This window comes from Gardnerella sp. KA00288 (genome assembly GCF_049244085.1).
Lineage (GTDB): Bacteria > Actinomycetota > Actinomycetes > Actinomycetales > Bifidobacteriaceae > Bifidobacterium > Bifidobacterium greenwoodii.
In genome coordinates, this window is sequence record NZ_CP058373.1 from 57,672 (window position 1) to 173,014 (window position 115,343).

Annotated in this window: 83 protein-coding genes, 1 tRNA gene, 3 rRNA genes, 1 other RNA gene and 1 pseudogene (2 of these 89 cut by a window edge); 55 read left to right on the forward strand and 34 right to left on the reverse strand. The window is 44.8% G+C overall.

Features of this window, described 5'->3' with window-relative positions; translation table 11 throughout:
* Positions 1-1,071, forward strand: the 3' portion of a protein-coding gene (gene ahpF, locus HXT52_RS00235; RefSeq protein ID WP_421775916.1) for an alkyl hydroperoxide reductase subunit F. Its footprint begins 585 nt before the window's first position; only the last 1,071 of its 1,656 coding nucleotides appear in the window; the start codon falls outside the window, past its left edge; it ends in the stop codon at positions 1,069-1,071.
* Positions 1,072-1,319: 248 nt separating this feature from the next.
* Here the strand turns inward: ahpF and dcd are convergent, their stop codons facing one another.
* On the reverse strand, positions 1,320-1,898 hold the full coding sequence (gene dcd / locus HXT52_RS00240; protein WP_004136673.1) for a dCTP deaminase: 579 nt from the start codon (positions 1,896-1,898) through the stop codon (positions 1,320-1,322).
* Between the two features lie 134 nt (positions 1,899-2,032).
* Entirely contained in the window at positions 2,033-5,020 is a 2,988-nt protein-coding gene (locus HXT52_RS00245) for a cation-translocating P-type ATPase (protein WP_421775917.1), read from the reverse strand.
* A gap of 305 nt (positions 5,021-5,325) precedes the next feature.
* Between HXT52_RS00245 and rlmB the strand changes: the two genes are divergently transcribed.
* Both rlmB and HXT52_RS00255 read left to right on the forward strand, forming a co-directional pair.
* Positions 5,326-6,321 (forward strand): 23S rRNA (guanosine(2251)-2'-O)-methyltransferase RlmB, encoded by a 996-nt coding sequence (rlmB, locus tag HXT52_RS00250; RefSeq protein WP_004126684.1) that lies wholly within the window; start codon positions 5,326-5,328, stop codon positions 6,319-6,321.
* Positions 6,322-6,452: 131 nt separating this feature from the next.
* Complete coding sequence (locus HXT52_RS00255; RefSeq protein WP_421775918.1) at positions 6,453-8,171, forward strand: ABC transporter ATP-binding protein; 1,719 nt, start codon at positions 6,453-6,455, stop codon at positions 8,169-8,171.
* A 94-nt stretch (positions 8,172-8,265) separates the two neighbouring features.
* On the opposite strand, the gene HXT52_RS00260 is transcribed toward HXT52_RS00255, so the two are convergent.
* A complete protein-coding gene (locus tag HXT52_RS00260; protein ID WP_421775919.1) occupies positions 8,266-10,071 on the reverse strand; it encodes a S1C family serine protease in 1,806 nt (601 codons plus the stop codon).
* Between the two features lie 88 nt (positions 10,072-10,159).
* Between HXT52_RS00260 and tgt the strand changes: the two genes are divergently transcribed.
* The 4 genes from tgt to HXT52_RS00280 all read left to right on the forward strand — a co-directional run bounded on the left by tgt (position 10,160) and on the right by HXT52_RS00280 (position 15,235).
* A complete protein-coding gene (gene tgt / locus HXT52_RS00265) occupies positions 10,160-11,485 on the forward strand; it encodes a tRNA guanosine(34) transglycosylase Tgt (RefSeq protein ID WP_421775920.1) in 1,326 nt (441 codons plus the stop codon).
* A gap of 75 nt (positions 11,486-11,560) precedes the next feature.
* Positions 11,561-11,643 (forward strand) — tRNA-Leu (locus HXT52_RS00270).
* Positions 11,644-11,823: 180 nt separating this feature from the next.
* Entirely contained in the window at positions 11,824-14,460 is a 2,637-nt protein-coding gene (locus HXT52_RS00275; RefSeq protein ID WP_421775921.1) for an exo-alpha-sialidase, read from the forward strand.
* A complete protein-coding gene (locus tag HXT52_RS00280) occupies positions 14,444-15,235 on the forward strand; it encodes a FadR/GntR family transcriptional regulator (RefSeq protein ID WP_004136681.1) in 792 nt (263 codons plus the stop codon). The genes HXT52_RS00275 and HXT52_RS00280 overlap by 17 nt, the downstream gene beginning before the upstream one ends.
* A gap of 118 nt (positions 15,236-15,353) precedes the next feature.
* Here HXT52_RS00280 and nagA read toward each other — a convergent pair whose 3' ends face one another.
* From nagA to HXT52_RS00330, 10 genes are all read right to left on the reverse strand, one after another.
* The gene (nagA, locus tag HXT52_RS00285) at positions 15,354-16,613 is read right to left on the reverse strand and encodes an N-acetylglucosamine-6-phosphate deacetylase (protein ID WP_421775922.1); all 1,260 of its coding nucleotides are present in this window, start codon (positions 16,611-16,613) and stop codon (positions 15,354-15,356) included.
* A 73-nt stretch (positions 16,614-16,686) separates the two neighbouring features.
* The gene (gene nagB / locus HXT52_RS00290; protein ID WP_047923673.1) at positions 16,687-17,499 is read right to left on the reverse strand and encodes a glucosamine-6-phosphate deaminase; all 813 of its coding nucleotides are present in this window, start codon (positions 17,497-17,499) and stop codon (positions 16,687-16,689) included.
* Positions 17,500-17,659: 160 nt separating this feature from the next.
* Positions 17,660-18,619, reverse strand: a complete 960-nt coding sequence (locus HXT52_RS00295) for a dihydrodipicolinate synthase family protein (protein ID WP_119520974.1) — start codon at positions 18,617-18,619, stop codon at positions 17,660-17,662.
* A gap of 169 nt (positions 18,620-18,788) precedes the next feature.
* Positions 18,789-19,649, reverse strand: a complete 861-nt coding sequence (locus tag HXT52_RS00300; RefSeq protein ID WP_119520972.1) for an ABC transporter ATP-binding protein — start codon at positions 19,647-19,649, stop codon at positions 18,789-18,791.
* Positions 19,646-21,670 carry a dipeptide/oligopeptide/nickel ABC transporter permease/ATP-binding protein gene (locus tag HXT52_RS00305; protein WP_421775923.1) on the reverse strand — a complete coding sequence of 675 codons (2,025 nt, stop codon included), beginning with the start codon at positions 21,668-21,670 and terminating at the stop codon, positions 19,646-19,648. The genes HXT52_RS00300 and HXT52_RS00305 overlap by 4 nt, the downstream gene beginning before the upstream one ends.
* Before the next feature lies 1 nt (position 21,671).
* Positions 21,672-22,577, reverse strand: coding sequence for an ABC transporter permease (locus tag HXT52_RS00310; RefSeq protein ID WP_004133824.1), 906 nt, complete (start codon positions 22,575-22,577; stop codon positions 21,672-21,674).
* A gap of 199 nt (positions 22,578-22,776) precedes the next feature.
* The gene (locus tag HXT52_RS00315; protein ID WP_004136687.1) at positions 22,777-24,339 is read right to left on the reverse strand and encodes an ABC transporter substrate-binding protein; all 1,563 of its coding nucleotides are present in this window, start codon (positions 24,337-24,339) and stop codon (positions 22,777-22,779) included.
* A gap of 165 nt (positions 24,340-24,504) precedes the next feature.
* Positions 24,505-25,173, reverse strand: a complete 669-nt coding sequence (locus tag HXT52_RS00320) for an N-acetylmannosamine-6-phosphate 2-epimerase (protein WP_004126717.1) — start codon at positions 25,171-25,173, stop codon at positions 24,505-24,507.
* Between the two features lie 25 nt (positions 25,174-25,198).
* A complete protein-coding gene (locus HXT52_RS00325) occupies positions 25,199-26,239 on the reverse strand; it encodes an ROK family protein (protein ID WP_421775924.1) in 1,041 nt (346 codons plus the stop codon).
* Positions 26,240-26,291: 52 nt separating this feature from the next.
* A complete protein-coding gene (locus HXT52_RS00330; RefSeq protein WP_421775925.1) occupies positions 26,292-27,224 on the reverse strand; it encodes a DUF4862 family protein in 933 nt (310 codons plus the stop codon).
* A gap of 308 nt (positions 27,225-27,532) precedes the next feature.
* Here HXT52_RS00330 and HXT52_RS00335 point away from each other — a divergent pair, with 308 nt between their 5' ends.
* The 4 genes from HXT52_RS00335 to HXT52_RS00350 all read left to right on the forward strand — a co-directional run bounded on the left by HXT52_RS00335 (position 27,533) and on the right by HXT52_RS00350 (position 32,076).
* Positions 27,533-28,303 (forward strand): alpha/beta hydrolase, encoded by a 771-nt coding sequence (locus HXT52_RS00335; RefSeq protein ID WP_240611187.1) that lies wholly within the window; start codon positions 27,533-27,535, stop codon positions 28,301-28,303.
* Between the two features lie 26 nt (positions 28,304-28,329).
* The gene (locus HXT52_RS00340) at positions 28,330-28,794 is read left to right on the forward strand and encodes a nucleoside deaminase (RefSeq protein ID WP_116794475.1); all 465 of its coding nucleotides are present in this window, start codon (positions 28,330-28,332) and stop codon (positions 28,792-28,794) included.
* Positions 28,795-29,002: 208 nt separating this feature from the next.
* On the forward strand, positions 29,003-29,971 hold the full coding sequence (locus tag HXT52_RS00345; protein WP_004136693.1) for a ketopantoate reductase family protein: 969 nt from the start codon (positions 29,003-29,005) through the stop codon (positions 29,969-29,971).
* 206 nt (positions 29,972-30,177) lie between these two features.
* Positions 30,178-32,076 carry an alpha-glucosidase gene (locus HXT52_RS00350; RefSeq protein ID WP_421775926.1) on the forward strand — a complete coding sequence of 633 codons (1,899 nt, stop codon included), beginning with the start codon at positions 30,178-30,180 and terminating at the stop codon, positions 32,074-32,076.
* Between the two features lie 28 nt (positions 32,077-32,104).
* Here HXT52_RS00350 and HXT52_RS00355 read toward each other — a convergent pair whose 3' ends face one another.
* A complete protein-coding gene (locus HXT52_RS00355) occupies positions 32,105-32,887 on the reverse strand; it encodes an SIR2 family NAD-dependent protein deacylase (protein WP_419388924.1) in 783 nt (260 codons plus the stop codon).
* A 551-nt stretch (positions 32,888-33,438) separates the two neighbouring features.
* Here HXT52_RS00355 and HXT52_RS00360 point away from each other — a divergent pair.
* The 6 genes and pseudogenes from HXT52_RS00360 to HXT52_RS00385 form a co-directional block, all read left to right on the forward strand.
* Positions 33,439-34,965, forward strand: a 16S ribosomal RNA gene (locus HXT52_RS00360).
* An 86-nt stretch (positions 34,966-35,051) separates the two neighbouring features.
* Positions 35,052-35,297 carry a hypothetical protein gene (locus HXT52_RS00365; protein ID WP_421776161.1) on the forward strand — a complete coding sequence of 82 codons (246 nt, stop codon included), beginning with the start codon at positions 35,052-35,054 and terminating at the stop codon, positions 35,295-35,297.
* 50 nt (positions 35,298-35,347) lie between these two features.
* Positions 35,348-38,408: ribosomal RNA gene (locus tag HXT52_RS00370) — 23S ribosomal RNA — on the forward strand.
* A 178-nt stretch (positions 38,409-38,586) separates the two neighbouring features.
* Positions 38,587-38,703: ribosomal RNA gene (rrf, locus tag HXT52_RS00375) — 5S ribosomal RNA — on the forward strand.
* The 16S, 23S and 5S rRNA genes sit together here, the layout of an rRNA operon.
* Positions 38,704-39,021: 318 nt before the next feature.
* A complete protein-coding gene (locus HXT52_RS00380) occupies positions 39,022-39,741 on the forward strand; it encodes a nitroreductase family protein (RefSeq protein ID WP_375169222.1) in 720 nt (239 codons plus the stop codon).
* 127 nt (positions 39,742-39,868) lie between these two features.
* A pseudogene (locus HXT52_RS00385) lies at positions 39,869-40,024 on the forward strand (XRE family transcriptional regulator); the annotation flags it as partial.
* Positions 40,025-40,207: 183 nt separating this feature from the next.
* On the opposite strand, the gene HXT52_RS00390 reads toward HXT52_RS00385, so the two are convergent.
* The 3 genes from HXT52_RS00390 to HXT52_RS00400 all read right to left on the reverse strand — a co-directional run bounded on the left by HXT52_RS00390 (position 40,208) and on the right by HXT52_RS00400 (position 42,570).
* Positions 40,208-40,579: a hypothetical protein gene (locus tag HXT52_RS00390; RefSeq protein WP_004112863.1), complete on the reverse strand. Its 372-nt coding sequence runs from the start codon at positions 40,577-40,579 to the stop codon at positions 40,208-40,210.
* 161 nt (positions 40,580-40,740) lie between these two features.
* Entirely contained in the window at positions 40,741-41,901 is a 1,161-nt protein-coding gene (locus HXT52_RS00395; protein ID WP_421775927.1) for a histidine kinase, read from the reverse strand.
* A 6-nt stretch (positions 41,902-41,907) separates the two neighbouring features.
* Positions 41,908-42,570, reverse strand: coding sequence for a response regulator (locus HXT52_RS00400; protein ID WP_421775928.1), 663 nt, complete (start codon positions 42,568-42,570; stop codon positions 41,908-41,910).
* A gap of 476 nt (positions 42,571-43,046) precedes the next feature.
* Between HXT52_RS00400 and HXT52_RS00405 the strand changes: the two genes are divergently transcribed.
* From HXT52_RS00405 to HXT52_RS00420, 4 genes are read left to right on the forward strand one after another with little or no spacing between them, the layout of a single operon-like run.
* The gene (locus HXT52_RS00405; RefSeq protein ID WP_016637505.1) at positions 43,047-43,949 is read left to right on the forward strand and encodes an efflux RND transporter periplasmic adaptor subunit; all 903 of its coding nucleotides are present in this window, start codon (positions 43,047-43,049) and stop codon (positions 43,947-43,949) included.
* On the forward strand, positions 43,946-44,656 hold the full coding sequence (locus HXT52_RS00410) for an ABC transporter ATP-binding protein (protein WP_375169226.1): 711 nt from the start codon (positions 43,946-43,948) through the stop codon (positions 44,654-44,656). Before HXT52_RS00405 ends, HXT52_RS00410 begins: the two co-directional genes overlap by 4 nt.
* On the forward strand, positions 44,640-45,851 hold the full coding sequence (locus HXT52_RS00415) for an ABC transporter permease (RefSeq protein WP_421775929.1): 1,212 nt from the start codon (positions 44,640-44,642) through the stop codon (positions 45,849-45,851). The genes HXT52_RS00410 and HXT52_RS00415 overlap by 17 nt, the downstream gene beginning before the upstream one ends.
* Before the next feature lie 27 nt (positions 45,852-45,878).
* Positions 45,879-46,403 (forward strand): hypothetical protein, encoded by a 525-nt coding sequence (locus HXT52_RS00420; RefSeq protein ID WP_375169228.1) that lies wholly within the window; start codon positions 45,879-45,881, stop codon positions 46,401-46,403.
* 44 nt (positions 46,404-46,447) lie between these two features.
* On the opposite strand, the gene HXT52_RS00425 is transcribed toward HXT52_RS00420, so the two are convergent.
* Together HXT52_RS00425 and HXT52_RS00430 are read right to left on the reverse strand one after the other, a co-directional pair.
* Entirely contained in the window at positions 46,448-47,710 is a 1,263-nt protein-coding gene (locus HXT52_RS00425; RefSeq protein WP_375169229.1) for an MFS transporter, read from the reverse strand.
* Between the two features lie 123 nt (positions 47,711-47,833).
* Positions 47,834-49,360, reverse strand: coding sequence for an aminotransferase class I/II-fold pyridoxal phosphate-dependent enzyme (locus HXT52_RS00430; RefSeq protein ID WP_421775930.1), 1,527 nt, complete (start codon positions 49,358-49,360; stop codon positions 47,834-47,836).
* Positions 49,361-49,659: 299 nt separating this feature from the next.
* Between HXT52_RS00430 and HXT52_RS00435 the strand changes: the two genes are divergently transcribed.
* On the forward strand, positions 49,660-49,917 hold the full coding sequence (locus HXT52_RS00435; protein ID WP_421775931.1) for a hypothetical protein: 258 nt from the start codon (positions 49,660-49,662) through the stop codon (positions 49,915-49,917).
* A gap of 32 nt (positions 49,918-49,949) precedes the next feature.
* Here HXT52_RS00435 and HXT52_RS00440 read toward each other — a convergent pair whose 3' ends face one another.
* Both HXT52_RS00440 and HXT52_RS00445 read right to left on the reverse strand, forming a co-directional pair.
* Positions 49,950-50,732 carry a nitroreductase family protein gene (locus HXT52_RS00440; RefSeq protein ID WP_421775932.1) on the reverse strand — a complete coding sequence of 261 codons (783 nt, stop codon included), beginning with the start codon at positions 50,730-50,732 and terminating at the stop codon, positions 49,950-49,952.
* Between the two features lie 92 nt (positions 50,733-50,824).
* A complete protein-coding gene (locus HXT52_RS00445) occupies positions 50,825-51,280 on the reverse strand; it encodes a DUF4235 domain-containing protein (protein ID WP_421775933.1) in 456 nt (151 codons plus the stop codon).
* A gap of 172 nt (positions 51,281-51,452) precedes the next feature.
* On the opposite strand from HXT52_RS00445, the gene HXT52_RS00450 reads away from it, so the two are divergent.
* From HXT52_RS00450 to HXT52_RS00460, 3 genes are all read left to right on the forward strand, one after another.
* A complete protein-coding gene (locus HXT52_RS00450; protein ID WP_410314717.1) occupies positions 51,453-52,163 on the forward strand; it encodes a histidine phosphatase family protein in 711 nt (236 codons plus the stop codon).
* Between the two features lie 189 nt (positions 52,164-52,352).
* On the forward strand, positions 52,353-53,768 hold the full coding sequence (locus HXT52_RS00455; protein ID WP_421775934.1) for an ABC transporter substrate-binding protein: 1,416 nt from the start codon (positions 52,353-52,355) through the stop codon (positions 53,766-53,768).
* A 273-nt stretch (positions 53,769-54,041) separates the two neighbouring features.
* Positions 54,042-55,388: an ABC transporter substrate-binding protein gene (locus HXT52_RS00460; protein WP_032841747.1), complete on the forward strand. Its 1,347-nt coding sequence runs from the start codon at positions 54,042-54,044 to the stop codon at positions 55,386-55,388.
* A 169-nt stretch (positions 55,389-55,557) separates the two neighbouring features.
* Here HXT52_RS00460 and HXT52_RS00465 read toward each other — a convergent pair whose 3' ends face one another.
* Positions 55,558-56,571, reverse strand: coding sequence for a LacI family DNA-binding transcriptional regulator (locus HXT52_RS00465; protein WP_119521540.1), 1,014 nt, complete (start codon positions 56,569-56,571; stop codon positions 55,558-55,560).
* 300 nt (positions 56,572-56,871) lie between these two features.
* On the opposite strand from HXT52_RS00465, the gene HXT52_RS00470 reads away from it, so the two are divergent.
* The 3 genes from HXT52_RS00470 to HXT52_RS00480 all read left to right on the forward strand — a co-directional run bounded on the left by HXT52_RS00470 (position 56,872) and on the right by HXT52_RS00480 (position 59,331).
* The gene (locus HXT52_RS00470) at positions 56,872-57,726 is read left to right on the forward strand and encodes a carbohydrate ABC transporter permease (protein ID WP_375169235.1); all 855 of its coding nucleotides are present in this window, start codon (positions 56,872-56,874) and stop codon (positions 57,724-57,726) included.
* Positions 57,723-58,556 carry a carbohydrate ABC transporter permease gene (locus HXT52_RS00475; RefSeq protein WP_308582622.1) on the forward strand — a complete coding sequence of 278 codons (834 nt, stop codon included), beginning with the start codon at positions 57,723-57,725 and terminating at the stop codon, positions 58,554-58,556. The genes HXT52_RS00470 and HXT52_RS00475 overlap by 4 nt, the downstream gene beginning before the upstream one ends.
* Before the next feature lie 169 nt (positions 58,557-58,725).
* Positions 58,726-59,331: a DUF624 domain-containing protein gene (locus HXT52_RS00480; protein WP_421775935.1), complete on the forward strand. Its 606-nt coding sequence runs from the start codon at positions 58,726-58,728 to the stop codon at positions 59,329-59,331.
* 152 nt (positions 59,332-59,483) lie between these two features.
* Here HXT52_RS00480 and malQ read toward each other — a convergent pair whose 3' ends face one another.
* The 5 genes from malQ to HXT52_RS00505 form a co-directional block, all read right to left on the reverse strand.
* Positions 59,484-61,727 (reverse strand): 4-alpha-glucanotransferase, encoded by a 2,244-nt coding sequence (gene malQ / locus HXT52_RS00485; RefSeq protein WP_004137100.1) that lies wholly within the window; start codon positions 61,725-61,727, stop codon positions 59,484-59,486.
* Between the two features lie 193 nt (positions 61,728-61,920).
* Positions 61,921-63,930, reverse strand: coding sequence for a type I pullulanase (gene pulA, locus HXT52_RS00490; RefSeq protein WP_421775936.1), 2,010 nt, complete (start codon positions 63,928-63,930; stop codon positions 61,921-61,923).
* A gap of 354 nt (positions 63,931-64,284) precedes the next feature.
* Complete coding sequence (locus tag HXT52_RS00495; protein WP_004129320.1) at positions 64,285-65,205, reverse strand: sugar ABC transporter permease; 921 nt, start codon at positions 65,203-65,205, stop codon at positions 64,285-64,287.
* On the reverse strand, positions 65,202-66,602 hold the full coding sequence (locus HXT52_RS00500; protein WP_246906248.1) for a carbohydrate ABC transporter permease: 1,401 nt from the start codon (positions 66,600-66,602) through the stop codon (positions 65,202-65,204). Before HXT52_RS00500 ends, HXT52_RS00495 begins: the two co-directional genes overlap by 4 nt.
* A 173-nt stretch (positions 66,603-66,775) precedes the next feature.
* A complete protein-coding gene (locus HXT52_RS00505) occupies positions 66,776-68,005 on the reverse strand; it encodes an extracellular solute-binding protein (RefSeq protein WP_246906251.1) in 1,230 nt (409 codons plus the stop codon).
* Positions 68,006-68,263: 258 nt separating this feature from the next.
* Here HXT52_RS00505 and HXT52_RS00510 point away from each other — a divergent pair, with 258 nt between their 5' ends.
* From HXT52_RS00510 to HXT52_RS00565, 12 genes are all read left to right on the forward strand, one after another.
* Complete coding sequence (locus HXT52_RS00510; protein ID WP_410314722.1) at positions 68,264-69,970, forward strand: alpha-amylase family glycosyl hydrolase; 1,707 nt, start codon at positions 68,264-68,266, stop codon at positions 69,968-69,970.
* A gap of 161 nt (positions 69,971-70,131) precedes the next feature.
* On the forward strand, positions 70,132-70,908 hold the full coding sequence (locus HXT52_RS00515; RefSeq protein ID WP_004137117.1) for a TraX family protein: 777 nt from the start codon (positions 70,132-70,134) through the stop codon (positions 70,906-70,908).
* 37 nt (positions 70,909-70,945) lie between these two features.
* Positions 70,946-73,633, forward strand: coding sequence for a TIM-barrel domain-containing protein (locus tag HXT52_RS00520; protein WP_421775937.1), 2,688 nt, complete (start codon positions 70,946-70,948; stop codon positions 73,631-73,633).
* A gap of 498 nt (positions 73,634-74,131) precedes the next feature.
* Entirely contained in the window at positions 74,132-81,424 is a 7,293-nt protein-coding gene (locus HXT52_RS00525) for a peptidase (RefSeq protein WP_421775938.1), read from the forward strand.
* A 571-nt stretch (positions 81,425-81,995) separates the two neighbouring features.
* Positions 81,996-83,066, forward strand: coding sequence for a glycine oxidase ThiO (gene thiO, locus HXT52_RS00530; protein ID WP_004104781.1), 1,071 nt, complete (start codon positions 81,996-81,998; stop codon positions 83,064-83,066).
* A 68-nt stretch (positions 83,067-83,134) separates the two neighbouring features.
* Positions 83,135-83,341, forward strand: coding sequence for a sulfur carrier protein ThiS (thiS, locus tag HXT52_RS00535; protein WP_116794455.1), 207 nt, complete (start codon positions 83,135-83,137; stop codon positions 83,339-83,341).
* Between the two features lie 38 nt (positions 83,342-83,379).
* Positions 83,380-84,204: a thiazole synthase gene (locus HXT52_RS00540; RefSeq protein ID WP_165844151.1), complete on the forward strand. Its 825-nt coding sequence runs from the start codon at positions 83,380-83,382 to the stop codon at positions 84,202-84,204.
* Between the two features lie 36 nt (positions 84,205-84,240).
* Positions 84,241-84,972 (forward strand): HesA/MoeB/ThiF family protein, encoded by a 732-nt coding sequence (locus tag HXT52_RS00545; RefSeq protein WP_116794453.1) that lies wholly within the window; start codon positions 84,241-84,243, stop codon positions 84,970-84,972.
* 248 nt (positions 84,973-85,220) lie between these two features.
* A complete protein-coding gene (gene dnaK, locus HXT52_RS00550) occupies positions 85,221-87,116 on the forward strand; it encodes a molecular chaperone DnaK (protein WP_004137127.1) in 1,896 nt (631 codons plus the stop codon).
* Positions 87,116-87,820, forward strand: a complete 705-nt coding sequence (gene grpE / locus HXT52_RS00555) for a nucleotide exchange factor GrpE (RefSeq protein WP_421775939.1) — start codon at positions 87,116-87,118, stop codon at positions 87,818-87,820. The genes dnaK and grpE overlap by 1 nt, the downstream gene beginning before the upstream one ends.
* A 127-nt stretch (positions 87,821-87,947) precedes the next feature.
* The gene (locus HXT52_RS00560) at positions 87,948-89,009 is read left to right on the forward strand and encodes a DnaJ C-terminal domain-containing protein (RefSeq protein WP_019260522.1); all 1,062 of its coding nucleotides are present in this window, start codon (positions 87,948-87,950) and stop codon (positions 89,007-89,009) included.
* A 49-nt stretch (positions 89,010-89,058) separates the two neighbouring features.
* Positions 89,059-89,655: a heat shock protein transcriptional repressor HspR gene (locus HXT52_RS00565; RefSeq protein WP_421775940.1), complete on the forward strand. Its 597-nt coding sequence runs from the start codon at positions 89,059-89,061 to the stop codon at positions 89,653-89,655.
* Here the strand turns inward: HXT52_RS00565 and HXT52_RS00570 are convergent.
* Entirely contained in the window at positions 89,609-90,382 is a 774-nt protein-coding gene (locus HXT52_RS00570; RefSeq protein ID WP_375169246.1) for an HAD family hydrolase, read from the reverse strand. The two genes, HXT52_RS00565 and HXT52_RS00570, sit on opposite strands and share 47 nt — an antisense overlap.
* A 28-nt stretch (positions 90,383-90,410) precedes the next feature.
* Entirely contained in the window at positions 90,411-92,762 is a 2,352-nt protein-coding gene (locus tag HXT52_RS00575) for a transglycosylase domain-containing protein (RefSeq protein ID WP_421775941.1), read from the reverse strand.
* Between the two features lie 173 nt (positions 92,763-92,935).
* On the opposite strand from HXT52_RS00575, the gene HXT52_RS00580 reads away from it, so the two are divergent.
* From HXT52_RS00580 to HXT52_RS00605, 6 genes are all read left to right on the forward strand, one after another.
* Complete coding sequence (locus tag HXT52_RS00580; RefSeq protein WP_004129278.1) at positions 92,936-94,078, forward strand: inositol-3-phosphate synthase; 1,143 nt, start codon at positions 92,936-92,938, stop codon at positions 94,076-94,078.
* A gap of 88 nt (positions 94,079-94,166) precedes the next feature.
* An RNA gene (ffs, locus tag HXT52_RS00585) (signal recognition particle sRNA small type) lies at positions 94,167-94,263 on the forward strand.
* Between the two features lie 61 nt (positions 94,264-94,324).
* Complete coding sequence (locus tag HXT52_RS00590; RefSeq protein ID WP_415699341.1) at positions 94,325-95,491, forward strand: phosphatase PAP2 family protein; 1,167 nt, start codon at positions 94,325-94,327, stop codon at positions 95,489-95,491.
* A gap of 131 nt (positions 95,492-95,622) precedes the next feature.
* Positions 95,623-98,439 carry a type I DNA topoisomerase gene (gene topA / locus HXT52_RS00595; RefSeq protein ID WP_421775942.1) on the forward strand — a complete coding sequence of 939 codons (2,817 nt, stop codon included), beginning with the start codon at positions 95,623-95,625 and terminating at the stop codon, positions 98,437-98,439.
* 63 nt (positions 98,440-98,502) lie between these two features.
* A complete protein-coding gene (gene tmk / locus HXT52_RS00600) occupies positions 98,503-99,207 on the forward strand; it encodes a dTMP kinase (RefSeq protein ID WP_421775943.1) in 705 nt (234 codons plus the stop codon).
* Between the two features lie 34 nt (positions 99,208-99,241).
* A complete protein-coding gene (locus tag HXT52_RS00605) occupies positions 99,242-100,411 on the forward strand; it encodes a DNA polymerase III subunit delta' (RefSeq protein WP_421775944.1) in 1,170 nt (389 codons plus the stop codon).
* Positions 100,412-100,431: 20 nt separating this feature from the next.
* Here HXT52_RS00605 and HXT52_RS00610 read toward each other — a convergent pair whose 3' ends face one another.
* Positions 100,432-101,511, reverse strand: a complete 1,080-nt coding sequence (locus tag HXT52_RS00610; RefSeq protein WP_375169251.1) for a LacI family DNA-binding transcriptional regulator — start codon at positions 101,509-101,511, stop codon at positions 100,432-100,434.
* Between the two features lie 98 nt (positions 101,512-101,609).
* Positions 101,610-101,876 (reverse strand): HPr family phosphocarrier protein, encoded by a 267-nt coding sequence (locus tag HXT52_RS00615; protein ID WP_019260531.1) that lies wholly within the window; start codon positions 101,874-101,876, stop codon positions 101,610-101,612.
* 266 nt (positions 101,877-102,142) lie between these two features.
* Here HXT52_RS00615 and ptsP point away from each other — a divergent pair, with 266 nt between their 5' ends.
* The 8 genes from ptsP (at position 102,143) to rsmI (ending at position 111,267) form a co-directional block, all read left to right on the forward strand.
* Positions 102,143-103,801: a phosphoenolpyruvate--protein phosphotransferase gene (ptsP, locus tag HXT52_RS00620; protein WP_421775945.1), complete on the forward strand. Its 1,659-nt coding sequence runs from the start codon at positions 102,143-102,145 to the stop codon at positions 103,799-103,801.
* 66 nt (positions 103,802-103,867) lie between these two features.
* Complete coding sequence (locus HXT52_RS00625; protein ID WP_421775946.1) at positions 103,868-104,317, forward strand: PTS sugar transporter subunit IIA; 450 nt, start codon at positions 103,868-103,870, stop codon at positions 104,315-104,317.
* 61 nt (positions 104,318-104,378) lie between these two features.
* Complete coding sequence (locus tag HXT52_RS00630) at positions 104,379-104,648, forward strand: PTS sugar transporter subunit IIB (protein WP_019260534.1); 270 nt, start codon at positions 104,379-104,381, stop codon at positions 104,646-104,648.
* 54 nt (positions 104,649-104,702) lie between these two features.
* On the forward strand, positions 104,703-106,220 hold the full coding sequence (locus HXT52_RS00635; protein WP_375169253.1) for a PTS ascorbate transporter subunit IIC: 1,518 nt from the start codon (positions 104,703-104,705) through the stop codon (positions 106,218-106,220).
* A gap of 248 nt (positions 106,221-106,468) precedes the next feature.
* Positions 106,469-107,020, forward strand: coding sequence for a YbhB/YbcL family Raf kinase inhibitor-like protein (locus tag HXT52_RS00640; protein WP_421775947.1), 552 nt, complete (start codon positions 106,469-106,471; stop codon positions 107,018-107,020).
* 75 nt (positions 107,021-107,095) lie between these two features.
* Positions 107,096-108,703 (forward strand): C69 family dipeptidase, encoded by a 1,608-nt coding sequence (locus HXT52_RS00645; RefSeq protein WP_421775948.1) that lies wholly within the window; start codon positions 107,096-107,098, stop codon positions 108,701-108,703.
* 48 nt (positions 108,704-108,751) lie between these two features.
* Positions 108,752-110,269 carry a formate--tetrahydrofolate ligase gene (locus tag HXT52_RS00650; protein ID WP_421775949.1) on the forward strand — a complete coding sequence of 506 codons (1,518 nt, stop codon included), beginning with the start codon at positions 108,752-108,754 and terminating at the stop codon, positions 110,267-110,269.
* A gap of 155 nt (positions 110,270-110,424) precedes the next feature.
* The gene (gene rsmI, locus HXT52_RS00655; RefSeq protein WP_421776162.1) at positions 110,425-111,267 is read left to right on the forward strand and encodes a 16S rRNA (cytidine(1402)-2'-O)-methyltransferase; all 843 of its coding nucleotides are present in this window, start codon (positions 110,425-110,427) and stop codon (positions 111,265-111,267) included.
* 86 nt (positions 111,268-111,353) lie between these two features.
* Here the strand turns inward: rsmI and HXT52_RS00660 are convergent, their stop codons facing one another.
* Positions 111,354-111,623: a hypothetical protein gene (locus HXT52_RS00660; RefSeq protein WP_421775950.1), complete on the reverse strand. Its 270-nt coding sequence runs from the start codon at positions 111,621-111,623 to the stop codon at positions 111,354-111,356.
* Positions 111,614-112,240, reverse strand: coding sequence for a hypothetical protein (locus HXT52_RS00665; protein ID WP_004129241.1), 627 nt, complete (start codon positions 112,238-112,240; stop codon positions 111,614-111,616). The genes HXT52_RS00660 and HXT52_RS00665 overlap by 10 nt, the downstream gene beginning before the upstream one ends.
* A 310-nt stretch (positions 112,241-112,550) precedes the next feature.
* On the opposite strand from HXT52_RS00665, the gene metG reads away from it, so the two are divergent.
* Positions 112,551-114,422, forward strand: a complete 1,872-nt coding sequence (metG, locus tag HXT52_RS00670) for a methionine--tRNA ligase (RefSeq protein ID WP_421775951.1) — start codon at positions 112,551-112,553, stop codon at positions 114,420-114,422.
* A 685-nt stretch (positions 114,423-115,107) separates the two neighbouring features.
* Here metG and HXT52_RS00675 read toward each other — a convergent pair.
* Positions 115,108-115,343 carry the final stretch of an aminopeptidase C gene (locus tag HXT52_RS00675; RefSeq protein WP_421775952.1) on the reverse strand. 1,198 nt of this gene lie beyond the right edge of the window, so only the last 236 of its 1,434 coding nucleotides appear in the window; its start codon lies off the right edge, out of view; the stop codon is at positions 115,108-115,110.

Below are 115,343 nucleotides of genomic sequence, written 5' to 3' on the forward strand. Positions count from 1 at the left end.
GGACGAGCAGGAATAGACGAACTGGTGGCAATACTTGCGTCTAACGAAAAATCTGATGGGAATAATAGTGTTTCTGCGGCAAATGTTGCGCTCGCAGAAAAAATGAACGCGCAAGACCCATACGATATTGTTCTTGTGGGCGGTGGCCCTGCTGCTTCTGCTGCCGCAATTTACACTGCTCGTAAAGGCTTGCGCACGGCTATGATTATGGATCATCGTGGCGGGCAGGTTGTAGAAACCGAAAGTATTGAAAATCATATTTCGCAAACGCATACTACTGGCGCTCAACTAGCAGCAGATTTAACTAAACATATTTCGCAATACGATATTGACGTATTTACTCCTGATTGGGCAGACTCGCTCGATTTATCTAATGAACCATATGGGTTACATACAATTCATGCTCGTTCTGGCGGATCTTTGAAAGCGCGTGCAGTGATTATTGCAACTGGCGCAACTTGGCGTACATTAGGCGTTCCTGGAGAAGATGAGTATAGGAATAGAGGCGTATCGTTCTGCCCTCATTGCGACGGTCCACTTTTTAAAGATAAGAATGTTGTCGTTGTTGGTGGCGGAAATTCTGGAGTAGAAGCAGCGATTGATTTAGCTGGTATTGCAAAGCATGTTACTGTAGTCGAATTTATGGATACTCTTAAAGCGGATCAAGTATTACTAAATACTTTGCATAATTTGCCAAATACTGAAATTATTACGAGTGCTGCTGTAAGCAAAGTTGAAGGCAATGGCAATAAAGTTACGGCAGTTAAATATATAGATAGGAATAGTGCTAATAATTCCGAATCTAAAGAGCATGTTATTGAAGCGGACGGCGTATTTGTGCAGATTGGTTTGGCTCCAAATACTCGCTGGCTCGCAAATCAGATTCCTCTAAATAATAGAGGAGAAATTATTACAAATCGCGCTGGTTGCACTGATATTCCAGGTATTTTTGCAGCTGGAGATTGTTCGGACGAACCGTATAAGCAGATTGTTACAGCGTATGGAACGGGCGCAAATGCTGCGTTATCTGCATTTGACTATCTTATCCGCAGCTCGCAAAACAGATCTTAACTCCTGCTGGGAGAGAAGTAATTTATGTTGCGAAAAAATTTAACCCCGGCGCCTGTGCGCCGGGGAAATAAAGGAGAGAAGAAAAGAATAAATTCTAGGTGCCATGCACCTGTCGTTTTGTTCGACACTATTATAAAACCATACTATTCTGAGCAGTACAGTAATACAACCTGAAAATTCTCTGTGAATATTATACTTTTCTTCTGAATTTTTACGATTTTTGCAAAAATCATGCCATAAAAGCATTGCTAGCTTAAATCAGCACGGTAGAAATGCTCATACGAACGCGACGGAGTTGGACCGCGCTGACCCTGATAGTGCGAGCCGTTAACAGCTGCACCATACGGATTCTCGCATGGTGAGCTTAACTGGAAGAAGCACATTTGGCCAATCTTCATTCCTGGCCAGAGCTTAACCGGCAGAGTGCTAACGTTTGAAAGTTCCAAAGTAATATGACCTTCGAAACCTGGGTCGATAAAGCCAGCGGTGGAATGTGTCAAAATACCAAGACGTCCAAGCGAGCTTTTACCTTCCAAGCGCGCAGCAATAGTTGCGTCAAGCTTTACATATTCCCATGTAGCTCCTAGAGCAAACTCACCAGGATGCAAAATCCAAGGCTCATTAGGAGCAACCTCAAACTGCTCAGTAAGCTCACCCTGATTTTCTGCAGGATCAACATACGTGTAAGCATGGTTGTTAAATAAGCGGAAAAATCGGTCGAGGCGCACGTCAATTGACGCAGGCTGTACCATTTCCGGGGTCCATGGGGTCAAATCAATATGACCCTCATCATGAGCTTTGAGAATGTCGTGATCAGACAACAGCATGACGTCAAATCTCCTTGCAATAAAGCTTATACATCAGTAACTTCATTGTTCGCACGAAATATTTACTGCTATTTTGCGCGAAAATTACAATACTGATAATTGTAGCGCGTGCCGCGGTCTGTGCTTGCTTGCTTTTAAGCAACCACAGTTAAAGCTTTTTGAGCCTTGCGCTTTGCGATGAAACGTAACACGCACTTTCTTAACTCCGAAGCAATAAGTACAACCATTGAAAGGCCAAGGCACTCAAACCATTCATTTAAGCTCAAAGGAACAGTTCCAAATGGTTCGTTCAAGAACGGTATGTAAATTACTGCCAGCTGTAGAAGCACAGAAACTGCAATAGCGCCCCAAAGCCAACGGTTTGCAAACAAACCCACAAATACGCTTTGTGAATCGGAACGAGAAGCTAGTGCGTTAAGCATTTGCGCAAACACAAGAATTGTGAATCCCATTGTGCGAGCGTGAGTCATTTGTGCAGCATGGCTCATAATGCCAACAGAACGGTCAGTAAATAAGCCTCCTGCCAAATGCATATCCATTCCAATTAACGTAATAGCAGCCATAATTATGCCGATAAATACAATATCTCCCCACATTCGTCGGTCGATAACGCTATCTGTAAGTTTTCGAGGCTTTCTATCCATTACATCGTCAGTTTGCGGATCAACTCCCATAGCAAGGGCAGGAGCTGCGTCCGTAAGCAGATTAATCCACAAAAGCTGAGTTGCAAGAAGTGGAAGCGTAACACCTACGGAATTAGGCTGCGTGATGCCTAGCGCTCCAGCAAAAACAACACCGCCGAAAACGGTGCAAACTTCACCAACGTTAGAACTGAGCAAGTATCGCAAGAATTTACGAATATTGTCGAAAATTCCACGGCCTTCGCGCACTGCTGCAACAATTGTAGAGAAATTATCGTCAGCCAAAATCATCTTGGCGGACTCTTTAGTTACTTCTGTGCCAGTAATGCCCATTGCAACGCCAATATCGGCAGACTTTACGGCTGGAGCGTCGTTTACGCCGTCGCCTGTCATAGCAACAATATTTCCTTGACGTTGCAATGAAGAAACAATAGCAAGTTTGTGCTCAGGAGCTACTCGCGCGTACACGCTAGTTTTACTGATAGCTTCATCAAAAGCAATATTGTCGTCGTCGCGTGAGAGCAACTCGTCAAGTTCGTCGCCTGTAAGCGCATGCTCATCTTTTCCAATAATTCCAAGATCTCGAGCAATGCGCGTAGCCGTAAGAGGATGGTCGCCGGTAATCATAACAGTGCGGATTCCAGCTCGGTGAGCTTGAGCAACGCTGTCTCGAACTTCAATGCGAGGCGGGTCAATAATTCCAACCATACCGTTCCAAATTAAATCAGATTCCAAAACGTCACTTTGCTCAGCAACGTCAGCAATCTGACCGGCAGCATTAGAAACCATGCCGTCAACTTTCGCCAGACTATCAACACCAAGCGGACGGTACGCCATTCCAAGAGTTCGGTAAGCTTCTCCGGAAAGACGTTCAACAGTTGCCAAAATATCTTCACGGTCACCGTCAGTAAGCGGACGTACAGCACCAGCTACTGCAATTCGAGTGCAGTAAGAAAGAAGAACATCTGGAGCGCCTTTAGCGCAAACAATAAGATTTCCAGAATCTGAACCATCTTTTACAACTACAGACATGCGTTTGCGTTCAGAAGTAAACGGAACTTCAGCAACGCGAGTTAAGTGAGCGTAACGCTTATCTGCCTTTGTTTTACGCGCTGCAGCAACAATAGACACTTCTGTAGGATCTCCAACTGGCTGCCAATTTTTAGTAGATTCATCGTAATGAAGATCGCCATCGTTAGCCAAATAGCCGGAACCTAAAGCTCCTAATACTTCTGTAGCAAGATTTTGCGGGACAGCAAGATCCGCATTTGCAGAATCAAGCAGCACCATTCGACCTTCAGGCTTGTAGCCGCTACCGGTAAGCTGCACTTCTCCACTAGGAGTAATTACGCGCTCAACGGTCATTTCGTTGCGAGTTAATGTGCCTGTTTTATCGGAGCAAATAACAGAAGCAGAACCAAGTGTTTCCACAGATGAAAGCTTTTTTACAACCGCATGATGCTTAACCATGCGCTGCACGCCAAGAGCAAGTACAACAGTCAAAATAGCAGCTAAGCCTTCTGGGACTGCAGCAACAGCAAGAGAAACAGAAAGAAGAAGCGAATCAATAATATCCTGAATACTATGGAAGCCTTCTAGCAGCCACATTGAGGCAAGAACAACAGCCGCAATAATGCATACAGCAATACCAAGAACCTTAGAAACTCTTACCATTTCGCGTTCAAGAGGAGTGGCTTCTTCGTCCGACTTGGAAAGCATATCCGCAATTTTTCCAACCTGCGTGCTCATGCCGGTTGAGGTTACAATAGCGCGACCAGTTCCTTGCGTAACAGCAGTTCCGTTGAAAACCATATTTGTGCGGTCGCCCAAAGCTTTTGCGGATTGCAAAGTATCGGGACGCTTGCTTACAGCAACCGATTCGCCCGTAAGACTTGCTTCAGCAACACGCAAAGATGCTGCAGCAATTAAACGGCCGTCCGCAGAAACAGCATCGCCCTCGCCAAGAACAAGAATATCGCCAGGAACTACCTCGGTAGTATCGATGCGTATAACGTGTCCATCTCGCAAAACCGAAGTTTGAGGCGCGCTCATCCTGGATAAAGCCTCAACCGCTTCTTCCGCGCGTGCCTCTTGAATAAATCCAAGAACAGCATTTGCAATCAAAATTATGATAATAACAATGGAATCAAACGGTAGAACTTCTCCACCGCTGTTACCTTTATGCTGTGCTCTCTCCACGAACCAAGCAATTGCAGAAATAATAGTAGCTGCAATCAGTAAGTAAACAAGTGGATCTTTGAACTGTTCAAGGAATCGCTTCCATGCTGGCGTTTTTTCGGATGCAGCAAGCGCGTTCGGGCCGAATTGTGCAAGTCGTTTAGATGCCTCTTCGGAACTTAATCCGCAAGTTACGTCTACGTGTAAGGCAAGTGACACTTGCTGAATGTTTTGCAATGAAGGATCCTGATTATTGGCATCAGAGGCCTTGCGTTTGGATTGATCAAGAGCGTGATCAACCATGTTTTCCCCCTTGGGAGCGCCGCGGAGTAGTCAATAATCGCAACGCGAACGCTATTTTGTACGTTCAGCACTGTAACTATTGCGCGGTTGTGGAATATTGCGTCACTTTTACAAAGCAGTTATTCGCACTTTTCTAAAAGCTTACGGCAATAAATAAGTACCGTTCTATTATGTCATATAACGCGCCAATAAGTGTACGAAGTTAAAAAGAAGTATGTAAAATTAATAAAATTTATTGATATTTATTAAAAGTTAATGCTGCTTATTGCAAACTCAATGCCTCGGGGGCATGTGAGAATAGAGGTATGACTACGAAAAAAGGACCGACCAAGGGGTCGGGTGGAAAACATCGCAATGCATTGCGAGGCAAAGGACCTACGCCAAAGGCTGAAGATCGCGTATATCATAAGGCTTATTTCGCTAAGAAAGCTGCTATAAAGCGCACTTTCGCTGACCCGCGTTTAGCTGCAAGGCGAAGGGTGGATAAGTTTGCCTCTGATTCGGATGAGTTGGTTATTGGCCGTAATGCTGTTCTTGAGGCTCTTAGAGTTGGAGTTCCAAGTTTACAGTTGTACGTTGCAAGCCGAATCGAACATGATGATCGCACTCGCGAAATTGTAAAACTTGCTGGAGTTAAGGGCTTGCGTCTGCTGGAAGCTGACCGTTTGGAAATGGATAGAATTGCGCGTTCTAGCAACCATCAGGGCATTATTTTGAAAGTGCAGCCTTACCAGTATTACTCTTTGCAGGAATTGGTTGAACGTGCAGAAAAGAAGTCTCGCGCAATGGAAGCTGCTGATTCTGCCGCTGCTCGAATTAATGCTCGTCCGTTGTTTATTGCTTTAGATGGCGTGACGGATCCGCAAAATTTGGGTGCTGTTATTCGTTCTGCTGCAGCATTCGGAGCTAACGGCGTGATTTTGCCTGAGCGTAGAAGCGCTTCCGTAACTGCTGCCGCTTGGAAAGTTTCTGCCGGTGCTGCAGCTCATTTGCCAGTTGCTCGAGTTGTTAATTTGAATAAGGCTATTCAAGGTTTGCGCGAGCGCGGCTGGTATGCGATTGGTCTTGATGGCGGCGGCGATAAGCTCGTTGGTGAAACGGGTTTTGAAACTGATCCGCTGGTTGTGGTTCTTGGCTCTGAAGGTAAGGGCATGAGCAGACTAACTCGTGAAGTTTGTGATGCTATTGCTGGAATTCCAATTTCTAACGCAGTTGAGTCACTTAACGCCTCGGTTGCGGCTGGAATCAGCTTGTATGCTGTGGCTAACGCTCGTCGTTTGGCTGCATTGAATCAAAACTAAAAAAATTTCAAACTTTAAAATCACGCTTGCACTGTATTGTTACGGTGTTAGCGTGATTTTATTTGGTTGGGGCTTTTATTTGCTGAAGTTTAGTACTGACGCAATTTTGAAAGAAATAATTAAATAGAAATATGCATATTAGTGAAAATACTATAGAAGAAAATAAAACATTTATGAACGAAAATACTATTACGAATACGAGTACTGCAAATACAAATACTCCGAAAACAACAAATAAACTATGGATTGTAAAGCATGCGCGCGCGCTTAGTTTTATTGCATACATGGCTGTTGTTGCAGTAGTTATGTACTTCCATGAACCGTGGTTTGATGAAGCGCAGAGTTGGCTTATTGCGCGAGATTCTTCGTTTGTTGATTTGTTAACTCTTCGTCCGCATTACGAAGGGCATCCGCCACTTTGGACACTTCTTCTTTCAATCCCTGCAAAAACAGGTGTTCCGTACGAAATTGGTCTTAAAGGTGTGCAGTTTTTGTGCGCTGCTCTTCTAGGAGGATGGCTGATTTTCCGTGCTCCTTTTAATCGCTTTACTATTGCGCTTCTGCCATTTACTTATTTTATTTGCTTCCAATACGGCGTTACTGCACGCCCTTACGCATTGCTATGCGTTTCTTTGCTAATGGTTGCACATTACTGGAAATATGCGGATTCTAAGCCATCTAATACTTGGAAACTTGTGCTAAGTCTTGTGTTAATGTGTGCGATTAGTGCTTATGGAATTGCTATTGCTGCAGGTTTTGCCTTGGCTTGGGTTGTGCGAAGCGTACAGATAGCTGGAATTAAGAATGCTGTTTGCAAAATATTTTCTAACATAAATCGTTTGCTTGGCTGGATTTTGCTTGCTTTTGTTGGTTTTGCAAGCATTGCCTGCATTTGGCCTGCTGCTAACGCATTTGGTTCCCGCGCAACTTTTAGCGGAAATTCTCATCTTATTCAATTTCTGTATTTTATTTTCGTAGTTCCGTCAGAAAGCATGTTTACAGCATTCGCTGGAGACGTCTCTTTGAGAAGAATGTCTTTAGGAATATTGCCAACTATTATTTGCGTTCTTATTTCAATACTGATTTGGGCTTTCGCTATTTGTATTGCAAAGCGTAGGAAAATGTTGGTATCTCTTATTCTTCCTTTTTTGACTTTTGCTATTATTGCAACGCAATATTTTACTTTGCATCATGCAGGAATCGTATTCGTATTCTTTATTGCGCAACTGTGGATGTTTGTTGATAATAAGCCGCTTAATTTTGATATTACGCTTGCAAATAAGTTAAGTAATAAGTGTGCATTTACTCAATCTATTATTGTTATTTTGCTAGCGCCAAGTTTGATTTGGAATATATTTGCTTGCGTTAATGATATTCGATTCGACTACTCAGGTTCTCGCGCTCTTGCTCAATTTATTCAGCGAAATCACGCAGAAAATAAGCGTTTCGTAACATCTTGGCTTCATAACGAAGAAAAAACTGACAAATCTGGTAAAGTTATTTCTCCAGAATTCGAGGATGTTCACCAGTATTCTTGGCAGCTTATTACAGCAAACCCTTATTTTGCGAAGAATCTTATTGATTGCAGTTATAAAAACAGTTCGTTTATTACTAATGAACGTCCTTCTGAGTCTCAAACGTTGGATGAAATATCAGCTTGCAAGGCTAAAAAAGAACCTCAATTCTTTGTAACCGAATCAAGCGAACCGTGGTACTACTTTGTTGCATTGGACTACAATATTGAGCATTACACGGCGCATGTTATTGCTAAAACTAAATCCTCTTTCAAATCGAATGTTTCCGAAGGAACAGTAACTGTATACGAGCGCAAAAGTAGTGTGAAGGAATAAATAAATACGCCCCAATTGCAAGATAATCGCAAGATGCATCTTACTGTTGGGGCGTACTTATTATGGCCTTAAATATTTGCAGGCGTTATTTAATTTACCAGAATCCGAACGGATCAAAGATGCCGCCGTCATCTCCGTCACTATCGTCACGCTGCTGTAAATCATCGTCGTCATCGTCATCGGATTTACTACCACGATTTCGAGAGTTCTTTTTATTATTCTTCAGCGTCTTTTCTTTACGATTCATTCCGCTAACAGCAGCTTCCTCTTGGTTGAACGTAACAGTCAATTTAAGAGTATTTCCGCCGCGAACTACAGTAAGTGTAGCCTTATTATTAAACGCTGTTGCTCGAACGTACCCAAGTAGAGCGTAATTATTAGCAACAGGTTTATCGTCAAACGCCACAATGGTGTCTCCAGCCTTAAGGCCTGCCTTAGCTGCCGGAGTTCCTTGATTTACAGAAACAATTTGAGCACCGCCGCGAGTAATGCCATTTGATTTCACGGCAACACTTTTAATCATAATTCCCAAAGCAACGTGCTTAACAGAACCATTTTTAATAATTTCTAAAACTACTCGCTTCACCAAGTTTGCTGGTATTGCAAAACCAATACCAATCGAGCCTGCTGTTCCGCCTTGAGTAGAAGTGGCTGCAATAGAAGAGTTTATGCCAATAATTTGGCCTGCTGCATTAAAGGTCGGTCCGCCAGAATTTCCTGGATTAATAGCGGCATCAATTTGCACAGCATTAGTTACGATTTCTGAACGGCTTTGATCGTCCATAACAGATACTGGACGATTTAATGCTGAAACAATACCTGTTGTAGCAGTGTCGTCATAGCCTAGCGGGTTGCCAATAGCCATAACTGCTTCACCAACCGCAAGCAAATCCGAATTTGCAAATTGTGCAGTTTTCAAATTTTTTGGCGGATTATCAAGCTTAAGAACAGCCAAATCTGTCGTTTTATCTGCTCCAACTAAAGTTGCAGAATATATTTGGCCGTTAGAAAGCGTAACTTGAATTTGTTTTGCGTCTGCAATTACGTGATTGTTCGTAACTGCGTATCCTTTAGAATCAATTATTACGCCTGAACCCTTGCCCATTCCCTTGGCTAGGCGCGTTTGAATAGAAATTACGGAGCCAGAAACTTGACGAGCTACGCCACGCCAATCAGGAGATTGTGCGCCTTTAACTATTGCGGTTCCAGGGCCAGATGCTTTTGAACCGACGCTTTCTAAGGAGCTTCCTTGCGGTATTGCAATAAGGCCTTGTGAAACTACGAAAGTCATTACAACAACACAAACTATTGCTGAAATTACTGCAGATAAAATAGCAATCATAACAGGCGGAGTATTGTTATTTGCCTGAAGATTGACAAACTTTTCTCCCTTATTTACTGCGCTTGTTTCGCTGTGGTCTCCTTCATCTGTGCTATTAAACACTGTAGGAAGATTTTGCTGCGCGTTTTGATTAACATAATCGCCATTTGTGTGGTTAATATTTTCGTTAGATTCGTATGGATCTCCGAAAGCATTAGAAGTATTTTCTGAAGGGGCATAAGGGTTTTGCGGCCCAACATATGAGGCAGGCGCCGCATTAGCGCTAGGCTGGTTTGCGTTAGGCTGACTTGCTGTTCCAATATTATTCACAGGTCCGTATGCGCCGAACTCTGGAGCAGGACTATAAGCTTGAACATTTTGAGCAGTCCGCGGCTGCGAATTTTGTTGCGGCTGTGTGTTCTGCGAATCCTGCTGAGCTTGCGTGCCTTGCTGGTTCTGCTGATCCTGTTGATCCTGTTGATTTTGCGGGTTCTGTGGGCCTTGCTGCTTAGCAATAGCCTCAGTATTTACATTGTTATTGGATTCCTGCTGATTGGTACCATACAAATCGTCAGCCATTCATCCTCCTTAAAAAAGACTCTTGATACACCATCATAAACCATCTTCTTATTTATATGCACTATTAAATTTATTTAATGCTATCGTCATGCCTTCTAATAAAGTAAATGCTATGACAAGTATTCTTGAACATCCACGCGGAGCTGAGCCTGGGAAGCCTGGTGACCGCAAAGAATTTTCGTTTACAAATAAAACGCGACTTTCCAATACTGCTGAAGGCAAAGGTCGTGACGGCGCTCGCTACGGGCGCACTGGTGTAATACACACTCCTCACGGAGATATTCACACCCCAGCCTTTGTTCCTGTTGCAACTCAAGCTGCGATGAAGGCAGTGTTGCCAGAAAGCATTAAGGATTTGGGCGCTCAGTGCATGCTTTCAAACGCTTTTCACTTGTATGAGCGTCCGGGCGCGGATGTTCTTGACGAGGCTGGTGGCTTAGGAAAGTTTATGAACTGGGATAAGCCAACTTTTACGGACTCTGGTGGTTTTCAGGTTCTTTCTTTGGGTGCTGGTTTTAAGAAGACCCTTGCAATGGACGTTACCGGCATGAAGTCGGACGATGTTATTGCAGCCGGTAAGGAGCGTATGGCTTTTGTTGACGAGGATGGCGTAACTTTTAAGTCTCCTCTTAACGGATCCAAGCATCGTTTTAGTGCAGAAATTTCTATGGGAATACAGCACAAGCTTGGCGCGGATATTATGTTTGCTTTCGATGAGCTTACAACTTTGATGAATACGCGTCGCTACCAGGAGGAGTCAGTAGAACGCACTTTCCGCTGGGCTAAGCGTTGTGTTGCAGAGCATAAGCGTTTAACCGAGGAGCGTGTGGGTAAGCCGTATCAAGCGTTATATGGCGTTGTTCAGGGCGCGAATTATGAGGATTTGCGTAGGCATGCGGCCGAGCAGATTGCTTCTTTAGATTTTGATGGCGTTGGCATTGGTGGCGCTATTGAGAAGCGAATTATTGGAGATACTTGCGCTTGGATTTGCGATGCTATGCCGGAAAATCGCCCACGCCACGTGCTTGGTATTGCAGCCGTGGATGATATTTTTGCTTGCGTTGAAAACGGCGGAGATACTTTCGACTGTGTTGCTCCGGCCCGCTGCGGAAGAAACGGAGCAATTTTTACTCGCCATGGGCGTTATAACGTTAAGCGCGCAGAGTTTAAGCATGATCAGCGTCCGCTTGAAGAAGGCTGCGATTGCTACACTTGCATGCATTATTCCAGAATGTATGTGGATCATTTGCTGCGCGCTAGTGAAATGAACGGATTTACGCTTGCAACAATTCATAACGAGCGTTTCTTCGTGAAGCTGCTCGACGATATTCGAGCTTCTATTGACGGTGGCTATTTTGAAGAGTTCCGTGATGAGACTCTTGCTCATTATTACGAAAATGGTTCAAAAGGGTGAGAGTAGTTTTTACCACAAAATGCTAGGCTAAACATTGCGAATTTATATCAAATATGATAGCCTTGCACTTTGTATGCGAACGTGGCGGAATGGTAGACGCGCTGTCTTCAGGTGGCAGTGAGCGTATGCTCGTGCGGGTTCAAGTCCCGCCGTTCGCACTCTTTAAGAACGTTGATTTTTCAACGTTCTTTTTTTATTTTGTGGCAACGGCTGCAACATCATGTGTAACAATTGTGCATTTGCTTAAAAATGTGTGATAGACTGAATAGTGAACGTCGTAAGACGTCAGATGTGCTAAAACATTGGTGTTTTAATTTTTACGGTCATGGAGGACTAAAATGGAACGTCGTTCAACGAAGACGACGAACCTGGGTGAAGAAATTGCCAATATCGGGGGTTCGGCACACACGCGATTCAATCATGCCACAATAAAAATTACGGCAGCTAGCGAAAATAGCGGGAATCGCGGGAATCAAAACGAAGGAATAATAGGGTTCAAATTTGTAGCAAATGCGGATTGCGATTTATTAAATATTAAGCCCGCGCAAAAATCGCAAGCTTCCACGCATCAAGAGCACGCAACTCCAATAATAAAAATAAGTATTAAAGAAGATGCTCCCCTGCTTAGTGCGCAAAATCTTTTAGAAGATAACGCCGACGCAAACGGTGCAAAAGAAATTGCACTGCACATGGAAGATGCGCTAGGCGCATGTGATGGGCGCGAACACGATTTTGCAATAACGTACGGAAGTTTTGGGAGCCGATTTTATTTAGACGGATACCAGTGCTTTGCGAGCGCAACGAATCTTGGACCGCAAAGAGTGAGCGAAAAAGCGGCCGAAGTGTGTGCAGTACAGGCAGAATCTTCGCAAATCTACGACTTTTACTACTCAAACCACTTGCAAAATCCAGAAGAAATCGCAAATTCGGCCACTCAAGCACAGCCAGACATATGGTTTGCAGGACCTACGATTTGCGCAAGAGACATAAAACGCGTATCTTGCAAGTCCAGCGGAACGCTGCACATTCAATTTAGGCTGCGCGGGCCAGGCCAACACGGAGTGCTTTTTGCAGCCGGAACTGTTGGAACGAAAACTAATCTAGAATCTAGCGAAAAAATAAGCGTGTATGCAGGGCCAGAAGGCATAAAAATCACGCTAATCGACAGCGAAACGTGCGTAAAAAGCGTAATCGAAGCAGCCGCAAGCGTTGACGACGGCGAATGGCACGACTTGATTATTCGCGCAAATCGCGGAGCAATCGACATTTACGTAGACGGATACAGCCAGTCGCACAACATAGGACAATTCTGGTTTGCAAACATAACGGGATTAAACGCCGTAAGCATTGGCGAAAACCTGCGCGGAGTGCGATTAATGGGCGAAGCTAGAACGGGCGGAATCTACTTTAGTGCGCTAAGCGAAGGCCAAATCCAAAGAATATCAAGAGTAAAACCGCTTGTAACAACTGCATTATTCGACACAGGCTACGCAGGCTCTCGCAGCTACAGAATACCGTCGCTTGTAAAAACGCGCATGGGAACGCTAATCGCGGGAGCAGACCAGCGAACAAGCGTTTCGAACGACGCTCCAAATCACATAAACTTTGTGATTCGCAGGTCTGCGGACGGCGGCAAAACGTGGGGGCCTTTGCAAACCGTAATCAACATGCCTGGCAAAAACCTTGGAAAACTGGGCGCCAGCGCAATCGACTCCTGCCCTGTTTTAGACCCAGAAGGCAAAAGCGAAAGAATCAACGTATTAATTGACATTAATCCTGGCGGAATTGGGCTAACAAATTGCAAAACAGCTGTAGGCGTAGACGCATGCGGAAGAATCAAGCTTATAGACCGCTTAGGTGGCCACTACGCGGCGGCAATGGACGCAAGCGCAGCCGTAAAATTGCCATGCAATTCTAGCGAAAAAGAATGCGCAACAAACTGGCTAATTTACCCAGATGGAAGCATAAAAAATGGCGATTTGAGCGGAGACCTGAGCAGCGGATTGCACAATAATCAAACTTGCGACAGTTCCACGTGGGACATATGGAAATCGCCAGAAATTGCAAGCGAAAGTCAGCCATTATTCGCCGAAAAAACTTGCTACATAGCGCAAATCTACTCGGACGACGACGGCGAAACGTGGAGCGCACCACGCTTAATTGACCACATGGTTAAAGAACCGTGGATGAGCTTCGCTGGAGTATGCCCAGGGAACGGAATTATTATTAGGCATAGCGAAAAACATTACGGCAGAATACTCGTGCCATTTTATTGCAGCGGCCAAAGCAAATCGCACTATTCTTCGGGAGCGCTTATTTCGGACGACGACGGCGAAACGTGGCGCCGAGGCAAAATGATTAACGAAGGGCGATTAATGGGCGGCAAAATCGTAGATCCCGCAACAATGCAAGACGACGATGCAACAAGCTCCGAAACCGTGTTTGTAGAGCGCAAAAATGGCGATATTCTGGCGTTCTTCCGCAATCAAAATCGCTCGGGCTGCGTAGGCAAGGCCATTAGTCACGATTGCGGCGAAACGTGGAGCGAGCTGATTTTTGACCAAAGCTTGCCCGAGATATTCAGCCAGCCGAGCGCAACCTGCTTCAGCGACGAAAACGCGCAAAACGCAGACTGCATAGCATTTGCAAACGCAAGCCAAATGATGCCGTACCGCGGCCGCGGAGTTGTGCGATTTAGCTTCGACGGCGGCAAAACGTGGCAAAAAAATGTGTGCGTAAACCCATTCCACCACGTTTATCAATGCCTTACCTCTAGCAATAAACACAATTTGCAACTACTGTGGGAAAAAGAGACTACTGGAATTTATATAACAGCAATAGATTCCTCGCTTTGTCGGCAAGATAGTTTGCAAACAGGTTTCAAAAACAAAGTACACAAAAACGAAAAAATGGAAGAAATAAAAGAGAGAAGACTCACGCAAACTGAAAGGAGCCAAAATGGAAGAGACATTTAGCAGCCGCGAAGACGATGAGATGACAACACTAGACCGCTTATCGTTATTGCAAGCAAGCTCTAACTCCGCTCCGATTGTTGCAAGAAAACGTTGCGACGAAACGATGGATGCAATCAGATCGCTTATTTTAAGAGAACGCTTGCAACCAAAAGACATGCTGCCAACTGAGCCAATGCTATGCAATTTGATTGGCGCATCAAGGTCATCAGTGCGCGAGGCGATTCGCAAGCTGGAAGCACTTAACATTGTGGAAGTTAAGCAAGGGAAAGGCATGTTTGTTGGCTCGCTATCTTTGGACCCAATGGTGGAAACACTCGCTTTTCGCTCCTTAATCTCCATTAATAAGAATTTTGAAGACTTGAGTAACGTTGTAGAAATGCGCAAATTCCTAGACCTTGGATGCGCGGATAAAGTTGTTGAGTCGCTTAAGGGAACGCAGCATCCAGAGCTGGAAGCGCTTTCGGAAACAATGACAAAAGAGGCGCATGCTGGAAAAACGTTCTTGGAACAAGACATTGCTTTCCACACGGGCATTTTGCGCGCGGTAAACAATACGATTGCAGAGCAATTTGTGCGATGCTTGTGGCTTGTGCATATGGCTGTTTTGCCACAATTAGGGCTGGAAGTTTCGGACGAGCTTGAAAAAACCGCTAGAGCGCATGAACTTATGCTTAAAACTGCTATTGCGGGAGACGCAGACGGATATAGGCAGGCTGTAAATAGCCATTACGAGCCAATTCAGTCGATTTTGCTTAATAGACTGCAAAAGCGCTGAAGCACATACATTCTATAAAATGGAAGAACCGCTCTAGTTTAGAGAGCGGTTCTTCCATCTTCAATGGTGATGCCTGAGTACTACAGCATCACGATTAATCGCAACGACACGATTTACGTTACGAAATTTTATGGCCTTCTAGCCAAACGTGCTCGACGGCCAAAGTCCCAGAATTAAGCAAAAGTAAGTCGGCTGCGTAACCCTTTTCAACCAAGCCCAAAGGCGCGTTAGTTATACCATTCTGCTTATCTACCCCAAGAGCGCGGGCTGGAACGAGAGTTGCAGCCGCAATTGCCGCCGGCAAGCCAATGCCAAGCTCTTTAACAGCGCGCTTAATCGCAACGTCTAACGTTAAAGTAGACCCCGCTATAGCTCCATTAGAAACAAGCCTTGCATGACCGTCTGTAACCTGAACGTCAAGTGCTCCAAGCTTATAAGAGCCATCCGCGCAACCGGTGGCGGCCATAGCGTCTGTTACAAACGCAATACGATTAGGAGCGGCATTAAACGCCATTTGCAAAACGGGATTTTCAACGTGGAAGCCGTCGTTAATAAGCTCAATCGTGACGCGCGAATCCTCCAAGGCTGCAGGAATTGGACCTGGCTTACGGTGATGAATGCCGTTCATAGCGTTAAACATGTGTGTCATAAGCGTGGAACCTGCGTTAAAAGCTGTGCGAGCAGTTTGATAATCCGCATCGCAATGGCCAACGGCTGGGATTACGCCAGCGTCAACAAAACGTTTAATAGCCTCCATGCCATGTTCACGCTCAGGAGCAATAGTAATCTGGCGCAAAGTGCAATCCGCCGCCTCAAGCAGCGCCTCAACACGCTCGGGAGTAGGGTCCACTAGGCAATTAGGGTCGTGCGCGCCTTTTCTAGAAAGCGCCAAGAACGGCCCCTCTAAGTGAGATCCAAGCACATCTGGTCGCGTTTGCATAACGCGCTTAACAGTGCGCAAATTCTCTTGCATTACGTCAAGAGGATTTGTAATCAAGCTAAGAACTTGCCTAGTTGTTCCGTGAAGCATGTGATACGCGCGCGCAATGGCAATCCCTTCGGCACCGTCGTCAAACGAATGCTCCCAGGCTCCATGAGCGTGCAAATCAATATAGCCTGGCGCAGCAAAATAGCCACCGCCGTCTACAACATTTAAGTCAGATGCGCGCAAGCCGCAAGCATTAATCGCCAGCGCAAGGTCTTCGTCTAAAATGCCCGTTTCTAAAATCACGCCATCTTTAACCAAAATCCAAGCGTTAGGAACAATTCCGCGCGCGTCTACAACGCTAACGTTTCGCACTACAAAACTGCGCCCCTCGTTTGATTTTAGTGAATCATCAATCTTATTTACGGCATCTAAGTATGCATTTTTTGACATTTAACCCACCTGCGTTTGTGCTTTTGAATACGTTACTTAATTTTAGACTTATCTATCAGAGGTATCGGATCTATCAGATTCCCTGCCAAGATGGCTTATTTGTGTACACCCAACGATAGTAGTCTGCCAACTTAAGCTTGCTTGCTGCCGCTTCGTCTATAATCACGGTTGCGTGTGGATGCATTTGAAGCGCGGAAGCTGGGCATAGCGAGCTTACTCCGCCTTCTAGCGTTGCAGCTACAGCATCTGCCTTATTTGAGCCGAACGCAAGAAGAACAAGATGCTTAGCGCGCAAAATCGTTCCAATTCCTTGGGTTATGCAGTGAGTTGGAACCTGGTTAATATCTCCGTCGAAGAATCGGCGGTTATCTACACGAGTCTGCTCAGTTAAGGTTTTTACGCGCGTTCCAGACGCAAGCGAAGATCCCGGCTCGTTGAATCCAACGTGGCCGTCGGAGCCAATTCCCAAGATTTGCACGTCGATTCCACCAGCAGCAGCAATAGCAGCGTCGTAGTCAGCTCCAGCGTGCGCAATCTTGCTGCCTTCGCTTAATGGCGCTCCGTTAAGAACATCTCCTGGAACGTGCACTAAATCTGGGTTTAGGTCGATTAAGTCGGTTACGGTTCTGCGGATTGTGCTGTGGTAGGACTGCTCGTGCTCTAATGGCAATCCAATGTACTCGTCAAGCGCAAATCCGCGCACGCGACTAACGTCAACATTATTTTCTTTAACAAGCTTTGCAAGATGCTCGTAGGCTTTTAATGGGCTAGACCCTGTAGCCAGGCCAAGTACTGCGTCTGGCTTGCGACTAATCAAATCTACAACTGCTTTTGCGTAGAGCTCGCCAGCTTCATCCTGATCTTTTACAATAATAACTTCTGCCATCTTTGCTTCTCCTTTAAAGCTTTAAGCAATTATTAGCATTGCGGCATGCGAATTAACGCACACCGCAACACTATTTACTTACTATGCACAATAAATAAAAGGCTTTATTAGATTATTTATGATTATTTATGATTTTTACTTAAGATACGCACTTAAGCCGCTACTTAGTGGAATCGCTCACTTCTTGCGGATTCTTTGCCAAAGTCAAGCCAACTTCCTTAAGAACGCCAGCCACGGCTTCAACATTTTCTCCCTTAAGTGGGCAAACTGGATCTGGCATCTGATTTGTGTCAAACACGCCAAGCAATGCCATTGCGGTCTTAAATGCTCCAACGCCAGCGCCGAAGCCTGCCACGCCGCTAGGTACGGTAACAATTCGCATCAAAGCAGCAAGCCAATCCTGCTCCTTCTTAACCGTTGCCCAATCGCCAGCCTGAGCAGCCTTCCACATTCGTACGTAACCAGTTGCTTCAACGTTTGCAAGGCCTGGAACAGATCCGTCTGCGCCAGCCATGTATGCTCCATCAACAACAACCTCTTGGCCCGTAAGCAAAGTCAATGGGTGGCCAGCCTTGTTGTTGTCGTCTACAAGGAACCTAAACGACACGTCGTCGTTGGAAGAATCCTTAACGCCAGCAAGCACGCCATCTTTTCCAAGCTTTACAAGCAAATTGCCAGGAAGTTTCGTGTGCACGCAAACTGGAATGTCGTAAGCAAATAATGGCAAATCTGGAACAGCTTCGTGAATAAGACGGAAGTGGCGCTCAACTTCTGCCATGCCGCCGAGTGCGTAGAATGGCGCTGTTGCAACGATTGCAGAAGCCCCAAGCTCCTTGGCTTCCTTTGCGTGCTCAATTACGCGGTTTGTTTCCGTGTCAATGCAGCCAACCAAAACTGGCACACGGCCGTCTACAATGCGCATTACGTTTTCAATGATTTCACGGCGGCGCTTATCTGTGCTAAATGCCACTTCGCCAGAAGAGCCAAGTGTAAACAGGCCGTCTACTCCAGCATCAATCATGCGATTAAGTGAGCGCTCAAAGCTAACAACGTCTACTTCGCCGTTTGCAGTTAATGGCGTAACAACTGGAGGAATAACGCCGTGGAATTTTTCAGTCATAATTACACTTCTTTCGTGCTTAAAGTTTCGATATTAAATTTCGAATTTAAAATTTCTGTTTAATATTTTGTTTTCGTAATTTAGTTGAGTGAGATGGGCGGCTCGCTTGAATTTTGTTGTGAGGGATAGTGAACCGCCCAAGATTTTGTGTGGATTTATTTAACGCACCTTACTTGCACTCTTCTTCCGTTGGGTGCAACAGCGACGGTGCCGCTCCCATCAGAATCTTCGTGTAATCATTTTGAGGATTGTTAATAACCTGATGCGTTTCGCCTCGCTCAACAATCGTTCCGTGATTCATAACAACGACTTCGTCGGATATGTAGCGGATTGTTTGAATATCGTGGCTAATAAATACCATCGAAAGATTCAGCTTCTTCTTTAAATCGGAAAGAAGATTCAAAATCTGCGCACGAACCGAAACATCCAAAGCAGAAGTTGGCTCATCTGCGATTATTGCATCTGGATTAAGCGAAAGCGCACGAGCGATTGCCACACGCTGACGCTGGCCGCCAGAAAGCTGACCTGGCAAAGCGCCAAGAACAGAGTGAGGCAAACCAACCATTCGGATTAGCTCCTTGGCTCTAGCATCGCGCTCAGCTTTGCTTCCAATCTTGTGCACAACAAGCGGGTCAATCAGCTGATCAATCACACTCATACGAGCATTCAAAGCCATTGCTGGATCCTGGAACACAACGGAAACCACGCGTCCAATATCCATGCGCTCTTTTGCGGTTCGGTGCGTAACGTCTTGCCCTTTAAACAAAACCTTGCCGCTCGTAACCTGCTGGAGTCCGCACATAATGTTTGCAGTAGTAGACTTTCCGCAACCAGATTCACCAACAATACCAATCGTCTTGCCTGGCATAAGCTTAAGATTTACCTTGTTTACGGCTGTAATCTTGTTCTTATGGAATAAGCCAGATCCTGCTCGAGTAGTGAACACCACTTCGGCGTCGCGCAGCTCGATGATTGGAACATCGCCATTTTCGTTCTGTACTTTGTTTGTTTCGTTAACATTCATGTTCATCGCACATCTCCTTGATCGGAGGCGGTCAAAATTGCGGAAGGTGCATCCGATTCAGGCTCTGGAGGCGCGGCGTAGAAGTGCCACGTTCCTGGAATGCGCTTCATTACTGGGCGCACGTCTAGTCCTTGATCTGGATGAGAAGAGCGAGGAGCGAATCGATCTCCCTTAGGGAAGTCGGATGGGCTTGGAACCGTTCCTGGAACCTGGTGCAATCTTGGAGCACCAGCCTCAATGGAGGTTACGGAGCCAAGCAAACCACGCGTATACTCGTGATGCGGGTCGGTTAGGATTTCCTTAGTGGAGCCTTGCTCAACAACCTGGCCTGCGTACATTACGGTAATCGAGTGCGCAACCTTGGCAACAAGAGCCAAATCGTGGCTTACAAACACCATTGCAAATCCAAGCTTTTCGCGCAATTCGTTAAGAAGGTCAATCACCTGCTTTTGAACAGTAACGTCCAAAGCGGTTGTTGGCTCATCTGCGATTATCAACTTTGGATCTCGCGTAAGTGCCATTGCAATCAACACGCGCTGACGCTGGCCGCCAGAAAGCTCGTGCGGGTAGGATTCAAGCGTGCGCTTTGGATCCAAGCCTACAAGCTCCAACAACTCTTCGGCGCTACGAGTGCCACCTCTAGAAGTTAGCTGCTTCATCTGCGTTTTAATCAGCATTGATGGGTTTAAGGAAGACAAAGCATCTTGGTAAACCATTGCAATCTCGTGGCCGCGCAAAGCATTGTGCTCCTTTGGGCTAAGCTTTACAAGATCCTTGCCATTAAACAGGATTTGTCCGCTAATCTTAGCTTTTGGATCAAGCAAGCCCATAATCGCCAGCGAAGTGATTGACTTACCGCAACCAGATTCACCAACCAAGCCCATTGTCTCGCCTGGGCGAACAGAGAAGCTCAAGTGGTCTACAACATTTACGTTGCCGTAGCGTGGGAACTGAATGCACAAGTCTTTAACCTCAATAACTGGAGGCTCTGTAGACGTTGGCTGCAAACGATCCGTGCGCTTTAGTTCAGCTTCGCGAAGTTTCGCAAGAGATTCAACCAAAGCTGCGTGCTGCTCTTTGTATGCTGCAACTGGGTCAGTAAGAATCCTGTCTTCCTTACGAGCTGCATCAGCGTCGGCTGCAGTCTTAGAAACTGGAGCGGTTGGTGCCGCAACCATTGCGTCAGTAATTCCTTCAGAAAGAATGTTCAAGCACAGAACGGTAATCATAATCGCAAGGCCTGGGAACAATGCCTGCCACCAGTATCCAAAGATAACGCCCGCTTTTGCGGAAGACAAAATGTTGCCCCAAGTTGGAGTTGGCTCTGGAATACCTGCGTTAATGAAGCTAAGCGAGGCTTCGAAAACGATTGCGTCTGCAACACAAAGCGTCGTGAACACCATAACTGGAGCTGCAATATTTCGGGTTACATGCTTGAGTAAAATCCATGGTGCTCGAGCGCCAGAAACGATTACTGCTCGTACGTAGTCTTTTCCATATTCGCTTATAATATTTGCTCGCACAATTCTTGCGATTTGTGGAACGTAAAGCACGCCGATAGAAATGATGATGCCAATCATGGATTGTCCAAGAATTGCAAGGCATACGGCCGCTAATGCGATTCCTGGAATGGACATTACAATATCAATCAATCGCATTATAAGCTCAGCAATCCAGGTGCGGCTTACTGCTGCGATTGAGCCGATAATAGCTCCCATAACCAGTGCGAAAAGCACAGATGACAAGCCAATCACAAGCGAATAGCGCGCGCCGTACATAACCCTAGAGAACACGTCTCGGCCAAGGTTATCGGTACCAAACCAATGCGCACCTGTCGGAGCTTGATAGTTTTGCGTAATCTTTACTGGATCGCACGGAGCTATAAATCGCGCGAAAATAGCGCAAAATGCTAGAAGCGCAATCACAATGAACGCAATTCTGGAGCCTAAGCTCATTTTGTTAAATCTATTAAACTTGATGCCTGGCTTTGATGCGGCATCTACTACCTGATTCTTTCCAAATAGCATGTCACACCGTCCTAATCCTTGGGTTGATTAATACGTAGAGCAAATCAACAATGATGTTTATGAAGATGAATGCGATTGCAACAACCAGTACAACGCCTTGCACAAGCATTGGCTGGTTGCCGTTAATGCCATCGAACATTGCCGTGCCCATTCCTGGCAGAGCAAAAATAACCTCAATAACGATTGCGCCACCCATAAGGTAACCAATCTTCATGCCCAAAGTTGTAATTGGGGTGATTAGGGCGTTGCGGAATACGTTTCTAGCAACTACTACGCTTTTTGGAATTCCTGCGCCGATTGCGGTTCGTACGTAATCTTTATCCAATTCTTCTACCATTGAGGTTCGTATGATTCGCGTAAGCTGGCCGGCTACTGGAAGTCCTAGTGCGAAGCAAGGCATTGCCATTCTTGCCATGTATGCTTCTGGATCTTCAAAGAACGGCACAAAATCGCCGGAACCTGGGAGCCAAGCTAGCTTAATTTGAAGAACGTAAATCAAAAGAACACCAAGCCAGAAGGATGGGGTTGCAATTGCAATAATCGAAAGAATTCGAACTGTTTGGTCAACCCAAGTATCGCGGTAAAGTGCTGCAAAAACGCCAAACACTACTGCAAAAATTATTGCAATTAATAAGCCGATGAAAGTTAGCTGCAGAGTGATTGGGAATGCTTCTGCAACGCGTTCTGCTACGGAGTCTTTATTTACGCCGTAAACACCCATGTTTCCTTGGAAAAGACCAAGAATGTAGGATCCGAACTGTTCCCACCACGGGCGGTCGTAGCCCATTTCGTGGCGGAAAGCTGCAAGCGCTGCCGGAGACGAGTTTTCGCCTAAAGCTGCAACTGCTGGATCATATTTTGAAAATGACATAAGGAAGAATACGAGGAACGTAACGCCGAATGCCATGAACGGCAGGGCAATTAGTCGCCTACCTAAAAGTCTAAGAAAATTACTCATAAGACATCCACACATCCATTGAAGAAATTGTTATTTTTTATAACAAAACCGGCCCGTCTGCACAGAAGCGAGAAAGGTAAACAGTTGGGCCGGTTTTGCGGTTAGAGGTTAGGGGATTGACGTTTATTTAATACGTCTGGTTCTGCACCTACTTTGTAAGCTTTGCTTTTACAAGGTTGATGCCGGTGGAGCCGATTGCATTCCACTCTGCCAAAGAGCCCTTCTTTACGGCAGTCGTAGTCTTGCGGTGGAAGAGTGGGTACAGAGGAACTTCGTCGCTAATCAAGTCGAAGCACTGGTTCCAATACTTTTGGCGCTCGGCTGGTGTGCTAGCTGCCAAAGCCTTGTCCATAAGATTGTGAAGTTTTGCGTATCCTTCGGAAGTCTTCCAGAATGTGCGCTGACGGGTCCAAGCGTTGTCTCCGTACCACCAGCTCATCAACAAATCTGGGTCGTTTCCGAATACGGATGGGTCTCCTGGTGCCAAAACCATCGAGTAGTTTGCGTCGTCGCGATCGGTGATTGATGGGTAAAGTGCGGAAGACTTCATAGACTGAATGTCTACGTCCATACCTATTTCAGCAAGATCGTTCTTGATTTGCGGAGCGAGCTGGGTGATCCAAGTGTGGTCGGTTGTGTAAAGGGTGAACTTGATAGGTCCTTTTACGCCGGCTTCCTTGAGTAAGCTCTTTGCTTTGTCGATGTTCTTGGTGTATACGTTCTTTGCCTTATGGTAGTTTGCGTAATTCTTCGGCAAGAAGCTTGTTGCAGGATCGCCTTGACCGCTCATTTGGTTTGCTATGAGCTTGTTTACGTCGATTGCGTAGAGTACAGCTTGGCGCACGCGCTTGTCGTCGAATGGCTTCTGCTTCGTGTTGAACATAACGAATGGGAGAGTGAAGCCCTGAGCGGTTTTAAGTTCAGAACCGGAGGACTTCAAAGTATTGAAGGCTTGTGCTGGAACCATTTCCATTACGTCTGTTTTGCCGCCTTGCATAGCAGTTACGCGAGCGGTATCGTCAACGGTTATGTTCCAAACCATGTTCTTGGTTTGTGCCTTGTACTTGCCGTTGTACAAATCGTTGCGCTCAAACTTTACTTGGTTATCGGTGATTGATACGTACTTCCATGGGCCGGATCCGATTGGCTGATTCTTTAAGTCTGCATCCGACTTTGCGGTTGGAACAATTTGAATCAAAGCGAGACGCTGCTTGAACAGTGGGAAGGCTTTCTTTAGCTTAAAGATTACGTGACGATTGTCTTTTGCTTCTACGGAATCAATGAAGTCGAGCATTGATATGTAGAGGCTTCCTTGCGCGGTTGTGCGCTTGAATGAGGATACTACGTCGTTTGCGGTTACTTCTGTTCCGTCCGAGAACTTAGCGGCATCGCGAATGGTTACTTCGTACTCGGTGTCGGAAATCTTCTTTGGTTCTCCTTTTGCAAGTGCGTTGAAAACTTTAAAGTTGCTGTAGTCAAGAGCGTAAAGTGGCTCCGTAACATGCCAGTTTGCTGCCATTGGCAACGCGCCAGAGGTTGTAGATGGTGCGAAATCGCGGCTTGCGTACGCAACTTGAGCTGTAATCGTATCTTTTACAGCAGTATGTGCTTTTGCTGACTTATTTTTTGCTCCACCGCAGCCAGATAGCATAACTAATGCGGCTAGGCCTGCAGCTATTGCAGTGGTTAGCTTTGAGCTAATCCGTTTCATGTTTTCTCCTCACCGTTGAGTTTGTTGATTCACATTTCATCTTTGAATGTGAATAGTTTTCAATTATGCGCTCGTGTGATTTTCACGTTACTTTAAACATAAGAGGTCTGATGTCTGATGTCAAGTTGTGCGTGTGTCGAGATTGTGAAAATTCATTTATTCTTTTTAAAGCTTTGCTGCAAACCAACGCGTAATTGACGTTGGATGCGTAATTGCCGTCCCAACAACTGCAGCCCACGCGCCCATTTGCATAACCTCATGCAATTGCTCAGGGGTGTGAATACGCCCCTCACAAATAATAGGGTAATTTGGGAAAGCTTGCAAAATCTGGCCTAAAAGTTCAAAATCAGGCCCGTCTGTTTTCGGTCTTCCTGGAGAAGTACCAGCCAAAGTAGTAGATATAATATCCGTTCCACAATCCGCAGCGCGTTTAGCGTCATCGAAGTTTCCGCAATCAGCCATAACTACTATGCCCTCATTGTGCAAAGCGCTAACAGTCTGCTCGTAAGTAAGCCCGTCTGGACGCGGCCTATCAGTTGCGTCAATCGCAATAATATCTGCTCCAGCCGCCGCACAGCAGCGCGCATGACGCAAAGTAGGTGTTATATAAACTCCATCGTGGCCATCTTTCCAAATGCCGATTACAGGAACGTCAACTTGACCTTTAATCGCGGAAATATCCGACAATCCTTGGCATCTAATTCCAATAGCGCCGCCTTCTACGGCAGCCATTGCCATTTGTGCCATTGTTTCCGGGTGCCTAAGCGGCTCCCCAGGGTAAGCTTGGCAGCTAACAATTAAGCCGCCCTTAATTTTTTCAACTACAGGATTCATAGTTTTTCTCCTTTTTAAAAATATTTCAAATTTGAGAAGCTGTAAAAGCGGCGAAAGCAGCACCAATAAGCGGAGCTGTGCCACCAAGCTTTCCCTTAAAAATCGGCGTGCTTTTAACCAAATCTAAAGCAGAATCTTCAAATCCAGCTCGCATTGAATCCCACCAAATATTTCCTGCTTCTACAACAGACCCCGAAAGCACAATAACATCCGGGTCTATAAGATTCGCCATTCCAGCTATGCATTTTCCCAATGCTTTTGCGCTTTTAGCAAGCGTTTCTTTAGCGTGCGGTTGACCTTCGTTTGCGTAAACACATACTTCGTACCCATTTTTCGCTTTTTGAACACCTGCAGGCAAATTATGGTTGTATAAAGTTGCAAGACCAGTTCCGGACGCAACTGGCTCAATATGCCCAGCGTGCGTTCCGCAAGAGCATTCGAATCCAACTCCCAAATCGCTAACAACGTGACCGGCGTGACCAGCAACTGAGTGTGCTCCAGTAAAAAGTTTGCCGTTTATAATAATTGCGCCGCCGACGCCGGTTCCTATTCCAATGGAAAGTACGATTGATTTTCCGCGCCCAGCTCCGTAAATAGCTTCCCCTAGTCCGTGTCCGCCAACGTCTCCAATCATATAAACTGGCAAATCAGTTATGCTTTTAAACGCGTCGTAAATTCGCTGTCCGCGCCAACCGGGAAGAATGTCTGTTGCTGCAACTATTTCGCCAGTTTTACTATTTGGCACTCCGGCGGCTGCGATTCCGATTCCGCTAATGGTTTTGCCATTTTTTTGCGCTTTTTCCAGGATTTGTTTCGCTAGTTCTACTAAACGATTTTTTATGCTTTCGCCGCCTTTTGACGCTTCGGTTGGTATTGAACCGTATTCTTGCACGGACGGAATAGCGCAACCTGCAGCATCTGCAATATTTGCCGTTGCTGTATCAGCCGCATCTGCAATATTTTTGCTGCATGCCGACTCCGGTAATGTAACCAATCCGTAAGCTATTTTTGTTCCGCCTATGTCAAAAGCAAGATATGTAGAGCGAGAATCTTTTATTTCGTTCATAAGTCACATCCGTAGAAATATATTTTATTTGCTGATTGATTGAGTTTTTAATTCACGCAATTTGTGTTGCGTTTACAGCTTCGTAAATATGCTTTAAATAGTTCAAGCGTTCTGGAACGCTGGAATCTTGCGGTACGCATACTTTTGCACCCAAATAGTCGATTAAATAATCGTCTTTTAAAGCTTCGCGCGCAGTTTCCTGAATTTCCGCAAGAGTCATTAAGGACGTTGGCTCGTCTGGAGCCATAGGCAAGTGTCCATCAATCCATTCGTACCCGTATTGCGTAGCTTCTGGGCCTGCTCCCGAGAACATTACTCCCTTAAGCACTCCAGCTTTTCTTGCTTCGCGTACGTGATTTATAGCGGCTTTAGCATTGCGTTCTTCAACAACGCTACGACCCCAATTAATTGTGATTCCAATTCCTGCATCTTTTGCAATTTGAATTTCGTCTTCGAGCGGAAGGAAGCCTTTTTCTGGATTTTGCCCTTCAATATACCTGTCGCAATGTTCTATTACGAGCTTTGTTCCAAGCCAATCTAATTGCGCGAGCTCGTCTAGTGACTTTTTCATTGCGTCCGCGCGCGCTATTCGAGTTGGTGCCGTGTGTATTTCAATATGCGAAATATCGCAGCTGTTTCGAAGGTTTGCAAAATCAGCTATTGCGTTACGAATATTTTTGAAGAAGTCGATTGCGCGAAGTCGCCCTTCTTTGCTCGGGCTTGCTAAGCCAAATTCTGGATCGGGATCAAAATTTATATGCCGCATTGTTCCGGGAATTGCGGTTATTGTGTTTTTGTGCCAGTTTGATGGTATTGCGTTTGCTAGCCATTCTCGGGTTTGCGAATCTGCTAAATCGCCCGGGTATGGGATTTCTGTTCCGGCAACCCAGTTTTGACTTCCGAGTAAATCGTAGTATTGTTGTTGTTCTTCGCGTGATTTTGGCAGTGACGCGTACGCGCCTACAACGAATTCAGTTTTCAGCATGATATCCTCCTTGAAATCGCGGCTGAATTGGCTTTCTTTGTATGTTACAGTAAGCACGTTACAATTCGTCAGACGTCTGATAAATTATCAAATCGTACTAAATTTGCGATACTCTGCTTTTTAATTCGAAAGTTACTAAAATCAAAATATTCATTCTTTAAATTTCTATTAATTAATTTTTATTAATTAATTTTTTATATGTGTATGCTGTAAATGAGAAAATCATAATGATTTGATACAAAATATTTATTAAAATAAAGATTTGTAACGTAACAATTTATACAAGCGGCGGTGAGGCAATGACTACTATGTCTACTAACGATGAACCAAATCGCAATAATGCGCAAATCAATTCTTACGAACCGCATATTGGCCGCGAATCTCACGTAGTGCCGGGTCGTTTTGGAGAGCCGCTGAAAGTAACGCAAGTACAGTATTCGCAAGGAAACGCTGCTGCGCACCCAACGCACCCACTGCTGCTGTTATTGCACGGCTGGGGATCTAACGAAGAAGATTTGCTAGATTTGCTGAGAATTGTTGCGCCTTATAACGATGCAATTGCACTACGCGCTCCACTTAAGCTTGAAGAGGGAGCTTACAGCTGGTTCCATGACGCTGTGCCGCAGCGAGAAGATTTAGATTACGACATGTATGCTGCTGCAGCCGCAATAGACGAGTGGGTGTGCGCGAATATTCCCGAAAATCGAGATGTTGTTCCATTCGGATTTTCTCAGGGAGCAGCGCTCGCAATTCATTTATTGCGCTTGAATCCTGCACGTTATCGCGCATCCGTTGCGCTTTCCGGATTTATAGCTCCTAACGTTCCTGCCTCTGCAGACGAAATTGCTTTAAAAGATAACGATTTAGCTGAGCACAATACGCCTGTATTTTTCGGATACGGTTTAGAAGATGATGTGATTCCGCCTTATGAATTTTCAGCAGCGGCCGCTTGGCTTGAGGAGCACACGTGGCTTGAGGAAAAGCGGTACAAAGGTCTTGATCATGCTGTGCATATGGAAGAACTTGGTGATATTCGCAAGTGGTTCTTGCTGCACGATATTACTTCTGGTCTTTTGTGATTTTTTGCGTTTTGTGAGCCGATTTTATGAATAAAAACGATGATTCCGTTACTTACGCAATGAATGAAGCGTTGCGGTTGGCGGTCGAAGCGGCTAAGGCTGGAGAAGTTCCAGTTGGTGCAGTTGTGCTTGATGGTGACGGAAATATTATTGGGCGTGGAGCAAATTTACGTGAGGGAATGCATGATCCTTTAGCCCATGCGGAAGTTCTTGCTATGAAATCTGCTGCTTCTTCGCGCAAATCTTGGAATTTATCTGACTGCACTTTGGTAGTAACTCTTGAACCTTGCCCTATGTGCGCTGGAGCAATCTTACAAACTAGACTTCGCCGCGTAATTTTTGGTGCTTGGGATGCAAAGTTGGGTGCCTGCGGGTCTGTATGGGATATTTTGCGAGACCCACACGTGGGATCTTATCCGGAAGTTATTGGTTCGGTTTGTGAATCTGAATGTGCACAAGTTTTGCGAAACTTTTTTGAAAATCACCGTTAAAACGAAATAATTTTTTAATTAGAAACGCCATTAGAAACGTAATTAGAAAATTTTTTGACAATCTCCGCGAATTGAGTAATATGCTATAAAAACAAAAAGCAATCGTTTTTACTTTTGCTTTTGCAATATTTGTAGTCGCTTCGACGTAATTCCTGTAAAACGCATGAATCTCGCCTAAGCACATTTTTATCTAAAAGGAGGTGTCACTATGAGTGGCATGAAATATGCAATGATCGGTTCGGGAGCTATGGGATATCGCTATGGCGTTTTGTTGCAGGAAACGGCTGGCATTCATGTTGATTTCATTGATGCCTGGGATAAAAATGTGAATAAAGTTCGCGAGCAGGGCGGCGTGATGGTGAGCCGAGACCATGAAAACCGTCATTTGGTGCCTATTAATATGTATACGCCTGAAGATTACGACGGCGATCCAGACGTGTGGATTGTATTTATGAAGCAAATGCAGCTTGCGGAAATGTTGGAGCGTTGCAAGCATTTGTTCAAAGAGCATCAGGTTGTGTTTGCTGCAATGAATGGCTGGGGACATTTTGAAAAGTTGCAGCAGTACTTCCCGGATGATCATATTTATGGCGGAACTGCCATGATTGCAACCGTTTTGAACGGCCCGGGAGACGTTGATTTTATTGGTAAAGTCGGCGTTGGAACCATGAATATGTGCGCGCTTAATGAGCAGGTGAGTGATGTTGAGCTTGCTATGCGAGACGACTTTAAGGCTGCCGGATTGAACCCTACTATTACGGAAGATTTCAAGGGTACTTGCATGGCAAAGGTGATTTTTAATTCCGTAATTAATACTTTGTGCACTATGTATCAGATTCAAATGGGTCAGTTTATTTCTTACCCAGGCGCTATGGATATGGCTCGACAGCTTATTAACGAAGCGTATGACGTGTGTGATCGCGCCGGAATTCGAATGGTTAATACGCGTCAGCAGGAGATGGAAGCTATCGATTACGTAAGTCGCGTGGCAAATCCTTTGCACTATCCTTCTATGTACCAAGATATGAGCCGCGGCCGCGAAACGGAAGTCGATTACATCAACGGTTATATTGCGAAACTTGGTCGCGAAAACGACTATGTTTGCCGCACTCACGAATTCCTAACTCACGGCGTGCATTTGGCGGAACTTGCATTCAAGCTGCATCATCAGCAGTGATTTGGAGAGCATTCTAATTCGTTCCATGAATGAGAAGGAGGAACGGCTCGTGGTTTTTACTGCGGGCCGCTTTTTTATTAGCTGTGCAATATCTGATATTCTGCTAGAATTTAGAGTCTAAAATTATAAATACTATTAAATATAAAATTATTCGTAATAGAAAATACGCAATAAAATACTTACTTACGTAAATAAATGGGGAATGTATGACGACTTTTAACAGAGCAAACTTGCCAGAATCCGTGCGCACAAACGGCGCTACGCCAAACCCTTGGTGGGCGAATGCAGTTGTGTATCAGATTTATCCGCGAAGCTTCCAAGATACTAACGGCGACGGCATTGGTGATTTGAAGGGAATTACTTCGCGCCTTGATTATTTGGCTGATTTAGGCGTTGACGTGCTATGGCTCAGCCCTGTTTACAAGTCCCCACAAGACGATAACGGCTACGATATTTCCGATTATCAAGATATTGATCCGCTTTTCGGCACTTTGGAAGATATGGACGAGCTTCTGGCGGGTGCTCACGAGCGCGGGCTTAAAGTTGTGATGGATTTAGTAGTAAATCACACTTCCGATGAGCATGCTTGGTTCCAAGCTTCAAGAGATGCTTCAAGTGATTATGCGGATTGGTATTGGTGGAGGCCTGCGCGTGAAGGCCATGTTCCAGGAGAGCCGGGTGCGGAGCCAAATAAGTGGGGCTCGTATTTCGGCGGTTCAGCGTGGACTTACGATCCGAAGCGCGGAGAATACTATCTTCACCAGTATTCGCCAAAGCAGCCAGATTTGAATTGGGAAAATCCTGCGGTTCGTTCTGCAGTGTACAAGATGATGAATTGGTGGATGGACCGCGGAATTGACGGCTTCCGCATGGACGTTATTACGCAGATCTCAAAGCATGTTGATTCTGAAGGTCGCTTGCCTGGTGAAGATGGCTGCCAAATTGAAGATTTTCCGGCTGGAGCCGACGGCTATTCATCGCCATTCCCATTCTGCTCGGACGGACCTCGTTTAGACGAGTTCTTGCGCGAGATGCGTGCAGAAGTTTTCGAAGGGCGCGAAGGCTATCTTACTGTTGGTGAGGCTCCGGGAATTTCTCCGCACCGCAACACATATATTACGGATCCTGCTCACAGCGAACTCGACATGTTGTTCCTGTTCAATCACGTAGATATTGATTGCGAAAACGGCACGAAGTGGAATCCTGTGCCGCTAAAGTTGACTGATTTAAAGCGCGTAATGGCTGAGCAGCAGCAAGCTGTAGCGGATGCTGGTTGGGCGAGCCTGTTCTTTAATAATCACGATCAGCCGCGTGCGCTTTCTCGCTGGGGAAGTGAATCTAGCGATGAGATGCGCGTGCGATCCGCTAAGGCAATTGCAATGCTTCTTCACATGCATCGCGGCACTCCGTACGTGTATCAAGGTGAAGAAATTGGTATGACTAACGCGCACTTTACTCGTCTTGAGCAGTATCGTGATTTGGAAGCGTTGAACATGTTTAAGCAGCGCGTAGAAGAAGCGCATATTCAGTCGGCGGAGTCTATGATGGATGCGCTCGCAAAGCGCGGTCGCGATAATTCTCGAACTCCAATGCAGTGGAATGCTTCTAAATACGCGGGATTCATGCCTTTTAATGTTCCGTCGCTAAACAATGCGGAGCCGTGGATTAGTGTGAATCCTAACTACGTAGACATTAATGCAGCTGAGCAGATGGAAGATTCGGATTCTGTTTATGCTTTTTACAAGTATTTGATTGCTTTGCGCCATTCTGAGCCGATTGTTTCCACAGGCTCTTGGAATTTGGTTGATGCAGACGACGAGTGCGTGTACGCTTTTGTGCGTGAGCTTAAAGCTGATTGCGGAACTAAGGAAGATTCTGCGGAATCTAATGCAGAATCTACAGAACGCATGCTCGTAATGGTTAATATGACAGAATCAACTGTTCCTATTCCTGCAGAAAGTGCGAAAATGCTGCAAAATCGCCTTTCTAACAGCTTTACGGAGCATAACGTAATGGTTACAACCTACGACGTAAATCATGCGCTTACATCGCTTAAAAATGGCACGCTTTCGCCTTGGGAAGGTATAGCTGTTACTTTGCAATAATTAATTTGTGATAATTGTTTCGCAATAATTACTTTGCAATAGTTTCGTCTACTAATTTTGGCAGAGCTTTCGCAATATCTTCGCGAATAATACGCTCTGCCAAATAATCGTATTGCGTAGCTCCCAGGTTCATTATCGTAATTGGCACTCCTGCACGCGCGGCTAACGGTAGGAGAGAAGCAGCTGGAAATACTTCTAGCGTGGAGCCAATAACCCACAGCTCGTCCGCTTTCACAATTGCCTGCGCACTGCGTTCCATAGCGCCTTCGGGAAGTGCTTCTCCAAAATATACAACGTCTGTTTTAATCAGACCATTGCAAGGCATATTTCCGCGGTACGGTAGTGCGCGCCTGCAATGCGGATCTGGATGCTCGTCTAAATCTGCCATAATATCGGCAGTTTTATAGCTCGCGTGGCAGCTCATGCAGTGCGATGTTCCAATGCTTCCGTGCAAATTCACTATGATGTCTGGGTTATTGCCAGCTTTTTCGTGAAGTGCGTCAAAGTTTTGTGTGGCTATAAGGTCGAGCATGCCTGCCTGCTCGAGTTTTACAAGTGCCTTGTGAGCTGTTCCCGGTTGTGCGTTCCAAACTGGCGACTCTTTTTGCCATCGCCAAGAATATATGCGTTCCTCTTTACTGCTTAAAAATGCGTCTATATCATAAACGCTCATTTGTTCTGGGTGCTTGGTCCATACGCCGTCTGGTCCGCGAAAATCTGGAATGCCCGCGCTAGTAGATATTCCCGCGCCTGTTAGCACAACAATATGATGGTGTGCGTTATTCTTGCTATTTTTCTCGCTATTTCTCATATACATATATATAGCACGCATATATATTGTGCGCATATATATTGTGCATATTGTTTTTGCTGAGTTTTTATCTATTTTGTTTTTTATATTTTGCGCAACACTCCGTGTTTTGGATATTTTGATTATTTCTTTGATTATTTTTTCGGCGTATTTGCTGTTATTTGCGTGATTGCGATTTGTTTGTGCGTTGCTGGCGTTGTTTCAACACGCCGATGTTTTGGCTTTGTTTCAATGGTTTTGGGGTGTTTGTGTTGGTGTGATTTGCTTTTGAGCGCGGTTTGGTGTAAGTTTATCTCTTGCTGCTCAGCGCGGCTGGTTCTCCTCTTCGGGGTTGATTGAGCCGTCTGGTGTGGTGGTGGTTTGAGAACTCAAGAGCGTGTCTGTACTACTTATTAGTTAATTATTGCCAGTTCATTGCCTGCCTTGCATGTTGCAGGGTGCCTGAGAGATGGTTAAATGGTGGTGAGGTTTTGTGGGATGTTCTTTCCTTAAAGAATGTCTCGTCTTTTTCTTATTTTTTGGAGCCTTTTGTTGGCTCTTCATTGAATTTTTTCGTGGAGGGTTCGATTCTGGCTCAGGATGAACGCTGGCGGCGTGCTTAACACATGCAAGTCGAACGGGATCTAGTCAGCTTGCTGACTGGTGAGAGTGGCGAACGGGTGAGTAATGCGTGACCAACCTGCCCCATGCTCCAGAATAGCTCTTGGAAACGGGTGGTAATGCTGGATGCTCCAACTTGACGCATGTCTTGTTGGGAAAGTGTTTAGTGGCATGGGATGGGGTCGCGTCCTATCAGCTTGTAGGCGGGGTAATGGCCCACCTAGGCTTCGACGGGTAGCCGGCCTGAGAGGGCGGACGGCCACATTGGGACTGAGATACGGCCCAGACTCCTACGGGAGGCAGCAGTGGGGAATATTGCGCAATGGGGGAAACCCTGACGCAGCGACGCCGCGTGCGGGATGAAGGCCTTCGGGTTGTAAACCGCTTTTGATTGGGAGCAAGCCTTCGGGTGAGTGTACCTTTCGAATAAGCGCCGGCTAACTACGTGCCAGCAGCCGCGGTAATACGTAGGGCGCAAGCGTTATCCGGAATTATTGGGCGTAAAGAGCTTGTAGGCGGTTCGTCGCGTCTGGTGTGAAAGCCCATCGCTTAACGGTGGGTCTGCGCCGGGTACGGGCGGGCTAGAGTGCAGTAGGGGAGACTGGAATTCCCGGTGTAACGGTGGAATGTGTAGATATCGGGAAGAACACCAATGGCGAAGGCAGGTCTCTGGGCTGTTACTGACGCTGAGAAGCGAAAGCGTGGGGAGCGAACAGGATTAGATACCCTGGTAGTCCACGCCGTAAACGGTGGACGCTGGATGTGGGGCCCATTCCACGGGTTCCGTGTCGGAGCTAACGCGTTAAGCGTCCCGCCTGGGGAGTACGGCCGCAAGGCTAAAACTCAAAGAAATTGACGGGGGCCCGCACAAGCGGCGGAGCATGCGGATTAATTCGATGCAACGCGAAGAACCTTACCTGGGCTTGACATGTGCCTGACAGCTGCAGAGATGTGGTTTCCCTTCGGGGCAGGTTCACAGGTGGTGCATGGTCGTCGTCAGCTCGTGTCGTGAGATGTTGGGTTAAGTCCCGCAACGAGCGCAACCCTCGCCCTGTGTTGCCAGCGGGTTATGCCGGGAACTCACGGGGGACCGCCGGGGTTAACTCGGAGGAAGGTGGGGATGACGTCAGATCATCATGCCCCTTACGTCCAGGGCTTCACGCATGCTACAATGGCCGGTACAACGGGATGCGACATGGTGACATGGAGCGGATCCCTTAAAACCGGTCTCAGTTCGGATCGTAGTCTGCAACTCGACTACGTGAAGGCGGAGTCGCTAGTAATCGCGAATCAGCAACGTCGCGGTGAATGCGTTCCCGGGCCTTGTACACACCGCCCGTCAAGTCATGAAAGTGGGCAGCACCCGAAGCCGGTGGCCTAACCCTTTTGGGATGGAGCCGTCTAAGGTGAGGCTCGTGATTGGGACTAAGTCGTAACAAGGTAGCCGTACCGGAAGGTGCGGCTGGATCACCTCCTTTCTACGGAGTTTTTGTGCACGCTCGGATGAGTGTGGTTACTGGTGTGGAAAACAATAGTTAACGTTTTTAAATGAGTATGTTTGGGCATGCTTTTGGGTTCCCGGATTGCCACCCCCCTTTGTTTTGGGGTTGCGGTCCTTGACTCACAGGATTTCAGGTTGATGCTTTTTGGTGTTGGCTTGGGTTTTGTGGTGTTGTGGTGGTTTGAGAACTGGATAGTGGACGCGAGTGATTATGTGAGATTCTTTTTAGGGTTTCATGTTTTTGCTTTTACTGATTTTCGACCGGCTCCATTTTGGTGGAGTCGTCTTGATCGTTTTGTGATCGTTTAGTGTGATGATTTGTTGTCTAGAGAATTTTGCTGTTAGGTTTCTTACTGGTGTGTGTCACTGGTAAGGGCGTATGGTGGATGCCTTGGTAGACAGGACCGATGAAGGACGTGACGGGCTGCGATATGCCTCGGGGAGCTGCCGAGTGGGCTTTGATCCGAGGATTTCCGAATGGGGAGACCCGGCCACTGTTATGGGTGGTCACCACAGTTTTTGTGGGGGGTACGCAGGGAAGTGAAACATCTCAGTACCTGCAGGAAAGGATACTCCGTGAGTAGTGGCGAGCGAAAGCGGATCAGGCTAAACCGGGTGCGTGTGATAACCGTCAGGTGTTGCGCATTCGGGGTCGTGGGATTGGTTGTTCAGCCTCTGACGGGGTTGAGAAGAGTGATAAAATGTCGTGCTAGGTGAATGGGATTGAATTCCCAGCCGTAGAGGGTGATGGCCCCGTAGCTTGTCGTGCGATGTCTCTTTATGCTTATTCCCAAGTAGCGCGGGCCTCGTGGAATCCCGCGTGAATCTGCCCAGACCGTTGGGTAAGCCTAAGTATTCCTGTCTGACCGATAGTGTACTAGTACCGTGAGGGAAAGGTGAAAAGCACCCCGGGAGGGGAGTGAAATAGTTCCTGAAACCGTGCGCTTACAATCCGTCGGAGCCTTCTTGTGGGGTGACGGCGTGCCTATCGAAAAATGAGTCTGCGAGTCAGTGGTATGTGGCGAGGCTAACCCGGGTGGGGGAGCCGTAGCGAAAGCGAGTTTTAAAAGGCGTTTTAGTCGCATGTCCTGGACCCGAAGCGGGATGATCTAGCCCTGAGCAGGTTGAAGCGCGGGTAAGACCGTGTGGAGGACCGAACCCACCTAGGTTGAAAACTGGGGGGATGACTTGGGGTTAGGGGTGAAAGGCCAATCAAATTCCGTGATAGCTGGTTCTCTCCGAAATGCATTTAGGTGCAGCGTCGTGTTATTGCTTACAGGGGGTAGAGCTACTGGATGCTTGCGGGCCCATACCGGGTACCAATAGCAGCCAAACTCCGAATACCTGTTAGGTTTATCACGGCAGTGAGTCGGCGGGGGATAAGCTCCGTCGTCAAAAGGGAAACAGCCCTGATCGTCGTCTAAGGTCCCGAAGCGCGTGCTAAGTGGGAAAGGATGTGGAGTCGCATAGACAGCCAGGAGGTTGGCTCAGAAGCAGCCATCCTTGAAAGAGTGCGTAACAGCTCACTGGTCTAGTGGTTCCGCGCCGACAATGTAGCGGGGCTTAAGCACGCCACCGAAGACGCGGCTGCATGATTTGTTTCATGCGGGGTAGGAGAGCGTCCTGTAAGGGGTGAAGCGGCAGTGTGAACTTGTCGTGGACTTTACAGGAGTGAGAATGCAGACATGAGTAGCGAGAGACGGGTGTGAATCCCGTCCGCTGGATGACTAAGGGTTCCGGGGCCACGTTCGTCGTCCCCGGGTGAGTCGAGTCCTAAGGCGAGGCCGACAGGCGTAGTCGAATGGATGAACGGGTTGATATTCCCGTACCGGTGTTACACCGTTCGAACTGAATCTGAGAGTACTAACCTTCATTTACAGGCTGGCTTCCTTTCGGGGTTGTTGGCTTGTTTGTGTTGGGAGCGTATCGGTAGTAGGTTAGCGTGGGAGTGACGCGGGTAGGTAGCCGGCTGCGGAGGTGGTTTTCCGTGGCTAAGCGTGTGGGCTGTCCTCTAGGTAAATCCGGGGGATGTTAAAGCTGAGGCGTGATGGGTAGGCTGTAAGGCTGATTCCGGTGATCCTGCTTGCCAAGAAAAGCTTCAACGTGAGGTGTGATTCCGCTCGTACCCTAAACCGACACTGGTGGTCTGGTAGAGTATACCGAAGCGATCGGGCGAATCCTGGCCAAGGAACTCGGCAAATTACTCCCGTGCCTTCGGCATAAGGGAGACCCCTGATGGTGATATGGTTTCACACTGTTGAGCTGTTGGGGGTGGCACAAGCTAGGGGGTAGCGACTGTTTACCAAAAACACAGGAGCGTGCGAAGGCGTAAGCCGCTGTATACGCTCTGACGCCTGCCCGGTGCCGGAAGGTTAAGAGGATCCGTTAGCTTCGGTGAAGCGGTGAATTTAAGCCCCGGTAAACGGCGGTGGTAACTATAACCATCCTAAGGTAGCGAAATTCCTTGTCGGGTAAGTTCCGACCTGCACGAATGGCGTAACGACTTCCCCACTGTCTCGGCCAGGAGCCCGGCGAAATTGCAGTACGAGTAAAGATGCTCGTTAAGCGCAGAAGGACGAAAAGACCCCGGGACCTTTACTATACCTTGGTATTGTCGTTAGGTGTGGATCGTGTAGCATAGGCGGGAGGCTGTGAAGCGCGGGCGCTAGCTTGCGTGGAGTCGACAGGTGAAATACCGCTCTTTCCATATCTGGCGTCTAACCTCGACACGTTATCCGTGTTAGGGACAGTGCCTGGCGGGTAGTTTAACTGGGGCGGTTGCCTCCTAAAGAGTAACGGAGGCGCTCAATGGTCCGCTCAGCCCGGTTGGCAATCGGGTGTTGAGTGTAATCGCACAAGCGGGCTTGACTGTGAGACTGACGGGTCGAGCAGGGACGAAAGTCGGAGATAGTGATCCGGTGCCGGCGTACGGACGTGGCATCGCTCAACGGATAAAAGGTACCCCGGGGATAACAGGCTGATCATTCCCAAGAGTCCATATCGACGGGATGGTTTGGCACCTCGATGTCGGCTCGTCGCATCCTGGGGCTGGAGCAGGTCCCAAGGGTTCGGCTGTTCGCCGATTAAAGCGGCACGCGAGCTGGGTTCAGAACGTCGTGAGACAGTTTGGTCTCTATCCTCTGCGCTCGTTGGAATGTTGAGGAGACCTGCCCATAGTACGAGAGGACCTGGGTGGACGAACCTCTGGTATGCCGGTCGTCACGCCAGTGGCGCCGCCGGTTAGCTACGTTCGGAAGGGATAACCGCTGAAAGCATCTAAGCGGGAAGCCTGCTCCAAGATAAGCATTCCTTGCACTTTAGTGTGTGAGCCCCCATGTAGAACACGTGGTTGATAGGCTGGACGTGGAAGCCCTGTAAGGGGTGGAGCTGACCAGTACTAACGGGCGATGGTGACATTCTTCCCTTCTGCTTTTTAAGAAGGGGCTGGTTTGAAACTTGAGTATTATTTTCTAGCATCATGGAGTATTAAACGATTCGCTTAACGATTGGTTAGTAAAAGCTTTTATTGCTCGCGTTCATGTCCGGTTCCCAAACCGCCACGTTGCCACTCACGGTTTGTGAGTGTATAATATAGTTTTGCGGTGGTCATGGCTCAGGTGAGACGCCCGGTCCCATTCCGAACCCGGAAGCTAAGGCCTGACACGGCGAGGGTACTGCACTCGATAGGGTGTGGGAGACTAGCACGCTGCCGCATTATTCTTTCTAGCGGGGAACTTGATTGTTCCCCGCTTTTTTATTCTCACACTACTGTTATCTGTAATCCTCGAGACGCTTGCATAAACTTACGGCAAATGTTTCCATATAACGCCAAAACAACAACAAACGCCGGAGAAAAACTAAGGAGAATGTTCCAAAATAACGTCAAAACAGACAACAGAGACACGCGCGCAGAAAACGTACTGCACCAGTGTCCGAAGAATGGCCAGCGCGCGCTAAATCGCAGCGCTTCGGCAGGTCGTCGCGCAAACTCGAGAAAATACTGCGTGCGTATTTGGTGCGATATACTAAAAGCATGACTACACAAACTTTTGAAGCACTCGCAAAGTCGCGATTTTCTGCACGTGATTTTCTAAATAAACCAGTCGATTCTAAAATTCTTGAAACTATTTTGCAAACAGCTGCACAATCTCCGAGCTGGTCTAACACTCGTGGATACATGCTAGCTATTGCTCAAGGGGAACTAAAGCAGCAGCTTATTGATGCATATACGCAAAAATGCAAAGCAATGTTTCGTACTAAAGACGCTACCCTTAGAGAAGAAGAGCGCCTTATAGCCCAGAAAATGAGCCAGCCGGATGGAGATTTTCCTGTAATGGCTCCGTATCCGCAGTCACTTAAAGAGCGCAGTGCGCGTTTAGGGTTGGCGTTGTATAAACATTTAAATATTGATCGCAAAGATTTTCCTGCTCGGAATGCTCACACTTTGCGCAACTTCCAGGCGTTCGGTGCACCAGTTATGGGATTTGTGCTTGTGCGCCGTGATTTTCTGCCGTTTTCTGCGATGGATGCTGGAATTATGCTGCAAACGTTAATGTTGGCTGCTAAAGAGCAAGGCGTAGATTCATGCCCGCTTGGCGTTCTTGCCACGTGGCGTTCACCGCTTGACGAAGTATTCGACATTCCGCCGGAGTATGCGCTGATTACTGGTTTTGCGCTGGGGTATGCGTCTGAAGCGCACGTAAATACTTTCCGCGCGGAGCATCCGCCAATCGAACTTGCGCAAGAAAAGTAGTTCCACAAAAACCAATCTATCTTGCAAAACCCAAAGTACTTTGGAAAATATCAGATAGAAGTGCGCACATTGCGGTTATAGATTTATACGATTTTTATATGCAATGCCTATTTACTTAATTGATAAATTAGATGCAAAATCGGCAGCTATAAAAACGCAGCAAGAGGCATCTATGCTTATGCGTGAAACGGTTCGCATACTAAGGAATCAGGGCTTGACGGTTCGTGATGTTGCAGAGCTTACGGGGGTTACTCCGCAGCGAATAAGTTCGCTTAAAGCTTAGTGATTTAATCACAATGTGGTTGAGGCTATGCGCAAGTAAGTCGCTCGGTAGTGTATAAACTCTATGCAAAAAAATCAATAACGGATAAATAAGTAAAGGTCAAGCCGTAGGATGTGTGGCTACAACTTGACCTTTGAAAATTGTGATATGTTTTTTATGTTATAAAATCGCAGTCTAATGCTTTTATTTATTCTTGGCAATTCCAAGAGCTTTTGAACTTTCATCCTTGTCAAGGCCTATAAATAGAAGCACAATTATGCCAATAATCAGCGGAACATAACCGTATCCAGATCCGTGGATTATGCCGAATATTTCCATAAGCCCATTTGCTATTACGGCTAGTGAAGATACTATAAAATATAGTTGCGCGCACCACGGTTTTTTAATGAGAAACATGGTTGCAAGACCAAATAATCCAGCGATAATTTGAGGCACTCCCCATAGATAATCATTACGCATTACAATCAGCGCAATTCCGCTAGCAAGAAATACGCCATTGGCTATTGTCCAAAATACGGATGGAATTTGTGCTTTTGTATCTTCTAAATTACTCATATTCTTCTCCTTCTAATACAAGAAAATAATTGTGTATATCAAACCTTGACAATTTATAAATTAATGGCGTGCTAAAAGGTAAACAATATCTTGTATATGAAAACCTTTACAAATAATTACTATCTAAAACTGTTTAAGATTCATTAATCTTTTAAACTGAATCAGTAAGGCATACTATCTATATAGTTATGTTTATTTTTTAAAGGTATAATTGCATTACATTCCCAATACTTACCAAAGGCTCGAAAATAGAGTGAACCGCCTAAATGCTTTATTGTATCGCGATGAAGCAGAAGTCCTTTTTGAGATACTGAACGAATTGCATCTTTACTTTTCCTGTCCAAAAATCGAACATTGAACTGTTTTATAACAATTTGTTTTTTACGTATCGAAATTCTGATGTAATAAACTAAAGAAGCATATTTTCGCATGTTCAAATATAGTTCTTCGATTAATTCAATAACTTCACAGATGATTTCATCGTTAATATTTTCAGGAATATCGTTACTAGATATATTGCATATGGATCTTCCTTTTAATCCACAAGATGTATTGATTGAGTCGTTCATTTGTAGTGTATCTTCAATGTGCTGAATAAACTCGCTTCGAGCATCTTGCTTAGCAGTATTTCCACGTAGAATGTCGATAATATTATGACCTTCTTCAAAAGCCTGATCTGCCAAATCATTTATTGCCTCAATAGCACTTCGCTGTTTTTTAGAAATAGACTTGTCAAGTAATGCTATTTTACTTTGTAGTGCAATATCTGCAATCTTATTAGTTAATCTATCGTGCATTCGCACAGCCAGATGAAGATTATTAATTGTTTGCTTATCTTTTTCATAAAGAACCATTTTTTGGTGAGAAATGCGCAAAATAATACCAGTGCAAACGCAAAATATATTTATTAAAAGGTAAGCAATAAGATACTTGAAAGACAAAGTTGATAAGTATCGGTATGCAACGTAGTGTAATGCATCTATTACTAAGAATAAAGGTAGTGTAAATTGAATCGGATATAAATACGAAATAAAAACAAATGATATGATGAGCCCGAAAGTTACTGGTGGAAGATTCAGACTAGGAATAACAAGAATGCTGAGGTGTACAAAAATATAGCACATGCTCATAAAATGCGGGAGCAAGCAAAGAAACAAATTTATAGCAGCAAGAATCATGTAAACTATGACAAGTTGTATTGTGCTATTGTCGCTATTTGAGTAAATATATGCATCCATTGCGCTCGACAAACATCCCAATAGTAAAAATGTTTTATTGTCAATAATCTTTTCTCGCAAACGACGCATTAAGAAAATAATCATTGTGTATCATATTCCTAAATATTCATCATGCAGCCATGTGGTAATAAGTTGTGAACGATTTGTCACATTCAATTTTTTGAACACGCGACGAAGGATAGTTTCCACAGTACAAGTTTCAACAAATAAACGTTTAGCGATTTGCGCATTAGTCATTCCTTTACTGCACAACTTTACAATTTCAGTCTCATGATCCGTTAAAGCAAGGCGTCCATTTTTTGGCTTATTTTGCAAACGTTGAAATGCTGTCGTCGTGTCGTCAAAATGAAAATCGCCTATTATTTGTGGCTTGAACGTGCCATGGGCAATACTGCTAAGCATGGCGCAAATAGTTTCTGGGTGGTTCTTTCCAACAATGCCTTGCGCGCCTGCTGTTGATGCTTTTAAAGCATAATCGTTGATAGGGAATGAAGTTATAGCAATTATTATTGGGAGTGAGTATCTTCTTCGCAATTCGTATAATATTTTAATTCCCGAAACCCCAGACATATACATGTCAATTAGCAGCACGTCTGGGCATTGATTTTGACAAAATTGAATTGCTTGATCGGCGTGCGCGGATAACCAGCAAATATTGCAGGACGGAACAACCTGTTCAATATATGTTTTTAGGCCGTGTAGACAAAAACAATCATCATCAACAATGCCAACAGTAATACGCTTTGCTATCATACTGCTCCTTTAGAAAAGCATTATTTAAGTAATAATAATACTTGAATTTGTATGATGAATATCTTGTCTAGGAAAACCTTTACAAAGCAGATTGTATAAAGGTAGTTGATTGGAGCTTACGGGGGTTGCTCCGCGGCGAATAAGTTCGCTTAAAGCTTAGTGATTTAATCACAATGTGGTTGAGGCTATGCGCAAGTAAGTCGCTCGGTAGTGTATAAACTCTATGCAAAATAAATCATTCTCTGGTATTATGCAAGCTCCAAAAATCATAAATAAAATCATCATTTAGTGTGATGCAAACTCTTTACGGCGATTATAAGCTATTAACCAAAAGCTGAAATTCTAAATGAAGTGGTAATCATAAAAGCGTTAATTGCAGCATTGCCGAGCCCTTTATTTATTTTGGATCAGTTTGAGAGGCTTGTTTCGACGCATCCTATGCGTTTACGAGTTTGGAGAGTAAGGAGCTTTGTGTTATGCGTAAGTTTACGAAAGTATTCTTGTTAGCTGCTCTGCCAGTGTGTTTGCTTACTGCATGCTCTGGTAGAGCAGTTGATAATAGTCAGCAGCAGGCATCACATGATTCAGTTCCACTTGTTTCAGTCAAAAAACAGCCTTTAACACAAGTTGTGTCGGGTAAAGCAGCAATAGAACAATCGTCTACCTTTGTTATCACTGCTGTAAGTAGAGGGAATTTTTCTCCATCGGTAAAAGCAGGAAGTGTTGTAAAAGCTGGAAGTGTTCTAGGCTACAATGCTGGTAACAAAATTATTGCTCCCGTAGACGCTAAAGTTGTGTCAGTAGCTGAATCATCTGCGGACGTGCCTAAATCTTTCCCGCTATTCACTCTTAAATATGAAGGTTTTTCAATAAGCCTTAATGCAAAAGCTTTACTTCGTTCTTCGGATATTACAGATGTTAAAGGTCGCTTCCAAGTTGAAGACGGTGTTGGACCAACCAATTGTTTGCAAATAGTACAAAGCGGTGGAACTTCTACCGATATTGCAGCTTCGGGTAGTGGCAAGAATGATAATGCTGATTCGACTCAAACAGATGAGTCGAGCGCGCAAAGTGCACCTAGTGTATCGTCAAAAGTTTTAACGTGTTTAATAGATAAAAGCGCAGAAGTAGAATCAGGTCAAAATGCGACGCTTGTTTTTAATGGCAAGCATAAACAATCAGTTCTAACTCTGCCTGTTAGTGCGGTTGCTGGAAGAGTTCAAAAAGGCTTAGTCTCATACAAAAAAGGCGATAATTGGGAGAGTAAAGAAGTTGGTCTTGGAATCAGTGACGGCGCTAATATTGAAATTACGTCTGGCTTGCATGAGGGTGATGTCGTAGCAGGTGTTTCTCCTGATCTCATTCCAGGAGTGCAATGATTATGGAGAACAATCCTGTTCCACTAGTTGAACTACAAGACGTGTCAGCGCGTGTAAAACTAGGCAATGGCGAATGGCTTACCACTGTTAACTCTGCCTCTATGTTACTTAATCAAGGTGAAACATACGCGGTAGTTGGCAGGTCTGGTTCCGGCAAAACGAGTCTTATTTCTATTATTGGATTTTTGAATAAAAATTTTACTGGAAAATACTATTATTCTGGCAAGTCAATCCAAAAGTGTAGTGATAATACAGTATCGCATATGCGCGCTCGAAATATTGGTTTTGTTTTCCAAAACTATTCTCTCATTAAGCATTTAAGCATTAGAGAAAATGTTGAGTTGCCGCTTTTATACGCAGGACTACAACAAAGCAAGCAGACAAGAAGAAAAACGATAGAAGAAGCATTATGTGCTGTTGGATTGCAAGATAAACTAAACGAATACCCTGGAAGGCTATCAGGCGGTGAACAGCAGAGAGTCGCGATTGCGCGTGCTCTCGTTACTAATCCCGAATTACTTATTTGCGATGAGCCAACTGGTGCGCTCGATAGTAGTACGGGAGAAAAAGTGCTTCAAGTGTTGCATGATCGTGTTCAAGAATCTGGAACAACATTACTATTAGTCACTCATGATATGAAAGTAGCTCGTTCTTGCTCTCACATTTTTACTATGGAAGGCGGTGTTCTTTATGATTATGCTGCTTAAAGATTTGCGCCTGTCTCCTATGAGATCCTTCCTCACAGGTTTTTCAATGTTTATCGGCATCATTGCTGTTATTGCGTCAGTGCTTATTGGCACGGTTGGTAAGGACTATCTTATTGCAACTAACGAACAGCTAAACGGTCGTAGACCAACATACGAGATTACTTTTTCAGCACAAAATTTTGACGAATATTCAGTATTTGACAAATTCTTAAATCGCATTGAATCCGCAAACCGTAATGCTAACGTTATGCTACAACCAAACACTGGACTACTGTTTAGCACTTCTATGCCAGCCTCGAAGAGTGTAAAAATAAGCAAAGAATATAAAACCAGCAATCTTCAATATGTTGACGCTGTTTACACTACGGCAGGATACAACAAAGTTTATAACTTACCTATTGTAAGTGGAAGATGGTTTAGTAATAGCGATAAAAGCAACGCATTAGAAATGGTAGTAAACCAATCTGCTAGCAAAAGATACAAGATTGGTGAAGTAGCATTTATTACTTCTCGCAAAACAACACAAATGAGTCCTATAAAGATTGTTGGAGTTGTGAACGATGGCGTAGACTCAGCAAAAGTATACGTGAATATTCTAGGATTATTACGTTACGCTCCAACTCTTTGGGAATATTCTGGAAAAGAAGCTCAAGGCTCAATTTACTGGTTGAATAAAGAAAATCGTCCTCAAAAATCAATTAAATCTTATGTTTCAGATGCTCTTTACGACTGTTGTGGTGGACAAGTAAACGAAATTAGAAGACATGATAATAGTGATGATTACGAGAATGTGATAATAGTATTGCAATTAAGTTTTGCTATCGTAGCAGCATTATTGCTTTTTGTTTCCGCGCTAGGTTTAATCAATATTGGTTTAGCATCGTTGGAGCAGCGCACGCATGAACTGCTTATACGCAGAGCTTTGGGTGCTACTAAATGGTCGATTGCTTCACTCGTGTTAGGCAGTGCGATTATTTTAGCACTAATAGTTTCGATTGCTGCTGTTGCTGTTTCTTTTGGTCTTGTGTCTATAGCATCAAGTTTTTGGGATGCAGCAAGCCCAGTTAGTCCGCCAGTTTACCCATATGAAGCTGCTATTGGAGCTGTTATTGCGGCTTTTATTACAGCGCTTGCTGGAAGTGTGGTGCCGGCAATAAAAGCATCGCGTTTACAGCCAGCATTAGCATTGCGTTAATTTTCAAAAAATAAGAAAGAAGGAATAATGAATAATCATACTATTGGTAAAGCAACTCTTATTGTTGGTGTGCTTAGTGCGCTTCTTATGCTTAATGCGTGTGGAGGAATAGGCAACAATAATGTGAGTGGTGTGGATGGTGCGCGATCGCAAAATAGTTCGTCTATAGAGACTGTTGATTTTGCTCATATAGAGAAGGAGTATCAGGAATCTGTGGCAAAGCTTAGTTGGCCTGAAAAATATAAAGCTCCTGCAAACTTGGTTGGAGAAGAAAAAGACAGCCAGTTCCAGAGTGGATATGGTGATACGCAAGCATCTAATTATTATCAGTGTGCTTGGGAACGGCAATGGTTAGACACGTATGCTAGTGATGAGCAAGCGGCAAGTAAAGCTTTGCATGAGCTCGAAAAAGTGCCTAGCATGCCGTTTATGGGTCCAGACCGTTGTGATGATGCAACGCGAAACTTTTTCAAAGAGCATATGCGTAAAGCAAAACTAGGAGATCCGTCAGGATTCCAACAGGATGTGCAAACTAATTGTCCTGTGATGTAATTGCATTTGCATAGCTTTATTGTGCTTTCGCACTAAATAGCTTGTTATATGCTTCTTTTTACCCATGCTGATGGTGTCCAATAATCTTTGGTAAGCATTGATGGGTATGTTTGTTTACGAGCTTGAATAATCCATAAGGCTATACCTGTTGAAACAAGTATTACGCCAGAAGCAATCATTATGAATAATGATGAATTTAGATTTCCCCATGCTAGTACGCTTGCATACCCTACGATAATGCCGCATTGCTCCATAATAGAAGTAAAAGTAGTAGTTGCGCCGAGAATGTGTGTTGGTATGCCATCGAGAAGAGCTGTTTGCCCATAGACAATAGTGGCGTCAAAAATAATACCTGCAATGAAAGCAGAGCAAAGAAAAAGAGCAATCCAATTATTAAGTGCGAAAATAAGTAAAGGAATAGAAAGGAACCCAGGTAATAAAATAGAGTATAAAATCTCATAATGTAGCACAATATATTTGCATAATAGCGAACCTACAATCATGCCAATGTTAAATATGCTGACTATTGACCCCCACGTGGATGCCGAATGAAAAAGTGTGAGACAATGGTGTGCTCCCATTAGTCTGAATGCAGCAAGCCATGATCCAGATTGTAATGCTGATACTACTCCTAAGACTATTAACCATGGTGTAGATTTCATATAGTGTAGAGAAGCTGCAAAACCAGCAGTTTTATTGCTTCCTGTCTTCGTATTGTTTGAGCTATTTTGTGCTTGCTGGTTTAGATTAACTAACAGTAGAGGTAGCGCCGCTAGTATCATCACAATAGCAATGCTCGTAAAGAAAATGAGCGGATTACATATATCAACAAATATGCCAGTAATCGCAGGTGCAGCAAGCCTGCTGAGATTAATCCACATACGCATGCTTGCCAAAAACTTGGTTTTTTCGCCAGTTGGTGCACTATACGCCATCAATACTTTTTGATTAGGCGAAGAAAATGCGGTAAAGAACCCGAATATTATGCCGAGTAGTGTAACCGTAATAGCAATAAGATTATGCTGTGCTACTAAAGCGAAACCGTATCCAGTACACAACAAGGCAAAACAAAACGTTAGTGCTATAAACAATCTAGTTGGTGGATATTTATCTGCAATAATTCCGCCAAGCGGTGCCGCTACGCAGGTCATAAGTGCTACGGACACTGCGTTAAGCGCTGCGTGAGATAAGTCGACATGTATTAAAAGATATAGGCTTACGCCAAATCTACAGCTCGTTAAAAGAAAAGCATTAAGCGATAAAACGGATATAATCAAACCCGATCGTACTCGTGCTACAGCGTTCATTGCTTACTCTTCTTACTTTTCTTTCTTTCATATTCTGAATAATATATGCCTTTTGATATACACCTTTTTCTGGACTGCGAGTGAAATGAGTGTTTTATTGCAGTTTATAGGTAGGGGTTGCGGCTACTGGCGATAGTAGGAGAGGAAGCTGGAGAGTTTGCCCATTGCATCGCGAAGCGTTTGCAAGCGCGGCAAGTAGACTACGCGGAAGTAGCCTGGAGTTTGCCAATTAAAGCCTTTTCCGTGCACAATCAGCAACTTCTGATCGCGAAGCAAATCAAGCGCAAACTGTTCATCGTCGTGAATGTTGTAGCGAGCAGGATCAAGTTTTACAAACATGTAGAAAGCAGCATCCGGTCGCTCAACGTTTACGCCATCCATCTCCTGAAGTGCGTTATAGCAGTACTCGCGCTGCTCGTACACGCGCCCACCCGGCTCCAAATACTTTTCAACGCTCTGGTATCCGCCCAAAGCAGTCTGAATAATCGACTGTGCAGGAACGTTCGAGCACAAACGCATATTAGACAGCATGTTAAGTCCCATAATGTAGTCGCGAGCTTTGGATTTATCTCCCGAAAGGCTCATCCAACCAATGCGGAAGCCAGCAATCATATGCGACTTAGAAAGTCCGCTAAAAGTTACGCAGAACACGTCTGGAGCAAGAGAAGCAATCGAAATATGCTTCTTGCCGTCCATAACAAGACGGTCGTAAATCTCGTCCGCAAAAATAATCAGATTAAACTCGCGCGCAATCTTAACAATCTCTTCCAAAACTTCGCGACTATACAGCACGCCCGTAGGATTATTCGGGTTAATAATCACGATTGCTTTAGTGCGAGGCGTGATTTTAGAGCGAATATCGGCAATATCTGGATACCAATGCGACTTTTCGTCACACATGTAGTGCACAGGAGTGCCGCCAGCCAAGCTCGCGCACGCAGTCCACAACGGATAATCTGGGCTTGGTATAAGAATCTCGTCGCCGCAATCAAGCAGCGCTTGCATAGAAAGGTTAATCAGCTCGGAAACACCGTTGCCAGTGTAAATATCTTCCATTTGCACGCCTGGAATGCCCTTGAGCTGGTCGTATTGCATAATTGCTTTGCGCGCAGAGAAAAGTCCGCGACTATCCGAGTAGCCTTCGCAGTCAATAAGCTGCTGCTGCATGTCGTAAATTACCTCGTCTGGAGCGCGGAAGCCAAAAGGCGCAGGATTTCCAATGTTGAGCTTTAAAATATGCGTTCCATTTGCTTCCATACGGTTTGCTTCTTCAACAACAGGACCGCGAACGTCGTAAAGCACGTGTTCGAGTTTTGTGGATTTGTTGAAGTTTCTATGTTTGAGTGTTTGTGAAAGTTCAGCTTCTGTAAGCTGTGGCTGATTTAATTGTGATTCTTCTGCAGACTGGCAGTTTTGCTCGATTTTTGTACAAGAATGACCGCCTTTGATCCCGTCGCCGCTGATTCCAAGAATTTCAGCAAGCATGTTACGCACGTCTTTGCGAGGCTCAGTTTTGCCGCTTAAATACTGGCTTAACTGGCTTTTGCCAAGTTTATGGCCGTTTTTTGATGCAAGCTCGATTACGTCAATCTGCTTGTATCCCTTGCGTTTCATAGCTTTCTTAAGCTCGTCAGCAAAATTCTGTGCCATAATCTGTCTTTCTCGTAAAACCAGCATTTATAAATTGAACAAGTTCACAATAAAGTTCAAAATATAAGTATTAAATTGAATTATTTGCCCAATAATAGTCGCTGAAATTGTTTTTGTATAGTAGTTTTTCAAAAAATGACGAAAAATAGTAGAAAAATTGAACTAAAGTATAAGAAATTGAATTTATTTTGAACTTTTGTGAATGTGTTTTGTGGCTTAAGTTTAGGAATAATGCGTGATTTACGCTATTGCGTACGTCTTGCATAAGCTCTGTTAAGCGGTTTGATACCATAAAGGCTATGTATTTCTTTACTCCGAGGCGCTGCGAATCTACCCAAAAAATCATGTATAAGAATAAAGGGCAGGCTCTTATGGCGGCGGAGCAAAATTTACGAGAGCGCGGAACACAGTTATGGGTTTACGCTTGCGAATATTGCGGATGCTGGCATTTGACGCATAAGAATCCGGTAGATCGCATGTATTCCGATATGCGCTCGCCGTCTGCAAGCGCGAAGCCGAAATCTAGAAAACGCGGATACAAGCCAAGACGGCGCTAAGTTAAAGTTGTGCTAAGTTAAGGCGGAGCTAATTACGCAACGTTAAAACCTTGCCTTGCAACTTGCTCAACATCCTCTGCCTCATGCTTTTTCGCGCTATTATCAGTTGCTAACGCAACAATTTGCGCACTAAAAGCATCAACCGGTCGGCTAGTGTTTCGCAAATCGTAATATTGATGCACGCGATTGTCGAAATCAGCAAGATTTTCTAATAATTCAGCGTCGTCAGCAGGGTAAGTGTTTTCAAAAATCTGCATGTTAGCGCTCATTCGCGGCTTTAATTCCGGATTTTGCGCAGGCTTACCAATTGCCAAGCCGAGCACAGGGTACGTGTATTCAGGCAAATTCAAAATATCAATAAGCTGAGTTCTACTGTTCAAAATTGAACCAAGAATTACGCAACCAAGTCCCAAAGATTCCGCGGCAGTTTCCATGGCATGAAGGGCTAAAATAACGTCATTTTGTGCTTGAGTAAAGCGGTAACGAGTTTTAAGCATGAACTCGTCGCTGCTGGTGTCGATGCCATTTTTTTGCGCGATTGCAGCGTTTCTGTGTTGGTCGATAATAAAAACGTACAACAGCGGAGCAGTGGCAATATATGTTTGATTGCCGATTTCGGAAAGCTTCTGCTTAATTGAGTTATCCGTAATTTTAATCGCTGACCAGTCGTTCAAAAACTGGCTGCAAGCGGCTCGCTGGGCTACGGTTTCAAGAGTTGCGACTGTATCTTCGTCAATTGCTTCGTTGCAAAAAGCGCGAATAGAGCGGCGGTTTAGTAAAGTATCAATAGTTTCGTTATGGCGTAAGTTTTGCACGTTGCTTTTATCCCTTACTATTTTCTTATTGTCTTCTTATTAGTTTGACTATTTTTCGCTTATTTTTGCATTCTCAGTTCATTTGTTCAAAATCAGAATTTATTTTTTCTAAATTGACGCTTTCTTTGCCTTCGCGCAATATAAGATAAGGTTCCGCTGCTTACTAAGCGACCAACAATCGTAGTAAGAATCGCAGAAAATACTGCAAAACCAATAGACATTAGCAACGGCTCTTCTTGCTTAACACGTTGCTTTTGCTCAATTTTTTCTTTAGAAAGATTGTTAGGATGATTGTTAGAGTCTAAATTGATTTTTCGAGTATCAACATGTTTTTTCCATATTACGTGCGCAATCTGCCCGGCAATAAACGTTGCGAAAGAAGGCAGTGCGACTTTAAGCAACGAATCTCCTAAAGTATTTGGGTTTTTTAATCGGCGCTCGCGAAGCGCATCAATCTTATGATTCGCTGCATTAAGTCGTTGCACGGTAATTTGAGCTGCGCGATGATTGCGAGCGAATTTATTATTTGCCGATGATAATTGCGTCATATTTTCTATGTTAGTGGTAACGAAATACCAATTTTGGCGGTAACATAGAACAGTAATCTTGATTTGCAGCAGTGTGGATGCATTTTGAGAATTGTTTACGTAAAAATCAGTCGTGCTGTGCGGCGCCCGGCGCGATAGAAGGGTACTTGGCGCGCTAAAGGAATGTGAAGCTATGCAAACTAATGGCACTCAAGAATCGAATGATGAAAAGTGTGAAGAACTTGGACGTTTAGTGCTGCTTCGTCACGGCCAAACAGCTTGGAGTGTGTCCGGTCAACACACTGGGCGCACAGATTTGCCGCTTACTGAAGTTGGTGTTGAACAAGCAAAAGAAGCTGGGGAGCGTTTGCGTAAGGAATTTCCGAAAGGTTTTAATACAGATTGTGTGCTTGTTAGCCCGCTTCGTCGCGCGCAGCAAACAGCTCAGGGCGCTGGATATTCTCCATATACTTTGTGTGAAGGGGTTGTTGAGTGGGATTATGGGGCAGCAGAAGGTCGCACGCGCGCTGATATTGCTGAATTAAGTGGAGTTGAGGCTTGGGATGTGTGGAAGCACGGCCCTAAAGCACTTCCTGCGCATATGATTACTGATGCTAAAGAAACTTTGCCAAATGGCGAAAATGTTTCAGTGCACCGTACGTCTGGTGAAACTTTGCAAGAAGTTGCAGAGCGCACGCAAAGCGTTATTGATGCTGCAATGCCTAAACTTAAGCAGGGTAAAAATGTGCTTGTGGTTGCGCATGCTCATGTTTTGCGCATACTAACTACTCGCTGGCTTGGAGTAAATCCTGAATTTGCGCGACTTCTTCGTATGGATACTGCGCATTATTCTGTTTTGGGCGAGTACAAAGGCGACAATGTGATTGTGCATTGGAATTGCTGAAATACAGTTTAGAATTTCAGATATTTTCAGATATTTTATTGCGATTTGCGCAAATTTTTTTTTGCAAAGATATTTATATATTTGAGTCTCGCGTTTGCTGTAATATTAGCTCACTATTGTGATTTATTCAGTATTCAATAGCAGTAATTAGTTAGTTCGTAAGAGATTAGCAGTGTGTGGAAAGGTTCGATGATGAGTCGTTCAGTTAAGTCGATTATTGCGCTAGTGGTTTGCGCTGTTTTGGCGGCTTGCGCGTTTACTGCTTTTGGTTTTTCTAAGTCTTTTGGCGCAAATACCGATAGGTCTGCTAATGGGAAGGTTATTTTCTTCAATTTGAAGCCTGAAGCTACTGCTGCATGGGAAGAAGTTGCTAGAAAGTACAAGGATGAAACTGGTGTTACAGTAAGCATAGTTACACCAACTGGTGGTCAGTATGAAAAGAGACTTAAAACTGAAGTAGAGAAAAATGCAAATAAGCCAGATGACATGCCTACGTTATTCCAGATTAACGGTCCTGTTGGCTACGCTAACTGGAAGGATTACACTGCTGATTTAACTAATTCTCCTCTTTATACGCAACTTAGCAATAAAAATCTTGCTTTTATGGATAACGGTAAGCCGGTTGCTGTGCCATATGTTACTGAAAATTACGGCTTGATTTACAACAAGGCTTTGCTTGCTAGGTATGCGGATCTTAAAGATGCAAAGTTGAAGCCGGAAGAAGACGGAAAATCTTTTGAAGATCAAATAACTTCTTTCGGTAAGTTGAAGGCTGTTGCAGACGATTTGCAAAAGCGCAAGGATGAGCTTGGGATTGACGGTGCTTTTGCGTCTGCAGGTTTTGATTTGAGCTCAGACTGGCGTTTTAAGACGCATCTTGCAAATATGCCTTTGTATTATCAATTCGTTAAGAATAACGTTAATGGTCAGCCTCAGTCAATTAATTACGACTATGTTGATAATTTCAGGAAGATTTTTGACCTTTATATTTCTGATTCCACAACTCCTGTAAGTCAGTTAAGCACTAAAACTGGTGAGGATGCTGTTTATGAGTTTGCTCTTGGTAAAGCTGTGTTCTACCAGAATGGTACTTGGGCTTGGGGTGATCTTTCAAAAGCTGGCATAAAGCCTGCCGATGTTGGCATGCTCCCAATTTACATTGGTGCTAAGGGCGAAGAGAAGCAAGGCATGGCTACCGGTTCTGAAAACTATTGGTGCATTAATAAAAATGCTTCAAAAAAGAATCAGCAGGCTACTAATGCCTTCCTTAGTTGGTTACTTACTTCAAATTATGGTAAGGATGCTTTAGCTAATAAGATGGGTTTTGCTACTCCTTTCATAGGTTTCCCTAAAGCAGAAAATCCTCTTGTTCAGGCCGCTGTTGAGTACACTGCTAAGCCAGGCAAAGTGCCTGTTAAGTGGGTGTTTCTTACTATGCCATCTAACGGTTGGAAAGACGATGTTGGTTCTGATCTGCTTACATACGCTCAAGCGACAAAAGACGGTATGACTTCTATTGGCGCTGAAAAGGCGTGGGATACTCTTAAATCCGCGTTTGTTAACGGCTGGGCTAAGGAATATAAGATTGCTCATGGGCGTAGTTAGCTTAATTAAATAATTTGTTTTGAACTATAATCCTCAAGGGGTTGCGCAATCGTTTGCTAAATTGTTGCGTAATCCCTTTAATTATTTTCAAAAATACCTTCCAATTTCATTAAAGATATTATTATGTGCAGTTTTTATGGCGACACGCGTTAATTTAGGTTATGCCATCGTTTGCAATATTCAAATATTTGAGGCATAATAAGTATTGTCGATAAGGACACCTAGTGGTGTGGCAGTCCAATGAAGGGATTGTCGGCATACGAGAAAGGTTCGATGATGAATCGTACGATTAAGTCAACAATTGCACTGGTAGCTTGCTCAGCGATGGCTTTTGGCGCTCTCGCAGCTTGCGGTTCCTCTTCCAGCGAAAAAGCCGCTGAGAAGGGTAAGGTTTACTTCTTGAACTTCAAGCCAGAAGCTGCAAACCAGTGGAAGGAAGTTGCTAAGGAATATACCAAGAAGACTGGCGTTCAGGTAAAGGTTCAGACCGCTGCTTCTGGTACATACGAGCAGTCTTTGAAGAGCGAAATCAGCAAGGGCGACGAAGCTCCTACACTCTTCCAGATTAACGGTCCAGTCGGTTACGCAAGCTGGAAAGATTACACTGCTGATTTGAAGGATACCGAGCTTTACAACCAGCTTCAGAACAAGGATATTGCTCTTAAGGATGGAGATAAGGTTGTTGGTGTTCCATACGCAATGGAAACCTACGGCTTGATTTACAACAAGGCTTTGCTCAAGAAGTACACCGAGCTTAAGGATGCTAAGGTTAAGTCTGCTGAAGAAATCAACTCCTTCGACAAGTTGAAGGCTGTTGCTGACGACATTCAGAAGCATAAGGCAGATCTCGGTGTTGATGGTGCATTTACTTCTGCAGGTTTCGATTCCAGCTCTGACTGGCGCTTCAAGACCCACCTTGCAAATCTTCCTCTGTACTACGAGTTCAAGGAAGATCACGTTACCAAGCAGCCTGCAAAGGTTAAGGGTACGTTCCTTGATGGTTACAAGAAGATCTTCGATCTCTACATCAATGATTCCACCACTCCTGCAACTCAGCTCAGCTCCAAGACTGGTGAAGATGCAAACGCTGAATTCTCCCAGAACAAGGCTGTGTTCTATCAGAATGGTACTTGGGCTTGGGGTGACCTCTCCAAGGCTGGTATGAAGGCTGAAGATCTTGGCATGCTCCCAATTTACATTGGTGCTAAGGGAGAAGAGAAGCAGGGCTTGGCCACCGGTTCTGAGAATTACTGGTGCATCAACGATAAGGCTTCTGACGCAAACAAGAAGGCTACTAAGGACTTCTTGAAGTGGCTGCTTACTTCCGATGCAGGTAAGGATGCTTTGTCCAAGCAGATGGGCTTCACAACTCCATTCAAGAGCTTCGCAGACATTAAGTCCGACAACCCATTGACTCAGGCAGCTGTTGAGGATGCAAAGTCCGGTAAGACCCCAGTAAGCTGGAACTTCACCGTCATGCCATCTGACAACTGGAAGAACGATCTTGGCTCCGCTTTGCTTGAGTACGCTCAGGGCACTGGCAAGTGGGATAAGGTTAAGACCGCATTCGTTGATGGCTGGGCTAAGGAATATGCTCAGGCTCACGAAGACGATGAGTGATCTAAAATAAATTAATAAACGTTACACCTCTGACGTAAGTAAGCAAAGGTGACGTAAGCGAATCCGCTAGGATACTGACACAGTTTAGTGTTAAGTCCTAGCGGATTTTTGTTATTTAAATAGTGGGTAGGAATTATAAAAAGCTACTTGCTTAAATAAAATAAAATATTTACTCGCTTAATAAAGCAGCTGTGCTTGAGCGCACAATAAGTTGAGCTGGCACAATTCTATAAGGATTGTCAACTTCCTGACCGTTTATAAGCGAAAGTGTTATTTTAGCTGCAGTTGCCGCAATCTCAACCGGATCTTGCCTAATAGTAGTTAAACCAGTTTCGTGAGCGTAAAAACTATCGTCAAAACCAATAATTGATACATCGCTAGGAGTTGCATAACCGCTACGAGCAAGCTGGAACATAAGAGGTATTGCAATCCCGTCTTCCTGGCAAGCAATAGCAGTTGGCATTGTTGTGTTTCCAAGAAGCATAGAAACTATAGCGCTTATTCTGTCTAAATTAGCTGGAGCAACAATCTCAATTGGCGTAATAGCGTTCTTTTTGCACTCGTCAATGAATGAATGATAACGTTGCAAAACGCTGAAATGTAGTGAAACATCGCGAGTAGTGCGAACATATGCAATATTGTGATGCCCTAATCCAATCAAGTGACGTGCCATAAGCCGCGCGCCTTGATCATCGTCAATATTAATAGTTGCATCAAAATCACAATCCTTAGGATGCAAGCAATTTATGCCAACAATAGGCACTCCTGTAGTTTTAAGCTGTTCAATTTCGTTAGTGTTTACGTCAAAAGAGCATACAACAACAGCGTCTGCGTTTCGTCTAGTTGGAAGCATTGTGAAAAATTCGTTACGCTCTTCACTACTAGAAATCTGGAAAATAGATAAATCGTAGCCTGCGCTGTGAAATACTTGGTTAAGACCTTGAATAATAGATGCGCTGAACCATAGGCGGATTTGGTCGCTTACAAGTAAAGCTATGCGCAAAGTTCGGCCGGATTTTAATGCTGCTGCAGATTTGGAAATAGAAAAGTTCAACTTTTCTGCGATTTCCAATACCTTGTTGCGAGTTGAAGCTGAAACTAAATCTGGGCGTGTAAATGAACGAGACACGGTAGAGACAGACACGTGTGCTTTATCTGCAACATCTTGAATATTTGCCGGCATGTGAACTCCTTTATTCCCATACACCAAACGTTTTAACACGGCATCGTGTAGGTTGTTTGATACGAACTTTTGTGGTTCGTAATAAACAAACGTTTGCAACCGTTTCCATTTTAGCAGATTTTGTTAAAAAGCCAATGATAGCAAGCAATTTTTTAATTATAGAATTGCAATTTGTTATAAATTCTTTGCAAGAAAATGACAACGTTTGACATCGCTCATTCATGTAGTAGAATGAAGATATTGGTTCGGACATCGACGTCTATGGTGACGTCGCACTCAAGGAGGAGAAAGTGACGAGTCATGATTAGTATGAGCGGAAAAGCAATACGTAAATGGTGGGCGTTATTCGCTTTGCCAACATTTGCGGCTTTTATTATTGGTTTTGTTGTGCCGTTTATTATGGGCGTGTATTTGAGTTTTACTAGATTCCATGCTGTTACGGATAGTAAATTCATTGGCATTCGTAATTACGTTAAGGCGTTTAAGGATCCTCATTTCCTTCATTCGCTAATGTTCACTATAGCGTTTACTGTTGTAACAACTGTTCTTATTAACGTAATTGCTTTTGCAATTGCATATATGCTTACTAAGAAGTTCAGTGGATCAAACGTTTTCCGCACTGTGTTCTTTATGCCAAATCTTATTGGCGGCATTGTGTTGGGCTATGTTTGGCAGCTGGTACTTAATGGTATTTTGGCATACTTCGGCCGTTCTATTACATATTCTGCCGTGTATGGCTTCTGGGGATTGGTTCTGCTTATTTGCTGGCAGCAAATCGGCTATATGATGATTATTTATATTGCTGGTTTGCAAGCTCTTCCAGGAGATGTTATTGAGGCTGCGGCAGTTGATGGCGCAACACCGATGCAAACGCTGTTTAAGATTACAATACCTCTTATGATGCCTTCGATTACTGTTTGCACATTCTTAACAGTTACCAACGGTTTCAAGCTATTCGATCAGAACTTGGCTTTGACGAACGGTATGCCTTCTCATAAGTCTGAGATGTTGGCTTTGAACATTTTCAACACTTTCTACGGGCGTACAAATGGTGAAGGCGTTGGTCAGGCAAAAGCAGTTGTGTTCTTCGTGATTGTAGCTGTTATTGCTTTGATTCAGAATATGCTTACTAGGTCTAAGGAGGTAGTGGCATGAACGAGAAAATGAAGCATCCGGTACTTTGGACAATCTTCTTTACCGTCGTAAGCTTACTTTGGATTTTCCCAATCGCTATAGTTTTTATAAATTCCTTCAAGTCGAAGATTTATATTGCTAGCGAGCCTTTTAGCTTTGATCCAAAAACGTTTATTGGGCTTGGTAACTACTCCCTAGGTATTGAGCGCACGAATCTTATAATGAGCTTCTGGTGGACTATAGTAATTACCGTTGGAGCTGTGATTTTAATTCTGCTTTGCACATCAATGTGCGCATGGTGGATTGTTAGAGTCAACAATTGGTTCGCTGTAATGCTTTACGTGCTGTTCCTATTTAACATGATTGTGCCATTCCAAATGGTTATGTTCACTCTTTCCGACATCACTAACAAGCTCGGATTGAACACTCCATGGGGCTTGTGGATTATCTACTTAGGCTTCGGCGCTGGTCTTGCAGTGTTTATTTTCACTGGTGTAATTAAGGGAATACCACAAGAACTTGAAGAGTCTGCAATGATTGATGGCGCTTCTGTGCCGCGCATATTCTTCCAGATTATTATTCCAATTATGCGACCAGCAATTGTGTCTGTGTCTATTCTGCAAACTATGTGGATTTGGAACGACTTCCTGCTTCCGTACCTTACCTTGGACTTGAACAAGTACAAGACGGTTTCGATTGCAGTTCAGTATTTGAAGGGTGGCTATGGTTCCGTTGAAATGGGTGCCATGATGGGCTGCTTGGTTCTTGCCATTCTTCCAATTATTATCTTCTACCTCATCTGCCAGAAGTATATTATCAAAGGCGTTATGTCAGGTGCGGTAAAAGGCTGAGATTTCTTCTCCTCCAAAATCTCAAGTGGTGAAAATAATGGTGGTGACTACGGTCGTAAGATTTGTAAGTCACCACCATTGTATTGTTGGTAGGGGTATTGTTAGTAAGAGTATTGCTAGTAAGTCAGCTATAAATAGCGCAAACATAAACGTAAAGGAGATATATTAAATGTTCTCGTTTGGAAGCCCGGATTCAAAGTTTGCGCAAGGCATGGAAACATTTGCTAATACAGTGTGGCTTACCATACTTATGATTGTTACTAGCATACCTTTAATCACTATTGGCGCAGCTGTTAGCGCAGCGCACGACGCTGCAAGACGTGTAGAAAATGCTGAAGGACACATGACTTCTGCATACTTCCGCGCATTTGCCAGTAACTTTTTGAAATCAACTGTAATCTGGATTGTAATGGCTCCATTTTTGGCTCTTATATTATGGGCTTGGATTGCAGTTAGAATACCACCGCTTTTAATCCCGCAATTTGCAATAAGCATAATCTGGATTCTTATAGCAGAATGGGTTTTTGCATTACAAGCGCGTTTTGAAAATTCTATTGGCAAAACTATTCTGAATGCTTTTATTTTCAGCGTTGCATACTGGCAAGCAACGCTTGGAATGATTATTATTGACGCTATTTTTATAGGCCTTGTGGCTGCATCAGTTATTTACTTTCCGCAAGGCTTACCTTTGCTATTATTCATCGGTTGGGGATCGACTATTATGCTTCACACGCCTTTGTTGGAGCGTGTTTTTGCAAAGTATATTAAGAAGTAATTTATGCAAATAATTAATGAGGCGAGCATCATCGTAGACGCTCGCCTCACATAGGACATCATTGCAAGAAATATTTTAATTTGCTACTGTGCAAACCACATTCCTTGCGGGGAATTGAGTCGGTTCTCAGTAAACCAACGTTTTAATTATACTCACTTCCTTGTATTTTCGCCGCGCATAACTGCCGTCATAGAAAGCACCCGTGGCGACTTAAATACTTCATCAGTGTGGACTACGCGACCATCTGCATCAGCAAGCGGAATACGCCAATTTGGATACTCCGTGCTAGTGCCAGGCTGATTCTGAGAGCGGCGCTCGCCAACAGCATCAACCAAAGCAACTTGCAGCAGCAACGATGGGGAAGTAAGCATAATCGCATGCATAGCTTCCACAATCTCTTGTACGTGATTTTCAACATCCTCGGCAGCTTCTTTACTAATCCAGCCGCCTTCAAGAAGCATCTTCATCATTGCATCGCGTTCAGCTTGAGCGTTCTCCAGGAACGTTTCTACAGAATCCGTAAGCAAGTGAAGCTGTTCGCGAAGTTTTACGTGCTCAAACGCAAGATAACCCGCTGTAGGCGGCATATCGTGCGTTGTAACAGAAGCAAGCGCATACTCGCGGTACTTAGAAGGATCAGCAAATATAATCTGCTTCTTTCCAAGCTTCTTAGTAGCAGCTTCAGCTTCGTCGTCGTGAGTAAACCACTCAACAACAGTGCCAAGCACGCCGTGAGAAGCAAGAACTTTAGAAACATACTTCGGTACAGTTCCCAAATCTTCGCCAATAACAACACCGCCTGCGCGAGTTGCTTCAATAGTCAGAACTGCAATCATTGCGTCTACGTTGTAGTACACGTATGCGCCGTTTCTTGCTCCCTGGCCTTGTGGAATCCACCACAGGCGGAAAAGCCCAAGAACGTGGTCAATACGTGCAGCTCCAGCATGCAAGAACACGTTATGAACCATATCGCGGTAAGCAATATAGCCTGTTTCGTCCAGGTAATTTGGATCGAATGGAGGCTGACCCCAATCCTGGCCCTGCTGGTTGTAGAAATCAGGAGGGGCGCCAACGCTTACGCCGTTAGCAAATCGTTCCGGACTCCACCAAACGTCAGCGCCATAACCATGCACACCAACAGCCATATCCTGCATAAGACCAATCGCCATGCCTGCAGCCTTAGCTTCAGCGTGAGCTGCAGCAACCTGCTCGTCCGCAATCCACTGGAGCCAACGATGGAACTCAAACAAATCAGCATGCTCGCGCTTAAGTCGTTCAATTTGCGGAGTGCCTTTACCAGTAGTGTCAAACCACAAGTTTTCTCCCCAAGGAGCGCCCCAAACTTCAAAAGCAACACACCAAGTGGCAAAAGCATCAAGATCTTCACCGGAACGATGCTTAAACTCAGTAAACTCGCGCTCGCGTTCTGCAGAGCGAGGCTGCTTGAAGATTATACGCAGAGCCGGAAGCTTAGCGTCCCAAGCAGCGTTAATATCCATAGGATTTGGATTATTGTTTTGAGGAGCAATAGACTCGTGCAGTTGCTCGACTTTAGCAAGATCTTCTCCGTTTAATTCAGCATATTCTGGAATATCTTGCGGGCGAATATACGTAACATTCAAGAATCTACGCGATTCAGGCAAGTATGGAGAAGGCTCAAGTGGAGTTACAGGAGCGCATGCGTGAATTGGATTAATCAGCATAAAATCAGCTTTGCCGATTTCTCCAGCATCCTTAAGTAGGCGACGCAAATCGCCATAATCGCCAATTCCCCAAGAGTCTTTAGAACGCACAGAATACATTTGCGTCATAAAGCCCCAACGGTGCTGCTTCTTTACGCTTTCCGGAAGAGGAATGCGTGCCGGGGCTGCAATCAATGTAACGTCTGCATTCTGCGAAATTTCGCCGTTTTTATTCGTTACTTGAGCGTGCAAAGTGTGGTATCCCATTGGCAAATCGTCAGGAAGTTCAGTGTATAGGTCGCCGTCTTCCTCCGTTAGGATATTTCCTAATTTGCCCTCATAATCAGTGCCGTCTTCAAGCGTAAGCGAAAGTCTAATATCTTCCGGCTTAGAACCCCCAGCGTGAATTGGTACGCAAGTTTTTGTGCCGTTAAATGAAACTACAGTTGGAGGAAGTAGTTCACTGGCTCTCTTAGACTGCACTCGCTTGTACGATGACGCTATATTATCTTGAGTGTCAGCAGGCATCCCTAATGCGTCAAGCACTCCAACCAATGCTTCGTCTGTAATCTCTGTGTAGCTTCCCTGCTGATCAATATAAAAAGTGGCAACACCGCATGCTTTTGCAAGTTTTATAAGCGGGCGCGCAAGACGCTCAGCGCTTTCTTCCATAGGCTTATCAGTGTCAGCTGTGCCGTTAGCTGTTTTGCTCATGGTGCTCCTTCTATCTATTAATCTGGCACATCCCTAACGTCGTCGTAAGCGTGCCAAACGTGCCACTATGGAGGTAGAGTGCACTCAATACATCTCTGGATTGAAATACGCTCTGTTTGTCAATTATATAAACACCTGATATCGTTTGCAAATTAGCGTTGCGATATCAGGTGTAAGTTTTTTTAAAACGCAGTTATTTAGCACTAAGCACTACGAAAGTGCGTCTTGGCAAATGCAGAGTAGTATTATTTTCTTCATTTGCAATAAATGCGTCAGACTCAGGCTTAGAGCCTGTCCAATCGGAATAATAATCGTTTGAATTAAGTATGCAATTCCAGCCCTTAGACTTTGTGCTGTGAATTGTTGGTAACTCAATAGTTGCGTCTTCATGATACATAGGATTTGCGCAAACAATAATATTATTGCCGATTCTAGTAGCTAAAACAGTGCGATTAGATGTAGTAAGCTGCTTTCGCTTGCCGTCGTACAATGCGCTGTGTTCTGCTCGAAGCGCAATAAGATCCTTATACCAATTAACTAAAGGCTTGAATTGTTCAGCGCGCGCCCAATCAAGCTGATTTAGCAAAACGCCGCGATTATAAGAATTATCGCAACCGTGCTTAGTGCGTCCAAACTCTTCTCCACTTAGCATAAATGGGATGCCGGCAGAGCAAAGAACCATTCCTGCTGCAAACATGTTCGCGTTCAAAATATCTGCAACCTGCTGCTTGTCTTGGGCGTTAAACTCAAAATCGCCAGCATTGTCACGCATAGAAATACAAAGCTTATCCCACAAAGTTAAATCGTCGTGAGCAGAAGTGTACTGAACGATTTGGCCAACGTCTTTACCTGCAGAAGGCGTATCTCTCCACGCGTCCAACGCTTGACGAGCAGCATCGCAGCACCAAAATTCGTTGCCATTAACATAGCCGCGGTCGCGATGATTCATAACATTGCCTTTAAGTGAATCGCGAGATTCGTCGCTAAACCAGCCAATGCGCTCGTTAAGAGTATGACGTCCTTCCTTATTTCCCAAAGAAATTGCTTCGTCGGCAGCGGGGTCTGAAGCGCCCCAAGGTTCACCATACATAACAATATCTTTGCCGCCAGGAAGATTATCTAGTTCTGCGCGAGCCTGATTCAAAGTTTCTGTATCCGTCAAACCCATAAGATCGAAGCGGAATCCGTCAATATGGTAGCAGCGTGCCCAATGTAGCAAAGATTCAATAATAAACCTGCGGAACATAGGGTGCTCAGAAGCCATTTCGTTGCCGCATCCAGAACCATTAGAGAATGATCCATCTGCGTTACGCCTGCAGAAGTATCCAGGAGCAACACATTCAAAAGCATTTTCTGCGGAACGATACATGTGGTTGTACACAACATCCATAATTACGCGTTGACCATTAGCATGTAATGCCGCAATCATCGCTTTACATTCGCGTATGCGTGCAGTGCCATCGTAAGGATTGCTGGAATACGCACCTTCTGGAACGTTATAAGCGTGAGGGTCGTAACCCCAGTTGTATAGAGAATCTAATTCTTCGGCTGAAGCACCATTTTTGCGCGCATTGTCGATTGCAGCTTCGTCAACTGTTGCAAAATCGTAAATAGGTTCGAGCTGTACGTGAGTAACGCCAAGCTTCTTTAAATAATCCAATCCGGTAGGGAAGTTGCAGTCGGAAGAATCTGGGTTTTGTAAAGTTGTATGCTCTTCGGTAAAAGCGAGATACTGGCCGCGATGTTCCGGCTTAAAACCGCCATTAGGATTGCTGCTGAAGTCAGCAACATGCGTTTCCCAAACAACCATTGCGTGGCGCACAAACTTAGGAGACTTATCTTTATGCCAATTGGCAGGAGATATGCGCTCTTCGTCTACAACAAGGCTGCGCTCGCCGTTTACGCCACTCGCAATACCCCAAGGGTCGCTTGTGCGATTTACAGTGCCATCAGGAAAAGCGATGAGGTAATCATAGTATATGCCGTCCAAGCGCTTGCGGAAATTAGCTCGCCAAGCGCCATCGTGCAGCGGTTTTAACTCGTGTGTTTGAGTAGGTTCGCTGTTATTGCCTGTTTCAAAAAGTCTTAAAGTCACAGTTTGTGCAGTCGGAGCCCACATGGTGAAAGTTGTGGACTTTGAGTTCAAAGTAAAACCGAGAGGACCTTCGTACACTGGCCAGGTTGCCGAAGATGGGAACGTCATGTGTAATATCCTTCTTATTTTGTTATTTCGTAAGTACTATCTTACTGTATGTTTTGCAATTAAGTGTGATATTAAATTTTACGATTTACTTATTTTTAATTTATTAGTTGGAATTTTTATTTGTACGTAACTTTATTCGAGCGTCATTTGGCTTAATGCAGTAAGGTTTTGTAACCAGTATCGTTTTGAGTCAAACTGCGAGTAGCTTAAGTTATTTTAGATTATTTTTAGCCTCGACTATTTATTTTTTAATTTTTTTTTGATGTTTTGAATTGCGTAATAAAGAAGGCCGAAACGCTCGAAAGCGCCTCGGCCTTCATCTTTTTTTAAATCCTACAAATCACTTGCAGAATATCAGCCCTTAACGGAGCCAGACATGGACTCTTCGTAGAAGCGCTGCATGATGATGAACAGGATTGCAATAGGAATCGAAACGCACACAGCGCCTGCGCAGAATCGCGCAAACCAGTGGCTAATAAATTCCCTATCAAGCATCTTCCACAAGCCCAAAGCAACAGTGTAGTTGTCCTGGCTGTTGGCAATCGTCTTAACCATAACGAAGTCAAGCCATGGGCCCAAGAAGCTTGTGATTGCCTGGAACACAATCATAGGCTTGCAGATTGGGAGGATAATCTTGTAGAAGACTTGCCAAGTAGTGCAACCATCCAAGTAAGCAGCTTCATCCAAAGACTTTGGAATCGTATCCATGTAGCCCTTCATAACGTAGAAGCCGGCGCCGCTACCTGCGGAGTAGACGATAATAAGTGCGATTAGAACAACCGAACCATTCGTCAAACCGAGAGCCTTCAAAATGAAGTAGATAGCGATAACTGCCATGATGCCTGGGAACATGCCCAAAATCAAAGCAATATTCATGAATGTCTTACGTCCGCGGAAGCGAAGGCGAGACATGCAGAACGACACGGCAAGTACGAAGAGCAAGGAAATAATGCACACGAAAATGGACACAACCAAAGTGTTCAAGAACATGCGCGGGAAGTCCAAGGCTTCGCGCTCGGTGAACAAGCGAATATAGTTATTGAACGAATACTCTGTTGGGAAGAATGTCTTCTGGAATGGGGATTCGTTCTTGTTGAAGCTTTCCAAGAAAACCCAAACAATTGGAATCAACCAAATAATCGACAGTACAGCCAAGAATAGGTGGGAGAAAATATCTCCGATTATTCTTCGTATACGTTGATCTTTAAACAGAGAGACGCTACGAGTGCTGTGTACAACAGGTTCTTGCTGCATAGCGGTATTTTTATTACTCACCGGAATCCCTCCTCGTTCTTATAAGATCCAGAGTTGCGATACGTAATAAGTGCTACGACGGCTAGAACAATGAACGTCATAATACCGATAACAGCACCAATGTTGTAGTCTCCGCGATCCACTGTCAACTTGTAGAGCCAAGTAATAAGCAAATCTGTCTTACCTGCGGAAGAATCAAGTGGTGTCGGTTCGCCGCCAGACAAGAGGTAAATAACGTTGAAGTTATTGATGTTACCAGTGAAGGTTGTAATCAAGTATGGAGTCATCACGAAGATGATGTATGGCATAGTGACGTTCATGAAACGCTGCCACCAACTTGCGCCATCGAGCTCTGCAGCTTCGTAAAGTTCTGCAGGAACATTCTGCAAAATACCCGTAATCTGCATAATCGTGAATGGAATACCAACCCAAAGGTTGATAAGAATAACTGTTACGCGAGCCCAAGTCACATCCTGGAAGAATGGAAGAGGTTGAGCAATCCAATGGTTTTCCAGAAGGATGCTGTTAATAGCACCATTTCGCTGAAGCATGTTGTTCATAACAAGCAAGGACACGAACTGTGGAACTGCAATGGTAAGAGAGAAGCAAGTACGCCATAATCCCTTAAGACGAGTGGACTTGCGGTTAATAATCATTGCAATAAACATACCGAAGAAGAAGTTCAGGAATGTTGCAAAGAATGCCCAAATAAGAGTCCACAGCAAAACGTCGAAGAATGTAGCTGCGTTAATAGAGCTCTTAGCGTTACCAATTGCGAAGAAGTTGTTTAATCCAGTCCAAGTAAACAGAACTGGGTGATTCCTATCGTAGCTGGTGAATGCCATAGAAATCATGAAGATTAATGGCAAAATGGTGAAGAGAACAATACCTGCGGTTGGAAGTGTCATCAAACCAATGTGCGCTTTGCTGTCGAGCAAAGACGAAGCATCTTTAATAAAGTTTACTGGCTTTTGGCCGCTTGCTGTAATAGCCTGTGCCTTATAAGCGCTGCGTAGAGATAGCGTTGCTAAGTAAATGAGCACGATAACTGCTGCAATCGCCATAACGCTGTACAGCAAAATTTCTACAGAATTATCTCCGGCAGTATAACGCCAGAAACCATTGACTTTAATCTTGCCTTGCTTTTTTGTGCCAAGCGTAAGAATTTTTGGAAGGTACTCTGCACCGGTTGTGAATAAGAATCCAAAAAGAACAGCTTCACACAAAAGGAACAAAATGCCTTTAATGAATTGTTTGCGAACAAAAGTGCCGAAACCAAAGATAATAACGGAAATCCACGAAAGAATGTCTGCGTGCTCTGCAGCCTCTTTCAGTGAATATGGTGAAGGAGCAAAGCGTTCTATATTTGACGTCTTCTTCTGGCGCCTTTCTCGCTTTGTGGATGTCGTGCCAGTCATGACATACCTTTCATATAAACAGTGAGTGCTTTAGAGAAGTATATATAAATAGCACGCCCCGGCCCCTTTTCACTAGAGTGGGGACTGGGGCGTGCTATTTGCAAATGCACAAGTTACTTGTAATTTTCACTTACGCATTTATATAAACTTATTTAATTATCGAAAGTAAATGCTTACTTTACGGCGCCAGCTAAGCCCTTGGCAAAGTCAGCGGTCTTAGCATCAGCATTTGCTTCGGTAACTTCATGATTGGCAATTGCCTTACCGAAGTTGCCCATTGGCTCCCAGAAGCTACCCATCTCAGGGATTGCTGGCTGCAAGACAGAAGTCTTAGCAATGGTTTCCATCTGAGCAACAGCAGCTGGATCAGACTTCACGGAATCAGCAAGAGACTTGTCGGAAGGAATAACGCCCTGCTTCTCGTAAGCAATCTGCTGGGACTTCTTGGAGCCCAAGAATGCAGCAAACTTAGCAGCCATCTCTGGGTGCTTGGAGTTAGGGTTGTAAGCAACAGCCTTAGAACCAGCGAAGGACTTCATCTGATGTTCGCCGGATTCAGTCTTGAAGGTAGGAAGAGCAGCAGCAGCGTAGTTGTCGCCGAGAGCCTTCTTTACATCAGCAGCATCCCAAGAGCCGGAGAAGTAAGCGTCAACCTTACCGCTCTTGAGGCCGTTCAAGCCAGCGCTGTTGCCGTCAAGAACGAAGTTCTTGTTTGCGAAAAGCTTTGCGATATACTTGGTGACTTCAGCAGCCTTGTCGCCGAGCTTCATGCCAGCCTTGGCATCAGTGCCCTTCTCGCCGAAGAGTGTCATGTTGCCATCGAGGTAGAAGCCTGGGAGGTACCAAGCGTTGCTAAGATCGAATGCAACCTTGCCCTTCTCGAGCATCTTGTCGAGGGACTTTACTTCGTCAGCGGAGAACTTAGCCTTGTTGTAGTACATGAACCAGGTGTTGCCGGTGTAAGGAACGCCGTACATGTTGCCGTCCTGAGCAGTGACGGAATTAACCAAAGTATCTTCGTTCTGTTCCTTAACCTGCTTTACAGCGTCATCGCTCAACTGGCCAATTGCGCCAGCCTTAACCAAGTCGCCAAGCTGATCGTTAGGGAAGAGATAAACATCAGCAGCAGCCTTTGCGTCCTTCTTTACAGACTCAGCAGCTTTTGGTGGCTCAACAACAGTGTTCTTGAACTTAACGTTTGGATTGGCCTTCTGGAATTCCTTCTCGACGGTGTCAACCCAACCGCCTGCCTTCTGATCTTCAGAAGCAGACCAAACTGTAAGCTGAACAGGGCCGGACTCAGCAGCCTTATTATCGGTGTTTGTGCTAGAACCGCAAGCTGCAAATCCAAACAATGTAGCAACAGCAAGACCTGCACCCAGCATCTTCTTAATATTCGTCATCCTTGACCTCCTATATCATGCCAAAACTGGCATATCATTTGGTGGCGTAGTAACGGATTTCGTTGTGGCGCAACATCGCGATAGCTGCGTAGAGCAGCGTCACAAGTCTCACAAAAATCCGTTCGTAAGCAATGTGTAGTATACACGGATATTATGTCGTTTGCAAATGAATGGCGGGTTGTTTGTATTTTTTTGAATAATATGTTTTTAAAGTGTCGTCGTATAAACTTTATATAGCAACAAAAGAAGGGTAAAGCAATGGGATTATATAATCATGCTCAATGGCTTAAAGACGCGGTTTTTTACGAAATTTATCCGCAAAGTTTTTATGATGCAAATGGCGATGGTATAGGAGATATTCAAGGAATTATTGAAAAATTAGATTATGTAAAATCGCTTGGCTGCAACGCAATTTGGCTTAATCCTTGCTACGACTCTCCTTTTAAAGACGCTGGTTACGATGTGCGTGACTACAAAAAAGTAGCTGCTCGCTACGGCACTAACGAAGACTTGCAGCAGCTTTTTAATGAAGCTCACACTCGTGGAATGCATATTTTGCTTGATTTAGTGCCAGGTCACACCAGTGAAGAGCATGAGTGGTTCCGCGAAAGTTCAAAAGCTCAAGAAAACGAGTTAAGCAAGCGCTACATTTGGACAGACAGCGCATTTAGTGGCTATTCTATGCCTTTTATTGGCGGAGAAACCGAGCGAGATGCTACCTACATTCTAAACTTCTTCAAATGCCAGCCTGCATTAAACTACGGTTTTGCACATAGGGATCGCGATTGGCAATCTTCGCCTGATTCTAAAGAGGCTGCCGAAACTCGCGCCGCAATGGTTGATGTTATGTGTTTTTGGCTTTCGCTCGGCGCTGACGGTTTCCGTGTTGATATGGCTGATTCGCTTGTAAAAAACGATGACAATAATGGCGAAGGAAGTCTTGGGAAAGACAATACAATTCGCGCATGGCAGGAAATGCTGGGCGCTGTAAAAGAAGAGTATCCGCAGGCTGCTTTCGTTTCCGAATGGGGCAGGCCGCGTCAGGCGTTGGCAGCTGGGTTTGACATGGACTTTTATTTAAGCTGGCGCTGGGATGGAAATCCTAACGGCTACGCACGTTTAGCTCGTGATGTTGATAACGCTTTAGATAGCAATCCTGAACATGATCACAGCTACTTTTCGGCGCGAGGTGGTGGCAGCATTTGCCCATTCTTAGACGACTACTGCCCACAATATGAGTCAACTTGCAACCAAGGTTACTTTAGTTTCATCACTTGCAATCATGACACGCCGCGCATGGCTCCGCGCTTAGATGAGCGTGAGCGCAGAGTAGCTTTCGGAATGCTACTTACAATGCCAGGCGTGCCTTTTGTGTATTACGGCGACGAAATTGGAATGAAATATCGCGATATTCCAACAAAAGAAGGCGGTTATGCTCGTACGGGCACGCGCACGCCAATGCAGTGGGATGACACAAAAAATCTCGGATTCTCAACAGCTGCAAAATCTAAATTATACTTGCCTGTTGAAGTGCGAGCAGATGGAAGAACTTGCGCAAATTCTCGCAAACAAGCTGTAGAAAGTGGCGAAATTCCAACTGTTTCTGCGCAAATTAATTGCGAAGATTCCTTCCTTTCGTGGGTGCGCTCACTTATTGCGCTTCGTCATAGTCGCGCTTCTTTGCAAGCTGACGCATCATGGCGAGTGTTATATGCTCCTGTTGACGGCCGCGGATTTGCTTACGAGCGTTGCGCAAAAAGTAACGAGGGAGAATCGGCTGTCGAAAGAAGCATCGTTGTTATGAACCCTGGAATGAACGCCGAAACGGTACCGTTTGAAACGTTGGCAAATCTTACTCAGGAAGCAGTAGAAAATCCTTTGCTAAAAATCGGCGAAGTATTAAGCTGCGGAAATTCTTTGAAACTCGGCGCGCAAAGTTTTGCAATATTCAATCTGCCGCTTTAAGTCGCAATAAATACTGCGATACAATAAACGGTAGTAAAACAGAGCAGTAAAAAATAAGCAAGCGTTACTTAAAAAGAACGTTACTTAAAAAGAACGCTAGAACGTTACTTAGAGTAAGTGTTATGCGAAACAATTCGTGGAAATACGAGGGAGTGCAAGTCATGGATGTGCTAAAGCCTAAAATTCGTGCAGATAAAAACATAAAAATGGGCATTACTTTGCGCAAGTTTAAAATGCTTGGCGCATTCATGATGATGCTTAGTGCATTTAGCGCTCCCGTAATACCGCATTTGTTCGGCGGCTTGCGCAAAGATAATATGCTTGCTCTTACATTCGCGGTTCTTTGCGAAGTAGTTAGTTGGACTGCGCTGCCATGGTATGCGTGGATTCTTATGCGCGGGTATCACAATACGCATAACGTGAATCTTTATATATTGCGACTTTTGATTTTGGCAATAATTTGCGAAGTGCCGTACGATCTTACTACATCCGGTTGCGCGTTTGATTTGCGCTCGCAAAATCCAGTGTTTGCGCTCGTAATTGCGCTGTTTGTTCTTATGGGAATTGACATGGTTCGAGAGCGTTTTAGCGGTTTTTTGCGCAGTGTTGCGTATGCTGCAGTAGTAATTGCAGGATTATTGTGGAATATTATTGGCAAAGTTTATGTGCGTCAACAAATTTTCTGGGGAGGCGCGCTATTCCTTGTGTTTGTGCTGATTTTTGAGCTGATGCAAAAGCACGAGATTCGCATGGAGCTGATTTCCGGCATGTTTGGCGCTATGTCGATGCTTGCGCCTGGTATTGGCGTGGCAGTTTTGCACTATCGCAGCCCTTACGGAGATGGCCATAAGGATTCTCCAGTATTTCGCTGGACAATGTACGCGTGGTATCCGGTAATGTTAGCGATTGCAGCATTATTCGCAGTATTCGTCAAATAAAAACGTGCGTTAATTAATAAAAAGCAAAGGTGCAAAAATGGACTTTTCCAAGTCGGGAATTTTTTATAAGTACGTAACTGATTCAAACGCAAAAGCACAGGATACTCAGGTAATTAAAGGCGAAAAGTGGCGAATTACAGTTATTACAGATTCGTTGTTGCGTCTTGAGTGGAGTGACGACGGAAAGTTTGTTGACAATCCTACGCAAACTGTAATCTGTCGCAATTTTGCTCACAAAAGCTCGGATGCTCAGCCTCAATTTAGTGCGCGCAAAAACGAAAACGGATGGCTGGAAGTCGAAACTGAAAAGCTGCATCTTACTTATAATTGCGAAGCTTTTAGTAAAGAAGGATTAAGTATTGTTGTGCGCGGAGTGCCGTGTACTCAATTTAACACGTGGCATTACGGCGACGACTGCCCGGGAAATCTTCTTGGAACTTTTAGAACTTTGGATCAGGCGAACGGCCCAGTAAAACTTGGTAAAGGAATACTTTCGCGCGATGGATGGTCTGTTTTAGACGATTCTGCAACTTGCGAAATTGTGCCAGCTGAGGAAATAAATGGCAAACCAAACCCGTATGGGGCTTGGGTTAAGTCGTGTGCGCAAAAAGTTAGCGAGCAATCAGGAAGATATAAAGACTTATACTTCTTCGGCTACGGACATCACTATATTCAAGCAATTCAAGACTTTTATAAGCTCACAGGCGCTCAGCCGCTGCTTCCACGTTTTGCGCTAAGTAATTGGTGGAGCAGATACTATCGCTACCGTCAAGACGAATATTTGCAATTGCATAATCGTTTTAAGCGCGAAGGCATACCTTTTAGCACGGCTGTTATTGATATGGATTGGCATGTGACGGACGTTGATTCGAAGTATGGTTCCGGTTGGACGGGTTACACGTGGAATGAGGAGCTTTTCCCGGATCATCGCGCTTTTTTGCGTAAACTTAACGCGGCTGGATTGTCTCCAACTTTGAACTTGCATCCGCGCGACGGAGTGCGTGCGTTTGAAAAAGATTATGCGCAAGTTGCGCAAGATGCTGGCATTGATCCGGCGAGCGGCAAAGCTGTGGAATTTGATTTAACGAACCCGCAATTTGTTGAAGCTTACTTCAATATGCATCATCGTATGGAAGATGAAGGCGTGCGATTTTGGTGGATTGATTGGCAGCAGGGTGGTGTGACGCGCGAGCCTGGTTTGGATCCGCTTTGGATGCTGAACCACATGCATTATGAGGATGCTGCGCGCGACGGCCGCTGGCCGCTTACATTCTCTCGCTATGCAGGGCCTGGTTCGCATCGCTACCCAGTTGGATTCTCGGGAGATACCGTCACTACTTGGGATTCCCTTGCTTTCCAAACTTACTTCACTTCTACAGCTTCAAATATTGGCTACGGATGGTGGAGTCACGATATTGGCGGGCACATGCTTGGCGTTAGAAATAACGAGTTAGAAGCGCGATGGTACGCTTTCGGCGCGTTTAGTCCTATTAATCGTTTGCACTCGACTTGTTCGCCGTTTGCTGGAAAAGAGCCGTGGAATTTCCCTCAGGAAACTCGTGAAGCAATGGTGAAAATGCTTCGCTTGCGCGCGGAACTTTTGCCATACGTTTATACGATGAATTATCGTGCAGCTTTTGAAGGCAGGCCGATTATTGAGCCAATGTACTGGCAGTCGCCGGAAGTTGGAATGGCTTACGAAATTCCTAACGAATACCGTTTTGGAAGCGAGCTTATAGTAGCGCCGATTACTTCGCCTAACGATGCTGCTGCTTTGCGCGGATGTGCTGGAGTTTGGTTGCCGGAAGGCGATTGGTACGATTTGTTTGACGGGCGCAGGTACGTGTCTCGCGGCTGGAATGGTCGCAGGTTTGAAGCGTGGCGCGCGATTGACCGCGTTCCTGCTTTTGCGCGTGCTGGAGCGATTGTGCCTACGCAAGTTTTGTCAGAAGTGGCAGATTGCGAGCGTAGTGCTGAGATTGCTGAATCTGTTAATAGTGTTGAAAATCCTCGTAATCTGCGCGTGCTCGTGTTCCCTGGAGCTGACGGCGAATTTGTGATGCGAGAAGATAACGGCGATTTTGCTGCAGCATCCGCTGGGAATACTGCTAATACTCGCATGAATTTTGTGTGGCGAGACGGCAATTCTTCTACGCAATTTATTATTTCCGGCGTAGAAGGTGCGGAAGCTGCAGTAGAATCTGTGCCGCAAAAACGCAACTGGAACGTTGTATTTAGAGGAGTTGCTTGCGCAGATTTTGCGAACGTGCGCGTTTTTGTAGGAAGCCGAGAGCTTAATGCAAGCGATTTTGCAATTTCTTACGAAGGCGAAGAATCGACTTTGAGCTTAACTGTTTTTGTAAAAGACGTGCCGGCTCGTTCGGAAGTTCGCGTAATTGTTGACGGCGGATTGCAAATCGCTGCAGACCCTAAAGTTGGTGACGCTTACAGATTCCTGCTTCAAGCGCAAGTGCCGTACCGCGGTAAGGAAATGGCTTTTGACGCAGTGCGCGAGGCTGGCGGAAGTGCAAGCGCTATTGCTGCAATCTCAGCTCTTGAATACGAAAACGAATCGGAAGCAGAAAAGTATCGCGACAGCGTTGATATGCTTAACGCTTACGCAACTGATCAGCCATCTGTAGTGAAGTGGGCGCAATGGCGTTGCACGCTGCCTGTTTCGGTAAAGCACGCGCTTGAGGAGATTTTGCTGCGCTCGGTTGAGTGAGTAATGTTTTTCTCAATAGATTTTAGCTCTGTTGAGTTAGGTGTAATCTGCTGGGTGAAGTTGTGTACTTTTCTCAGCAGATTTGTTTTTTGAGCGAGTTGCGATTTTGCAAATCTGTATTTTTGCATTTTTATTTCTGTAAATTCGTATTGTCAAAAATTAGAATTTATATGGTAACAAATGTTTAGACAGATTAGTGAAAGGTTGTAAAAACGCCTTAATTCAAAATATTCACAAATAAATTTTAATTCTTAAAACCGCTGAAAAATAAGGCTTGGGGGGGGGGGGGGCATTACAGGCTTTTTGATTTAAACATGTGTTATTCATCTTTAAAAAATTTTTTAAATTGTTATAATAACCTAACAAAGATAGCTTGAGATTTTATAAATTTGAGCTATGAAAATTTAGATGATTGTTATTAAGAATTTGCATTTTGCATGTCCATAGGTGGGCGTGTGAATTTGTTTTTATTAGATAACTAAGTGGAAGAAGGACAACATGGTAGCGAAATCTAGAAAGCACGCGCACAAAGTAACTTTGGATGCTGCAGTAAATAACGCAATTGAAAAGGCTGTTGACGCTCGCAAGGTGGCAACGTTTACGGTTGGTGCAGCAGGTATTCTGGCTGGTGCGGCGTTCGCTTTTGGAGCAACTCCTGCAATGGCTGCGGATGCTGGTGCTGCGGCTGAGCCTGCAAAAGCTCCTGTGGCTGCAGATAAGAAGTCAGGCACTAAGCCTGATGATAAGGATGAAAAGAAGGAGCAGAGTTCCACTAATAAAGATTCTGAGCAGAAGAATGAGTCTGAAACTGAGCAGAAGAATCAGTTTGAAGACAAGGCTGAAGCTAATGCTGAAGACAGTAATAAGATTAAGCTGACTGGCGAAAATAATAAGACTGACAAGAAGGTTTCTACAGATAGCGCTCCGGTAGCTAATAACACTAATGCTGAAACTAACACTCCTGTATCTAATAGCACTCCTGTAGAAACTAGCACTTATGCAGCCAGTAGCGCCCCTGCGGAAACTACTGCAAGCACTCCTGCGGAAACTACTGCAAGCACAGTAGCTCAGGGAGAAGATCGCGCTGGCAACGAGCACAATCCTAATGAGATAGTTTTTTCCAAAAACCTGCCAAACATTTATGGTTGGGCAACTCCTAGCAACACGTTTGACGAGAAGCTTGAAAAGCAAGAAATCGTGTACCATTTGCCACCGAATTCGGATGGTAAGACGGTTGCGCGCGTAGTAATTCTTCCAGATTCAAAAGATAGTATTAATACTGATGATTCTAGTGCTTACAAGAAAATCATCGAATTTGATTCTGAGCGTGTAAATGAAATGCACCAAAGCTATTCTGGAATTTACGAGTTACGTACGAATGGTGACGGTAGTAAGGACTTGATTATGAAGCAGCCATTCAGGGATGGTGGCATATCTTCGGGTCAAGGCTATTGTGCAAATCGCTCAATCTTCTTGTATTACGATAAGACTAATCCGCAGCATGACCAAACATCTAATAACTTCCGTGTTGCAACGCTTGTTCCGCCAAAAACAGCAGGCTCAATCGTCTTAAAGTATGACGAGAGATTGACGGCGGAGAAAGTACGAGAAGTTCTTCACAAAGCAGTAAATCTTCCTACTGAACATAAGTCTGGTAGTAGTGTAGCTGAGCAGCTTGTTGCTCAAAGTAAGTCAGCAGGCGTTGGTTTACGTGTTAATGAAAGTACTGTTAATAACACTCCAGATACTGTAGACGCAAAAATTCCGCAAAGCATGGGTTCTTATGACGGAACTATGTTCGAAGCAATCAATAATAAGAATGGTGGAGATTACTCATTTGGCGAGCGAAAGCTTAAAACGTATCTGGTAACAGATTTGGGAATGAAGTCTCCGGAAATACCTCTTACTGTAGTGCGCTATAGTACTCGCATTGAGAAGCCGGTTGTGGGTACAGTTGATTTTAGCAAGCTTACAGATGATCAAAAGATTCAAATCAGAAAGAATCTTGCAAAACTTAATGGCGTATCTACCGACAAAGTTACGTTTGACGGCAATGGCACTGCAACAATCGACTTCGATGGCTTGAGCGCGCAGGATGATCCAAAGATTCCTTTGCGTGACTTAGTGCTTACAAGAGTTGCGGAAGGTGATGTTGTTGTTCCGACTGGCGATAAAGCAGTCTTTGTTGCTAATCCGCTTGGGTATTCAAAAGCGGAGATTAAGAGCATTAAGAAGGCTATTTACGACGCTAACAAGGGCAATGATAAGCTTGGTCTGACTGAAGCTGATTACGAAAAGCAGATTACGCTTGAGTATATTAAAGGCGATACGGTGACTGCTGGACACAAAAATCAGGGAATCTCGAACGGTATGGCGGAAAACACGATTACCGTTAAGATTAAGACCGATAAGGCAGTTGCTGAGTTTACGTCTGATGTAAAAACGAGCAAGCTCACAAAGCTTCCAAATATTCGCAAGGATTACACAGTTTCGTGGGATGAGTCTAATAATAAGATTCAGGGCCGCGCCTCCGATGAAGGTCTTTCTTGGAGTAAAGACCATAAGACTATCATTTATCGCTACGACCCAACCAAGGCTACTGCATTCAATTCTGACGACGTTACCAAGCTGCTTACAGCTACGCCAAATGACAAAAATGCTGGCTTGCGTACGATTAAGGGCAACGAGACGCTTCAGTATGAAGGCTCAGGAAACAATCCGCGCAAGTCGCACATGCACTATGCTCTACAAAATGACGAACCAACTGGCGCGCTTACGCTTGGCGTTATCAGCAGTGGCTATTGGAAAGGCAACGTTAAGATCACAGGCACCGATGTGGATATGGGTGATGTGCTCGCAAAGACTGGTTCGTATTCCTGGGATGAAGACGCTAATGCTGTAAATGTTGCTTCTAAGGACGGCAAGATTTACAGGGCGCGTCTGTTTGTTGCACCATATGGCATGGAGTACTACCAGCACTTGTACGCGTTCCCGGATGGTAAGAACCTCAATAATACGCCTAAGGCAATTAACGTTATCTTTGTGCCGCAGACGAATCATAAGACGAAGGATCTTTCTAATTCGATTGGCGAGCACAAGACTGAAACTGTTGGAGGCAAGGATGTTCCAACGCAGCCAGCATATTACAACGCGTCTGCTGATAAGAAAGATGCATATGATAAGGCGCTTGATGCTGCAAAAGAAACTCTTAAAAAAGTTGGAACTAAAGCTGATGCTGATTTAAGTGAAGACCTTAAGGCTGAGGTTGATAACGCAACAATTAACCTTAAAAAGGCTCGTGCGGCTCTTGATGGCGATGCTACAAAGAAGGAAGAGCTGAATAAGTCGATTAAAGCCAATGGTAAGGCTGCCGAGGGTGATACTGCTGCAACTCCTGGTACGGTAACTACTGATAAGTATAAGAATGTTACTGAGCCTGACTTCAAGGATGATAATGGTAATGCAGATACCACCAAGAATGAGGATGCTAAGAAAGCTAAGACAGCTTACGACAAGGCTCTCGAAGAAGCTAACAAGGTAAACAAGGACGGCAATGCTACTCAGAAGGCTGTTGACGACGCCAAGGCTAAGCTTGATGCTGCGCGTAAGGAACTTGATAAGTACTCTACCAACAAGGATGAGTTGAATAATGCCATCGCTAAGCATGGTCAGGTGAACACGGGCGATGCAACTCAGACTGATCCTAAAGAAAAGCTCAAGACTGCCGACCCAACCTACCAGAACTCGGGAGAAAAAGAGCGTACGGCTTACGACAATGCTGTAAAGAAGGCAAAGGATCTTTCAGCAGATCCAAATGCTTCCCAGAAGGATGTCAATGAGGCTATAAAGAAGCTTAAGGATGCTAAGGATGCGCTTGACAAGAACGCAACCGACAAGGCTCCTCTTGATTCTGCCGTTCAAAAGACTTTAGATAACCCTGATCCAAATGATCCTAACAAGCATAGCGTGTTCTATACGAACGCCAAGGCTAAGACTAACGATCCTGATGCCCAGCAAGCCATTAAGAATTACGATGACGCACTCGCAGAAGCTAAGAGAGTACTTGGTGAAAAGAACGCTACAAATGCCGATGTAGAAAAGGCTAAGAAAGATCTCGAAGATGCTGAAAAGGTACTTTATGCTGATAAGTATCAAACAAAGTCAACTGATTTAGCTGAAGCTATTGCAGATAATGTAAGCGGCTACCTTATGCCTGCGTACTTCAACGCCTTTGATGAAGCGCAAGCTAAGGGCAAAGATTCTCAAGCCGCAAAAGACTTCAAAGCCTACAACGACGCTTATCACGCTGCAAAAGACTTGCTTACGGAGATTAGGAAGCCAAATAGCACGGTAACGCAGCAAAGCGCTGACGCGGTTAAGAAACAGCTTGTTGAAGCCCGTAAGGCAATCGATAAGTACGCAACCGATACCAGCAAGATTTCGGCGGCGCTGCTTCACAGCTTGGCTATAACTAAAAGCCCAGCGTATCTAAACGCGTCCGCTGGTGCTGCAGGTTCTGACGAAGCTAAGGCAAAGGCAGCATACGACACCGCGCTCGAGAAGTTGCAAAAGGCATTTAATGATGAGATGCCTCAAGATACGGTCGATGGCAAGCCTGGTAGTGCTGCAATCTCAACAGATAATATTCCTGCAAAGGATGGAGATACTAGTAGCCCTGACTATCTTAAGAACATCCAGTCCCATGCTAAGGGTCAGCCTTTGAATAGGGATGTGCCAAAGCTACTTGCAGATCTTAATGCTGCTGTAAAAGGCTTGGATAAGTTTAAGACTAATACCGACGATTTGATTAAGTCGATTAACGAGGACGACAACACCAAGCAGACGCCTGGGTATAAGAATACGGCAAAACCTGACTATAAGGGCGAAGATGGTACGACTGCTGATGCTGATAAGAACGGTAAAGCATCTGCTGCAAAGACTGCTTATGACAATGCTCTTGATGCAGCTAAGGGCTTGCTCAAGAAGCCTGATGCAACGCAAAAGGAAATCAACGACGCCAAGACCGCCCTCGACAATGCTCGCAAAGAGCTTGACAAGTACAACACCGACGTCGCCAAGCTTAAAGAAAGCGTTGATAAGAACGGTAAAGACGCAGAGGGTTCAGATCCTGCTGTTGAAGGTACAAAGGATTCCGACGCATACCGCAACGCTTCTGATCCTCACTTCTTGAATGATCAGGGTAAGCCTGACACCAAGAAGAACGATGATGCCAAGAAAGCTAAGGCCGATTACGACAAGGCGTTGTCCGAGGCTCAGGAGTTGCTTGCAAAGCACGATAACAAGGAAACACCTCTCGACGCTAAACCAACTCAGAAGCAGATTGACGATGCTTTGACAGAGCTAAATAAGAAGCGTAAAGCGCTTGATGATTACAAGACGAACGTAGATGCGCTTAAGACTGAGGCTGAAAAGTCTAAGGAAGATGGTGAAGGCGCTACTGTAGAGGGCAAGTTCGAGAACTCTCCAGAGTTCAAGAACGCCGATGCCAAGAAGAAGGATGACGATAGTGGCAAGAAGGTAGACAATGACGATGTTGCTGCATATAAGAAGGCGCTTAAGGATGCGCGTGATTTACTTGCTAAGAAGGATTCCGCTACGCTTAGCGATCGTCCAACGCAACAGCAGATTAACGATGCACTGGATGCTCTTAAAGCAGCTAAGAAGCAAATTGCTGATAACTACAAGACAAATCTTGAGCCGTTGACTGCTGCTAAAGATTATGCAGGTGACGGCTTCAAGAAAACGCCTGAGTATAAGAATGCTCTTGCTAAGAAGACCGCTGGTGACCAAGGTGCTATAAAGGACTTAGGTGAAGCTGGACAAGACACAGGCTTCGACAATGTTCTGAAGAACGTTACCGACAAGCTTAATGACGAAGATTGGAAGAAAAAAGCAACTCAAGAGCAAGTAGACGCTCTGCTTAAACAGCTGCAAGAAGCTCAAGAGAAGATCGCTAAGTACAAGACCGACACAAAGCCTCTTGAAAACGAAGTAGGCGATAAGGATCAAGACGACAAGCCTGTAACACCTCCATTTGAGGAGTCGATTCCGTACAAGAATGCTCTGTATAAGAAGCAGTCCGAAACTGGTAATGATGCAACGGCTGATACCTCTGCCACCAAGAAGCTTCAAGATTATAACGATAAGTTTGAAGCAGCGAAGAAGATTATCGATCAGGTGAAGAACCCAGATCCGAATGCAAAGCCAGAAGATCGTCCAACGCAGAAACAGGTTGATGAAGCTCTTGATGCTTTGCAAAAGGCAAAGAAAGCTATCGATGATGCCTTTACGACCAGTGCTAAGGATTTGAAGACTGAGGCAGATAAGTCTAAGGAAGATGGTGAAGGTGCTTCTATAGATGGCAAGTTTGAGAATACTACAGAGTTCAAGAACGCTGATTCTAAGAAGGGTAAAGAAGGCAAGGAAAATGCTGACATCTCTGCTTATAAGAAAGCGTTGAAGAAAGCTAGGACTTTGCTTAACAACTTCGATGAGAATGGTAAGCCAAAGTCTGGAAAAAAGGATGTTCCAACTCAGCAAGAAATTGACGAGGCTCTTAAGAAGCTGAAGGACATAAAAGATAAGATTACTGCTGACTACAAGACCAGTTCTACTGAGCTTCAGCAAGAAGTTGATAAGTCTAAGGACGGAGATAAAGACACTAGAGATGACGTGTTCGAGAACACTCCTGCGTTCAAGAACGCGACTGCTAAGGGTGATGAAGATTCCAAGAAGGCTCTTGAAGACTATAACACGAAGCTAAAGACTGCTAGGGATCTTCTTAAAGCTTTCGACCGCACTACTGGCAATCCAAAGGATGGCGCAACTGACGTCCCAACCCAGAAAGAGCTTTACGATGCTCTAGATGCCTTGCAAGCCGCTAAGAAGAAGATTACTGACGACTACAGCACAAGCAAGTCTGATTTGCGCCAAGAGGCTGGTGATGACTTCACTAAGTCTCCTGAGTATCAGAATGCTCTAGCTAAGGGTGATGACGAGTCTAAGCAGGCTCTTGACGAGTACAAGAACGCGCTCGACGAAGCTAATTCTGTGCTTGCAGATCCTAACGCAACTCAGGCTGAGGTTGATGCGGCTTTGAAGCGTCTTCAGGATGCTAAGGCTAAGCTTAAGGCTGGAAATAGCACGGATAAGTCTAAGCTTCAGGATGAGGCTGATGATGATGCTAACTTCCGTCAGTCGCCGTACTTCATTATTGGTAACAAGGCTGATATTGAAGCGTATGAGGATGCTTTGGCTGAGGCTCGTAGCGTGCTTGCAGATCCTAACGCAACTCAGGCTCAGGTTGATGCGGCTTTGAAGAAGCTTGAAGATGCTAAGAAGCGTATTCTTGACTTCTTGAGTCACTTCGGCGGCTCTGGCAATGGTACTGGAGATTGGAATGGCCACGGTTTTGTAAACGGCCATGAGTCTTATGGTGCTTTGGTAGATAAGACTGCTTTGCAAATCGAAGTTAATAATGCTGTGGAGACTAATGCTAATACTGCTGAGGCTGTGGCTTACAGGCAGGCTTTGGCTGAGGCTAAGAGCGTGCTTAACGATCCTAATGCTACGCAGGCTCAGGTTGATGCGGCTTTGAGGAAGCTTGCAGAGGCTAAGGCTGCGTTGCTTAATAGTTTGAGTGGCGCATCTGGTCATAAGATTGCTAAGACTGGTGCTGCAACTGGCTTGTTTGCAGGATTTGCTGTAATCTTCGCTGGTCTTGGTGCTGCAGGCGTGGCTTCTCGCCGTCGCAAGCACTCTAAAGAGTAACCTTACGCATAACTAACAAAATCCCTCGCAGGTTATCCTCTTATAATCCGCGAGGGATTTTTTCGTGCTGCTGCCGCACGAAAGAACGCTCGCGCGGTTAACGCGCTCGCTACTGAGCTTGCGTTGAAAGCACACCGTGCTTTCAACTTGAGCAAGCTCACGCTCCGAGTTGCTTTCGCGCGCGAAATGCTGCGCGAAAGCAGGTCGTCGCGCACGTTTGGAGCGAAACTTATCCTCAAACCCTCCAAACGTGAGATAAGTTACGCGCGTAGTACGCAATCTGCGTCAGTAGCAAAATTGCTTAATTTTACCGCTTGACATGCCGTTTCAATTAACAGATTTTTTGTAAAAGTGCTAAAATGCTACACGGTAGTGTGACGAAAATCACATAATTTCGTTACGTCTATCTGTAGCGTTTGTAATATCGCTAAAGTTGGCAATATTACAGCTTTACAATCGCAGTTTTGAAAGTCAAAGCTACGAAACGCGGGAGCTTGTTCTATACAGGCTGAGAGGGCGAAAGCCGACCGTAAACCTGATGCGGGTAATGCCGCCGTAGGGAAGGAGTATTATGCGAAATATTCGTATTATTGGTGCAGGTATTATTGGTTTAGCAACAGCGTGGAGACTTACGGAAGCTGGCGTAAAAGTTAGCATAATTGATCCGGATCCAGTCTCGGGCGCTTCTCACCATGCTGCCGGCATGTTAGCTCCTACCGCAGAAATGCAATATCAGCAAGAAGCGTTGTATCCGCTTATGTTTGAGTCTGCAACTATGTATAAGGAATTGGTTGATTCGGTTGCAAAGTACACCGATAAGCCAACTGGCTACTTAGAGTGCGGCTCTTACGTAATCGGCGGCGACGCTGCAGATAACGAGCACGTGAATGAGTTGCTAAACTTGCAGCACCGTTACGGCCGTAGAGCTGAGCATATTTCTGTGAGTAAGCTTCGTGAAATTGAGCCTGCTCTTTCGCCAACTATTGCTGGCGCTGTAAGCGTGCCGGACGATCATCAAATCAACCCTCGTCTTTTCACTGCAGCAATGATTGATGCACTCGAAAAGCGCGGTGTTGTTATTGAGCGTCGCGCAAGCACTCCAGACGATTTGGGTCCAGACACAGTTTTGGCATCCGGCTTGGGTGCTAAGGATATGCTTCCTCAGCTTAAGCTTCGCGCTGTGTGGGGCGATATGATTCGTATGACTATTCCAGAGCCTTTGCGTCCAATTTTGAGCTCTGTGGTTCGTGGATTTGTGCATGACCGTCCAGTTTATTTAGTGCCTCGCGCTAAGGAAACTGGTGAGCTCGTGCTCGGTGCTACTTCTCGCGAAGACGACCGCGATATTCCAAAGGTCGGTGGTGTACTCGACTTGCTTCGCGATGCTGCAAGTGTGCTTCCTGGCATTCAGGAATGCTCGATTACTGAGGTTACCGCTGGCGGCCGCCCTGGAACTCCGGACGATTTGCCATTCATTGGTATTGATCCTAAGACGCACACCACGATTTCCACTGGTTACTTCCGTCACGGCATTTTGCTCACCGCTTTGGGTTCTTCTTTGACTACAAAGCTTGTGCTTGAGCAAGAGTTGACCGAGAAGGAAAAGGGCTTCTTGGAAAGCTGCAATCCTGCTCGCTTCTAGTAACGCAAGTTTCTAGTAACGCAAGTTTTAGTTGCGCACTTTTAATAGACGTTAATAAAGGTTGAATTATGCAAATCGTCGTCAATGGTGAAACTATTGAAGTTCAAGATGGGTTAACTGTTGCTGAGCTTATTGCTCAACGTTACGGTTCGGATGCTGGTCCTGGCATAGCTGTTGCAATTGGCGACGATGTGCTTAAGCGCAATCAGTGGGCATCGACTGTGATTTGTGAAGGGAATCAAATTGAGATTCTCAGCGCAGTTCAAGGCGGCTGACGCTTACAAAATATTAAATTTTCAATAAAAGGCTTAAAATGACAGAAAATAATTCTGAAAATAATGCAGAAGAAAGTGCCGATACTTGGCAACTTTGTGGTAAGACCCTACATTCAAGGCTTTTGCTTGGAACTGGCGGCATGACGAGCATTGATATTATGGAAAAGTCGCTTGTTGCTTCGGGTGCGGAAGTAGCTACGGTTGCTTTGCGCCGTCACGCAAAAACAGGCGTGGATATTTACGGAATGCTTCAGCGTCATAATATTAACGTTTTGCCAAATACTGCAGGATGCAAAACTGCACATGACGCTGTGCTTACTGCAAAAATGGCTCGCGAATCTCTAGGAACCGATTGGATTAAGCTTGAAGTTATTGCAGATGACGATACTTTGCTTCCAGATACTCGCGAAGTTTTGCTTGCTGCAGAAAAGCTTGTTGAAGAAGGATTTAGCGTTCTTTGCTACACGAATGATGATCCGATTGTGGCTCGTCGTTTAGTTTCGCTTGGCGTGAAGGCTGTTATGCCTGGTGGTGCTCCAATTGGCACTGGTCTTGGTATTTTGAATCCTCGAAATATTGAGCTGATTGTGCGCGAATGCAAGGAAGCTGGCGTTCCTGTGATTTTGGATGCCGGCGTTGGCACTGCTTCCGACGTTGTTAAAGCTTTTGAAATCGGCTGCTCTGGCGTGCTTCTTGCAAGTGCTGTAACTCGCTGCCCGGATCCTGTGAAAATGGGTCGCGCAATGGCTGCTGCTGTAACTGCTGGCAAGCTTGCTCACGATGCTGGACGTATTCCAATGCGAAATCATGCTCTTGCTTCCTCGCCTGTTGAAGGTCGCGCTTGGGCTGATTCCGTGCTGTAAATTTCGTACTATGAATTTCGGCATAATTATTTGAGCATGACGATTAATAAAATTTACGACAACCTGCAGGAGCTTGAGGTGGAGCGCACTTGCCGCCACTTGCTCCTGCCGGGCTTTACTCTTGAGCATCAACAATTACTTCGAAATGCAAAAATCTGCATGGTTGGTGCTGGTGGACTTGGTTCTCCATGCCTGCTTTCGCTTGCTGCAGCAGGAGTTGGAGAAATTACGATTTGTGATGACGACATTGTTGAGCTTTCTAACTTACAAAGGCAGACTTTATACACTGTTGATCAGTGTGGCCAATCTAAAGCGCAACTTGCAGCTAAACGTCTGCAAGCACTATCTCCCGGACTAAAAATCAACCTTATACCTAGGTTTAATGAAGATAACGCGAAGAGTCTTGTAGAAAATCATGACTTAATAATTGATGGTTGTGATAATTTCGCTACGCGCTTTTTGATTGCGGATGCCGCGTGGAGCGCAGGAACGCCGGAAGTTTATGGCTCGGTGCTTTATTATGAAGGTCAAGTGAGCGTTTTTATGCCTGGTGAGGGGCCGTGTTTGCGAGACTTGTATCCTTGCCCTCCACCTAAAGAAACTGTGCCAAAATCGGCAGTATTGGGCGCGACTGCGGCTATTGTAGGCGCAATGATGGCAACTGAAGCAATCAAACTCATAACAGGTATTGGCACACCGCTTATTGGCGTTTTAGCGCGCTACAACGCATTAGATAACTCTTTGCGTCATTTTAAGTTTGGCATGTGAATTTTTTCTTATATTTTGCACATCTTACAAAACTTGAGTCTAGTTGTATAAAGTTTTTTGTAATTTTTGGGAATAAAAGTTGACTTTTATAAGTTGAGTGTAGTAGGCTCAAGTTTTGGAAAGTAAAAAAGCTGATGATTTACCTAGTTTCCAAAAAGGAATCTAAATAAAGCTCAGCTTACGTAACTACAAAACTTAAAGGAAAACGTAATTGCACAAAACGTGCAATACCTAGTTAAGGAGAAATTATGGGACGTGCAGTAGGTATTGATTTAGGTACAACTAATTCTTGCATCGCTACTCTTGAAGGCGGCAGCCCAACCGTTATTGTGAACGCTGAAGGCGCTCGCACCACACCATCTGTTGTGGCATTTAGCAAGTCCGGCGAAATTCTGGTTGGTGAAGTTGCTAAGCGTCAGGCTGTAACAAACGTTGATCGCACGATTAGCTCTGTAAAACGCCACATGGGCACTGATTGGACTGTTGAAATTGATGGCAAGAAGTGGACGCCACAAGAGATTTCTGCTCAGGTTTTAATGAAGCTTAAGCGCGATGCAGAAGCCTACCTTGGTGAGCCAGTAACCGACGCTGTTATTACCTGCCCAGCATACTTCAACGATGCTCAGCGTCAGGCAACTAAGGATGCAGGTAAGATTGCAGGCTTGAACGTGCTTCGTATTATTAACGAACCAACTGCTGCAGCTTTGGCTTACGGTCTTGAAAAAGGCAAGGAAGACGAGCGCATTTTGGTATTCGACTTGGGCGGCGGTACTTTCGACGTGTCCTTGCTTGAAATTGGTAAGGATGACGACGGATTCTCCACAATTCAGGTTCAGGCCACAAACGGCGACAACCACTTGGGTGGCGACGATTGGGATCAGAAGATTATTGACTGGCTCGTTGGCGAAGTTAAGAACAAGTACGGCGTTGATTTGAGCAAGGATAAGATTGCTTTGCAGCGCTTGAAGGAAGCTGCTGAGCAGGCAAAGAAGGAGCTTAGCTCTTCTACTTCCACCTCAATTTCTATGCAGTACTTGGCAATGACTCCTGACGGCACTCCAGTGCATTTGGATGAGACTTTGACTCGCGCTCACTTTGAGGAAATGACTTCCGACTTGCTTGGCCGCTGCCGTACACCATTTAACAACGTTCTTTCTGACGCTGGAATTTCCGTAAGCCAGATTGATCACGTGGTTCTTGTTGGTGGCTCTACTCGTATGCCAGCTGTGAAGGATTTGGTGAAGGAACTTACCGGCGGTAAGGAAGCTAACCAGTCTGTGAACCCAGATGAAGTCGTGGCCGTTGGTGCAGCCGTGCAGTCGGGCGTTATTAAGGGAGACCGCAAAGACGTTCTGCTTATTGATGTAACTCCACTTTCCTTGGGTATTGAAACCAAGGGTGGAATTATGACAAAGCTTATTGACCGCAACACTGCTATTCCTACGAAGCGCTCGGAAGTATTCTCCACTGCTGAAGATAATCAGCCATCCGTGTTGATTCAGGTTTACCAGGGTGAGCGTGAGTTTGCTCGCGATAACAAGCCTCTTGGCACTTTTGAGTTGACTGGTATTGCTCCAGCTCCTCGTGGCGTTCCTCAGATTGAAGTCACTTTCGATATTGACGCCAACGGCATTGTGCACGTTTCCGCTAAGGATAAGGGCACTGGCAAGGAACAGTCCATGACTATTACAGGCGGTTCCGGCCTTCCAAAGGACGAAATCGACCGCATGGTTAAGGAAGCTGAAGCTCACGAAGCTGAAGATAAGAAGCGTAAGGAAGAAGCTGAAGTTCGCAACCAAGCAGAAGCTTTTGCTTACCAGACTGAAAAGCTTGTGAACGACAATAAAGACAAGCTTTCCGACGAAATCTCCAAGGAAGTTACCGAAAAGGTTAACGCTTTGAAGGAAGCTTTGAAGGGCGATGACGTTGAGAAGATTAAGTCTGCTCAGAGCGAGTTGATGACTTCTGCTCAGAAGATTGGTCAGCAGCTTTACGCTCAGCAGGGTGCTGCTGGTGCTCAAGCTGGTCCTGCTGCTGGCGCTCAGGCTGGTGCAAATGCTGGTGCTGAATCTGCCTCTAAGGATGATGACGTGGTTGACGCCGAAGTGGTGGACGACGACAAGGATGATAAGGACAACAAGTAATGTCCGACTTTAACACCAACGAATATTTGCAGGGAATGGAAGATTCTGACTCGCTGGATGTAAACCCTGCAGAAGATTCTGATAAGACTTCTGCACAATCTTCAAAGCAAGCTGAAAACGCGAATCGTGCGGAAACGAAAGCTGACGCGCAGGCTGATGCTAACGTTTCTGCAGATTCTGCGGATTCTGCAAATGCTGCAAATTCTTCTGAATCTTCTGAATCTTCGGAATCGAAAGATAGTAAAGATGCAGACGACGGCAGCTTAACGCCTTTAGGTAAAGCTAAAAAAGAGGCTGCTGAATACTTAGAAGCGTTGCAGCGCGAGCGAGCAGAGTTTATTAACTTCCGCAATCGTTCTGCAAAAGAGCAGGATCGTTTCCGACAGCATGGAATTATTGACGTGCTAACAGCATTGCTTCCAGCTTTGGATGATATTGACCGTATTCGCGAACACAGCGAAATGGATGATTCGTTTAAGGCTGTTGCAACCAAGATTGATAAGGCTTTTGCAAAGTTTGGCGTAGAAAAGTTCGGCGAAAAAGGCGAAGACTTTGACCCTACAAAGCACGATGCTGTTTTGCATCGCCCTGATCCAGACGCTACAAAAGAAACTGTGGACGCTGTGGTTGAGGCGGGGTATCGCATAGGAGAGCGCGTTATTCGCGCCGCTCGTGTGGTCGTTTCTTCACCAAGTAATTCCTAGCGAAGCTCTTAGTCGTAACTTTATTGCATAAAACTTGCTCGTGCTGGCTCATAAGAGTTGGCACGAGCAGACTATATTTGGTCAAAAAGCGAAATAGCCAATGTGCTTGTAAAGAAAGGAGGCACAAATGGCTGAAAATGAGTGGTTAGCTAAAGATTTTTATAAAGTTTTAGGTGTCTCCAAAGACGCTGACGAAGCAACGATTACTAAAGCGTATCGTAAGTTAGCGCGTAAGTATCATCCGGATTTGAACAAAACAAAAGAAGCTGAAGAAAAGTTTAAGGACGTTTCCGAAGCTTATGATGTTCTAAAAGATAGCCAAACGCGCCAACGCTACGATGCTATTCGTCAATTTGGTGCAGGTGGCGCTCGTTTTGCCGGTGGCGCCGGCGGAGCAGGCGGATTTGATGCGTCAAGCTTCTCGGATATTTTCTCCATGTTTAATGGAGGAGCCGGCATGGGCAACATGGGCGGTATGGGCGGCAACGGCTCGCGCATTCGTTTCGCAACTAGTGGCGCTGGCCCAAATATGGGCGATATTTTTTCCATGTTTAGCGGCGGACGTCAAAATCCTGGTGCGTCTTCATTCCAAGGCGCAAACAACTTTGGCGACGAGCAGTACGAAAGTGCGCAAAACCAAAACGTGCCTACAAAGGGTGACGATATAACAACAGATATTAAACTCACTTTTAAGCAGGCATTTAAGGGCGCTACTGTTTCTCTGCGTGCAGCCGGATCGACTTTTAAAACGCATATTCCAGCCGGAGTAAAAAACGGTCAAAAAATTCGTTTAAAGGGCAAAGGAAAGCCAGGAAGATTCGGCGGTTCTGCAGGAGATTTGTATCTGCAAGTTCATGTGGAAGAATCTAATAAATTCACTTTGCGCGCAAACGATTTAGTTGCAACTCTTCCGCTAACTTTAAGCGAAGCTGTGCATGGGGCAAAAGTTACGCTTAATGACGTAGATGGCAATCCTGTTACGTTTAAAGTTCCAGCTTGCTCATCTAGCGGAGATGAGGTTCGTGTGAAAGGCGCTGGAGTTCCGGGAGAAAATGGCGATTTCGTTGGTATTGTGCAAATTCGTTTGCCGCAACGAGCAAATATGTTGCTTAAGCGTGTAGCAAAAGAATTTGATAAGACTGCCGGCGAATCTTACGCGGAAGAAATTAATAATTTGAGACAAAATTAGTGTAAAAATAAATTAAGAAAAGTAAAAGCAAAGTAAAGGAAGGCGTGCTATGAAACCTATAACGCGTGAAACTAAAGCACTGTATGAAATGTGCGCAGTCGCTTTAGTGCGGGGTAGTGCAACGCTTGACGGCGCGGACGAAGTAGGTTTTACAATCGATTTGCCAATATTTACCGTCAGCCATGTAGCACGCCTTACCAATACTCATCCGCAAACACTTCGTCAATACGATCGTTTGCGTTTAATCATGCCTCAGCGCACAGAAGGTGGCGCTCGCAGATATTCTTTGCGAGATATAAGCAGAATTGTACAAACTCAGCATTTAAGCCAAAATGAAGGTATCAATTTGGCTGGAATTATGCAAATTCTGGATTTGCAAGAAGAAAATCGACAGCTTAAAAGGCAAGTTCGTCATTTAACAGAAGCTGCAGAGTCTTCAGAACGCAATATTTTTGCAGCAAACGCAGATGGCGATATTGTGGAAATGCAGCGTTCGCGCAATGCTCGTCGCTGGAGGCGAGATATTCGCACTGAGCGCCGAGCATTGCCGTCGTCTTATTCGTCATCAGAGTATGCAATCGCAAGCGATAATAACGCAATTAAAGACGAGAAATCTGTTGTTCTGTGGCGAGCTTGGCGCGTTTAACAACAATATTTTCAAGAGTTTTTGCGCTCGCACCTTCATACCCATTAAGCTCAGCGTGATGCTTACTTTCCTCAATATTTGCGCGCGAAAAACCAGTTTGCGCAACTACAGTAGCTCCAGAATTAACTGCAGCAGTAAGACCAGATAAAGAATCTTCTATAATCACGCAGTGAGCCATTTGTTCAGCGATTTCTTCCTCGCTTCCACAAATACCAACCATTTTTCCAGCAGCCAAATATGGCTCAGCGCTTGGCTTAGGCTTAAAACCATCGTCGCCACAAACGTATCCAGCAAAAGCGCCTTCTGGAGCATGCTTAACAATATTTTCTACTAGGCAACGCGGCGAATTGCTGACTAAAATAGAAGGAATACCAGCATTTGTGAGGCTTTTAAGAAGGTCTAGAACTCCTGGAATCCACGGAACGCGCTCAGCTTCGCGAGCTGCAACGTAATCTACCATTCCTTTGCCGATTTCTTCTACAGTAAGTTTAGTTCCGGAAGGAATCATCTTGTTTGCAACTGTTTCCAAAGATCCGCCAGAACATTCCCAAGCTAAATCTTCATCCCAATATCCGCCGTATTTTTCTACTAAATAAAATTCAGACTCATGCCAATACGGTTCCGAATCAATAAGCGTGCCATCCATATCCCAAAACACCGCACGCAAAATATTCTTGCTCGATTGTGTATTTGTAATTTTTTCTGATTTTTCAGTTTTTTGTTCCACTATTTATAATTCCTTATACTTTCTGTAATTACTGCCCGCTGTGTGGAGTCGAAGCGTCGGATTGGCTTTCGCCAGTGCTTCCAGATTCCGAATTTCCGTAGCTTCCACTGTAACTATTACCGTAGTTTCCGCTACTTGTATAGCTATCCCACGGATTATCCGAACGATTAATATGATCAGGGTCTAAATCGTCTTTATCTTTATCCTTATCTTTATCTTTGTCCTTATTTTTATCTTCTTCATCTTCATTATGAGTGTAAGCATGTCGATCGCCTAAGCCCCACGTGCCGTCCGGCCCACCAATCTTACCAGTATCTTTTACTTCAGGGAATTTAGCAACAGGAGTTCCTGCTACAGCTTGGCGCATGTACCTAGTAAACAAGTGAACAGGGTAGTCGCTTCCGCCAAGATACCCATGGAATGGCTTAATTACTTGCGGGCTGCCATTTGCGTCTGGATTCCAAATTGCAAAAGCAGTAACAATATTAGGCGTAAATCCTACGAAGCTTCCAGCTGTTTCATCGTTTGCTGTTCCAGATTTACCAGCTACAGGCCTTCCAATTGATCTAGCCTCGGTTGCAGTACCATGTTGAACTACTCCAACCATTGCTTTTGTGGCTAATGCGGCATCTGTTGGCGAGAAAACTTGCTTTCCAACAGTTGGCGCACGATAAAACTCTTTGCCATCAGGATTCTTTACACTAGCAACAATATGCAAATCTGGGCGTCTACCTTGATTGGCAAAAGTTGCGTAAGCGCGCGCTATTTCGCTTACATGAACCGAATCATTACCGAGTACGGTAAACGGATTTTTACCATTAACTCTCTTAGGGCTTAGTCCTGCAGTAACGGCGGTATGCGCAACTTTTTTAGCGCCAAGTTTACTCTGCAAATCCATATAGACCGTATTAACGGAATCTGCAGTTGCTCTGTACAAGTTAATCATGCCGTAGCTTGCGTTCGCAAAGTTTCCAACAGGTTTTTCAATACCGTCAAACTTGCGCGGCGAATTTCCGTTGAACATTGTGTCAAGACTCGTGCCTGCTTGAATTGCGCCAATTAAAGCAAAAGGCTTCATTGTAGATCCAGGCTCATAAAGTGCTTGAGTTGCGTTATTTAACTGTTTTGTTAAATAGTCGTCGCCTGCATAAACCGAAATAATCGAGCCGTCTTTTGCGTTTACGGAAATTCCGCCAATTTGCAATCCTTGCGGCACAATCCCACGTCCGCCTTGAGAAGGGCTTGCAACGTTAAACATTAAATCTTGTTTAGACTTATCAATCGTAGTAATAATACGGTATCCGCCGCTATCGAGATCTTCCTGGCTAAAAGCACCATTACTAGTCAACTCGTCGCGAACCATGTGCAGCAAGTAGCCTTGAGGGCCTGCATACATATTTCGCGTAGTTTGTGTAATTGTTTTTGGAATTTCAGCTTTTGCCGCCTGAGAAGCCGTAATGTAGCCGTCTTTTTTCATAATTTTCAGCACTCGCTTAAAGCGAATCTTGGCTTCTTTAGGGCCGATTGCAGGATCCCAACTACTTGGAGCAGGAATTATGCCCGCCAAAAGAGCTGCTTGAGATAATGTTAAATCTTTAGCTTCTATGCCGAAATAAGCTTTTGCTGCCGCTTGAATACCGTAAGCGCCTCGTCCAAGATAAATAGTGTTCATGTAATTGCATAAAACAGTATCTTTATCTTGTGTTTGAGCGATTTTCAAAGCCAAAATAGCTTCGTGAAGCTTACCGAGATACGTTTTAGTTTCGCCAAGATAGTAGCGTTCAGCGTACTGCTGCGTAATGGTAGAGCCGCCCCAGCGCCCGCGTTTAGTAACGTTATGAATAAGAGCACGGCCAATTCCCTTAAAATCAATTCCACTGTCTTGGTAGAAGGAGCGGTTTTCTGAAGCAACTATTGCCTGCCCAACGTACTTAGGAAGAACTGAACAATTAATAATCTCACGGTTTTGTTCAGCAAAAGACCCCAACTCTGTTTTTCCATCTGCGTAATAGACCTTGGTTTTATCTGCCATCGCAACTTTGTCAGGAGCAGGTATGTCGGTAGTTGCGTACATATAAGCAAAAATTGCTGCGCCAATCAAAATAGGTACAAAAATTAGTATTAGCGCCCAAAAAATAATAGGATGCCTTCCGCGCCAAGTTTTTCTGCGCTGCTGACGAGTGTATGCGCGTGAGCGTTCTCGTCTTGATCCGCGGTTGCTATTGCCGGAACCTGAAGAATAATATGAGTCGTATGAGCCTTGTCTACGAGGGGGAAGCGAGGCTGGCATATTCGTATTTTTTTGTGATTGTGACGATACGCTTCTTGGATCGTTTTTGCGCGAATTAGATGCTCGTCTTCCAGCTTTATTTACAACCATACATTCCACCGTAGCGCCCGGTATTGAATTTTTCACAGAAATTACACGTTTCGGCTTAGAAACGACTGAAAATCTCCCATATTGCACATAATGCTTATGGAAATAGTATTATGAAATGTGTATGAGTGCGGCATAACGTAATGCCGCTGATTTTTTGCAGGCAAGGAGTCTATATGAGCATCCGCGTTGCCATTGCCGGAGTAGGTAATTGCGCTTCGTCGCTGGTTCAGGGCGTTGAATATTACAAAAACGCTGATGACGGTGAGAAAATTCCAGGGTTGATGCACGCTGTTTTTGGACAGTATCGTGTGCGCGATATTGAGTTTGTTGCAGCATTCGATGTTGATTCTCTAAAAGTTGGGCATGATTTAAGCGAAGCAATTGGCGCTTCGCAGAACAATACTATTCGTTTTGCTGACGTACCAAATTTGGGTGTGGAAGTTATGCGCGGCCCTACTTACGACGGCTTAGGTGATTATTATCGCGAGATGATTGACGAGTCCGAGGCTGAGCCTGTTGACGTAGCTCAAGTTTTGCGAGATAAGCATGTTGATGTGCTTGTTTCTTATTTGCCAGTCGGCTCCGAAGAGGCAGATAAAGCCTACGCAACATTTGCAATGGAAGCTGGTTGCGCTTTCGTAAATTGCTTGCCGGTATTTATTGCATCCGATCCTGAGTGGGCGCAAAAGTTCCGCGATGCTGGAGTTCCTATTATTGGTGACGATATTAAAAGCCAGGTGGGTGCAACTATTACTCACCGTGTTATGGCTAGACTTTTTGAAGATCGTGGTGTTCGTTTAGACCGCACCTACCAGCTAAATGTTGGCGGAAACATGGACTTTATGAACATGCTTCAGCGCTCAAGGCTGGAGTCTAAAAAGATTTCTAAGACTCGCGCAGTAACTTCAATCGTTCCTCACGAAATGGATGAGCATAATGTTCATATTGGCCCATCCGACTACGTTGCTTGGTTGGATGACCGCAAGTTTGCTTTCGTGCGTTTGGAAGGAACTACTTTTGGTGATGTTCCTTTGAACTTGGAGTACAAGCTTGAAGTTTGGGATTCTCCAAACTCTGCCGGAATTGTTATCGATGCTGTTCGAGCTGCAAAAATCGCTTTGGATCGTAAGCTTTCTGGCCCGATTTTGGCTCCAAGCTCCTACTTTATGAAGTCTCCTGCAGTTCAGCATGAAGATAACGAGGCTCGTCAATTAGTTGAGCGTTATATTGCTGGCGAAGTTGAAGCGGATGAGCTGCAGCTTAATGCCGATGTTGAAGAAGCAAAAGAGCGCGGTAAAAGCGTTTGGAGAGCCTGATTTATTGCTAATAGTAGCTATTAGTTGACTTTTATTTTCTATTACTCGTTATTACTACTCGACATGTAGCGAAAATCGTGTAATATAGTTAGAGCCTCCGCGTGGCACTACGTCACCCAATCCCCCCAGGGCAGAAATGCAGCAAGGGTAAGTGGCCTCTGGTGGGTGCGTGGAGGTTTTATTTTATTCAAATTTTATTATGCGCAAAACTCGCGCTGTCATAGAGACTGTCGTAAAGTCTAAAGTATGAGCGAAGAATTTACAGGAACAAATGACGGCTTAAACGCCAATAGTTTGAAAGATATTGAAGAGCTTCCAGACTTGCCAGAAGTTAAGGCTTTTTCTGCAGTGCCTAGTAGCGATGAATCTGAAGTCGAGCTATTAGATTCAAAGAAGATTGCAGAAACTGGTGCGGAAACTGGCGTAGAAACGAACTCAAAATCAAAATCAAGTAAAAATTCTTCCTTACAAGAAGACGATGTTGACGAGTCTGATCCTCTACTTAAGCGCCCGCGCGTTTCCACAATATTATGGTGTGTTGCGCTCGCAGTCGTATTTTTAGTTTCTGCAGTTGGCGTTTGGTTTGTGAGCGTGCAAACAATACTTGGTCAAAGCTACGAGGAAATGGTAATTGACGGTTTTGGTTCTAGAGGAATGCCAGCATGGTTATCTGCTTGCTTAAAACCGCTTTGCAATTCACTTGTTGTTATTATTCTTGGTGTTGTTATTGCGGCAGTTGCTTTAGTTTTAGCTTGTGTTCGAAAACGCTGGTGGCTGCTTGGGCAGTGCGCAGGAATTATTATTTTGGCCGCTGCTGCTGAACCTTTAAAAAAGATTCTTCCTCGACCAATGCTTATTAATATTGAATATTTGTCGGCAAACTCAGCACCTTCTGGTCATACTTTACTTATTTGTGCGGCTTGTGCTTTGCTTATTTGCACTGTTTCTAGAGTTTGGCGTGCATGGGTTGCTGTTGCGAGCGCTGTAATAACTATTTTGGTGCAACTTTCACTGGTTGCAGGGCATTGGCATAGGTCTTCAGACGTGCTTATTTCATTGCTAATAGTTGCTGCAGTAACTCTTATTGTGCTTGCTTTAACGCGTTGCAGCGGAATGGACATGCCTGCGTATAGAAGATCCTCAATTAGCGTGCAAATTGTAGGAAGTTCTATGATTACTTTGGGTGTTCTTGCTTGCCTTTACTCACTATATTTAATATGGCAAATTTTGCCAGGTGTAGATATTTTTGCACAGTGGGCGGCTGTTGTATCTTATACTGCAACATATTGGCTGATTATTGGTGCATCTTTGCTTGTTTATGGCGTGATTATGGTAATGCGCCATTCTACAGCTTCCCCGCTTGGCAGGCTTGGATTAGTTGGTGCGCCTCCAACACCACCGTCTGCTGCATGAAAATGTCTACTCTATCTGCTTTTATCCACCGAGGTGGAATTTAATAGACGTACAGCGTAACTTGAGATACAGTTAGTGCGAAGCATACAGTTAATGCGTGTATGTTTGATTGTGTTAGGAAAGGAGCGAATATGGCAGCTGAACATAAGCTAGTCATTGTGGAGTCTCCCACGAAAGCGCGCAAAATTGGCGGGTATTTGGGTAACGGATACACTGTTATGGCGTCAGTGGGGCATATTCGCGACCTCGCTCAACCAAGCCAAGTTCCAGCCTCACGCAAAGCTGCGTTTGGTAAGTTTGGCGTAGATGTTGATCATGGTTTTGCCCCATACTATGTTGTTGGAGCAGATAAAAAGAAAACAGTTGCCGATTTAAAGTCTGCGCTCGCCAAAGCCGACGAGCTGTATTTGGCAACTGATGAGGATCGCGAAGGTGAGGCTATTGCTTGGCATTTGGTTGAAGCTTTGAAACCAAAAGTGCCAGTAAAGCGTATGGTTTTTCACGAGATTACTAAGGATGCTATTCAAGCTTCGTTAAGTAATACTCGAAATGTTGACGACAATATGGTTGATGCGCAAGAAACGCGTCGTGTGCTGGATCGTTTGTATGGTTACGAGCTTTCTCCTGTGCTTTGGAGGAAAGTTGGTCCAGGTCTTTCTGCTGGCCGTGTGCAGTCTGTTGCAACAAGGCTTATTGTTGAGCGCGAGCGCGAGCGCATGGCTTTTAGGAAAGCTTCATACTGGGATATTAGTGCTGTTTTGAGCTCTAAAGACTCTGATGGTAAAAGCGTTGATTTCGAAGCGCGCATGAGCGAGCTTTCTGGTCGTCGTTTGGCTGGTTCTAAAGATTTCAATTCAAAAGGCGAGCTTGTTGCTGCAAAAGGTGAGTCTCAGAAAGCTTTGCACGTTGACGCTGATTTTGCGTCCAAGCTTTCTAAAGCTCTTGAAAATTCAGATTTTGTAGTTGACTCTATGGAAACGAAGCCGTACCGCCGTCGTCCTTTGCCGCCTTTTACTACATCAACTTTGCAGCAAACTGCTGGAAACCGCCTGTCGATGAGCTCTCGTCAAACTATGCGAGCTGCGCAATCCTTATACGAAAACGGCTATATTACTTACATGCGTACGGATTCCGTAACGCTTTCTAAAGAGGCTATTGAGGCTGCGCGAAATGCTGCTAGGGTAGCGTTCGGCGCTGAGTATGTTTCTAAATCTCCTAAACAGTACGCAACTACGTCTGCAGGAGCGCAGGAAGCTCACGAATGTATTCGCCCTGCTGGAGCGCGTTTCTTAAGCCCAGACGAGCTGGCGGATAAATTGCCTGCAGATCAGCTTAAATTGTATACGCTTATTTGGCAGCGAACTCTTGCGTCTCAAATGGAAGATGCTACTGGTTTTACAGCAACAGTTAAGTTAAACGCTTCTGCTGGCGAATATGGTGAAGCTTTGTTCCAAGCTTCTGGAACAGTAATTACTTTTGCTGGTTTTATGAAAGTTTTTGCTAACGCATCTGCAGCTGAAAGTGATGGCGCAGGCGAAAAAGCGCTTCCTCAAATGCAATCTGGTGATGTTCTTGAAGCTAAAAGTGTTAGTGCGGATTCTCACGAAACTCAGCCTCCTGCAAGATACACCGAAGCTTCTTTGGTAAAAACGCTGGAAGCTAAGGAAATTGGTCGCCCTTCTACTTATGCAACGATTATTTCCACGATTATTGATCGCGGATACGTGTATGAGCGTGGACGTGCTTTAATTCCTTCATGGCTTGCGTTTGCTGTAATCAAGCTTTTGGAAGCTAACTTCCCAAAGTATGTTGATTACGCGTTTACTGCGGATATGGAAAATGGTTTGGACAGGATTGCGCACGGCGAAGAAACCGGTCGCGACTGGCTAACTAGATTCTATTTTGGTTCTGGAGATGATTCTGCGAAGTCTGCTGACGAAGCGCATATTGGTTTGCAGCAGCAGGTTGCGGAACTTGGCGAAATTGACGCGCGTGAAATCAACACTATAAATATTGGTGACGGCTTGCATGTTCGCGTTGGCCGTTACGGACCTTATTTGGAAGATACTACGCATTTGGACGCTGAGGGTAATCCTCGACACGCATCTCTTCCAGAAACTTTAGCTCCGGATGAGCTTAGCGTGGATGTTGCGCGAGAATTGTTAGATAACAATGCTGAAGGTCCGCGAGTGTTGGGCAAAGATCCTGAAACTGGTGGCACTGTTGAAGTGCGAAATGGTCGTTTTGGCCCATACGTTGCTTTAGTTGACTCTCAGGATGATGAAGATGCTAAGTCTTCTAAGTCGCGTCCAAAAATGGCATCCTTGTTTAAGACTATGGATCCTTTAACCTTAACTTTGCAAGATGCTTTGCAGCTTTTGCACTTGCCGCGTTTGGTTGGCGAGTATGAAGAAGTTGATGCTGAAGGTGTGGTTAAACTTGCTCGAATTGAGGCAAGCAACGGACGTTACGGCCCATACTTAACTAAGACTTATTCTGAAGTTGATTCTAAGCCAGAAACGCGCTCTTTAGCTAGTGAAGACGCTATTTTTACTACGACTTTAGAAGAAGCGAAGGCTTTGTTTGCGCAACCAAAGTACGGTAAGCGTACTCGCGGTGCTGCTAAGCCTCCTCTTCGCGAGCTCGGTGCGGATCCTGAGACTGGAAAGCCTGTTGTAATTAAAGATGGCTTCTATGGGGCTTATATTACTGATGGCGAAACGAATCGCACTTTGCCGAAGCAGTACACGCCTGAATCAATTGATCCTCAGGATGCGTTTGCGCTATTGGCTCAAAAGCGCGCTGCAGGGCCTGTAAAACGCAAGAAGAGCGCTGCTAAAAGTACTGCAAAATCTTCCGCAAAGAAGTCTACTGCGAAAAAATCTACAGCAAAGAAAACTTCTGCAAAGAAGACCGCTTCAAAGAAATCTACCGCTAAAAAAGCATAGGAATGAAATCTAAAGATTAAATAGACCTTGCGTATGGAGTCACAAAATATGGAGTCACAAAATATGGCATCTAAGAATGGTGATTTTTCAGGCGGTTGCGCTTGCGGAGGAAACTGTGGTTGCAACAGCGAAAAATATGCTGAAAATAAAGGCTTATTTATTTCTTTTGAAGGAATTGACGGCGTTGGTAAAACGACGCAAGTTGAGGCGCTGAAAAAGCATTTGCAATCTTTGGGGCGAGAAGTTGTAGTTACGCGCGAGCCGGGTGGAACTGATCTTGGAAAGTCTTTGCGCGAAATATTGTTGCACGGATCTTATGTGTCCTCTAGAACTGAAGCTTTATTGTTCGCAGCAGATCGTGCTCAGCATGTTGCTCAAGTGATTCGCCCAGCGCTTAGCCGTGGAGCGGTAGTAATTACAGATCGTTACATTGATTCTTCTCTTGCTTACCAGGCAGGCGGCCGCGAACTGACTATGGATGATGTGCGAACTTTAAGCGAGTGGGCAACTGACTCTCTGTGGCCTAATCGCACTTATTTGCTAGACATGCAGCCAGAAGCAGCTTTTGAGCGTTTGCATCGTGAGCAGGATCGAATGGAATCAGCCGGAATTGATTTCCAGCGTCGCACTCGAGAATCTTTTTTGGATTTAGCGCAAGAATCTGCAAATAGGTATCGTGTATTAGACGCAACATGTTCTGCACAATCCTTAGCGGAACTAATTTCTAGCGATGTGAATAATTTAATTGCGCAAATTGAATCTAAATAAAATGCGGCAAATCGAAATTTAGGGGGGTGAAGCAGTGAGCGTTTGGGATAATGTAGTTGGTCAAGAGCAGGTGATTAAGCGTTTGCAAAAAGTTGCTTGCGCGGACGCCAGTAAAATAGCCCAATCTTGGCTAATTTGCGGAGCTGCCGGCTTCGGTAGTGTACAAGTTGCGCGCGCTTTTGCTGCTGCTCTCGAAAGCCCGGATTGTTTAGGCGCAAATCGAAATATTAATGGGGAAGAAAAGCTTAGTAAAACTGCCAAAGAAGTTTTAGCGGGCTCGCATCCGGATGTTCATACGCTTGCAACCGAAGGTGTTACTCTCAGTATTGACGATGTTCGTGAAGTTATTGGAATTTCAGAGCAAATGCCTAGCACTGCTCCGTGGCGAATAATAATTATTGAAGACGTTGACAGAATGTTGGAACGCAGCACAAACGTTCTTCTTAAAGAGATTGAAGAGCCTAGCAATCACACTATTTGGATTCTTTGTGCTTCAAGCGCTAAAGATGTGCTCCCAACAATTCGTTCGCGCACACAACTTGTGCAATTAGCCATGCCGGATGAGCAGTCTGTAGCAGAATATCTTATTAAAAAAACGGATGCGGATAATAAGCTAGCAAGTCGCGCAGCTAGACTTTCTCAAGGAAATATAGAAACCGCGTTGATTTACGCAAGCGACGAGCGTGCTTTAAGTAGGCGAGATGAGTTAGTTGCAGGGTTGCTTCGCATGCATGATGCTGCTGACGCAATTATGCTTGCTGCAATGCTTATTGAAGACGCAAAAGCTCAAGCAGAAGATGAAGTTCAGCGAAATGTTGAAGCTCAGCAGAAAGAATTTTTAAGAATTAACGGCTTAAAAGAAGGCGATCGTATTGCGCCAAAATTGCGCACAGCTTATAACGCAATTGGTAAAAAAGATGAGGTAAAGCGCAAAGTTACTCGTGTAAGTCGCGACGTATTGGGTCGTTCTTTAGACGCAATTAGCAGCGTGTATCGAGACGTTCTAGTCATACTTAACAATGCGCAGGGTTCTTCGCCAATAATAAATCAAGAATACAAGTCTGGAATTGTGGGACTTGCTAAAAGACTAACGGCGAAGCAGGCGCTTGATTTTGTTGACAACATTGCTACAGCTCGTAAGCGCTTGGCTAGGAATGGTAACGCAACTCTTGTTTTTGAAGCTCTATTTTGCTCGCTTTTGTAGAAAAGTAACGTAGAGTTTTGCTATATTCGCCACGGAAGTGACATATCGCTTGTGCCTATTCTCGGCGCGTTAGTTGATTCACGGCGCATAATTTCTGGCCTAAACTCCATGTGTGCTGGAAGCCAATGTTGTTCGGACTTATCAACAGTGGCTAAGCGAATAGCTTCGCGCGCAATCTGCTGGTATGGAGGCCTGATTGAAGAAAGCTTAGGCTCAGATATTTTTGCCTGCCTGCTATCTCCGTAACCTATTACGCGCACATCTTGCGGAACTTTTAAAGAAAGCTCATCTAAAGCCAAAAGAGCTCCCATTGCCACGGCGTCGTTTGCGCAAATAATAGCGTCTGGTCTGCGTGATTGCTTAGCTGCAGAAGTGGAAAAGAGCCTCATAGTATCCTTAAATCCACGCTGATAAGTAAGCTCGCCAAAAGTCGTCCAATCTGGCTCAGGAAGTAGACTTAATCGGCTTGCGGCAGTCTGGAAATTAGCGAATAAGTTTGCGTTTTGTGTGGAGTCAACATTTCCGCTTAAATAAGCAATATTGTGCGCGTCGTGGTGTGAAAGATGTATTAAAGCAGCTTCCATCATGGATTCTTGATCCATGCCAACCCAGTTAATGTGGAACGAAGTTGCAGTGCCGCCGATTTGCACAATTGGAAGATTATTTACGTAGTTTTCAAGTATTTTTGTTAAATCAATATTGTTAGACTGTATCACAATAAGACTGTCAACATTGTGCTCAATAAGTTCCCCAATGCGCTCTTCTTGTGTTTCGGCATCTTTTCCTGTTCCAACAAGAAGTATTTTGTCTATTGTCTGAGCTGCCTCGTCAAGGGCGGAAAGCATGTTTACGTTGAACGAATCGTCTACGTTGCTTGTGCTCATTACTACGCCTATTGTGTTAGTCGTGTCGCTTCTTAATGCGCTTGCTGCATAATTTACTGAATAATTAAGCTGTTCTGCAGCTTTTCTAACTCGTTTTGCAATATCGTCATCTTTTGCTCGACGGCCAGAAAGTACGCGGGATACTGTTGCGATTGAAACTTTTGCGAGCGCCGCTACATGAGTAATGGAGGCATTTTGATTTGTTTGATTTGCCATATGTGCCTCCGAATGAGTGCGGTGCTGTAGTTATTGGTAAACAGCACCGCAAAGTGAATATTAAAAGTAAATATTGTTTATTTGCTTATTTATTTATATTATTCGCCTTTCGTGACTACTTCTACAAGCTTAGCTGCTACATTTTCAGCATCTTCGCCATCGACTGTAATTGTGATTGAATCACCCTTGGTAATTCCCAAGCCCATAATTGAAAGAATGCTGTTTGCGCTTACTGGAGCGCCTTCGCCTTTTGCAATTGTTACAGTGCAATTTGATGCCATTGCTGCTTGAGAAAATTCAGATGCTGGGCGAGCGTGAATGCCAACAGGGTCTTCAATGGTAACGGTGCGAGTTGCGACTGACATTTTTTCTCCTTTGAATAAAAATTAATAATTTCTACTTTTATCTTACTTTCGTATAAAAGCAAAGTTTTTTTCTTAAGGTTTTTTGTTGCTATTTTTAATGTTAAGTGTAACACAATTAACTGAAAAATACAGAAAACGTTTTCACTTGTTGTAACAACGTTTTTAATGGTGTATAGTTTCAATAGTAAGAAACGTTTACCTACAAGAAATGCTTCTGCGGCGTTGCAGCTGTGGTAAAGCGTCTAAACCTAAAGGAGGGTTTAAGTATGGTAATCACTGGTGTTGGTATTGGTCGTTCAATGGCGTCTGGTGAAGTATTGTGTATGGCACCTGCTTTGCGAGAGCCACAAGACGTGGCTCGCCCTACGGCAATATCAATTGAAGATGCCAAGATTTCAGTACAAAACGCTCTAAATGCAGTAAACAAAGACTTGCAACAGCGTGCGGAAGCTGCTCTTAAAGCAGCGGATGAAGGAACTAAAAAAGCAGCACCAATTATGCAGGCTCTTGCGCAAATGGCGTCGGATCCAGCATTAATAAGTGCGATTGAAGCTGGAATTTCTGCTGGAAAAACAGCTGAACGCGCTACTTGGGAAGGATTTGCGCAGTTTGAAGATATGCTGCGCAATCTTGGCGGCTATATGGCTGAGCGTGCGGGAGATTTGCACGATGTTGGCCAGCGCGTTATTGCGTCCTTGCTTGGTGTCGAAGCGCCTGGAGTGCCAGAAAGCGATTCTCCTTTTGTGTTGGTTGCTAGGGATCTTTCTCCTGCCGATACTGCTTCGCTTGATTTAAGCAAGGTTCAGGCAATTGTTACAATCGACGGCGGCCCTACAAGCCACACGGCTATTCTTGCGCGCGCTCGCGGAATTGTTGCTGTCGTTGGCGCGCGAGATGCAACTCAGCTAAAGAACCATCAGATGGTTGTGGTAGATGCTGTACGCGGAACTGTTGTGAGTGAACCTTCGGAAGAAGAGATTGCTCGCGTGCGTGAATCTCGTGAGCGTGCAGATCGTGCGCGAGAATTGCGTGGAATGCCTGGAAGCACTAAAGATGGTCATTTGATTCCGCTTTTGGCAAATGTTGGCAAGCCATCGGATGCTCAAATTGCGCATGAATATGGTGCTGAAGGTGTCGGCTTGTTCCGCACAGAATTTCTGTTTATCGGTAACGAGCAGCCTCCTAGTGTAGAAGAGCAAACAGAAGCCTACACAAAGCTGCTATCTCAATTTGATGGCAAAAAAGTTGTTATTCGTCTGCTTGACGCTGGAGCAGATAAGCCGTTGCCATTCCTGACTCCAGAAGATGAACCAAATCCTGCTTTGGGTCTTCGTGGTTTGCGTACTTTAAGGCAGCATATGGATGTTTTAGACGGACAGTTGCAGGCCTTGGCTCGCGCTGATGCTGTCACTAATGCCGATTTGTGGGTAATGGCTCCAATGGTTTCAGACGAGCGTGAAGCAGCGTATTTTGTAAAGCTTGGTAAAGCTAAAGGTCTTAAGAAGGTTGGCATTATGGCTGAAGTTCCTTCTATTGCTTTGGTTGCCGAAGAAGTTGCTCAAGTTGCTGATTTTGTTTCTATTGGAACGAATGATTTGACGCAATACACTCTTGCGGCTGATCGAACGCTTGGATCTGTTTCTAATTACCAAACTGCTTGGCATCCTGCTGTGTTGCGCGCAATCAAAATGATTGCGGACGCTGGTAACGCTCATGGTATGCCAGTTGGAGTTTGTGGAGAAGCTGCGGCGGATCCAGACTTGGCGGTTGTTCTTACTGGTCTTGGTATTAACTCGCTTTCTATGACTCCAGTTGCTTTGGACGATGTTCGTGCAGAACTTGCTCAGACTACATTTGATGAAGCAAAAGTTAAAGCTCAAGAGGCTTTATCTGGAAAGTTCTACCGTTCGATTATGCAGGAATAATCAAAATTTAATAATTACAAAATTTAAAAAATAGTAAAAATTAAAAATAATCAGAAAAGAGAAAATATGAGCGCTGATATTGACGAGCTTCTTCCGGACGCTGCAGTTAATCTTGATATTGCGGCTAAGGATTGGCGCGATGCGATTCGTCTTGCGGGCGATGCTTTGCGAGAAGCTGGCTTTACCACTGACGAATACACGGATCAAATGATTGCAACCGTTGAGAAAATGGGGCCATATATTGTTATTGCTCCAGGCTTGGCTTTGGCTCATTCAAGGCCATCTGCAGCGGTTCTTAAAAGTGGTTTAAGCTGGGTTCGTTTAAGCACGCCTGTTGAATTTGGCAATGCTGCTAACGATCCGGTTTCTTTAGTTATTGGTCTTGCAGGTCACGATGAAAGCGAGCATATTGGGGTTATGGCCGCAGTTGCTGCAGCTTTGTCTAATCCTGTAAAAACTAAAGAACTTGCGCAAGCAAAAAATGCTGAAGAAATTCGCGCGATTCTTAAAAGTTAGATATTAAATCATAAACTAATTTTGTAAAATCAAAAATGATAACTCAACGAAAGAGGCTATTATGAATATTCTGTGCGTATGCGGAAACGGCATTGGCACGTCTGTACTGCTCAAAATCAATGTTGAGGCTGCAGCAGCAGACCTTGGTCTTGATGTTACGGTTACTACTTCCGATGCTGGAAGTGCAAAAGGTACCGCTAATATGAACGATCTCGTTCTCACATCTCCTCAGCTTGCTCCAGAGCTTGAGGGCACTACCACTCCTGTGGAAACAATTGAAAATTTCATGGATGTTGAAGAGGTGAAGAGCGTACTTGAGCGTTACGTATAGTAATTACTCATAGTATTTGCTTTTCCCTAGGAAATAAAAAAGAAGGAAATAAAAATGAACATTGTAGTTCAGGTTTTAAATTTCATAAGTCAGCAGATTTTGAATGTGCCGGCTTATTTGATTGGTATTATTGCAGCAATCGGTCTTATTGCACTCAAGCGTAGTGCAGGACAAGTTATTGCAGGCGGCTTAAAGGCTGCTATGGGTTACCTCATTTTGGGCGCAGGTGCTGGCGTTGTTGTTGGCGCTCTTGCTCCATTTGGTGACTTAGTTTTGAAGTCTACTGGCGCACACGGCGTTGTGCCTACAAACGAGGTTATTACAGCTCAGGCTGCAGGACAGTATGGTGCTACCTCTGCATACATTATTGTGCTTAGCTTCGTTCTTATGCTTCTTGCTGCTCGCTTTACTCCACTGAAGTACATCTTCTTAACTGGTCACCACATGGTGTTCATGTCTATGCTTTTGGCTTTGGTGCTTTCTGTAGGCTTTGGTGCAGGCAACCAGCTTCTTATTGTTATTGTTGGCTCCATTATTATGGCTACTGTTATGGTTGTTTTGCCAGCTTTTGCTCAGCCATTCATGAACCGCATTACCGGAAGCGATAAGCTTTCAATCGGCCACTTCAACTCCTTAAGCTACATTGTTTCTGGTGCTGTTGGCGCTGCTGTTGGTAAGAAGTCAAAGTCTACTGAAGACATCAACTTCCCTAAGGGCTTGAGCTTCTTGCGCGATTCCATGGTTTCCACCACTTTGTTGATGGTTGTGCTTTATCTTGTGTTTGCAGTATGGGCTTCTATTGTGTTGCCAGCAAAGGAACTCTTCAAGATTTTCGCATCTCATCCTGCTGATTACAGCGCATTCTACATGGCTGCTTTTGCTCAGGCTTTGCAGTTCGGCATTGGCGTTAGCGTAATCCTCTACGGCGTTCGTATTATCTTGGGCGAATTGGTTCCTGCATTCCAGGGCATTGCTAACAAGGTTGTTCCAGGCGCACGCCCAGCATTGGATATTCCAATCGTGTTCCCATACGGTGCTAACGCTTCCCTCATTGGCTTCTTGGCTTCCTTCGTTGGTGGCCTTGTAGCTCTTGGTATTATTGCAGTGTGGATGGGACCGGCCTGGGGCTTGGCCTTGATTCTTCCTGGCATGGTTCCTCACTTCTTCGACGGTGGCGGCGCTGGCGTATTCGGTAACGCAACCGGCGGTCGTCGTGGTGCTATTCTCGGTGGCTTCATCAACGGCTTGATTATTACATTCCTCCCAGCAGTATTGCTTACGGTTATGGGTTCCTTCGGTTTGGCAAACTCCACCTTCGGCGATGCTGACTTTGGTTGGGTTGGTACCGTTGTTGGTAACTTCGCTCACCTTGGTGCAGGCGTTGGTGCTGTAAGCTTGATTGTTTTTGCAGTTATAATCTTTGCTTTGGCTTGGGTATGGCAGGTTAAGGTTGTTAACACCGGCTGGCTTCCTGCAGTAAAGCATGCTGAGTTCATTGAAAGCATTAAGGAACAAGAGCGTGCTGCCAAGAAGGCTGCTATGGCTGCTAATAAGGAGGCTGCAGCAAAGTAAAAATCGAGTATAAAATCTCCATTTTCTAAATTAGTGCGCCCAGTTCTTTTACAGCTGGGCGCACGTTTTTATTAATCTCGTTAATCTAATTAATCTTCAAAGTCATAGGACAAGCTGCAACACTGTTAATATCTCAGTTGGCTGACTGAGTTAGTAACAGTGCTCAACGCACGTAAAGAGAATAGTTTGCAAATAGGTAATTTATTAACGCAGTTGATTAGTGTTGTGTAATAGTAGATACTTGAATTATGAATATTTCTACAGATTTCACTATTATTCCGGACGATTATTCTAAAGCTGCACCGTCGCAGAATAAAATTAACGGAGTTCCAGTAGTTTCATTCCCGTTTTACATTGACAATATGCCATCTTTTGTGCACTACTTGCATTGGCGACTTGTTGACGATGACGCAATACCGGTATGCGGTTTTGAATGGATTCATTGGACGGCTGCAAACGTGCCAGTAGATGCGTTAATGTTTGATTTTAACGATTCTCATGCTTTGCAAATTCCGGAAGATTTTTCGCGCAAAATGCCATCGATGATTCCGGAAGCAGTTCAAGGACGCAATTCACAAGCAAGCAGATTCGTTGGTTGTGAAGACTCAGCAATTACTATGCGTTACAACGGCCCGCAGCCTCCGGATAAAGATCACGAATACATGCTTGAAGTTTTTGGCACGGAACAACCTTTGCCAAATCTTAAACAAGGCTTCTACATGAATGAATTGTTGCGCGAAATTCGTAACTGTACTAGCGGCGTAGATGTGGGCGGAATGTTCTTTACTGGGCGCGCCTAATTTAAGTAACTAGCGATAGAATCAATCAGGAATAAAAAATTAGTAAAATATTGAAACTCACAATGGGGGCTGCAAATGGCATGCACAACAATTCTCGTCGGACGCGGCGCAAGCTACGACGGATCTACGCTTATTGCGCGTAACGAAGACTCCGCAAATGGCGAATTTAATCCAAAGCGCTTAGTAGTAGTAAAGCCAGAAGATCAGCCTCGCGTTTATAAGTCTGTTCTTAGCCACGTGACGGTTGAACTTCCAGACAATCCAATGCAATACACAAGCGTGCCAAACGCTGATTTGCGCGAAGGAATTTGGGGAGAGGCCGGCGTAAACGAAGCAAACGTTGCAATGAGCGCAACCGAAACGCTTACGTCCAACGAGCGCGTGCTTGGAGCAGATCCAATGGTTGAGCTTCAAAAAGCACAGGGCAAAGTTGGAGATGCTGATTATAAGCCGGAAGTGCCTGGTGGAATTGGCGAAGAAGACTTCCTGACGATTGTTTTGCCTTATATTCGTAGCGCTCGCGAAGGGGTTGAGCGTTTGGGTGCGTTGCTTGAAAAGTACGGCACTTACGAAATGAACGGCGTTGCATTTTCGGACGTAAACGAGATTTGGTGGCTTGAAACTGTTGGCGGCCATCATTGGATTGCTAAGCGCGTGCCGGATGAAGCTTATGTTGTTATGCCAAACCAGCTTGGTATTGACGAGTTTGATTTGGATGACGCTTTTGGTGAGCAAGAAGAGCACATGTGCTCGGCTGATTTGCTTGAATTTATTAAAGAAAATCACTTGGATTTGTCGGTTGAAAACGCTTCTCCTTTCAATCCTCGCGATGCTTTTGGCTCTCATTCGGATTCCGATCATGTTTATAACACGCCTCGCGCGTGGTTCATGGAGCGCTTCTTGAATCCGTATGACGAAGTGTGGGATGGTAAAGATGCGGACCATCGTCCGGACAGCAACGACATTCCTTGGGCGCGTCAGCCAGAACGCAAGGTAACAATTGAGGACGTTAAGTACGTTTTGAGCTCGCATTATCAGGGCACTGAATATGATCCTTACGGCAAGCTTGGTAACGAGTACACTCGCCACATGTTGCGCCCAATTGGAATTAACCGTCAAAGCGAGCTTGCTGTAATGCAAATCCGCCCTTACATGCCGGAAGAAATGCGTACAATTCAGTGGATTACTTACGGTTCTAATCCTTTCAACGCTTTGGTGCCGTTCTATCCGAATGTAAATCGCACTCCAAAATATTTGGAAGATACAACTACTCGCGTAACAAGCGAAAACTTCTATTGGGAAAATCGCATTATTGCAGCTCTTGCCGATGCTGCGTTTAACGATACAGCTAATACGATTGAGCGTTACCAGGAAACTGTTGGCTCTCTTGGACATGCAATGGTTAAGCGCACAGATAAAGAAATTGCTGATTTGCTTGGTGTTTCTTTAAGCGATTACGAGCCAGGGCGTGAATGCGATGAAGACGGTTATTGCGGCGATGTTGTGCGAAATCCGGAAGAAATTATTGCCGCTCTTCGCGACGAAAAAGTGCGTGAGGCTTTGGCTAACGCGAATGACGGCATGGCAGAAAGGTTGAAGAAGGAAACAGACGCGTTGCTTGATAATGTTCTTTACATTACAAGTATGCGTATGAAGAATGGCTTTAACCGTTCTGATCATTAAATTATATAAAATATGCATTTATGCATTATGCCTATGAAAGTGGGGAACATGAGCATTATTGATAAATACACAACAACATTCGGCTTGGTTAAAAAGATTGATGCCTTCGGGTATTTGGACTATTTAAAGCAGAATCCTGATCAGCCTCGCAAGCATGGAAAAGTGCTTCTTGTTACTGCAGACACTCCGCTAAAAGCATCTCGTGGTGAAGGTAAAACAACCACTACGATTGCTTTAGTCGATGCCTTGCGCGAGCGCGGTGTTGATGCTGCTGCCGTTCTTCGTCAGCCAAGCATGGGCATTACTGCAGCCGGCTCTAAAGGCGGCGCAAGCGGCGGCGGTAAGTCTTCGCTTTCTCATCCTGAGCTTATTGATTGGGGCTTGTGTGGTGAGATGGCTGCTATTGCTTGCGCGCAGAATTTGCTTGTGTCGTTTGCAGAAAAAGCAGTTGATGAAGGCGTGCTTGATACGATTTTGGTTCCTCGCGTAAGTGAAGTTCCATCTCGTTCACTTCGCAGCATTGCTGTTGATTATGGCAAGGGCACTGTTCCTGAGCGAGTTGTTTTGACGCCAACATGCGAGCTTATGCAAATTGTTGTTCTTTCGCGCAGCATGGATGAGATTTCCGAGCGCGTTGCTTCAATGATTGCTGGCACGAAGGATGGTGTTCCTCGTAAGTTTGGTGATTTCGTTGATTTGTGGCGAATTACCAATATTCTTACCGATGCTGTGAAGCCTGCAAAAACAGAAACTATTAACGGTTCGCCGATTTATGTGCATTGCGGCCCATTCGCAAACGTTTCGCTTGGCATTCCAAGCTTGGTAAGTGTTGAAATGGCTTGCGCTGAGCATGATGTTGTTGTTGTAGAAGCTGGTTATGGCACTGATGCTGGCGCTCAAAAGTGGCTTGATATTGCTTCTCGCGAATTTGGCGCGGCTTGGCCTGCTGCAGCTGTGGTTGTAACTCGCGCAACAACTTGGCGCGACGATCCAGATTTGTCTTGGCGATACCCATTCCATGTTGCTCGTCTTGAATCTCTTAATATTCCTACTTTCCCACTTATTAATTTGTGGGAAGGCGAGGATGATAAAGTGCCTGAATTGTTGGAACAAGCTAAGACGTTAGGATTTAGGAAGCCGATTGTTGGCAATCTTTTCCGCGACGGCGGCGATGGTTTGGCAGATCAGCTTGACGATTTTGTGTCTGTAATTAGTGCAGATACTAAAGCGTATGCTCCTGAATCCAGGCGCGGCAACACTCTTATGAATCGAATTAAGCTGCTGTGTGAAGAAGCTTACGGTGTTCCAGCTAATCGCATTATTGAAAAAGATGGCTTTGTTGATTCTCTGTCTGCAGCGCAAGATTTGTGCGCAAATGCAGGTGTTGATTTCAACAGCCTTGCGTTGGTGGCAGTTAAGTCTCCTGCAACCATGACGGATGACGATCGCAAGCCTGCTGGGGAGCGCACAGTTACCTTAAAGAAGGTGGAAGTTCACGCTGGTGCTGGAGTTGTGCAAGTAAACCTTACTGCATCTCTTACAACACCAATGCCAAAAATTGTGTGAATTGGCAAGGAGTAAAAATGAGCGAGATCGAATCTGAAGAAATTAAAAATAATACTTCAGGAAATCGTAATTTACGTAGCAAAGTCGTTCTCGCAGAATCGCCTATTGGTAGTAGTTGCGGCAAGGTTTTTCTTGCCGCAACGCCAATCGGCAATATGGGTGACGCTTCTTCTAGGCTAATAAATCTCCTCGAAACTGCAGATATTGTGGCAGCTGAAGATACGCGTAGGCTTTACGATTTGGCGAATCGACTTGGGGTTCATGTTTCTGGGCGCGTTATTGCGTATCACGATCACAATGAGCGAAATAAGGCGGATGGTTTGCTGGATGAAGTAGAGCAGGGCGCTAAGGTTCTTGTGGTTTCAGATGCCGGAATGCCAACTATTAACGACCCAGGTTTAGCAATTGTTCGACGGGCTATTGAACGTGAGCTTCCTGTTACATGCGCTCCAGGCCCTAGTGCGGTTCTTGACGCGCTTGCGCTTTCTGGCTTGCCAACAGACCGTTTTTGCTACGAAGGTTTTTTGCCAAGAAAGTCGGGTGAGCGTCAGCAGCATTTGCGTTCGCTTAAAGCAGAGCGCAGAACAATCGTGTTTTATGAAGCTCCGCACCGAATTGCAGAAGCTATGCAAGATTTATTAGCCGTTCTTGGCCCTAATAGGCCAATGGCATTGTGCCGCGAGCTTACTAAAGATTTTGAGGAAATTCGCCGCGGAAATGTGCAAAGTATTTACGACGGCGTGATGGCAGATCCTCCTCGTGGCGAAATTGTGCTGGTTATTGGGGGCGCTAACGATGATGAAGTTAGAGCAGAAAGTCAAGATTTAAGCGTAGATGCTCTTGCTGAGCTTGCGGCTGATTGCGCAGAAAAGGAAGGTTTGCGCATTAAAGAAGCGATTACGAAAGTAGTAAAAGAGCATCCGCTTTTAGATGGTTCTTTTGCAAATCGTAAGCAAGTTTACGCAGCATGCCTTAAGCAAAAAGGTGAGGCGGAGTAGAAAATTTTCGTATAAATTTTCATAAATCCTAAAAACTTTGCCATAAAAGCGCCGTAAACTTACATAAGTAGTGCTATATGTCGCTGTCATATGTCGCTGTCATAAGCCGCAAATAACACTTCAAAACTGTGACGAACATCCGGTCCGCCCTGTTGAGAAATGTATTCTAAAAGATGAGCGTCTGCAGAAGGATTTGCAATAACCCATTTACGCAATTCGGGTATATGTTTTGCAATATGCCACAAGATTTCCGGATTTGTTGAGGGGTCGCTTGCAACAACAGGCGTAAGGAGTATTGGCGGCTTAGGAGGAAAGCTTGCATGCTCCTTCGCGAATGAGTTGAATTTCATTTCCATGGTTTCCTTATTTCATTCGCAATATCATTCAGCCAAGTTCTTGCGCGCACAGAGCCTGGAAAATAAGGATTGCTGTCAATAATACGTCTGCACTCGTGCAAATCTACGCGATAGTGAGATATTAGTAAGTTTGCAATGCTTTTTCTGTATAACTCGTAATTTTCACTATCTCCTTGCGTATATGCTAAATCGCATATTGTTCGCTCCGGAGTTGTTATGCGAGTTTTTCCAAGAGTAACATAGTCTTTTTCGTTTAATTTCCTACGAAATGATCGAATTGTGTGACCGTGTGGTTTCCTTCTATAATGACCGTAATCAATAACATCTATATTTTCAGGAAAATTTCCACCAAGCCACACCCATGCAGCTGTAAATAAGCAAGCAACGCTTTCCGAAGGTATTAAATCGTTTACTATATTGCTTCTTCCGCACATAGAAATAGCCGTTTTGTGCGAGTAGCCGGTATTAGATGTTAAGCGGTTAAATATTCCAAATTTAGAAAGCTTTTTCATGCACATTGGCCCAGGTAAATGGTTGTTGTCAAGAAGAGGCGGGAATTCCTCGTTGTCTATTTTGCCGATTTTCCAAATCGTATATGCCATTTGTTGATCAATCATATTCTTCCTCTCTTTCTATTGATTTAAGAATTGAGATTATGAAAATTTTTAGAGGTAAATAAGATTAAATAAATAAATTGTGGATATGTGAATTGCTATTTGAATAGATACTTAATCAATATTGAATCGCTATTGTTTTTAAGTGCATATAATTCGTATTAGCTAAAAGTTTTGCACATATTCACAATTAGAATATTCGTAAGAATCTGCTATTTTTACGCCATTTTTGCGCTATTTTCTGCGCTTTTCTCTAAATTTTTCTTTGATATTCGTCTAGAACTGTCCGCGCTGAACAAGATAATATTTGCCTATGAGTCATATTTTGGTGAATGTTGCATGGCCTTACGCTAATGGCCCTCGTCATATTGGTCACGTTGCTGGATTTGGTGTTCCTTCAGACGTGTACGCGCGTTACGAGCGCATGAAGGGCAATGACGTGTTGATGGTTTCTGGAACTGATGAACACGGCACGCCTATTTTGGTTGAGGCAGATAAAGAAGGCGTGAGCGCGCAAGAGCTTGCAAACCGCTACAATCGCGTAATTACTAAGGATTTATGCGATTTAGGTTTAAGCTACGATTTATTTACGCGCACAACAACCGCAAACCATGAGCATGTGGTTCAGGAGATGTTCCGCCAGTGCTTAAAGAATGGTTATATTTATAAAGGTACGCAGAAGGTTGCAATTTCGCCTTCTACCGGCCGTACTTTGCCGGATCGTTATATTGAGGGCACCTGTCCATTGTGTGGTGCGGACGGCGCTCGCGGCGACCAGTGCGATGCTTGTGGAAACGAGCTTGATCCGGATGAGCTTATCAATCCTGTTTCTAAAATCAATGGCGAAACTCCTCGCTTTGAAGAAACTGAACACTACTTCTTGGATTTGCCTGCTTTGGCTGAAGCGAATGTTAATTGGCTTCATTCGCGCGAAGGTTGGCGCACTAACGTTATTAACTTCTCGCTTGGCTTATTTAAGGAAGTAAAGCCGCGAGCTATTACGCGCGATATTGATTGGGGTATTCCGGTTCCTGTTGAAGGTTGGATTGATAATCCGAATAAGCGCTTGTACGTGTGGTTTGACGCCGTTATTGGCTACTTGTCTGCCTCTATTGAGTGGGCGCGCAGGCAGGGTAAGCCGGATGCTTGGCGAGACTGGTGGTGTGATCCTAAGTCTCCTGGCTACTACTTTATGGGTAAGGATAATATTACTTTCCACTCTCAAATCTGGCCTTCGGAAATGCTTGCATATAACGGATCTGGATCAAAGGGCGGCGAAGCTGGTGTTTACGGACCGCTTAATATGCCTGAGCAGGTTGTTGCTTCTGAGTTTATGACTATGGAAGGCAAGAAGTTCAGCTCTTCGCGCGGAATTGTTATTTACGTGAAGGATATTTTGGCTCGTTACCCTGTGGATGCTGTGCGATACTACATTTCTATTGCAGGTCCAGAAAATTCTGACGCCGATTTTACTTGGGCTGAGTTTGCTCGTCATAATAACGAAGAGCTTGCTGCAAGTTGGGGCAATCTTGTTAACCGTGTGGCAAATCTTATCAATAAGAATTTTGGCGAGATTCCTCCTTTGGACGAAGATTCTATGACTTCAATGGATCGCGCTTTGCTTGATCAAACTTCTGATGCGTTTGCTTTGGTTGGTAGTTTGATTGAGCGTCATCGTCAAAAGAATGCTCTTACGGAAGCGATGCGAGTGGTTGCGGATATTAATAAATATATTTCCGCAACTGAGCCGTGGAAGATTAAGGATGACGAAGCTCGTCTCGGAACCGTATTGCACGTGGCTGCGCAGGCTGTTTCGGATGCTAATCATCTTCTTGCTCCGTTCTTGCCTCATGCAGCGCAAAAGGTTTGGGAAGCTCTTGGTGGCACTGGCGTGTTCTCACCGTTGCCTCATATTGAGGAAGTTGAAGATTTGGATAATCCGGACTTTAAGTATCCGATTATTACGGGTGATTATCGTTTGGGTGAAACTGTACATCCGTGGGAGAGTGAGGAATTGGTTGCGGGAACGCCTGTTCCTAAGCCAACTCCTATTTTTGCTAAGATTCCGAAGGAAGCGGTTGATGAGGAGCTTGAACGTTTTGCTTCTGCATTGGCAGAGCGTCAGCGTGTTGAAGCAGAAAGACTTGCTGCTGCAAAAAAATCTTTGGAAAATAGCGGCGAATAGGTTGAAAATTTTAGGTAAATCGTTATAAAATAACAAAAAATATAGCAAGTTTTCTTAATAAAAAATATTTTAAGGAAATTTTAAGGAAAAACTCTTTTCTTTGGACGAAAGTTTAGCTATACTAACATATGTTAATGGTTCGCCATTAGCGAGGTTCGTTCGCGAACCCCATAATTGAAACCTTCTTCTCTCTTTCTCTCTGCCCCGGCGGGTTTCCTCCCGCCGGGCTTCTTTTTATCCTTCGCAAGTATTCGCAAAGTTTCAGCACCGTTACTAACTCAGTTAACGAACTGAGAAAATAACGGTAATCACTCAAACACCGTTACTAACTCAGTTAACGAACTGAGAAAGTAACGATAATTGGCAAAACACTGTTACTAACTCAGTTAACGAACTGAGAAAATAACGGTAATCACTCAAACACCGTTACTAACTCAGTTAACGAACTGAGAAAATAACAGTCATGAGACCCTCGCGCAGAACGACTACTGCGCGGAGGTCTCATAATCACCAACCAAAGACCGTAACGCAGTATGCCAACTGCACGAAGGTCGCATAACGCAGGTCGTCGCGCAAACTCCGGGAATTTTCCGGCAAATATTCCATAAAAGCAGAAACAAAAAGCGTTAAAACAAAAGCGCAGACTGCAAAAAGCAATCTGCGCTTATAAATTTAAGCACTTAAACTAGCGGCAGCGCTTTGAAAGTGGCTCCCACGGCTCAAGCATTACTGGCTCTTGCTTTAAGATTGCAAGAGTTGCTTCGTCAAGATACTTCTTATTGATGATTACTTCAGTAACGTAGCGGTCGAACCAGTCGGCAGAGCCAACGTAGTAGCCATCTTCGCCTGCATCTTTACCCCAGCTGTTCTCAATCTTCCAGCGATCCGGGTTGCCATTTTCGTCTAAGTTTACGCCTGTAA

Coding starts and splice junctions, on each gene's coding strand:
- dcd (WP_004136673.1), bottom strand. CDS start 1,898: ATGCTGTTGTCTGATCACGACATTCTCAAAGCTCATGATGAGGGTCAT.
- HXT52_RS00245 (WP_421775917.1), bottom strand. CDS start 5,020: ATGGTTGATCACGCTCTTGATCAATCCAAACGCAAGGCCTCTGATGCC.
- rlmB (WP_004126684.1), top strand. CDS start 5,326: ATGACTACGAAAAAAGGACCGACCAAGGGGTCGGGTGGAAAACATCGC.
- HXT52_RS00255 (WP_421775918.1), top strand. CDS start 6,453: ATGCATATTAGTGAAAATACTATAGAAGAAAATAAAACATTTATGAAC.
- HXT52_RS00260 (WP_421775919.1), bottom strand. CDS start 10,071: ATGGCTGACGATTTGTATGGTACCAATCAGCAGGAATCCAATAACAAT.
- tgt (WP_421775920.1), top strand. CDS start 10,160: ATGCCTTCTAATAAAGTAAATGCTATGACAAGTATTCTTGAACATCCA.
- HXT52_RS00275 (WP_421775921.1), top strand. CDS start 11,824: ATGGAACGTCGTTCAACGAAGACGACGAACCTGGGTGAAGAAATTGCC.
- HXT52_RS00280 (WP_004136681.1), top strand. CDS start 14,444: ATGGAAGAGACATTTAGCAGCCGCGAAGACGATGAGATGACAACACTA.
- nagA (WP_421775922.1), bottom strand. CDS start 16,613: ATGTCAAAAAATGCATACTTAGATGCCGTAAATAAGATTGATGATTCA.
- nagB (WP_047923673.1), bottom strand. CDS start 17,499: ATGGCAGAAGTTATTATTGTAAAAGATCAGGATGAAGCTGGCGAGCTC.
- HXT52_RS00295 (WP_119520974.1), bottom strand. CDS start 18,619: ATGACTGAAAAATTCCACGGCGTTATTCCTCCAGTTGTTACGCCATTA.
- HXT52_RS00300 (WP_119520972.1), bottom strand. CDS start 19,649: ATGAACATGAATGTTAACGAAACAAACAAAGTACAGAACGAAAATGGC.
- HXT52_RS00305 (WP_421775923.1), bottom strand. CDS start 21,670: ATGCTATTTGGAAAGAATCAGGTAGTAGATGCCGCATCAAAGCCAGGC.
- HXT52_RS00310 (WP_004133824.1), bottom strand. CDS start 22,577: ATGGCATTCGGCGTTACGTTCCTCGTATTCTTCCTTATGTCATTTTCA.
- HXT52_RS00315 (WP_004136687.1), bottom strand. CDS start 24,339: ATGAAACGGATTAGCTCAAAGCTAACCACTGCAATAGCTGCAGGCCTA.
- HXT52_RS00320 (WP_004126717.1), bottom strand. CDS start 25,173: ATGAATCCTGTAGTTGAAAAAATTAAGGGCGGCTTAATTGTTAGCTGC.
- HXT52_RS00325 (WP_421775924.1), bottom strand. CDS start 26,239: ATGAACGAAATAAAAGATTCTCGCTCTACATATCTTGCTTTTGACATA.
- HXT52_RS00330 (WP_421775925.1), bottom strand. CDS start 27,224: ATGCTGAAAACTGAATTCGTTGTAGGCGCGTACGCGTCACTGCCAAAA.
- HXT52_RS00335 (WP_240611187.1), top strand. CDS start 27,533: ATGTCTACTAACGATGAACCAAATCGCAATAATGCGCAAATCAATTCT.
- HXT52_RS00340 (WP_116794475.1), top strand. CDS start 28,330: ATGAATAAAAACGATGATTCCGTTACTTACGCAATGAATGAAGCGTTG.
- HXT52_RS00345 (WP_004136693.1), top strand. CDS start 29,003: ATGAGTGGCATGAAATATGCAATGATCGGTTCGGGAGCTATGGGATAT.
- HXT52_RS00350 (WP_421775926.1), top strand. CDS start 30,178: ATGACGACTTTTAACAGAGCAAACTTGCCAGAATCCGTGCGCACAAAC.
- HXT52_RS00355 (WP_419388924.1), bottom strand. CDS start 32,887: ATGAGAAATAGCGAGAAAAATAGCAAGAATAACGCACACCATCATATT.
- HXT52_RS00365 (WP_421776161.1), top strand. CDS start 35,052: ATGCTTTTGGGTTCCCGGATTGCCACCCCCCTTTGTTTTGGGGTTGCG.
- HXT52_RS00380 (WP_375169222.1), top strand. CDS start 39,022: ATGACTACACAAACTTTTGAAGCACTCGCAAAGTCGCGATTTTCTGCA.
- HXT52_RS00390 (WP_004112863.1), bottom strand. CDS start 40,579: ATGAGTAATTTAGAAGATACAAAAGCACAAATTCCATCCGTATTTTGG.
- HXT52_RS00395 (WP_421775927.1), bottom strand. CDS start 41,901: ATGATTATTTTCTTAATGCGTCGTTTGCGAGAAAAGATTATTGACAAT.
- HXT52_RS00400 (WP_421775928.1), bottom strand. CDS start 42,570: ATGATAGCAAAGCGTATTACTGTTGGCATTGTTGATGATGATTGTTTT.
- HXT52_RS00405 (WP_016637505.1), top strand. CDS start 43,047: ATGCGTAAGTTTACGAAAGTATTCTTGTTAGCTGCTCTGCCAGTGTGT.
- HXT52_RS00410 (WP_375169226.1), top strand. CDS start 43,946: ATGATTATGGAGAACAATCCTGTTCCACTAGTTGAACTACAAGACGTG.
- HXT52_RS00415 (WP_421775929.1), top strand. CDS start 44,640: ATGATTATGCTGCTTAAAGATTTGCGCCTGTCTCCTATGAGATCCTTC.
- HXT52_RS00420 (WP_375169228.1), top strand. CDS start 45,879: ATGAATAATCATACTATTGGTAAAGCAACTCTTATTGTTGGTGTGCTT.
- HXT52_RS00425 (WP_375169229.1), bottom strand. CDS start 47,710: ATGAACGCTGTAGCACGAGTACGATCGGGTTTGATTATATCCGTTTTA.
- HXT52_RS00430 (WP_421775930.1), bottom strand. CDS start 49,360: ATGGCACAGAATTTTGCTGACGAGCTTAAGAAAGCTATGAAACGCAAG.
- HXT52_RS00435 (WP_421775931.1), top strand. CDS start 49,660: ATGTATTTCTTTACTCCGAGGCGCTGCGAATCTACCCAAAAAATCATG.
- HXT52_RS00445 (WP_421775933.1), bottom strand. CDS start 51,280: ATGACGCAATTATCATCGGCAAATAATAAATTCGCTCGCAATCATCGC.
- HXT52_RS00450 (WP_410314717.1), top strand. CDS start 51,453: ATGCAAACTAATGGCACTCAAGAATCGAATGATGAAAAGTGTGAAGAA.
- HXT52_RS00455 (WP_421775934.1), top strand. CDS start 52,353: ATGATGAGTCGTTCAGTTAAGTCGATTATTGCGCTAGTGGTTTGCGCT.
- HXT52_RS00460 (WP_032841747.1), top strand. CDS start 54,042: ATGATGAATCGTACGATTAAGTCAACAATTGCACTGGTAGCTTGCTCA.
- HXT52_RS00465 (WP_119521540.1), bottom strand. CDS start 56,571: ATGCCGGCAAATATTCAAGATGTTGCAGATAAAGCACACGTGTCTGTC.
- HXT52_RS00470 (WP_375169235.1), top strand. CDS start 56,872: ATGATTAGTATGAGCGGAAAAGCAATACGTAAATGGTGGGCGTTATTC.
- HXT52_RS00475 (WP_308582622.1), top strand. CDS start 57,723: ATGAACGAGAAAATGAAGCATCCGGTACTTTGGACAATCTTCTTTACC.
- HXT52_RS00480 (WP_421775935.1), top strand. CDS start 58,726: ATGTTCTCGTTTGGAAGCCCGGATTCAAAGTTTGCGCAAGGCATGGAA.
- malQ (WP_004137100.1), bottom strand. CDS start 61,727: ATGAGCAAAACAGCTAACGGCACAGCTGACACTGATAAGCCTATGGAA.
- pulA (WP_421775936.1), bottom strand. CDS start 63,930: ATGACGTTCCCATCTTCGGCAACCTGGCCAGTGTACGAAGGTCCTCTC.
- HXT52_RS00500 (WP_246906248.1), bottom strand. CDS start 66,602: ATGACTGGCACGACATCCACAAAGCGAGAAAGGCGCCAGAAGAAGACG.
- HXT52_RS00505 (WP_246906251.1), bottom strand. CDS start 68,005: ATGACGAATATTAAGAAGATGCTGGGTGCAGGTCTTGCTGTTGCTACA.
- HXT52_RS00510 (WP_410314722.1), top strand. CDS start 68,264: ATGGGATTATATAATCATGCTCAATGGCTTAAAGACGCGGTTTTTTAC.
- HXT52_RS00515 (WP_004137117.1), top strand. CDS start 70,132: ATGGATGTGCTAAAGCCTAAAATTCGTGCAGATAAAAACATAAAAATG.
- HXT52_RS00520 (WP_421775937.1), top strand. CDS start 70,946: ATGGACTTTTCCAAGTCGGGAATTTTTTATAAGTACGTAACTGATTCA.
- HXT52_RS00525 (WP_421775938.1), top strand. CDS start 74,132: ATGGTAGCGAAATCTAGAAAGCACGCGCACAAAGTAACTTTGGATGCT.
- thiO (WP_004104781.1), top strand. CDS start 81,996: ATGCGAAATATTCGTATTATTGGTGCAGGTATTATTGGTTTAGCAACA.
- thiS (WP_116794455.1), top strand. CDS start 83,135: ATGCAAATCGTCGTCAATGGTGAAACTATTGAAGTTCAAGATGGGTTA.
- HXT52_RS00540 (WP_165844151.1), top strand. CDS start 83,380: ATGACAGAAAATAATTCTGAAAATAATGCAGAAGAAAGTGCCGATACT.
- HXT52_RS00545 (WP_116794453.1), top strand. CDS start 84,241: ATGACGATTAATAAAATTTACGACAACCTGCAGGAGCTTGAGGTGGAG.
- dnaK (WP_004137127.1), top strand. CDS start 85,221: ATGGGACGTGCAGTAGGTATTGATTTAGGTACAACTAATTCTTGCATC.
- grpE (WP_421775939.1), top strand. CDS start 87,116: ATGTCCGACTTTAACACCAACGAATATTTGCAGGGAATGGAAGATTCT.
- HXT52_RS00560 (WP_019260522.1), top strand. CDS start 87,948: ATGGCTGAAAATGAGTGGTTAGCTAAAGATTTTTATAAAGTTTTAGGT.
- HXT52_RS00565 (WP_421775940.1), top strand. CDS start 89,059: ATGAAACCTATAACGCGTGAAACTAAAGCACTGTATGAAATGTGCGCA.
- HXT52_RS00575 (WP_421775941.1), bottom strand. CDS start 92,762: ATGGTTGTAAATAAAGCTGGAAGACGAGCATCTAATTCGCGCAAAAAC.
- HXT52_RS00580 (WP_004129278.1), top strand. CDS start 92,936: ATGAGCATCCGCGTTGCCATTGCCGGAGTAGGTAATTGCGCTTCGTCG.
- HXT52_RS00590 (WP_415699341.1), top strand. CDS start 94,325: ATGAGCGAAGAATTTACAGGAACAAATGACGGCTTAAACGCCAATAGT.
- topA (WP_421775942.1), top strand. CDS start 95,623: ATGGCAGCTGAACATAAGCTAGTCATTGTGGAGTCTCCCACGAAAGCG.
- tmk (WP_421775943.1), top strand. CDS start 98,503: ATGGCATCTAAGAATGGTGATTTTTCAGGCGGTTGCGCTTGCGGAGGA.
- HXT52_RS00610 (WP_375169251.1), bottom strand. CDS start 101,511: ATGGCAAATCAAACAAATCAAAATGCCTCCATTACTCATGTAGCGGCG.
- HXT52_RS00615 (WP_019260531.1), bottom strand. CDS start 101,876: ATGTCAGTCGCAACTCGCACCGTTACCATTGAAGACCCTGTTGGCATT.
- ptsP (WP_421775945.1), top strand. CDS start 102,143: ATGGTAATCACTGGTGTTGGTATTGGTCGTTCAATGGCGTCTGGTGAA.
- HXT52_RS00625 (WP_421775946.1), top strand. CDS start 103,868: ATGAGCGCTGATATTGACGAGCTTCTTCCGGACGCTGCAGTTAATCTT.
- HXT52_RS00630 (WP_019260534.1), top strand. CDS start 104,379: ATGAATATTCTGTGCGTATGCGGAAACGGCATTGGCACGTCTGTACTG.
- HXT52_RS00635 (WP_375169253.1), top strand. CDS start 104,703: ATGAACATTGTAGTTCAGGTTTTAAATTTCATAAGTCAGCAGATTTTG.
- HXT52_RS00640 (WP_421775947.1), top strand. CDS start 106,469: ATGAATATTTCTACAGATTTCACTATTATTCCGGACGATTATTCTAAA.
- HXT52_RS00645 (WP_421775948.1), top strand. CDS start 107,096: ATGGCATGCACAACAATTCTCGTCGGACGCGGCGCAAGCTACGACGGA.
- HXT52_RS00650 (WP_421775949.1), top strand. CDS start 108,752: ATGAGCATTATTGATAAATACACAACAACATTCGGCTTGGTTAAAAAG.
- rsmI (WP_421776162.1), top strand. CDS start 110,425: ATGGGTGACGCTTCTTCTAGGCTAATAAATCTCCTCGAAACTGCAGAT.
- HXT52_RS00660 (WP_421775950.1), bottom strand. CDS start 111,623: ATGGAAATGAAATTCAACTCATTCGCGAAGGAGCATGCAAGCTTTCCT.
- HXT52_RS00665 (WP_004129241.1), bottom strand. CDS start 112,240: ATGATTGATCAACAAATGGCATATACGATTTGGAAAATCGGCAAAATA.
- metG (WP_421775951.1), top strand. CDS start 112,551: ATGAGTCATATTTTGGTGAATGTTGCATGGCCTTACGCTAATGGCCCT.